92 protein-coding genes (1 of these 92 running past the window's edge) are annotated in these 115343 nt (G+C 47.4%); 21 read left to right on the top strand and 71 right to left on the bottom strand.

What is annotated here, in order from left to right; translation table 11 throughout:
- The 11 genes from smc to P364_RS0110950 all read right to left on the bottom strand — a co-directional run.
- On the bottom strand, positions 1-2159 hold the 5' portion of the coding sequence (smc, locus tag P364_RS0111000; RefSeq protein WP_024630179.1) for a chromosome segregation protein SMC. Its footprint begins 1411 nt before the window's first position; the window shows 2159 of its 3570 coding nt (coding positions 1-2159); the start codon lies at positions 2157-2159; the stop codon falls past the left edge of the window.
- A 190-nt stretch (positions 2160-2349) separates the two neighbouring features.
- Positions 2350-3048: a ribonuclease III gene (rnc, locus tag P364_RS0110995; RefSeq protein ID WP_024630178.1), complete on the bottom strand. Its 699-nt coding sequence runs from the start codon at positions 3046-3048 to the stop codon at positions 2350-2352.
- A 13-nt stretch (positions 3049-3061) separates the two neighbouring features.
- A complete protein-coding gene (gene fabF, locus P364_RS0110990; RefSeq protein WP_024630177.1) occupies positions 3062-4300 on the bottom strand; it encodes a beta-ketoacyl-ACP synthase II in 1239 nt (412 codons plus the stop codon).
- Positions 4301-4480: 180 nt separating this feature from the next.
- Entirely contained in the window at positions 4481-4714 is a 234-nt protein-coding gene (acpP, locus tag P364_RS0110985; protein ID WP_024630176.1) for an acyl carrier protein, read from the bottom strand.
- Between the two features lie 151 nt (positions 4715-4865).
- Positions 4866-5615: a 3-oxoacyl-[acyl-carrier-protein] reductase gene (gene fabG / locus P364_RS0110980; protein WP_024630175.1), complete on the bottom strand. Its 750-nt coding sequence runs from the start codon at positions 5613-5615 to the stop codon at positions 4866-4868.
- A gap of 37 nt (positions 5616-5652) precedes the next feature.
- Positions 5653-6585 carry an ACP S-malonyltransferase gene (gene fabD / locus P364_RS0110975; RefSeq protein ID WP_024630174.1) on the bottom strand — a complete coding sequence of 311 codons (933 nt, stop codon included), beginning with the start codon at positions 6583-6585 and terminating at the stop codon, positions 5653-5655.
- A gap of 27 nt (positions 6586-6612) precedes the next feature.
- Positions 6613-7602, bottom strand: a complete 990-nt coding sequence (locus P364_RS0110970; protein WP_024630173.1) for a beta-ketoacyl-ACP synthase III — start codon at positions 7600-7602, stop codon at positions 6613-6615.
- Between the two features lie 8 nt (positions 7603-7610).
- Entirely contained in the window at positions 7611-8606 is a 996-nt protein-coding gene (gene plsX, locus P364_RS0110965) for a phosphate acyltransferase PlsX (protein ID WP_024630172.1), read from the bottom strand.
- Positions 8603-9151: a transcription factor FapR gene (fapR, locus tag P364_RS0110960; RefSeq protein WP_052016600.1), complete on the bottom strand. Its 549-nt coding sequence runs from the start codon at positions 9149-9151 to the stop codon at positions 8603-8605. The genes plsX and fapR overlap by 4 nt, the downstream gene beginning before the upstream one ends.
- A 449-nt stretch (positions 9152-9600) precedes the next feature.
- On the bottom strand, positions 9601-9774 hold the full coding sequence (gene rpmF, locus P364_RS0110955; protein ID WP_017689233.1) for a 50S ribosomal protein L32: 174 nt from the start codon (positions 9772-9774) through the stop codon (positions 9601-9603).
- A 68-nt stretch (positions 9775-9842) separates the two neighbouring features.
- Positions 9843-10349 (bottom strand): YceD family protein, encoded by a 507-nt coding sequence (locus P364_RS0110950; protein ID WP_024630170.1) that lies wholly within the window; start codon positions 10347-10349, stop codon positions 9843-9845.
- 484 nt (positions 10350-10833) lie between these two features.
- On the opposite strand from P364_RS0110950, the gene P364_RS0110945 reads away from it, so the two are divergent.
- Entirely contained in the window at positions 10834-12066 is a 1233-nt protein-coding gene (locus tag P364_RS0110945; protein ID WP_024630169.1) for a nucleotidyltransferase, read from the top strand.
- Between the two features lie 288 nt (positions 12067-12354).
- Here P364_RS0110945 and P364_RS0110940 read toward each other — a convergent pair whose 3' ends face one another.
- Positions 12355-13395, bottom strand: a complete 1041-nt coding sequence (locus P364_RS0110940) for a SepM family pheromone-processing serine protease (RefSeq protein WP_024630168.1) — start codon at positions 13393-13395, stop codon at positions 12355-12357.
- A gap of 203 nt (positions 13396-13598) precedes the next feature.
- Between P364_RS0110940 and P364_RS0110935 the strand changes: the two genes are divergently transcribed.
- Positions 13599-14915 (top strand): nucleoside recognition domain-containing protein, encoded by a 1317-nt coding sequence (locus tag P364_RS0110935; RefSeq protein ID WP_036665183.1) that lies wholly within the window; start codon positions 13599-13601, stop codon positions 14913-14915.
- Here the strand turns inward: P364_RS0110935 and coaD are convergent.
- Both coaD and rsmD read right to left on the bottom strand, forming a co-directional pair.
- Positions 14893-15399, bottom strand: coding sequence for a pantetheine-phosphate adenylyltransferase (coaD, locus tag P364_RS0110930; RefSeq protein ID WP_094936495.1), 507 nt, complete (start codon positions 15397-15399; stop codon positions 14893-14895). The two genes, P364_RS0110935 and coaD, sit on opposite strands and share 23 nt — an antisense overlap.
- A 1-nt stretch (position 15400) precedes the next feature.
- Entirely contained in the window at positions 15401-16012 is a 612-nt protein-coding gene (gene rsmD / locus P364_RS0110925) for a 16S rRNA (guanine(966)-N(2))-methyltransferase RsmD (protein WP_024630165.1), read from the bottom strand.
- Positions 16013-17391: 1379 nt separating this feature from the next.
- Here rsmD and P364_RS37320 point away from each other — a divergent pair.
- Entirely contained in the window at positions 17392-17634 is a 243-nt protein-coding gene (locus P364_RS37320) for a hypothetical protein (RefSeq protein ID WP_152532695.1), read from the top strand.
- Positions 17635-18187: 553 nt separating this feature from the next.
- On the opposite strand, the gene P364_RS0110910 is transcribed toward P364_RS37320, so the two are convergent.
- The 12 genes from P364_RS0110910 to P364_RS0110850 form a co-directional block, all read right to left on the bottom strand.
- Positions 18188-18469 carry a hypothetical protein gene (locus tag P364_RS0110910; RefSeq protein WP_024630162.1) on the bottom strand — a complete coding sequence of 94 codons (282 nt, stop codon included), beginning with the start codon at positions 18467-18469 and terminating at the stop codon, positions 18188-18190.
- Positions 18470-18572: 103 nt separating this feature from the next.
- Positions 18573-18878: a hypothetical protein gene (locus P364_RS0110905; protein ID WP_024630161.1), complete on the bottom strand. Its 306-nt coding sequence runs from the start codon at positions 18876-18878 to the stop codon at positions 18573-18575.
- A gap of 144 nt (positions 18879-19022) precedes the next feature.
- Positions 19023-22070, bottom strand: a complete 3048-nt coding sequence (locus P364_RS0110900; protein ID WP_024630160.1) for a glycoside hydrolase family 2 TIM barrel-domain containing protein — start codon at positions 22068-22070, stop codon at positions 19023-19025.
- A gap of 183 nt (positions 22071-22253) precedes the next feature.
- Positions 22254-23084 (bottom strand): carbohydrate ABC transporter permease, encoded by an 831-nt coding sequence (locus P364_RS0110895; protein ID WP_024630159.1) that lies wholly within the window; start codon positions 23082-23084, stop codon positions 22254-22256.
- A complete protein-coding gene (locus tag P364_RS0110890; RefSeq protein ID WP_024630158.1) occupies positions 23077-23964 on the bottom strand; it encodes a carbohydrate ABC transporter permease in 888 nt (295 codons plus the stop codon). Before P364_RS0110890 ends, P364_RS0110895 begins: the two co-directional genes overlap by 8 nt.
- A gap of 148 nt (positions 23965-24112) precedes the next feature.
- On the bottom strand, positions 24113-25405 hold the full coding sequence (locus tag P364_RS0110885) for an ABC transporter substrate-binding protein (protein ID WP_024630157.1): 1293 nt from the start codon (positions 25403-25405) through the stop codon (positions 24113-24115).
- Positions 25406-25753: 348 nt separating this feature from the next.
- Positions 25754-27523, bottom strand: coding sequence for a cache domain-containing sensor histidine kinase (locus P364_RS0110875; protein ID WP_024630156.1), 1770 nt, complete (start codon positions 27521-27523; stop codon positions 25754-25756).
- Positions 27524-27542: 19 nt separating this feature from the next.
- Positions 27543-29090, bottom strand: a complete 1548-nt coding sequence (locus tag P364_RS0110870) for a response regulator transcription factor (RefSeq protein WP_024630155.1) — start codon at positions 29088-29090, stop codon at positions 27543-27545.
- A 450-nt stretch (positions 29091-29540) separates the two neighbouring features.
- Entirely contained in the window at positions 29541-30437 is an 897-nt protein-coding gene (locus P364_RS0110865) for an SMP-30/gluconolactonase/LRE family protein (RefSeq protein ID WP_024630154.1), read from the bottom strand.
- A gap of 15 nt (positions 30438-30452) precedes the next feature.
- A complete protein-coding gene (locus P364_RS0110860) occupies positions 30453-31115 on the bottom strand; it encodes an SGNH/GDSL hydrolase family protein (protein ID WP_024630153.1) in 663 nt (220 codons plus the stop codon).
- 99 nt (positions 31116-31214) lie between these two features.
- Positions 31215-32003, bottom strand: a complete 789-nt coding sequence (locus P364_RS0110855) for an alpha/beta hydrolase (RefSeq protein WP_024630152.1) — start codon at positions 32001-32003, stop codon at positions 31215-31217.
- A 201-nt stretch (positions 32004-32204) separates the two neighbouring features.
- Positions 32205-33038: an AraC family transcriptional regulator gene (locus tag P364_RS0110850; protein ID WP_024630151.1), complete on the bottom strand. Its 834-nt coding sequence runs from the start codon at positions 33036-33038 to the stop codon at positions 32205-32207.
- 132 nt (positions 33039-33170) lie between these two features.
- On the opposite strand from P364_RS0110850, the gene P364_RS0110845 reads away from it, so the two are divergent.
- The 3 genes from P364_RS0110845 (at position 33171) to P364_RS0110835 (ending at position 37290) form a co-directional block, all read left to right on the top strand.
- Positions 33171-35198: a beta-galactosidase gene (locus tag P364_RS0110845; RefSeq protein WP_024630150.1), complete on the top strand. Its 2028-nt coding sequence runs from the start codon at positions 33171-33173 to the stop codon at positions 35196-35198.
- A gap of 416 nt (positions 35199-35614) precedes the next feature.
- Positions 35615-36586 carry a helix-turn-helix transcriptional regulator gene (locus P364_RS0110840; RefSeq protein ID WP_024630149.1) on the top strand — a complete coding sequence of 324 codons (972 nt, stop codon included), beginning with the start codon at positions 35615-35617 and terminating at the stop codon, positions 36584-36586.
- Positions 36587-36606: 20 nt separating this feature from the next.
- Positions 36607-37290 (top strand): AlkZ-related protein, encoded by a 684-nt coding sequence (locus P364_RS0110835; protein WP_024630148.1) that lies wholly within the window; start codon positions 36607-36609, stop codon positions 37288-37290.
- Positions 37291-37406: 116 nt separating this feature from the next.
- Here P364_RS0110835 and P364_RS0110830 read toward each other — a convergent pair whose 3' ends face one another.
- Positions 37407-38921 carry a UxaA family hydrolase gene (locus P364_RS0110830; RefSeq protein WP_029880921.1) on the bottom strand — a complete coding sequence of 505 codons (1515 nt, stop codon included), beginning with the start codon at positions 38919-38921 and terminating at the stop codon, positions 37407-37409.
- Positions 38921-40435: a tagaturonate reductase gene (locus tag P364_RS0110825; protein ID WP_024630146.1), complete on the bottom strand. Its 1515-nt coding sequence runs from the start codon at positions 40433-40435 to the stop codon at positions 38921-38923. The genes P364_RS0110830 and P364_RS0110825 overlap by 1 nt, the downstream gene beginning before the upstream one ends.
- A 201-nt stretch (positions 40436-40636) precedes the next feature.
- Here P364_RS0110825 and P364_RS0110820 point away from each other — a divergent pair, with 201 nt between their 5' ends.
- The 3 genes from P364_RS0110820 to P364_RS0110810 all read left to right on the top strand — a co-directional run bounded on the left by P364_RS0110820 (position 40637) and on the right by P364_RS0110810 (position 44338).
- On the top strand, positions 40637-41518 hold the full coding sequence (locus P364_RS0110820; protein ID WP_024630145.1) for an AraC family transcriptional regulator: 882 nt from the start codon (positions 40637-40639) through the stop codon (positions 41516-41518).
- Positions 41519-41654: 136 nt separating this feature from the next.
- Complete coding sequence (locus P364_RS0110815; protein ID WP_024630144.1) at positions 41655-43643, top strand: GTP-binding protein; 1989 nt, start codon at positions 41655-41657, stop codon at positions 43641-43643.
- Positions 43644-43660: 17 nt separating this feature from the next.
- Positions 43661-44338 (top strand): tetratricopeptide repeat protein, encoded by a 678-nt coding sequence (locus tag P364_RS0110810; protein ID WP_024630143.1) that lies wholly within the window; start codon positions 43661-43663, stop codon positions 44336-44338.
- A 223-nt stretch (positions 44339-44561) separates the two neighbouring features.
- Here P364_RS0110810 and P364_RS0110805 read toward each other — a convergent pair whose 3' ends face one another.
- The 13 genes from P364_RS0110805 to rpiA all read right to left on the bottom strand — a co-directional run bounded on the left by P364_RS0110805 (position 44562) and on the right by rpiA (position 56692).
- Positions 44562-45617, bottom strand: a complete 1056-nt coding sequence (locus tag P364_RS0110805; RefSeq protein WP_024630142.1) for a phosphotransferase enzyme family protein — start codon at positions 45615-45617, stop codon at positions 44562-44564.
- 123 nt (positions 45618-45740) lie between these two features.
- Positions 45741-46388 (bottom strand): GDSL-type esterase/lipase family protein, encoded by a 648-nt coding sequence (locus P364_RS0110800; protein WP_236642243.1) that lies wholly within the window; start codon positions 46386-46388, stop codon positions 45741-45743.
- 173 nt (positions 46389-46561) lie between these two features.
- The gene (locus tag P364_RS0110795; RefSeq protein ID WP_024630140.1) at positions 46562-49729 is read right to left on the bottom strand and encodes an MMPL family transporter; all 3168 of its coding nucleotides are present in this window, start codon (positions 49727-49729) and stop codon (positions 46562-46564) included.
- Complete coding sequence (locus tag P364_RS0110790) at positions 49726-50184, bottom strand: MarR family winged helix-turn-helix transcriptional regulator (RefSeq protein WP_024630139.1); 459 nt, start codon at positions 50182-50184, stop codon at positions 49726-49728. Before P364_RS0110790 ends, P364_RS0110795 begins: the two co-directional genes overlap by 4 nt.
- Before the next feature lie 212 nt (positions 50185-50396).
- Complete coding sequence (locus P364_RS0110785) at positions 50397-50834, bottom strand: GNAT family N-acetyltransferase (RefSeq protein WP_024630138.1); 438 nt, start codon at positions 50832-50834, stop codon at positions 50397-50399.
- Positions 50835-50897: 63 nt separating this feature from the next.
- Positions 50898-51884, bottom strand: a complete 987-nt coding sequence (locus P364_RS0110780) for an N-acetylglucosamine kinase (RefSeq protein WP_024630137.1) — start codon at positions 51882-51884, stop codon at positions 50898-50900.
- A 120-nt stretch (positions 51885-52004) separates the two neighbouring features.
- Positions 52005-52718, bottom strand: a complete 714-nt coding sequence (locus P364_RS0110775; RefSeq protein ID WP_024630136.1) for a class I SAM-dependent methyltransferase — start codon at positions 52716-52718, stop codon at positions 52005-52007.
- A 17-nt stretch (positions 52719-52735) separates the two neighbouring features.
- Positions 52736-53086, bottom strand: coding sequence for a hypothetical protein (locus tag P364_RS0110770; protein WP_024630135.1), 351 nt, complete (start codon positions 53084-53086; stop codon positions 52736-52738).
- 47 nt (positions 53087-53133) lie between these two features.
- The gene (locus tag P364_RS0110765; protein WP_029880917.1) at positions 53134-54096 is read right to left on the bottom strand and encodes an alpha/beta hydrolase; all 963 of its coding nucleotides are present in this window, start codon (positions 54094-54096) and stop codon (positions 53134-53136) included.
- 54 nt (positions 54097-54150) lie between these two features.
- Positions 54151-54663, bottom strand: coding sequence for a response regulator (locus tag P364_RS0110760; RefSeq protein WP_024630133.1), 513 nt, complete (start codon positions 54661-54663; stop codon positions 54151-54153).
- 260 nt (positions 54664-54923) lie between these two features.
- Entirely contained in the window at positions 54924-55382 is a 459-nt protein-coding gene (locus tag P364_RS0110755; protein ID WP_024630132.1) for a MarR family winged helix-turn-helix transcriptional regulator, read from the bottom strand.
- Positions 55383-55405: 23 nt separating this feature from the next.
- Complete coding sequence (locus P364_RS0110750) at positions 55406-55978, bottom strand: GNAT family N-acetyltransferase (protein WP_442952311.1); 573 nt, start codon at positions 55976-55978, stop codon at positions 55406-55408.
- A 42-nt stretch (positions 55979-56020) separates the two neighbouring features.
- A complete protein-coding gene (gene rpiA / locus P364_RS0110745; RefSeq protein WP_024630130.1) occupies positions 56021-56692 on the bottom strand; it encodes a ribose-5-phosphate isomerase RpiA in 672 nt (223 codons plus the stop codon).
- Between the two features lie 673 nt (positions 56693-57365).
- Here rpiA and P364_RS0110740 point away from each other — a divergent pair.
- Both P364_RS0110740 and P364_RS0110735 read left to right on the top strand, forming a co-directional pair.
- Entirely contained in the window at positions 57366-59108 is a 1743-nt protein-coding gene (locus tag P364_RS0110740) for a methyl-accepting chemotaxis protein (protein WP_029880915.1), read from the top strand.
- A 45-nt stretch (positions 59109-59153) separates the two neighbouring features.
- On the top strand, positions 59154-62861 hold the full coding sequence (locus tag P364_RS0110735) for a non-ribosomal peptide synthetase family protein (protein WP_024630128.1): 3708 nt from the start codon (positions 59154-59156) through the stop codon (positions 62859-62861).
- 126 nt (positions 62862-62987) lie between these two features.
- On the opposite strand, the gene P364_RS0110730 is transcribed toward P364_RS0110735, so the two are convergent.
- Together P364_RS0110730 and P364_RS0110725 are read right to left on the bottom strand one after the other, a co-directional pair.
- Complete coding sequence (locus P364_RS0110730; protein WP_236642244.1) at positions 62988-63608, bottom strand: TraX family protein; 621 nt, start codon at positions 63606-63608, stop codon at positions 62988-62990.
- Between the two features lie 51 nt (positions 63609-63659).
- Positions 63660-64157 carry a GNAT family N-acetyltransferase gene (locus P364_RS0110725; protein ID WP_024630126.1) on the bottom strand — a complete coding sequence of 166 codons (498 nt, stop codon included), beginning with the start codon at positions 64155-64157 and terminating at the stop codon, positions 63660-63662.
- Positions 64158-64366: 209 nt separating this feature from the next.
- On the opposite strand from P364_RS0110725, the gene P364_RS0110720 reads away from it, so the two are divergent.
- The 4 genes from P364_RS0110720 to P364_RS0110705 are packed head-to-tail and all read left to right on the top strand — an operon-like array spanning position 64367 to position 68342.
- Positions 64367-65812 carry a spore germination protein gene (locus tag P364_RS0110720; protein ID WP_029880914.1) on the top strand — a complete coding sequence of 482 codons (1446 nt, stop codon included), beginning with the start codon at positions 64367-64369 and terminating at the stop codon, positions 65810-65812.
- Positions 65809-66960, top strand: coding sequence for a Ger(x)C family spore germination protein (locus P364_RS0110715; protein ID WP_029880913.1), 1152 nt, complete (start codon positions 65809-65811; stop codon positions 66958-66960). Before P364_RS0110720 ends, P364_RS0110715 begins: the two co-directional genes overlap by 4 nt.
- 42 nt (positions 66961-67002) lie before the next feature.
- Positions 67003-67209 (top strand): hypothetical protein, encoded by a 207-nt coding sequence (locus P364_RS0110710; RefSeq protein WP_024630124.1) that lies wholly within the window; start codon positions 67003-67005, stop codon positions 67207-67209.
- Between the two features lie 14 nt (positions 67210-67223).
- A complete protein-coding gene (locus tag P364_RS0110705; protein ID WP_024630123.1) occupies positions 67224-68342 on the top strand; it encodes a GerAB/ArcD/ProY family transporter in 1119 nt (372 codons plus the stop codon).
- 9 nt (positions 68343-68351) lie between these two features.
- Here P364_RS0110705 and P364_RS0110700 read toward each other — a convergent pair whose 3' ends face one another.
- Complete coding sequence (locus P364_RS0110700) at positions 68352-68825, bottom strand: RbsD/FucU family protein (protein WP_024630122.1); 474 nt, start codon at positions 68823-68825, stop codon at positions 68352-68354.
- A gap of 297 nt (positions 68826-69122) precedes the next feature.
- Between P364_RS0110700 and P364_RS0110695 the strand changes: the two genes are divergently transcribed.
- A complete protein-coding gene (locus P364_RS0110695; RefSeq protein ID WP_024630121.1) occupies positions 69123-69551 on the top strand; it encodes a MarR family winged helix-turn-helix transcriptional regulator in 429 nt (142 codons plus the stop codon).
- Positions 69552-69582: 31 nt separating this feature from the next.
- Entirely contained in the window at positions 69583-70902 is a 1320-nt protein-coding gene (locus P364_RS0110690; protein ID WP_024630120.1) for an MFS transporter, read from the top strand.
- Positions 70903-71004: 102 nt separating this feature from the next.
- Here P364_RS0110690 and P364_RS0110685 read toward each other — a convergent pair whose 3' ends face one another.
- The 4 genes from P364_RS0110685 to yicI form a co-directional block, all read right to left on the bottom strand.
- A complete protein-coding gene (locus P364_RS0110685; protein WP_024630119.1) occupies positions 71005-72306 on the bottom strand; it encodes an MFS transporter in 1302 nt (433 codons plus the stop codon).
- Positions 72307-72487: 181 nt separating this feature from the next.
- Positions 72488-75397: a glycoside hydrolase family 3 C-terminal domain-containing protein gene (locus tag P364_RS0110680; protein ID WP_024630118.1), complete on the bottom strand. Its 2910-nt coding sequence runs from the start codon at positions 75395-75397 to the stop codon at positions 72488-72490.
- A 15-nt stretch (positions 75398-75412) separates the two neighbouring features.
- Entirely contained in the window at positions 75413-76429 is a 1017-nt protein-coding gene (locus P364_RS0110675) for a phosphotransferase (RefSeq protein ID WP_024630117.1), read from the bottom strand.
- A gap of 173 nt (positions 76430-76602) precedes the next feature.
- Positions 76603-78921, bottom strand: coding sequence for an alpha-xylosidase (gene yicI / locus P364_RS0110670; RefSeq protein WP_024630116.1), 2319 nt, complete (start codon positions 78919-78921; stop codon positions 76603-76605).
- Between the two features lie 171 nt (positions 78922-79092).
- Here yicI and P364_RS0110665 point away from each other — a divergent pair, with 171 nt between their 5' ends.
- Complete coding sequence (locus P364_RS0110665) at positions 79093-80007, top strand: helix-turn-helix transcriptional regulator (RefSeq protein WP_024630115.1); 915 nt, start codon at positions 79093-79095, stop codon at positions 80005-80007.
- Positions 80008-80159: 152 nt separating this feature from the next.
- Here the strand turns inward: P364_RS0110665 and P364_RS0110660 are convergent, their stop codons facing one another.
- From P364_RS0110660 to P364_RS0110560, 20 genes are all read right to left on the bottom strand, one after another.
- Positions 80160-81080: a hypothetical protein gene (locus P364_RS0110660; RefSeq protein WP_024630114.1), complete on the bottom strand. Its 921-nt coding sequence runs from the start codon at positions 81078-81080 to the stop codon at positions 80160-80162.
- 389 nt (positions 81081-81469) lie between these two features.
- Positions 81470-83326: an adenine deaminase gene (locus tag P364_RS0110655; RefSeq protein WP_024630113.1), complete on the bottom strand. Its 1857-nt coding sequence runs from the start codon at positions 83324-83326 to the stop codon at positions 81470-81472.
- Positions 83327-83602: 276 nt separating this feature from the next.
- Entirely contained in the window at positions 83603-85978 is a 2376-nt protein-coding gene (gene helD, locus P364_RS0110645) for an RNA polymerase recycling motor HelD (RefSeq protein ID WP_024630112.1), read from the bottom strand.
- Between the two features lie 241 nt (positions 85979-86219).
- The gene (locus tag P364_RS0110640; RefSeq protein ID WP_024630111.1) at positions 86220-86681 is read right to left on the bottom strand and encodes a hypothetical protein; all 462 of its coding nucleotides are present in this window, start codon (positions 86679-86681) and stop codon (positions 86220-86222) included.
- Positions 86682-86821: 140 nt separating this feature from the next.
- A complete protein-coding gene (locus P364_RS0110635) occupies positions 86822-87889 on the bottom strand; it encodes an FUSC family protein (protein ID WP_024630110.1) in 1068 nt (355 codons plus the stop codon).
- Positions 87890-88141: 252 nt separating this feature from the next.
- Positions 88142-88867, bottom strand: a complete 726-nt coding sequence (locus P364_RS0110630) for an HD domain-containing protein (RefSeq protein WP_024630109.1) — start codon at positions 88865-88867, stop codon at positions 88142-88144.
- A 1-nt stretch (position 88868) separates the two neighbouring features.
- Positions 88869-90308 (bottom strand): NAD-dependent malic enzyme, encoded by a 1440-nt coding sequence (locus P364_RS0110625; protein ID WP_024630108.1) that lies wholly within the window; start codon positions 90306-90308, stop codon positions 88869-88871.
- A gap of 281 nt (positions 90309-90589) precedes the next feature.
- Positions 90590-92662: a beta-galactosidase gene (locus P364_RS0110620; protein ID WP_024630107.1), complete on the bottom strand. Its 2073-nt coding sequence runs from the start codon at positions 92660-92662 to the stop codon at positions 90590-90592.
- A 37-nt stretch (positions 92663-92699) separates the two neighbouring features.
- A complete protein-coding gene (locus tag P364_RS0110615) occupies positions 92700-93809 on the bottom strand; it encodes a glycoside hydrolase family 53 protein (RefSeq protein WP_024630106.1) in 1110 nt (369 codons plus the stop codon).
- Between the two features lie 32 nt (positions 93810-93841).
- Positions 93842-94720 carry a carbohydrate ABC transporter permease gene (locus P364_RS0110610; protein ID WP_024630105.1) on the bottom strand — a complete coding sequence of 293 codons (879 nt, stop codon included), beginning with the start codon at positions 94718-94720 and terminating at the stop codon, positions 93842-93844.
- Positions 94721-94750: 30 nt separating this feature from the next.
- Positions 94751-95641: an ABC transporter permease gene (locus P364_RS0110605; RefSeq protein WP_024630104.1), complete on the bottom strand. Its 891-nt coding sequence runs from the start codon at positions 95639-95641 to the stop codon at positions 94751-94753.
- A 247-nt stretch (positions 95642-95888) separates the two neighbouring features.
- Entirely contained in the window at positions 95889-97595 is a 1707-nt protein-coding gene (locus P364_RS0110600) for a sugar ABC transporter (protein WP_442952341.1), read from the bottom strand.
- A gap of 103 nt (positions 97596-97698) precedes the next feature.
- A complete protein-coding gene (locus P364_RS0110595; RefSeq protein ID WP_024630102.1) occupies positions 97699-99321 on the bottom strand; it encodes a response regulator in 1623 nt (540 codons plus the stop codon).
- 85 nt (positions 99322-99406) lie between these two features.
- Positions 99407-101152 (bottom strand): sensor histidine kinase, encoded by a 1746-nt coding sequence (locus P364_RS0110590; RefSeq protein ID WP_024630101.1) that lies wholly within the window; start codon positions 101150-101152, stop codon positions 99407-99409.
- 329 nt (positions 101153-101481) lie between these two features.
- Positions 101482-102180 (bottom strand): hypothetical protein, encoded by a 699-nt coding sequence (locus P364_RS0110585; RefSeq protein WP_024630100.1) that lies wholly within the window; start codon positions 102178-102180, stop codon positions 101482-101484.
- Between the two features lie 122 nt (positions 102181-102302).
- Entirely contained in the window at positions 102303-103829 is a 1527-nt protein-coding gene (locus P364_RS0110580) for an ABC transporter substrate-binding protein (protein ID WP_024630099.1), read from the bottom strand.
- 193 nt (positions 103830-104022) lie between these two features.
- Positions 104023-104931 (bottom strand): carbohydrate ABC transporter permease, encoded by a 909-nt coding sequence (locus P364_RS0110575; protein ID WP_024630098.1) that lies wholly within the window; start codon positions 104929-104931, stop codon positions 104023-104025.
- A gap of 17 nt (positions 104932-104948) precedes the next feature.
- Positions 104949-105944 carry an ABC transporter permease gene (locus tag P364_RS0110570; RefSeq protein ID WP_024630097.1) on the bottom strand — a complete coding sequence of 332 codons (996 nt, stop codon included), beginning with the start codon at positions 105942-105944 and terminating at the stop codon, positions 104949-104951.
- Positions 105945-106119: 175 nt separating this feature from the next.
- On the bottom strand, positions 106120-107739 hold the full coding sequence (locus tag P364_RS0110565) for a response regulator transcription factor (RefSeq protein ID WP_024630096.1): 1620 nt from the start codon (positions 107737-107739) through the stop codon (positions 106120-106122).
- Positions 107714-109531: a sensor histidine kinase gene (locus P364_RS0110560; RefSeq protein ID WP_024630095.1), complete on the bottom strand. Its 1818-nt coding sequence runs from the start codon at positions 109529-109531 to the stop codon at positions 107714-107716. The genes P364_RS0110565 and P364_RS0110560 overlap by 26 nt, the downstream gene beginning before the upstream one ends.
- A 366-nt stretch (positions 109532-109897) precedes the next feature.
- Here P364_RS0110560 and P364_RS0110555 point away from each other — a divergent pair, with 366 nt between their 5' ends.
- Entirely contained in the window at positions 109898-111334 is a 1437-nt protein-coding gene (locus P364_RS0110555) for a membrane protein (RefSeq protein ID WP_024630094.1), read from the top strand.
- A 14-nt stretch (positions 111335-111348) separates the two neighbouring features.
- On the opposite strand, the gene P364_RS0110550 is transcribed toward P364_RS0110555, so the two are convergent.
- The 3 genes from P364_RS0110550 to P364_RS0110540 all read right to left on the bottom strand — a co-directional run bounded on the left by P364_RS0110550 (position 111349) and on the right by P364_RS0110540 (position 112764).
- Positions 111349-111939, bottom strand: a complete 591-nt coding sequence (locus tag P364_RS0110550) for a DUF4269 domain-containing protein (RefSeq protein ID WP_024630093.1) — start codon at positions 111937-111939, stop codon at positions 111349-111351.
- Positions 111940-111960: 21 nt separating this feature from the next.
- On the bottom strand, positions 111961-112167 hold the full coding sequence (locus P364_RS0110545) for a YwbE family protein (RefSeq protein ID WP_024630092.1): 207 nt from the start codon (positions 112165-112167) through the stop codon (positions 111961-111963).
- Between the two features lie 126 nt (positions 112168-112293).
- Complete coding sequence (locus tag P364_RS0110540; RefSeq protein WP_024630091.1) at positions 112294-112764, bottom strand: hypothetical protein; 471 nt, start codon at positions 112762-112764, stop codon at positions 112294-112296.
- Positions 112765-112965: 201 nt separating this feature from the next.
- Here P364_RS0110540 and P364_RS0110535 point away from each other — a divergent pair, with 201 nt between their 5' ends.
- Together P364_RS0110535 and P364_RS0110530 are read left to right on the top strand one after the other, a co-directional pair.
- A complete protein-coding gene (locus P364_RS0110535) occupies positions 112966-113601 on the top strand; it encodes an HlyD family efflux transporter periplasmic adaptor subunit (RefSeq protein ID WP_024630090.1) in 636 nt (211 codons plus the stop codon).
- Positions 113602-113609: 8 nt separating this feature from the next.
- Positions 113610-115151 (top strand): DHA2 family efflux MFS transporter permease subunit, encoded by a 1542-nt coding sequence (locus P364_RS0110530; protein ID WP_024630089.1) that lies wholly within the window; start codon positions 113610-113612, stop codon positions 115149-115151.
- Positions 115152-115343 lie beyond the last annotated feature (192 nt).

Genomic DNA, 115343 nt, shown 5'->3' with positions numbered 1-115343 from the left:
AGCTCGTCCAGCTTATCCTGACACTGCTCCAGTTGAGTTTTTACATCATCCACACTGCGATGCAGTTTTACTATTTGATTTTCGGTGTCCACAATATCCTGATCCAGTTGGTCCAGCTGCCGTTTTCGACTGAGCAGACTTACATTTTTCTTATGCTGGCTACCACCAGTCATCGAACCCCCAGCGTTAACCACATCGCCTTCCAGAGTTACGACCCGGAAACGATATTGGCAGCGAGCCGCGATTTTGTTAGCATCCTCCAGCTTTTCCGCAATAATGACATTTCCGAGCAAGCTTCCAATGATCGAAGCATATCGGGATTCGTATTGTACGAGATCCGCACCAATGCCCACAAATCCATCCATGCCTTCGATCATTGAACGTTCACCCGCACCAATGGTACGTGGACGAATAACATCCAGCGGGAGGAACGTAGCTCTGCCCAATTGACGTTGTTTCAGAAATGCAATTGCCTGTCTGGATACTGATTCATTCTCCATGACGACATGCTGCAGGGAAGCACCCATCGCTGTCTCTACCGCAAGTTCGATCTTCTCAGGTACTTTAACGAGCTCTGCAACAGCCCCATGAACCCCGCTCAATGTACCCTTGCGTGATGCCTTAAGTACTTCTTTGACACCCAGCATGAAACCGTCAAAATCATCCTGCATTTCTTTCATTGTATCGCGACGGGAGACCTGAGCTTCACGTTTTTGCTCCCACTTACGGACCGTTCCCCGGCTTTCTTCGAGCAGCTTCTGCAACGACTGAAGACGTTCACTTTCCGTAATATATCCACCACGCAGATCACTGATTTCCTTGCCCAAGCGAACGACTTTTTTCTCAATCTCCGTTTTGCGGGCTTCCAGCGTTTCCTTCTGGCCTTCCCACTTGCCGGATTCCTCCGTCGCGCGATTCATTCGCCGTTCCAGCGTCTCTTTCTGTTGATCCGCGTAACGAATTTCGTTTCGTGTCTGGGCCATCTGATTCATCAGTTCCAGCAAGTTGCCCTTGAGGCTTTCCTCCTGCTGTTGGCTAATACCGCCAGTCACACCGATGAGTTTGGCCTCTTCCTCGGAAAGACGGTTTCTCACGTCATTCAGTTCAAGCTCAAGTTTGGCAAACTTTTCGCGTAATGCAAGTAACTCGGCTTCACGCTCCCGATGTCTCTCTTCACTAGCAGCAAGCGTCACTTTAAGCTGTTCCTGGTTTGTCTGCAAATGACGTGAACGCTCCTTGAGCAGTTCCCCGAGACCTTCGCTTTTCTCCGTTGCTTCACTGAATTGCAGTAAGGCGGATTGCAGCTGTTCTGTCTCCGTTTCCAGCGTGCGCAGTGCAGTCCGATCACTTTCCAGCTTGGCATCATGAGTAGAGACGATGGCAGCCAACCCGACTTCTTCCTGTTTCAACGATTCGAGTCGTTGATTTGCTTTACTCCAGGAAGCATGAATTTGTTCGATCTGATACACGTACATGGAAATTTCCTGGGATTTCAGCTGTCCACGCAATTCCTTGTAATGGATCGCTTTTTCCGATTGTTCCTTTAACGGACCAATCTGGTCTTCCAGCTCGGTGACCAGATCATGAATCCGCAATAAATTCTGTTCCGTCTCATCCAGTTTGCGAGTAGCATCCCGTTTGCGTGATTTATATTTAACAATACCTGATGCCTCTTCAAAGATCCCCCTGCGATCCTCTGAACGGGTACTCAGAATCTCTTCGATTCGTCCCTGTCCAATAATCGAGTAGGCTTCCTTGCCGATCCCGGTATCCATAAACAATTCCGTAATATCCTTCAAACGACAGGACTGCTTGTTGATAAAATATTCACTGTCTCCGCTGCGATGTACACGACGTGTTACCGTCACTTCACCAAAATCCAAAGCAAGTGCATGATCTTCGTTATCCAGCGTCAACGAAACTTCACCATAATTAACAGCCTTCCGTGCATCACTGCCGGCAAAAATGATATCCTCCATCTTGCCACCACGCAGTGATTTGGCGCTTTGTTCCCCAAGAACCCAGCGTATGCCGTCTGAAATGTTACTTTTCCCACTTCCGTTCGGGCCTACAACAGCGGTTATACCACGAACGAATTCCATTTCCGTTTTGTCGGCGAATGACTTGAATCCACCCAGTTCAATCCGTTTTAAAAACATAGGGTTTCCCGTCACCTCCTCTTGCAAATTTCAAGTGTTGCATTCAGCGCCTAGTTATTGATCAAGAAAAAGCAAATCCTGATCCTCCTTACAAAAAAAAGAGCAAAAAGCAGTCCGGCCGATAAATTCCGCCAGGCGGACCCGCGGGCTGCTCTTTGCTCTTCGTTTGTCTATGCGCTTACGGTAAAGCTCAGGCTTCCGGAAGCTTCAGTCGATCCAGTGCTGCGGATGCAGCCTGTTGCTCGGCTTCCTTTTTGGAACGTCCTGTACCTCTGCCAAGCCGTTCTTGACCCATATGGACCTCGGAGACAAACTCCCGTTCATGGGCAGGGCCCCGTTCCTCAACGATACGGTATTCAAGAGCTCCCATATTGTGATGCTGAGTGAGTTCCTGCAATTCCGTTTTGTAATCGCTCATTTGAAGCTTGCTACCCAGAACGATTAACGGAAATACATGCTGATCCAGAAATGTCCGGACAGGCGCCAACCCCTGATCCAGATATAATGCACCGATGAAAGATTCAAACACATCCGCTAATAAAGCCGGTCTTGTTCGTCCTCCCGTCAGCTCCTCACCTTTACCAAGAAGTACATACTGCCCAAAACCCAACGCTTCAGCAAATTTGACGAGGGAAGGCTCACAGACAATCGATGCCCGCAGCTTAGTTAATTCACCCTCCGGCCGGTTAGGAAACAAGTGATACAAGTATTCCGACACAGTCAGTTCCAGTACCGCATCGCCCAGAAACTCCAGACGTTCGTTATCCTGATGCTGACTGAACCGGTGTTCGTTTACATAAGAAGCATGGGTAAACGCTTGTTTTAAAAGCTGCCTGTTGTCAAATTTGATTTGAAGTTTGTGTTGTAACTGCTTCAGATCTTCACTCAAACGAACTAGCCCCTTATGCTTCAAATTTTTTGAGAATAATGGTGGCATTGTGACCGCCGAACCCAAATGAATTGGACATGGCAATATTGACTTTAGTTTGACGTGGAACGTTTGGAACGTAGTCCAAATCACATTCCGGGTCCTGATTTTCCAGGTTGATTGTTGGAGCAAGCGTCTGATGTGTCAGCGACAATCCGCAGATTACGGCTTCAACGCCACCAGCAGCACCAAGCATATGACCTGTCATCGATTTGGTTGAACTCACCGCAAGCTTGTACGCATGATCGCCAAACGCTTTTTTGATCGCAAGCGTTTCGGATCTGTCACCTACAGGCGTTGATGTTCCGTGTGCATTGATGTAGTCCACTTCTTCCGGTTCAATTCCAGCATTACGCAGAGCCATCTTCATGCAACGAGCTGCGCCATCCGGATCAGGCTCCGTCATGTGATGAGCATCACCGGTGAGACCGTAACCAATAACTTCACCATAAATACGGGCACCACGTTTTTGAGCATGCTCAAGGGATTCAAGGATCAGAACACCCGCACCTTCACCCATAACAAATCCGTCACGTTCGGTGTCAAAAGGACGGCTTGATTTGGCAGGATCATCATTACGTGTAGACATGGCACGCATTGCACAGAACCCAGCCAGACCGGTTGGTCTGATCGTCGCTTCCGCACCACCGCAGATCATCGCGTCCGCATCTCCGTTTGCAATCAGCTTGAAGGAATCTCCAATGGAGTGTGTTCCTGTTGCACAGGCTGTTACCACGTTGATGTTAGGACCTTTTGCCCCGAGAGAAATCGACATTTGGCCAGAAGCCATGTTGGAGATCATCATTGGAATGAAAAATGGGCTTACGCGTTTAGGACCCTTTTGCAACAATGCATTATGTTGGTCTTCCCAAGTACCCAATCCACCGATACCCGATCCGATGGACACACCGAAGCGCTCTGCATCAATGTTCTCGTCAATTTTCAGACCACTGTCTTCAACGGCTTTGAAGCCAGCTGCTACAGCGAATTGAACAAAACGGTCCATTTTACGTGCATCTTTGCGATCCATGTACTCTTCCGGGTTGAAATCCTTGATCTCGGCTGCAATTTGAGTGGTATATTCACTTACATCAAACGCCTCAATCTGAGAGATTCCGGACTTGCCTGCCATTAAACTTCCCCAGAACGTTTCCAAATCTTTTCCGAGCGATGTCATTACGCCCATTCCGGTAATTACAACTCTTTGTTTCAAACCAGCTCACCTCTATATCGACTGCATTACGCAAGTATTTTGTGGGAATATCCGCAAGCAGACGTCTAGCCAAGCATGATCCGAAGATCCGTTTGACCAGCGCCGCTTGCGGAATGAGAAAAACCAATGAATGATGAGAAGTCCCGCCTGTTCGAAAACAGGAGCGGGACTGAATTGACTTTAGGTATGAGATTGTATGTAGTTTACAACTTCACCTACGGTCGTGATTTTTTCTGCATCTTCATCAGAGATTTCCAAATCGAATTCATCTTCCAATTCCATGACCAATTCCACTACATCCAAAGAATCAGCACCCAAATCTTCTTTGAAAGATGCTTCAAGTGTAACTTCAGCTTCGTCTGCGCCCAAGCGGTCGACGACGATGCGTTTTACACGCTCCAATACATCGGACATCCGGTTCACCTCCTCCTTGGTATTATACGAGAATCGCAGGCAAAATGCCATAGAAGACATATGCGGCTCCCGGCCGGGGAACCCGGCCTTTTTCCGGCATTTCGGATCGTCCAGCGCCTGTTCCCCGACTATTGTTCAAGTCCGGGAAGAATTACATGTACATGCCACCATCAACATGCAGTGTCTGCCCTGTCATATAAGATGAAGCTTCTGAAGCCAGGAACGTGACAACACCGGCAATTTCATCCGGCTGGCCCAGACGGGACAACGGAATACCGTTCAACATATTGTCCACGATCTCCTGGGACAATTCCTTCGTCATATCGGTCTCAATAAATCCTGGCGCAACGCAGTTCACTGTGATGCCGCGGGAGGCAAGCTCACGTGCAGATGCCTTTGTCAAACCGATGACCCCTGCCTTGGCAGCAACATAGTTCGCTTGTCCAGCATTTCCGAGCACACCTACAACCGAGGAGATGTTAATAATTCTTCCAGACCGTTGCTTCATCATTGGACGCGTAACTGCCTTAAGGCAGTTAAACACCCCTTTGAGATTGGTTTCGATCACCTGATCGAATTCCTCTTCTTTCATGCGCATGATCAGATTATCACGGGTAATTCCAGCATTGTTAACAAGAATATCAACGTTGCCCCACGCTTCAATCGTAGCTTTGACCATTTGCTCGGCTTCGTCCATCTGGCCTACATTCGCTTGTATCGTTATAGCCTCGACACCTTTGGCACGAATTGCTTCCGCTACTTCCTCAGCTGCCGCTTGACTGCCCGCATAATTCACGGCCACGTTGGCGCCTGCCTCGGCCAAAGCGAGTGCAATACTGCGCCCAATGCCACGAGATGCACCAGTAACGAGCGAATTTTTGCCTTGTAATGGTTTAGACATAATCATTCCTCCTTTCCCCAAATCTAATCATGGTTAATCAAATTAGTGCAGTTGCCGTTGCTTCGAGCGTCTCAAGACTGTTTACATTGTACAGTTTAACGGTTTTATCTGTTTTTTTAATCAAACCTGTTAACACACTGCCAGAACCAATCTCGATAAAGGTATCCACACCTTGATCAATAAGCCATGTCACACTGTCTTCCCATAAAACCGGAGAATAGACCTGTGCTGTCAACAAATCCTGTACCTTCCCGTCCTCCACAGGTCTTGCAGTCACATTTGCGACTACAGGGACCGTCCCGGGTGAGAACGAAACAGTTTTCAGTTTCTCAGCCAGCTTCTCTGCTGCATCCTTCATTAAGGAAGAGTGGAACGGACCGCTTACTTCAAGTGTGATGGCACGTTTGCCGCCCGCTTCCTTGACCCGTTCAGCGACAGCAGCTACCCCTTCCTTCACACCGGAGATCACGATTTGTCCCGGACAATTTATATTCGCTAGTTCAACTGCATGACCACTTTCGGATACGTCCCGGCAAAGCACCCCCAGCGCTTCCCGATCCGCACCCAATACAGCAGCCATCGCTCCCTGTCCACCCGGAACAGCCTGTTCCATATATTGACCGCGTGCACGCACAATACTTACCGCATCCGCGAACGAAAGAACGCCCGCTGCTACCAGTGCACTGTATTCACCAAGGCTGTGTCCAGCTGTAAAATCAGGCTGAACTCCTTTTTCTCTAAAAGCCTCAAGCAATGCGATACTGGCTGTCAGCAGAGCCGGTTGCGTATTCGATGTTTGTTTCAACTCGGTCTCTGGTCCTTCGAATACCAGGTTACTCAGCGAGAAACCCAACGTTTCGTCCGCTGTACGAAAAATTTCTGTTGCCGCAGGCACGGACTCATACGCGTCCTTAGCCATGCCTACAGCCTGCGATCCCTGTCCGGGAAATACAAATGCTATTTTACCCATGCCATTCAACTCTCCCAGCTGTCTAGTTTACCAAACAAGTACGGATGCGCCCCACGTCAGTCCGCCACCGAAACCTACCATCAGGACAGTATCTCCGGCTTTCATGCGACCTTCTTCAGCGGCTTCAACCAAAGCAAGCGGGATGGAAGCTGCAGATGTGTTGGCGTATTTATCCACGTTGACCACAACTTTCTCTTCTGGAAGTTCTAGTCGCTGCATTGCAGATTGGATAATCCGGATATTGGCTTGGTGAGGAACAAACAAATCCACGTCCGTACGTTCCAGACCAGCCTTGCGCAGCACTTCGACTGTCGCTGTACCCATCACCCGTACTGCAAATTTAAACACTTCACGGCCATTCATGTAAATGTAATGTTTTTTGTTCTCAACCGTTTCTACGGATGCAGGCAGACGTGAACCGCCGCCTTCCATTTGAAGCAGGCTTCCGCCCGCACCTTCAGCTCCGAGATCGAATGATTTGAATCCACGGCCTTCCGGTACTTCACCCACGATAACCGCGCCTGCACCATCGCCAAACAGCACACAGGTGTTACGGTCGGTATAGTCGGTAATACGAGACAAACAATCTGCACCAATAACAAGTGCATTATTGTACATGCCACTTTTGATGAAGCTGGTTGCAGTCGCCAGACCATATACAAATCCCGAGCAAGCAGCGGACAAGTCAAATGCCGCAGCGCCCTTGGCACCAAGCTTATCTTGCAGAATACAAGCAGTAGATGGGAACGAAGAGTCCGGTGTAATGGTTGCCACAATAATCAGATCGAGATCGCTACCAGTCATACCAGCAGATTCAAGTGCTTTGATAGCCGCCTCGTATGCCAGATCCGAGGTTGCCTGATCCGGTGCAGCGATGTGACGCTCCTTGATTCCTGTACGACTGACGATCCACTCATCATTCGTATCGACCATTTTCTCCAAATCGCTGTTTGTCAAAATTTTCTCAGGTACATATTTGCCTGTACCGATAACCCCTACCGGGCGCAAATTATTCATGTCGTCACTCACTTCCCGCTAATTTCCTTAGATATGCTCTCCACCAGCTGGTTCTGTACTGCAATCCGTGCTTGGCGCACAGCATTTTTGATGGCATTGCCGTCAGCCGATCCATGGCTTTTCACCACAAGTCTGCTCAAACCGAGGAGCGGTGCACCACCATGCTCGGTATAATCCAGTTTCCGTTTCAAACCACGTAGCTCAGGCATAAGCACAGCAGCAGCCAGTTTGCTTTTGAGAGATGATGAGAATTGTTCCTTAAGCAGAGCGAAAATGGCACCTGCTGTGCCTTCAAGCGATTTCAGCAATATATTTCCGGCAAACCCATCACACACAAGCACATCACACGCACCTGTTAGCACGTCACGAGCCTCTACGTTACCAACAAAACGAATCGGAAGTTGCTCCAGCAAAGGATATGCATGTTTGGTCAACTCATTCCCTTTACCCGGTTCCGTTCCCACATTGAGCAGGCCAACTCTTGGCGAGGCAATTCCCTGCACTTTTTGCCGATACAAGCTGCCCATCAGACCATATTGTGCAAGGTGTTCCGGTTTCGCATCCATATTCGCTCCGAGATCAAGTGCTAGTACACCCACATCATCAATCGTAGGAATCATGGGCGCAAGTGCCGGGCGCTCAATGCCTTCCATACGACCGACCACAAGCAATCCGGCTGTCATCAGTGCTCCGGTATTGCCCGCGGAGATCATGGCATCCGCTTCGCCTTCCTTCAACATCCGACCTGCGACTACCATGGAGGCATCCTTTTTGCGCCGGACAGCCTTCACTGGCTCATCATCCGAACCAATCACTTCGGAAGCATGCCGAACCGTCAGATTGGCAGGTTTAGCGCCTGACTTACTCAGAAGAGGTTCCAGCTTGGCTTCATCGCCGACCAGAACGATCTGTGTATCCGCCCATTCCGTAGCTGCGGCGATCGCACCTTCTACTGTTGCCGCAGGTGCGTTGTCGCCTCCCATGGCATCAATGACGATTTTCATTCCATATGACCTCCTTCTACGCTGTCTTCTCCACCTGAATGGTAGATTACAAAGTTGCCTTGAAACACCATTTCTTCACCCACGTAAGTAAAAACTTCGACTTTCGCTTTACCCTTTTGACCCGGGATCGATCTCACATATGCCTTCGCAATACATTTCTCTCCCAAATGAACCGAACGGACAAAACGAATGTCTGCTGAAGCCGTCAAAGCGATCTCATCATTGATAACGGCTACTGCCAGGGAGTTGGCCTGTGCAAAGACATAGTGCCCCCGAGCGATGCCCGTTCTTGAAAATACATGTTCTTCCTTTATTTCAAACAATGAAATCCCGCTCTTGTCCAGCTGCAGGTCCACAATATCACCGATAATCTCATGCAGGGGCAAGGAGCGCACCTGATCGTAGGAACGCTCGGCCATCAGCTTCATCCGCTCTCGCAGCTCGGGAATCCCAAGCTCAAGCCTGTCGAGACGAATCGTCTGAATACTCACCTTCAATTGGCGTGTAAGTTCCTGATCCGTCACAAACGGGTTGTCTTCGATCATTTTGGTCAACTGCTGCTGCCTCTGTCTCTTCGGTACACGTTCGATGCCTGACACCCCCCGCTGTATCGTTTAAGGAACCGCCCCATCCGGTCAGTTCAACATTCTTCCACGTGCTTCTATAGTTGCATCCCTGTTCAGCAGGGTCGTTCTCACACGAATCATGGTTCATGTTTATGTAACGTCAAATCTTAGAACCTGGTACTAAACTATAGTATATCTCATCCCGTGTCAAAAAGAAAGGCTGGCTGAACAAAAACAATCCTGCCTTGCGGAGCTTGGCTTCACCCTCCCGAACACAGCCAGTACAGTGCATTACTAAAATATGAAAATCGTTTTTTTGAATTCAATTCAAGGAGATAGAATACAGGTAGAAGTGGTCCATCTTGCGATGTTATGGTCTAAAAAAAGTAGCACCTCATCGAAATGAAGTGCTACTTGATGTCTAGCTATTATTGAGAGATGATCTCTCTTGCTTTGTACGTTCCGCACACTTTGCACACGTGGTGACTAAGTTTAAGTTCGCCACATTGTTCACATTTCACCATGCCCGGTACAGCCAATTTAAAGTGAGTGCGACGTTTGTCGCGACGCGTCTTGGACGTTCTCCGTTGAGGTACTGCCATTATTCCCACCTCCTTATCAAAATCAACCTTTGCAGGTAGTTGTTACAATGTTCGATTTTCACTCATGCTCATTTAAAAAAATCCTTGAGCCCTGCAAGCCGCGGATCGATAACTTGGTTATCACAACCGCAGTCACCTTCGTTCAGCTCATGGCCACACTTGGGGCATAACCCTTTGCATGTATCGCTGCATAGCGGTATAAACGGAAGATCCAGCAGAAAAGCTTCCTCGGCATAACCTTTCAGATCAACGCTCTCTCCATCCACGTAGAAAGTATCGTCATCTTCGGGCAATTCCTCTGGCTGTTTCCCCTGCTTGAATTGCTCATGAAAATCAATATGAAAATGTTCATTAATCGGCTTGAGACATCGGGAGCATAACATGTCCACTCCTGCTGTCAGTTTGCCATGAACATCCACAACGTCGCCCTCTCTGTACTCTGCAGATAAATCCGCAGTCAGCGGGGTAACGGCTGTGATATCCTGTCGGTTAGAAACCAGTTCCTTGATATCCCACTGTTCATTGAACTGCAGGGGTCGGTCACTGGTAGCCACTTTGCGAAATGGCATTAACATTTCCCATCACTCCAAACGAAACCAATCTCATAATTAAAGTTAAACGCCTTACGACAGTTATACAGGTCAAGCCTGACTCTTGCAACACATCATATTCCTGACTGTATGTATTCTGACGAATCATCGTTAAAAGTATTATGAAATTGACTTAACAAACAAAAATCATTATACCGATTTTTCAAGACGTTTGTCAACACTTTTAACTTTACACCCTTTAGAAAATGAAGATCCCGAACCGCATTCAATCCCTGGTACATTATAGGCTTACTATAGGCTAAACTACAAGTCATGCATTTTGTGAGCAGGTTTGAGCTCTATCCATGAGAAGAATTCGTGTCTATTTCGTTTTATTATATTGCTTCATGATTTGAACAAAGGGATATCCATGCCCTATTATGGAACAAGATGAGCTCGTATGTTATCGGGCCAGGAAGTGAAAAATTTCTTTCCGATTGTATTATTACCGAAAGGAGCGCGTTCCCATATGAAAGCCGTTGGCGTCATTGTTGAATATAATCCTTTACATAATGGACATGTCTACCATCTGAGTGAAGCAAGACGGCTCAGTGGAGCAGACGTTATTGTGGCCGTGATGAGCGGCCCTTTTCTCCAGCGCGGCGAACCCGCCATCGTGGGCAAAAGGGCACGCACCGAGATGGCGCTGCATGCTGGCGCCGATCTTGTGATTGAACTGCCGGTTGCCTATGCTGTACAACCGGCGGAGTGGTTCGCCTTTGGTGCGGTGTCGCTGCTGCACCGCACCGGCGCTGTGGACTCGCTCTGCTTCGGCAGCGAGTCCGGCGACCTGGACAGCCTGCAGCGCATTGCGCGCGTGCTGGCTGTGGAGCCCGCAGGGCTGCGCGAGGATATCGCGCGCCGTCTGCGGGAAGGCGCCAGCTACCCCGCCGCGTACGCAGGTGCGGCGGCAGCACTGGCGCCTGGCGGCGTCGATGCGGACGACGCCGCTGCACTGCTGGGGCAGCCCAACAATTCGCTTGGGCTGCATTACCTTATCGCGCTGGAACGGCTAGGCAGCGCGATCAAGCCCTTTACGGCGGCGCGTACCGGTGCCGCGTATCACGAGGCGACGCCCGGACCGGGGGCGATCGCCAGTGCAACCGCCGTCCGCCGCCTGCTGATGGCGGACGGGCCCGAAGCCGCCGCGCCATACGTGCCGGCGGCAACCCTTGCCATTCTGCGGCGCGAATGGCAGGAAGGGCGCGCTCCCGTGCACTGGGAGCGCTTTGCACAGCCGCTGCTGCACATCGCGGCCACCCGCCGTGCCTTCGAGCTGGAGCAGATCGCGGAGGTCACGGAAGGGCTCGAACACCGGCTGAGCCGGACTCTTGCTCAGCTGCCGGAGCCTTCAGTCGAAGCGTTGCTGAACGCGCTCAAGACGAAACGGTACACACGCACAAAGCTGCAGCGCATGCTGACCCATTTGCTGCTGAACCATACTAAGGCCAAGTGTTCACCTGAGAAACTGGCTGAAGGCCCAGGATATCTGCGGGTGCTAGGGTTTAATGCACAAGGACAGAGCCTCTTGAAACACATGAAAAAGACAGCTTCTCTGCCTGTGCTGCTGAAACCATCGACCTTTGTCCATAACCAGCTGGAGCTGGATGTACAAGCTCAGGCAGCATACACACTCGCCTGCGAACACGTCGATACGCGCATCATGTACAGCGACTACTATGAACCACCTGTGAGGCTCTAGCTTTACAATCATTCATATCCATAGCGGAATGAACATAACCATTCGAAGCCCTCAACATCATTGTTCAATTGGATCAACTCACTAGATTTTTCCAATTTCCAACTGAATTAATGCAATCCCGATGTACCGATATAAAAGTGATCACACTCTGTTAATGATTCGTTATATGATATCGATTATTCAACCAAAAACCCCCTGTTGCACACCGATTCAGCATCGTTGCAATAGGGGGTTTTCACATTATTCAAGTATTCTTTCAGCCATCCTGGTTCACGAATAATGATCGTTTTATGATTTGACGGACAAGGTTTTCAGATAAGCCAGTGCGTCATCCACCGTGCTAACAGGGACAAGTTTCATTTTGGTACCAATCTGCTCAGCCTTGGCTTCAGCTTCCTTATAATTGTCCTTCGGCACAAAGAAAATTTCTGCTTCTTTCCGGTCTGCCGCAACAATTTTGTGTACAACGCCACCAATTGCGCCAACCACACCTTCTTTGTTTATCGTGCCTGTGCCAGCAATCCGGTGACCTTTCGTCAAATCTCCAGGGGTCAACTGATTGTAAATCTCCAGGGTGAACATCAGTCCGGCAGATGGGCCACCTACCTGAGTATCCGTGAAAGATATCTGTTTATCCGGATCTTCTGCTTTGACCTTCTGTACCGCACCGATCATGACACCCAATGCAGGTCGAGTTTCACCCGTTTTGCTGTCTTTCACTTCAATCAGTTGAACATCACGGCTGATGGTCTCCCCACCTCGCTCCAATTGCATCTCAACCGTATCTCCGACCTTTTTGTTTTTCAACAGCTCAGAGAGCACCGTATTGTCTGGAGTTGCCGTTCCGTCTACACCCAAAATAATATCTCCGGGCTCAATATCTCCCTTAGGTTTTGGATCTTCAGACAGTCCAAATACAAAAATATGCTCAGGAACGATCGAGTATTTCACTCCCGCCTGCTCATAAGCTGCCTCCATTGCCGAGGATTGTGAATCACTCATGAACCAGACCTGTTCGGCAGAATATTCCGCCTCGCTTTTGCCGCGCAGTCGATCTTCTTTTTTATCCACTTGTGCATTTCGATTAAACAAAGAGGTTCCTAGCAAAAACACATTGGCATATGTTGCCGACACTGTCGTCATCATAAACACACCGCGTTCTTCCTTATCCCCCTCTTTCACGGTAACCAACGGTTTTACTTCATCGGCACTGCCTGGCATATAAATGATATATGGCGTTGGCATATATACCGCAACATAGACGACTAGAGCGACCACGATCACAAAGATCGAAGCTCTGAATCCGCCAGATTTCCGAATCCGATTCATTGCATGAGCCCCCGTTCTTTGCGTATCTTTCAATAATTATAAGTCTAACACTCTCATGCTTTTGCATACAATGGTACAGGCCGGATAGGCCGCTGTTTACAGTAGCCTATCCGGTCAAGGCCGAAGCGCCCACGGGCGTCATTCGGCCGTCCACAACCAATCCTGGCCGAGTGTATGCGGCACTATCCATATGAGGTGAAACAATGACAATGCAGAGCGAAGTTACGGGCTCTGGACCGTTACGAACAGTACTTCTGAGTACCGGCGCTTTATTGCTGGTAGTTGCAGTAGTCGTATCTCCGAAGGATGCATTTGATGCCTCTATCCAAGGTTTGGATATTTGGTGGAAAATCATCTTTCCTGCCATGCTTCCATTCCTGATGTTATCCCAAATGCTGACTGCCTTCGGCTTCACCCACGCGCTTGGCGTCTTGCTAGGACCTTTGATGCAGCGCTGGTTCCGCCTGCCAGGCAAAGCCGGACTGGCTATTGCTGTCGGCATGTGCGGCGGCTTTCCAGCAGGTGCGGATACCGCATCCCGATTAGCGCAGGATCAACAAATTACCGCCAAACAGGCGGGTATTGTTGCAGCAGCAGCTCATTTCGCCAATCCACTGATGATTATACTTGTCATTGGTGCAGCTTTTCTCCACCAGCCTGCGGCCGGATATTTCCTTCTGATCGTTCACTGGGTTAGCGGCTGGATCGCTACCATGATCGGAGTACGTCTTCTGCCTGTGAAATCAAAAAGTACCCGTATCGCCATTTCATCTGCTGATTTGGAAAGCAATAAGGTTGCTTCCGATCCAAAAAAACTCACATCTGCGAGCCACACTGCTTCACTCACAAAGCGTAGTCTGTGGTCCCAGATGATGCTTGCAGCCCGCGACGCCCAGGAACGTGACGGGCGCGGGTTCGGCAAATTGCTTGGTGACACGGTCTCCCAAGCTGTACAAACGTTAATGATGACCGGAGGATATATGATTGTGTTTGCCGTATTTGTTCGGCTGCTCACTCTCTATATCACCCCGGATACTTCCGTTACTTTTTGGCCCTCACTGCTGGAGCTCCATCTTGGAACCTATCACTTGAGTCAAAGTCCACTGACACCGGTTCTCCTGATATCTTTGCTTGCAGCCGTTCTTGGCTGGGGAGGTCTGTGCTCCCTTTTGCAAGTCTCCGCTGTGCTGAAATCTGCCGGACTTGCCACAACGTCCATGTTGTATTTTGCCGGAGTCCGCCTGCTTCATGCGTTGGTTGCATTTTCCATCAGTTTGCTGCTGTGGTTGCCATTCAGCCGTTACAGCTCCGAGGTCTGGACCACTTTCCAGCCCACTTCAGGCAACCGTTTGGCACCATTTCTGAACAAGCAATCCCTGGTTGGCATGAACACCTCAGACATCATCGAGGCTGTCTGGCGCGGCTTTCCTGCTGCCTGTGTCGGTTTGGCATTACTGCTTACCGTCATGATCAGCCTGTCCGGGCTGACCTTCTGGTTCAACCGCCGTTTTTCTCGCTAATTTTTTGACGCAGCGCAGCTTCCACTTCAGGTGAGACCAAATCGGTGACATCTCCGTGGTAGTGGGCAATTTCCTTGACGATGCTGGAGCTCAGATAAGAATACTTTGGATTGGTCATCATAAAGATGGTTTCCGCATCCGGATTCAGCTTGCTGTTGGTGGAAGCCAACTGCAGCTCATATTCAAAATCCGTCACCGAGCGAATGCCGCGGACAATGACCTGAGCATCTTTTTGCCGTACATAATTCGCCGTCAGATCACGGAAGCTGTCCACTTCCACATTCGGCAGATGACTCGTGACTTCCGTAATGAGACTCTTGCGTTCTTCCACCGTAAACAATGGATTTTTGCTCATATTATTCAATACAGCCACAACGACGCGATCAAACTGCTTCGACGCCCGGGCGATAATGTCCAGATGGCCCATGGTTACGGGATCAAAACTCCCTGGATATACGGCAATTCGTTCCTGACGATGTATCATTTCACTCATGAGGAGCCTCCTCTTCCGCTGTGCTAGGTTCTCCATCTTCTGTTGCTGGAGCAGGTGCATAATGATAGATGGATACAGCTGTCTCCCCATACAATGCCTTGCGCGTTTGTTCAAACGGGCCGAATTGCTCAGGGTAATTATATTTGGATTCATATTCAAGCACGATGGTCGCTTCCGGTTCAAGCAGATCCAGCTCGTGCATCGTAAGCATTAACTCATCCCCATTTTTCATACGGTAGGGCGGATCCAGAAATACGAGATCAAATTGAGTGCTTCGCTTGGCGAGCGCCTTCAATGCCCGACTGGCATCATTCCGGTATATAGCCGCCTGATCTTCCAGCTTGGTTGCCTTCAGATTCGCACGGATTACTTCAATACTCTTCGATTCCAAGTCAACAAAAACAGCCTTGTCCATGCCGCGGCTCAGCGCCTCAATACCGAGACCACCACTGCCTGCAAACAGATCCAATGCTGTACCTCCCTCAAAATAAGGGCCAATCATACTAAACAACGCTTCCTTCACCTTGTCGGTGGTCGGCCGCGTTCCTGTGCCAGGAACAGCCTTCAGCGGTCTGCCTTTCGCACTCCCAGATACCACTCTCACTGATGAGTCACCTTTTCTCTCTATGTAAGTTTATTGATAAAGCTATCGTACCACAATCGGGTTCAGTTTGAAAAATAGTCCGTCTGCTTTCGCTCAAGAAAATTGTTGACCAAATTGTTGACGAAGATGTATAAAAAGGAAACTTCCAGGCCATCCTGTAATTATCGACATCACAAGTGTCGTAGACAACCGCGGAGAAGACTTACGTTTCCCCATAAGCTCTTCGTCCGGTTTCTCCTCTCCCATGAAAAAGAAGCTCTCGAAAGAGGGCTTCTTTTTGTTGTTTAAACCTTGATACAGCAAGGTCTTGACTCAAATAGGCAAGAAGCGCCTATTTGGACCTTATATTGTTAAAACAATATGATAAATGTTTTTCGCTACCGCCTCTTAGAGTAGCCCTAAGAACAAAGTCCCCATTACACCAGCATACGAAATGATTAGCATGAAGGTAGACATTTATCTCAGTAGACGGCTCTAATCCCGCAATCTTCAACTCCTGTGCGCAGGTATCCAATAACTCGTCAATTTTTTTCAACTCAGAACTAACTTTCATAGTAATAACCTTAATTGAAAATGACATTAAGAATTCTCGTTCACTTTAGAGTTGTATTCGTCTTATTCTCTTTGTCGCCCGCTCATTCATTATTCGTAAGCCCTCCATGACTCATTACACTTTTTGTAAGTGTTGCTGGCTATAATTTTTCTTCATCAAAAATTGATGCACCCAATAAAAAGAAAACTTCTATAATTTCACACGATGCTTCTTCCAGGTTTATTCACACCATGATTCAAATTTAGCATTTTAGAAGGTATAAAAAATCTTCAATGTATGATGTTAATTCATCGCGCCAATTATTATCCAAGTCTTTTGTTGCCCCCATAACATCATCACTTGATAATAAGGAAATTTTCCCCTTTCAAAAATATACCTGTTCAAAAAGCTGTGATATACTCATCTCACCACCAACTCACTGTTCTGTGAGGTTGCCCGAGAATGCTCTAAGGTACTTAAGAGTCCGCCTTTGAAAAGGGAGAGTCGAGATGAAAATCTGATCCGAATTAGCGATTACCCTAGAAAGCCCGGAAAAGCTACTGAGGATATTGACGCTCCTGCTTAAGTAGCAGGAGTTTTTTATTCGAAATAACTACCGTAGAAATACTATCGAGAATTATACATACAGGGTACTGAAGGATGATTTTGATTTACAAGAAAGGGTAGCGGTGTTGCACGTTTTAGAGGATCGGGAACACATCATTGACTAGGGCGGACCAACCAGCGAACACGGTGCATGTTCTAAGGTTATGGGAGAGGTGGGCTTAGATTTTAAACCTGTCTGAGTGAATTGTTCGGACCGGATTGGGTGTCAGGAGGTTTTTGTATGATGGAAGGCGTTATTGGCATGCTCGCATGGGTAGGAATAATACTCGGAGTCGCTTTTGTTGCCATAGGATTAGTTGAAGGGTCACGAGGAGAAGGAGAACGTTACAACTGGTCGGCCGTATTGAATGGAAGTCTGATTGGTGGAGTGTTTTTGTTGATTGCTTGTGCGTATTGGTTGTATACTCACTTACTTCAAACGTTAAAATCTTATCGAATTTCACGTAATCTGTATGCTTACTAAATGGTCCTTTGTAATTGCTACATTTATTGATGGCGAATCTAGCTGGGCCAGTTCCTGCATCACGAGCATCGTACCAATTTAGGAACGCATTCACATCACTCATTGGAAGATCGTATTCTTTTACCAAGCCAGTTGTCATCGTCACAACAAGAAAAGCGTGCTTTCCAGCTGGTTGTCCAGGTTGTGAAGGCTGCTCAGGTTCTATAGGTGTTGTACTATCTTGAATTCCAAGATCTACCTCAATGACTGCCCATTCAAATATTACGTTTGAATTTGCCATCAGTCTCCAACCTTGAGCAGTTATCGGCTGAGGTAAATTAATAATAGTAGTATCATACATTTTCACATCATATTTATCCATATCTTCCCACTGACCTATTATTTTACGCAGGGCCTAACTTACATTTTATAACTGAGAAAATGACCAAAGATTAACCTTTTTTCCTCTCCCGTAAAAAAAGAAACTCTCAGAAGAGGGCTTCTTTTTGTGTTTCAATGCAATCTAACAGGAGTGAAAAATCCTAAAACTGCTACTTTTACCACTCAGCCCAACTTAGTTGCTTCTCTTTTTGTTACGAATGGATAAATTCAAACTTAACAGTGGAATCATTAATCCCAATGCAGGAAAGGCCATATTCCATGACTGGTATCTGACAGATTGAATAACAATAAAGACAATCGCCAACAGGCTTATGATCTGTATAATCTGAAATCTGTCCAGATTACGCTTGAATGCCTTTTTAGAAATGATCCGTATTAAGAAATAGGCAACCAAACTATAAAAAACCACCATTCCTATAATGCCAAAGAAAACGATCAAAGCAGCATTGCCCAAGATCTGCTCCTCCTTCACTCAACTTCATTTCCTTAATTTTACCAGATGAGCGAAAGAGTGTCATCGGAATACTCGTGTCTAAACTCTCCACACCGCCCCCCATTTACTTTTCTTCACTTATCACGGTCGCGTTATAGATCACAATCCGCTTGCCATCCAGATCAAAAAGTACCTTATTCCCATACTCTGTATCCTGCAAATCAATCTTACCTTCATACGTATGAATCAACTCTCCCGAGTCACTGTAGACTTTAACCACGCGTTCCAGACCGCCGGAGTTATTGGACCGCATCGTTTTCAGCGCACGTTCACCTGAAGCCGTGTTGAAATACCAGATGAAGCATCCCACGATGATGCCTAATATGACGAGTATCGTTACCCATACACCTGTCTTTGCTTTTCTACTCAAAATAAGCCCCTCCTTCTATCCATGTCCAGTACAGTACGAGACAAGTAAGGTAGCGGTTTCATTGTCCATCAGCTCATAAGAAATAAAAAGAGGCCCCCAACTTGCAGAGACCTCTGTCCTTTAGCTACATCTTATATAGCCCTATTACAGCGCACGAATGACAAATTCAAATTGCAGCTCGCTGTCCGAAGCGATGCGGTATTCCGGATGAACCGGTGCACCCCAGCTATCGTCGCCCCCTACGCCCATTTGTTTGCCGGCTACCGTTACAACCGTATAATGCACCGGAGGTAGCTCATACGAATGTTGTGCATTCTCAAGCTCAAATGCCGTATATGGAGACACATTCAGCTCAACTGGAGCTGCAGAAGATTCAATTTTGAAGCCACGTCCCGCGTTGTCGGTCAATTTCGCCCAACGTACACCCGTGCGGTTGCCCGACTCCTGTGGTACAAGATATGGCGCGACGGTATCAGCTACCTTGCTGTTATGGATACCCAGTCGTGCGCCAAATGCACGGTCCACATAGTTTTCTTCCGGTCCCATCGCCAGCCATTCTACGTTTTCATAGTCCGGCGAAGTCTTGAAGGAAAGGGCGTGAATCGGAAGATCTGGCAAACCTGCCGTTCCTTTATACGTATTATGCACATGTACACTACCATCTGTAAGCACCGTATACGCCACTTTTACTTGTACATCTGTGGAAATATTAAGCTTGTACGCGAATTCGATCCGATAGTGACTCGGGTTTTGTTCTGCTTTCCAATTCACACATCTAGGCAGCAGACTTGCAGCATACCAAGCCCCAAGCTCGAAGCCCATGGCAGTACCCTTATCATTATCGGTGGTCGCACGCCAGAACAACGGCACTGGAGGCTGAGCAATCGTCTCGCGGCCTGACAGCTTCAGAGATACCATTGTACCGAAAGCTTTGGAGAACAGGACATGGGTTTGCCCAACCCTTACCCCGATATTAACGTCCCCTTCTACTACCTGAATTTCATTTGTCAGATTCAGATCCGACACCGCAGTTTCCGACTTGCCCTGAGTAAATATAAACTGTCCAAAGGCAACTTCTTCGCCTTTTTCCGCCCACAGCGTAGCCGCTTTTAAGACAAACGCGACATTCACTGCATATTCCCCACCAGCAAGAGATTCCAGATTAAGTGGAAGCTTCACAATAGTTTCGCTTTGTGGGCCTACGTTAACGTCCAGTTTTCCGTGCAGCACTTTGTGACCTTCATGCTCCAGACTGTATACCAGTTCGAATTCAGACGTGTCCGCAAACAAATTACCGTTAACGATTTTCACACCTTCCCGATCGGTGAACAGCTTGATGTTTTGGTACAGGAATTTCACTTCCTGCATCTTGGCAGACACTTTACGGTCTGCGTACACAATCCCGTCGCCACAGAACGAATAGTCCGAAGGACGATCGCCGAAATCTCCACCATAAGCTAGGAATTCCTTGCCGTAACGATCTTTTTTGTAGATAGCCTGATCAATGTAATCCCAAATGAAGCCGCCTTGGTACATCGGATATTTATCTTCCAGTTCCGTATACTTATGCATACCGCCAATGGAGTTACCCATGGCATGCATATACTCACAGCTGATATAAGGTTTTTCCGGATTAGCGTTAAGGAATTCCTCAATGTCCGCCGGTTTGGCATACATGCGCGATTCCATGTCACTCGTCTCGTTAAAGCGACGGTCGTGGAAGACTCCTTCATAGTGAACGAGACGAGTCGGATCTGCTGTTTTAAAGTATTGAGACACTTTATAAATGACTTCACCACCATGGGACTCGTTACCACAAGACCAGATGAGAATGGACGGATGATTTTTATCCCGCTCTACCATCGACACTGCACGATCCATAACGATGTCATGCCATTCCGGTTTATCACCAGGAATAACCCATGAAGGCTCAACTGCACCGAGCTTCTGCCACGAACCATGTGTCTCCAGGTTCATTTCATCTATTACATACAATCCGTATTCGTCACACAGTTCATACCACAGGCTTTGGTTTGGATAGTGAGATGTACGAACAGCGTTCATATTATTTTGTTTGATTGTACGAACATCCCATAACATGTCTTCTTTGGTTACAGCGCGTCCACGGCGCGGATTGAACTCATGACGGTTTACCCCTTTGAAAACAATACGTTTACCATTGATGTGCATCACTTTATCAATCATTTCAAATGTCCGGAAACCAACGGACTGAGGCACAACCTCCACCAACTCACCAGCTGCATCATATACACGAATGTACAATCGATATAAATAAGGAAGTTCCGCGCTCCACAGATTTACTTTGCCAATCTCCTCACGAAGACTCGCTAGACCATTGGTAACTTCAATACCACCAAACGTTTTCACCGTGTTGCCTTCAGCATCCCGTAGTTCAGCCTCCACTTTTGCCCCCGCAGCGGCTTTCCCTTCAAGCTTAAGATCAACGTTTAGCGTACCATTGGTATAAGACTTGTCCAGATCCGTTACAACCCGCACATCCCGAATATGCGCAGCCGGTACAGTATACAGATACACATCTCTGAAAATGCCGGAGAACCGCCAGAAGTCCTGATCTTCCAGCCAGCTGCCTGTGCTGCGTTGATACACTTCCACAGCCAGTTTATTCTCTCCGTCCTGAAGGAAGGGGGTCAGATCAAAATCGGATGGCGTGAAGCTGTCTTCTCCATACCCGACAAATTGTCCGTTGAGCCATACATAGAATGCAGATTCCACACCCTGAAACGAAATGTATACCGGACTGTTCTGCCAGTCTGTAGGTAAATGGAATGTGCGAATATAACTACCTACCGGATTCTGGTCCTGAGGTAATGCAGGTGGACGCAGATCGTTTAACCCATCCCAAGGGTATTGCGTATTTACATATTGAATCTGACCGTACCCTTGGAGCTGAATATGCCCCGGCACTTCAATATCATCCCAACCGTCACTGGAGAAGTCCTGCTTGTAAAAAGCTTCGGGACGGCAATCCGGACGGATGGCGTAATTAAATTTCCATGTTCCGTTAAGGTCGTAGCGCATAGCCATTGCACCGGATGCTTTCGCTTCTTCCATCGTGCGGTAATAACGATGATCCGAGTATGCGTTGAGGCGGTTTACTTCAAATACGCTCACATCGCCCAGCCAGTTGATATCTGCATGTGTTGCTTTCATTCGGCTCCCTCTCCTCTTGAAACAAATATATTTATTACTTATTCAGTGCAAATCCTTATTTTCCTTTTACGAAACAAACAGAAACAAACAGAAAGACAGAGGCACGCCATTTCAAGCGTCCTCTCCTCTCTTTTCTGCATTGACGTCCATTCAGACGCTTTTAAAAAGATGCATTACTTGAAATTACTTGACGGAACCTACCATACCCGCGACAAAGTGTTTTTGCATAATGAAGAATACAAGCGCTGTCGGTAATGTCGCGATGACGATGGCGGTCATGATAACACCATAATCCGGTGAATAACTGGAACCGAGGTTCGAGATTAACAGCGGAATCGTCTGTTGGTCTGGCGTTTGCAGCACCACGAGAGGCCACAGGTAGTTATTCCAGCTGCTCATGAATGTGATGATCGCAGCGGCTGCATATGTTGTTTTCATCGTTGGCATGTAGATCTTCAGGAAGATTCCAATTTCGCTCAAACCATCAATCCGGCCTGCTTCAAGCATCTCTTTCGGGAACATTTTGGTGTTCTGACGGAAGAAGAAGATCAGGAACGCTGTTGTGATGGTTGGCAGAATAACGGCAGCCATCGTATTGATTCCAATAAACGGTGCAAATCCGGAAATCGTAGCAAACATTCGGTATAAAGGAACCATCAGCGCTGCGAACGGAATCATCATGGACAGCAACAGAATGTTAAATACGATATCCCGTGATTTCGTCCGGTACACTTCGAATCCATAACCAGCAAGAGAACCGATCAACAGTGCCAAGAGTGTGGAAATGACTGAAACGATCGCCGAATTCCCCAGAGCCTGTACCAGGTTCGTCTGCTCCAGCAATTTGTTGAAGTTATCAAGGAAAAATGAGCCGGGAAGCAATCTGCCTTTGGTGACATCTACAGAAGCGTTTGTCGAACTGACGAGCATCCAGAAGAACGGGAAGATGGACACAAATGCAACGATGGACAAGAAGACATACGTGAATATACGTTTCGCTTTTGCTTTAGCCATTTCTCTCACCTGCCACTTTGAACTGGATAATGGACAATACGATAATCATCAGCACGATGGAATACGAAACGGTTGCCGCATATCCGAAGTCCGGTGAATATTTGAACGAAAGGTTATAGATGTACTGGGAGATGGACATCGTCGCGTTACCCGGGCCACCTTTGGTGATGTTCATAATTTCATCGAAAATTTGCAATGTACCAATCGTCGATGTAATGGAGGTGAACAGGATAATCGGTTTGAGCAATGGAACGGTAATTTTGAAAAATTGCGTGAAAGCATTCGCGCCATCAATCCGTGCAGCTTCATAGATCGACTGATCAATGTTCTGAAGGGATGACAGATAGAAAATCATGTTATATCCGGTCCAACGCCAAGTAACAGCGATTATAATCGTAATTTTAGCCCAGAACGGGTCAGTGATCCATTGAATCGGTTCAGCAATCACGTGCAGATTCATCAGGAATTGGTTCACCATTCCGTCAGAAGAGAACAGATATTTGAATACAACCGAGTAAGCAACCAGCGAGGTTACACACGGCAGAAAGATGGCAGTACGGAAAAAGCTGCGGAAGCGCAACGTACTGTCATTCAACAAAACGGAAATAAACAAACCGAGAATAATCATGACAGGCACTTGAATGATCAAGTACAGAAATGTATTGGAAACAGCAGTGCGGAACGTGGTGTCACTAAATAATCGTTTATAATTATCAAGGCCCGTAAATTCAAGATTGGCTCCTACACCAGACTTGAACGATAAGAGCAGCGCTTGCAGCATCGGATAGAAGTAAAATGCAACGATCCCGATAACAGCGAGCGAAATAAAAGCCCATCCAGTCAAATTATTTTTCTTTTGGAGACTGTCTCCTGTATTCATGGCTTTCACAGTATGGCTCCTCTCTCTCCCGTGCAACATAGATAGAACCCAGGGAGCCTTCCACCATGTCCGGGTCGGCTATTGCTTGCGCCAGACAGTGGAACGGCTCCGATGCTTCCTTGGGTTCTATAAGTTACCGTGGATCATCTTAGTGTAATTGTGTTTCAGCTTGTTTCTGTGCATCAGCTAGAACGTCATCAATCGCTTTACCGTTCAGGAAGTTCTGCATTTCAACAACCAGAATGTCCTCGATGGCATATGTGTTGATACCGTAGTTTACGCTAGGAATTTCTTGTGTCCATTTTGCAAAATCAGCAAATACTTTTTGTCCGCCGAAGAACTCATCGGCTTTATCAAATGCTTCGCCTTCTGCTGCCGGTTTGTACGTACCGATCGCACCAATGTTGTTCAGCAAATCTTGATACAATTGTTTGTCAGAACCGAATGTTTTACCCATGAAATCAGCAGCTTGGTCTGCACCAGCAACATTGTTCATGACGTACCATGAGCTACCACCCAAGTTGGAAGCATGTACAGAATTCGATTGTCCAGCCATTTTAGGAAGCGGTGCTACCGCCCATTTGCCGGATTGGGATGCTTCTTGACGAACAGATGGTGTAATCCAGTTTCCTGTAGGAATTGTAGCTACATCACCGTTGTTGAATGCTGCCACGAATTGGCTCCAGTCTGAGTTCAGCTTAACGATGTTTGCATCCATCATTGCTTTGTAGGTTACAAAAGCTTCTTTCAGGGCTGCATTGCCAGCCAGATCAGGTGTTTTTCCATCTTCCTTGGAATACCATGAACCTGCGGATTGGATCATCATGCGGATCAGACCCAAATCGTTGGGATCAAGTGTGATGAGATCTTTGCCTGTTTTGGCTTTTACATCTTTACCGATTTTGATGTAATCATCCCATGTGATGTCCTGAAGGTCAGCTGCTTTGTAGCCTGCTTGCTCCAGCAGATCAGTTCTGTAGTAGAGACCTGTTACACCGGAGTCAAACGGAACACCGTACTGTTTACCATCAAAAGCCGTAGGTCCCAGTTTGTACTCTGCGAAATCGGAAGCTTTAATTGTAGAGGACATATCTTTAAACGCATCAGGATATGCACTCAAAAAGCTTTGTGACCGATAGTCCTCAATCAGAACAATGTTAGGAAGACCACTGCTTGTTCCAGAATTCAGGCCGGTGTTCAGCTTCTGAATAATAGCATCTTGAGCATACTCAACGATGTTAATTTTCAGATCAGGATTTTCCTTCTGATATGCTTCTTTTGCTGCTTCCATTGCAGCTACGTTAAACGCCTTGTCCCAAGCCCAAATCGTAATTTCATTGGCGGTTTTTTCACCTTCACTTGCTGTATTTCCTCCACCACCGGAAGAACATGCAGACAATAACAGAACAGTTACGAGCATCAATACCCACATTTTTTTCAAACCATTCAACTCCCCTTAACCTCTTTGTTTGTAAATTGTTTACGTTCTCTGAAAGCGTTTGCTTTCGATATAATCATCTTATCATTCCCAAATCTTCATTCGTTAGTAATAATTTTGTGTGGATTTGTCATCTTATTGCCACAATGAAAACCTTTACAGAAACCGCTTGCATTAAATTTGTTTTATTGTAATTTCTTTTGATTTTGTACTTTTTTGATCCAAATATTTTCCAAGTCAGGCTTCGCACCAAAAAGACCCTCCCGTGTTGTCATTGACAAAACAGGAAGGCCTCCTATTGAAGCTGCTTTCACTTAAATAACGTCCTTGCTTTCACTTAAGCCCTATTGTTTAGCTCGTAATCAACGGGAGTGTAACGGTAACCCTTGTCCCCTCTCCCGGTTTGCTCATTATCGTTACACCATAAGGTGCCCCGTACAACAGCTCTATGCGGTCATGTACATTCCGTATACCGATACCGCTGAACAACTGCCGATTATTCTTCGGATTGGGCAGCGACTCACCCATGGAGAATCCTTCGATTCCGTCACCGTTATCCATAATCTCGCATATTAATGACTCTCCGGCTCTGGAGACCATTACATGAATGGTGCCTGTTTCCTTGGAAATGAATCCATGGAAGAAGGCATTCTCAATAAAGGGCTGAATCACCAGCTTGGGCACATGATAATGCGTACAGTCCGGAGCTACGTAAAAGGCCGCTTTAATGCGTCCTCCGTATCGGACGTGATTAATGAATACATAGTTTTTCAGATTTTCGACTTCTTGCTCTACCGTTATTGTCTCACTCACGTTACTAATCGTATTTTGTAATAAAGAGATTAGCGCATTAATGGTTTCGGCTGCCCTGTCCTTGTTCCCCTGCTGCACTAGAACTTTAACGGAAGCCAGAGTGTTGTATAAAAAATGAGGATTAATCTGGCTTTGCAGCGCCGCCAGCTCAGCGTTTCGCTGCTCTCGCTGTGTAAGTACCAGTTGATCCACATAGTCATGCAGCTCATCCAGCATGTAGTTATAGGCATGACCTAGCTGTCGGCTCTCATAACTTCCGCTGACCGGAATATAGTTGTCCAGATCACTTTTAGTAATATTGGACATTTGCTTCACGAGTCTGCGCAGTGATTTGGTGATTTGATTCGTAATTAGAAATACCAGTATGAGGGCAGCAGCCACAATGCCAGCGCAAATCAGAGCAACCGTCTTCATATCAATCAGCTGCCCCATTGCGAGATCCTTGTCGACGACGTTTATGATATAAAAACGGTAAAATGGCAAGTACTCGGACAATACTACACTGTCCTGATCCATGACTCGCGCATTTAACCCTTTTGCAGTTTCGTTATTATTCATTTCTCTGGCATAGGTCAGCATTTCAAGTTGTGTGGTACCGATCCACTCTTCCCGATTGGACGATACAATCTCACCTGCATCATTCAGGATAACCACATCGTTGCCTCGGCTCGTGAAACTGCTATAGAACTGACGAAATGCGTTCTCTCTCATAGTCACATACAATGTACCGTAGAGTCGATTTTCGGCACGATCCGTCAAGGCCTTGGTCGCTGAAATCATCTGCCCGGCAGTCTCATCATTCGTCTGATAGTCGTCAAAAATGATCCGATTCGGACTTGCCGCTGCTTCCAGCGTTATCGGCTGTTCTTTCAATTCATCCGCTGATAAACGAAGATGAGACCGATCGGTGGAATACGTACGCCCATTAATACCGCTAATCGTAATACCGACTTCATAGGACTCTGTGATCGACTGAATCCGGTCCATCGTTTCCCTCATATTATAATAGGATTTTGCCATCGTGAGGGAGTCACCCTCCCCCTCAGACAAATAACCACGGATTGCCCCGCTTTGGCTAACATTATTGGATACAGCTGCGATCGCATCGTTAAAGGATTCAAAGTTCGTTTTGATCTGGCTAAGTACCTTGGAGTTCGTAATACTGAACGTCTCGGTAAACAGCTTGGTCGACATATGAATCGATGTCCATAGAATGAGTACGGAAACAAGAATGATGCTGACCACCATAACAAGGAACAGTTTCGGAAAAAGCCCGAGGCGGGAAAATGCGTTCATCCATTTCTTCATTTATTTCTTCCTTCTGACGTTATGCCCAGAATTTTCGCCGGTATCGGCTGGGTGACAGTCCGGTAAATTTTTTGAACACCTTGCAAAAGTAGCTGTGGTCAGAATACCCTACCATACTGCTAATTTCGGAAATGGTGACGTCATCCGACCGGAGAAGTTCCTCTGCCTTTTCGATTCGAATTTTGTTCAAATATTCGTTAAAGCCTTCTTTTTTGTGTGAAGAGAAATAACTGGACAGGTACGAAGGATTAAAATGAAAATGCTTCGCTACTTCGGCAAGCCCGAGCGGCTGATCAAAGTGCTCATGCATATATTCCAGCAGCATTTTCATATTTGGATCACTTCGTCGTCCGCCCTCTCCACTAGTACATTCCTGTACCTCAGTCATGAATTGATCCAGCACATTCATGGCTTCCCTGAGACTAGAAGCTCCATCCACATGTTTGAAATAGGCGTATTTGCCCTCTTCCAGCGCAGCAGACTGAACATCCATATCTGCCAGGGTGATGGACACGTTAAAGATCAGGTTGCCCAAGAAGGACTTGATTTCGAACACATCTGCAATATAATCCCTTCCCAACGTAAGGGCATGCTCCTGCAAATATTCTCTTGCTGCTTCTGTTCGATTTCGCTTCACATGCTGCAAAAACATGTTCACGTTGAACTGGTACCCCGCAGGGTGGAGAGGCGGAAGTTCGCCATACACCAGAATAGAGCGATCCTCATAATAAAAGCGATACTCCATTAGTTTGATCAGACGCGTTCGATACACGTTTCCCATCTCTTCAAATGAAGAAAAGCTGTCGCTCAGCACCCAGCAAGATCCGTCCTGGGCTTCCTTGTTCTTGCTCGCCAACTCCTTAATCTGCTGCACCATCCATTCATCCTTCGAAGGGTCTACATTAAGGAGCACCACCGGTGACATGCCTTCGGCCGGAACGATTGCACACTCTACGTCAGGGAGCAAATCCCGTAACCTGTTCTCCAACTGCTCGTTATCCAGCTTGTGCACATGTACCTGTGTATCCTGCGGCTTATATACGAGTAAACGAAAGCATCGGTGAGGAAACGTCTCGCTAATGATATCCATCTCGTTACTCTCATCCAATGTAAAACCGGACAGCATCTTTTCCATCAGTTGCCCGAGCCTCCACCCATCATGAGAAGGCTCAAATTGCAATTCCGGAATTTTGCCAGCGGTACGTTGAAGCACTTGTAATAATTCATTGGTATCCAGTTTCGGTTTCAATATATAGTCTGCTGCTCCATTCTGGAGCGTTGAACGTACATATTCGAACTCACTGAAGCTGCTAAGTACAATAACCTCAATCTGCGGATGGCTGGCTTTTAACGTCCGGACAAAGGTTTCCCCATCCATCACAGGCATTACGATGTCCGTAATGACAATATCCGGCTGTAATGACTGTACCTGCTCAAGTCCTTCTTCTCCATTGGAAGCTTCACCTACAATCTGAAAACCTTCAGCTTCCCAGTTCATATGGTGCTTTATGCCTTGCCTTACAAGAAACTCATCGTCAACAATCAGCACCTTGCACAACCGGTTCATGACCCTTGACCCCCTCGTCTAATCTTTCTTCTATGTCTACAGGTTATACCATCATATATCGGATAGAATAGCCTTCCCGTGTTAGCGGTTACATTTATCTTAAAGTTTTGTACTTCTTTTTATATCTCAAAACGAACGTTTTATCAATGGAAACTCTCTTTAGTGTACACTATATTTCGACAAAATAAGAAGCCTTGGCCCGCCGTGAATCTTTTTTGGCGAACCAAGACTTCTTATCCGTCTAAGTTTAGATTGATTAGACTTTCAATACATAACATTCGATGACCATTAAAAAACCCCTTCTGCTTTAATTCTATTTTTTTTAATTTTTTTCAGTATATCGCTTTCACAAACACAAAGAAGGCTGCTGTTTGATCCAGCACCCTTCTCCATTGACATACCATTGTATATAAGAAAAACACACTCCCAGTAACACGTTCGTTCCTTCATTTATTTGCTATCCGACTGTATTACATTGCCAAACGCGTAGGTTTTCTGCCCTTTCACACCCGGTCTGACTACAAATAGAGATCCTGCATTCGGCGTCTCTAGCAGCCGCTCTTCACTAATACCAATCCGGGCAGTCGTAATATACAAATCCTCCAAATCCGGTCCTCCGAAACAACAGGATGTCACCTGATCCGCAGGTATCTCAATCTGTTGCAGCAGCTCTGCCGTATGCGGATTCCAGCGTGTAACTCTTCCTCCGCCCCAATGGGCAATCCACAGCATTCCCTCACCATCTACAGTCATTCCATCCGGAAAGCCAAATTCCTCCGGGATAGCAATAGCACTTGTCCGGTTCGTAAGTTCTCCAGCAGCAAGATCAAAATCAAATCGATCAACAGAACGTGTCGGCGTATCAATGTAATACATCGTTTGCTGATCCGGACTCCAGCCCAATCCATTGGACGTGGACACATCCCTGAACATCGTTCGAACAGGCTTTCCTTCCTCCAGACAATAAAATGCCCCCGTCTTGCTTTCGTTCTTCAAGCTCATCGTCCCTGCCCAGAAGCGTCCAAGCGAGTCACACTTCCCGTCATTGAAACGGTTATTGTCCTTGCCTGTTTCAGGATCCTCAATCGGCTGCAGCTCTCCCGTGAGCAGGTTATAGGTGTGGAAGCCACTGCGCAAAGCGACGACAACCTCATCACCATGGAATGGAACAACCGCACCTACATGCTCGCCAACATCATAGGCCTGATCTTCACCTGTAGTAGGATCATATACGTGTACCTTATACCCTTCAATATCCACCCATAATAACCGATTGTGTTCTGCATCCCAGCTTGGACCTTCGCCCAGCAAGGCCGGGGTATGTACTGCAATGTTCAAGTTGCTCATGCCATCACATCCTTTTTATGATTTGACGCCGCCTGACCATTCGAAATCAATGGCATCCAGGAATGCTTTGGAAAGAACCATATGGCCTGTTGCATCGGGATGAACCCGATCATACGTCAGCACGGACGTATAGAAATGATCCCAAAACGGTGTAAATGCAGCCTGTGTATCCACGAAAATGGCATCATATTCAGCGGCTACTCTGCGAACAGCTTCCCCGTATATGTCCATCGTAGCCCGCATCGGATCTTCCGGGTTGGCTTCCAAATAATAAGGAGACATTAGAACAAGTCCTTTCAACCCCGGACGAACAGAAGCAACCAGTTCACGCAGTGTAGATTCATACTCCTCCAGGAAAACATGCGAATCTGTAGATAGTGGATTGTCAAATTGACGCCATACATCATTAATCCCGATCATGATGGTTAGCCAGTCCGGTTTGAGATCAAGCACATCACGGTCCCAGCGCTGCTTCAAATCACGGATCGTATTCCCACTATTACCCACATTTTGAATCCGCAACATCAATTCCGGGTAGATGGAACGCAGCAGGGCATACACTTGTGCCACATAGCCATGCCCCAATCCAGAACTGCCCTCACCTACAGGATGTTCACGGCCACAATCTGTGATCGAATCTCCGATAAAAAGCAGCTTATCATTCTTTTGCAATTTCATTGTCGTTTTCTCCTTCGCTCTCATAAGCGTTAAAATAGGTGAGATCACTTTTATTCATATTTCATAATCAGGAAAGACAGAGCTCAGCCAGCTGCAAGATTACCACCCTTGATTTTTAAGCCAGGTCAGGCACAGGTCAGACCAGGCACGAACGGCATGGTTATCCTCTGCCAATCCCAGACCATGTGAACCTTTTTCGAAAACATGCAAATCATAGGGAATGCCATGCGCACCCAGGGCAAGCGCATAACGCAAACTGTTTTCCACCGGGACCGCCTGATCATCACTCGTATGCCAAATAAATGCTTCAGGGGCGTCGGCTTTCACCTGCTGCTCTGCACTGAAGGCCTTGATCTGTTCGGCAGTCGCATCTGACCCAAGCAAATTTTCACGAGAACCGGCATGTCCATAGGATTCCATCGTAATTACCGGATAACAAAGAATTACCCGATCCGGGCGTGAACTCTCTCGTTCAATAGGATCTTCATGATCTGGTTGACCCTCGTCATACAAAGTTCCCAACGTGGCTGTAAGATGCCCCCCCGCCGAGAAACCAAGCACCGCAATTTTGGAAGGCTGAATGCCAAATTGCTCGGCATGAGCGCGTACATATCGAATCGCACGCTGACCATCTGTCATTGGTGCCGGGTGCTGGTGAGGCGCCACGCGGTACTTCAGCACAAATGCACTAATTCCCGCACGGTTCAGCAATTCAGCGATTGGAGCTCCTTCGTGGTCGGCCAAAAATCCATAGCCCCCACCCGGACATATAATGACAGCGCTCTCGGAACCTGGCTGAATAAATGGAATCAGATGGGGCATTTCATCCTCATGGCCCTTGGCCGCATAAGGTGCTGCATGGTCCCATAGTGGTATAGTTGACGTCACTTCTATCATCCTCTCTAAATTCAACGGATACGTTGATCCGTATAATCGTTTTCCAATCTAAGGAATCGATACCATCATAACGGGAAGCACCCATACGCATCAATACCTTCCTGGCATCACTTTTTATTCAATTTGTAACAGGTTACACCGAATGTTCCTACTTGAACAGTGTTTTATAGCACATCGATTACCTCTCAATGATTAGTATAACGTTCGATACTGTTCCGGAGTTACGCCCTCAATCCGCCGAAATGTAGCCACAAAGTGGCTCGCATCCCGAAAACCAACCTTCGCTGCCGTTTCCTTGACGGTCAGTTTGCTGTTTCCTGTCATCCATTCTTTCGATTTGCGGATGCGAAGGAGTATGAAATAACTGTAGGCGGTCATGCCAAAGGATTGTTTGAAAAGGGTATTCAAATGCCTTGGCGTAATGCCTGGTATGGCGGCCATCTGTTCAAGGCCAATATCGGGATCGGCGTAGTGTTCATTCATAAATGAAATTAACGGAGCCAGCCGTTCCACGGCATGCGAGATCGAAGAACGACTGCCCGTCATGCCATGCTTTTTGAGCAAAATCAGAAATCGGTACATGTCCGCTGACGCTTCCAAGCCGGATAAATCCTGATCACTGCTGATGGAGCCCAGCACTTCCCTGCCATAGTATTCAAGCGGGCTCTCCGAATCCCATTGATGAAGGGCAGCCTCCCCCAAACCAAGAGATTCTGTGATGGCCGGACACTGGGCACCTCCAAATGTAATGTAAAGTGTCTGCCACTCTCCCTGCGAGGGTACATACTCATGCGGCTCATTCGGCGGCAGCAAAATGCCGGACGTCTCTCCCAGCAGTACAGTTGAACCTGCAAATCTGAACTCTCCGGCCCCCTTTACCGTCTGAAGCCAGTGATAGCAGGGATAGCCTGCTGGTCTGGAGACACTCTCCTGATTTCCGTTATATCCGATGCTCTCGATATAGATCGGAAGTGGCTGATCCCGCGAAGTCATTAAATAGCGCCGATGGTCGGGTGAGATAAGCATAGGGATTCCTCCTTTGAACAAAATCCACAATTCCAGTTCCATATTCTTATATATCTCATTACTTTTATTATATTTTAAAAGTCCTATGAATCCTATAATATAGAATTATTATTATACAAGAGGTGAACACATTTGATTAGCAGCAAATTACCCAAAATGTTCTACGGCGGCGATTACAACCCTGAACAATGGGATCATGAGACCCATCTTGAAGACTTGCGCATGTTCAAATTGGCAGGTATTGATATTGCGACCATTAACGTATTTTCCTGGGCACTGATTCAGCCGGATGAAGTCACTTACCATTTTGAAGAACTTGACCAATATATTAATAATCTTTATGAAAGCGGTATCTATACCTGCCTCGCAACAAGTACGGCGGCGCATCCGGCATGGATGGCGAAAAAATATCCGGATGTGCTCCGTGTAGATACCAATGGACGCAAGCGTAAATTTGGAGGACGTCACAATTCCTGTCCAAACAGTCCAACCTATCGCAAATATTCGGAGAAAATTGCAGACAAACTCGCAGAGCGGTACAAAGATCATCCCGCAGTTCTTGTCTGGCATGTCTCCAATGAATACAGTGACGATTGTTACTGCGACAACTGCGAGAAAGCTTTCCGCGTGTGGCTGAAAGAACGTTACCAGACGTTGGATCAGGTCAACAAGGCTTGGAACACCAATTTCTGGGGTCATACGTTCTACGATTGGGACGAGATCGTACTGCCAAGTAACCTTAGCGAGCATTCGGGCAACAACAGTTCTACATTTCAGGGGATTTCGCTCGATTACTCTCGTTTTAACTCGGACAGCAGCCTTGCCTGCTATCGTCTGGAGTATGATGCCATCAAAAAACATATTCCCGATTCAGTTGTTACAACTAATCTGATGGGCTTCTACAAACCGCTGGACTACTTCAAATGGGCTAAGCATATGGATATCATTTCTTGGGACAGTTATCCCGGCCTGGCAACGCCGGTCAGTTACACCGCTATGGCCCATGATTTGATGCGTGGACTGAAGGACGGTCAACCGTTCATGCTGATGGAGCAGACACCCAGCCAGCAGAACTGGCAGCCTTATAACTCACTGAAACGTCCCGGTGTCATGCGTCTGTGGAGTTACCAGTCCGTGGCTCACGGCGCGGATACGATCATGTTCTTCCAGCTTCGCCGTTCCATCGGCGCCTGCGAGAAGTACCACGGCGCTGTAATTGAACACGTAGGCCATGAGAATACGCGCGTGTTCCGTGAAGTCTCAGAGCTGGGCAAGGAATTGCAGCTGCTCGGTAACAAGACGCTGGATGCCACCGTTGATGCGAAAGTGGCAATTGTGTTCGACTGGGAAAACTGGTGGGCAATTGAGAAATCAAGCGGACCTACCGTTGCACTGAACTATGTAGACCAAATTCACAAATACTACGCCGCCTTCTTCCGCCGCAACATTCAGGTGGACATCGTTAGTGTGGATACGGATATCAGCAAATACGACATCGTTCTCGCTCCAGTACTCTACATGGTGAAACCCGGCTTTGCAGCCAAACTGGAGAAATTCGTTGAAGCAGGCGGTACAATCCTGACAACCTTCTTCAGTGGTATCGTTAATGAAAGTGACATCGTAACAACTGGTGGTTACCCGGGTGAACTTCGCAAACTGCTCGGGATCTGGGTCGAAGAAATTGATGCCCTGCTGCCTGAGCAAAAAAACAGTATTGTCCTGAAAGAGGCTTATGGTGATCTTCAAGGAGAATATGGTTGTGGCATGCTGTGTGACCTGCTGCACAGTGAAGGCGCTGAAGTCATCGCCGAGTATGGAGACGATTTCTATAAAGGTATGCCTGTCGTGACACGTAACACATTCGGTCAAGGTGAAGCCTGGTATGTAGCTTCCGATCCGGAAGACCGATTCCTGGACGATTTACTGGGACAACTGGCTGCAGTCAAAAATATTGATTCCCTTCTGAATACTCCGGAAGGTGTTGAAGTGACTGCACGTACCAAGGATGGACAGCAGTACCTGTTTGTCATGAATCACAATGCTGCTGCCCAATCTTATGATCTCGGCAAGGCTAAGGCTCATGATTTGCTTACAGATCGGTCCCTTTCAGGTACGATTGAGATTGAAGGCCGCGGTGTGCAGCTGCTTGAAATGAAATAATTTTGGAAAACCGATGATACAACATGTTACACGCAAATCGCGTTGATTCATATTTGTAGCTTAAATGAGTGTCAATTGTTAAAATTTGAAGTATTATAGGATTGAACCTGTTTCAATCTGCTACTTCCCGTATCCGTTTAGACCGGATACGGGTTTTTGTCATTATTTGTGAGGTTCTCGGTTAGAAGGAAATACCGAGAAGCGAAGCGAATTGGACGAGACACACATTTTAACGACGCCCCGCCGGGAAAAGGAAGCGACCCTCTGAAAGCAGGCGCTGCACTGTATATGGAATAATTAATATCATGCTGCGAAATTATTGGTGACAACCATAATGTCACTTATACACTGCTACAATGAGAGGAACACTCCAGCATCCTTTCCAGCGGCGCAACCCTCGAAACGGAGTGGCTGACATGAATAGAACAAATCGGCTTGCCGCCATCGTTATGGCATTGCAGAACGGTCACGAAACGGCACATTCACTTGCGGAAAAGTTTGAAGTTTCCCGTCGTACCATCCTGCGGGATATCCAATCACTCTCCGAGATGCATGTCCCGATCATTGCTATCTCCGGTCCCGGAGGCGGCTTCAGACTTATGGAGGGGTATGTACTGCCCCCACTGCAATTGGACCCGGTTGAAGCAGCTACTCTCATCTTTGCTCTCGAAGGCCTAAGCCATTACGCAGATACCCCTTTTCAAGAGAAACGCTGGACATTAATGGACAAGATCAAAAGTATTATCCCGGATGATGTCAAGGCAAGAATGGATCCCATGCTCAAACAACTGAAACATGACGTTCCGGAGCGGAACTACATCCTTCATCATCTGGAACCGCTTTTGGCTTGTATCCCGGAACAAGGGTGGCTGCGTATGTTATACCGATCTGCTTCTCGTCAACGCTGGCTAACGGTCTGCCCTATTCGAATCTATGCTTCTGCCGGTTTCTGGTATTGTGAAGCGTATTCGGAGGAGCATGGTGAACAGCGCCTGTTCAGGGCAGACCGCATTCTGGACGTTAAGCCGGTTGAGCTGATCGAATCACAAAAGCTGGCTGAAGAGGCTGAACGGCAGCGCAGCAAAACGAAATCTCCCGAACGTTCTCCAACGCGCGTTACGGCACGTTTGAGTTACAGCGGAATGATTGAGGCAGAACAGGACAAGCATATTGGCGAACAGATGACCGAAATTGCTCCCGATGTCTGGGAACTTTCCTTTTTGTGCCCTCCAGGTGAGTGGGCATGGGCCGTAAGATTCTTTTATCGACTTGGACGTGAGGCAGAAGTACTTGAACCCGAAAACCTTCGCTCCGAGATTCGCCAACATGCCGAGGAAGTAAGCCAGATGTATCTCGCTTCCAACCATAATCGTTTCAGCACAAGCTAAAAAGGAGGTTGCCGAATTCAATGAATGAGAATGAATCCATCGTAACTTACGAAGAAGCTATTCAGCGAATAGAAGCTGTGGGACTGCTCCCGCTCGCACCTTTATTCCCTGAATACCCGTCACTGTCCTCCATTACTCCTAAAGAAAACTGGCACAAGGATAACGATCTTGATCCCTGGTTGTGGCGTTCACGTCTGGCCGAGGAAGGGATCGCTGCCTATGGAAAATTTGTCAAAAAGAAAGCTATCCTGGTCTCACGCGAATATTTCCCTTGGGTGCATCGCCTGCTAGCGGACTCCAGAGTCATGGAAGAACAGTATGATGCGGGTTTGATCTCTCGTGAAGCATTCAAACTGTATGAACAAATTGAGGAGCACGAAGGTATGGATGGTCGTAAATTACGTTCACAGGCAGGTTTTGGAGCCAAAGAGGACAAAAAAGCATTTGACCAGGGACTGCTGGACCTCCAGAGTGCTGGCGCCATTGTCATCTGTGGCACCAAGGAAAAAGAAGGCCTAGCTGAAGGCAAGGTCGCCTGGAACAGCTCTGCTTATGAGACCTCGGGCTATTGGATGAAGCGTCAAGGAATTAAACCGTTTGAGGGAAGCGTTGCAGACGCGAGCAAACTCCTGCTGAATCAATTGGAGAAACATGCTTCTGCGGCTGCACTGACCAAAATCAAAAAAGCCTTTGCCATGAATTGATTGATTGAAATATGTGTATACGACAAATCCCGGAAGCCGAAGAAGAAGCCGCCGGGATTTGCGGTATATGTTGATGATGGATGAGTCTAATTGCATGGCAACGGACCGAATCCGGATTACAGAATGACCCCATCCTTGAAAATCGCAATTTCCCGAAATCCATGCTGCTCGCTGAGCGTATGCGCCCGTCCTGAAGCAATATCGATCAGTTGGCTGAACAGCTGTACTTTCACATCTTCCATCGTCTTTCCTTCCAGCAGTTGACCCGCGTTAAAATCGATCCAGTGTTTTTTTCGATTCGCGAGATCCGATTGGGTGGCAATCTTGACCGTAGGCACCGGGCCTCCAAACGGCGTTCCGCGACCTGTTGTGAAGAGGACAATATGTGCACCCGCAGCAGACAGTGCCGTAACAGACACGAGGTCATTGCCCGGGGCTTCCACAATATTCAGGCCGGTTTGAGTGACACGTTTACCATAACGAAGCACATCAACTACGGCAGAGCGCCCTCCCTTTTGCGTACATCCCAAAGACTTTTCTTCCAGCGTGGTAATGCCCCCTGCTTTGTTCCCTGGTGAAGGATTTTCATATATATTCTGACCGTGGTTCACAAAGTATTGCTTGAAGCCATTCACCAAGTCTACCAAATCATCAAATACCTGCTCACTGGCCGCCCGATTCATCAGAATAGTCTCCGCACCAAACATCTCGGGAACTTCGGTCAATATGGCTGTGCCTCCTGCAGCAACCAGCATATCTGAAACGGAGCCCACTAGTGGATTTGCCGTAATCCCTGATAAACCGTCCGAGCCACCGCACTTCAATCCAATTTTGAGCTTGCTCAGAGGCAGCGGCTGACGCTCTTCATGTTCAACAAGCTCCACTAGCTCTTCCATTAGACGCAGTCCTTCTTCAAGCTCGTCATCCGTTTCCTGCGCTTTGAGAAACCGCACTTTCCCTTGGTATTCCGGTGCAATACATTCGCGGAACTGATCTACCTGATTGTTTTCGCATCCCAACCCAATAACCAGCACACCGCCAGCATTCGGGTGCTCGACCAAGGAAGCCAACACCTGCTGCGTATATTTCAGGTCATCTCCCAGCTGCGAGCAGCCGAACGGATGCGGGAAGTGGTAAACTCCATCCACCCTGCTGCCGAACTGGGACTGCCCCATACGAGCCAGTGCTTCACATACTTTATTAATGCAGCCAACCGTATTGACAATCCAGATTTCATTACGGATACCTGCTTCACCGTTAGGTCGCAAATATCCATCGAAGGACCGTAAATGTTCCGGAGGCATGTCCGTCTGAACAGGTGGTGCTGGCTGATACTGATATTCCAGCAATCCGTGAAGTCCTGTTTTCAGATTGTGGCTATGAATCCAGCTTCCCTGCTCAATCTGTTCTTTGGCTATCCCGATGGAAAATCCATATTTCATCACATACTCGCCCGGTGCGAGGGTATGCACAGCAATTTTATGGCCTTTAGGCACATCATCCCTTAGTGTAAAAGTAGAGCTGTCTGGCAGCGTGATGCTTTCCCCTTTTACATAATCTCGAATGGCTATAATGACATCATCCTGCGGCTGAATTGCAATCCAGTCATTAATTGTATGGGTTGTGTTCATCAACTCTCACCTTCCAACAGACCTATTTCGTGAACGAGTGCTTCGCGAAGTCCCTCTCGATCATCCAGATTTTCTCCCCAAATCGATACATCAGACAATACGGCAGCTACACGGCGGTCTAATTGCTGCTTATCCTTCTTCAGTGGCTCATAACTGTCCCAATGCTCGGCGAGTGCAGCCAATACATCGACATCATCCCGAAGCAGGACGGACTCACCGTTCAGTCGTTGTCCCATATAACCGTCTGGCGTGTTCATCGGGCGATAAAGACACAACAATCCCGCAAAACCTTTCACAAGCCGAAGAGGCCAGTTTCCCTGTTTTTGCTTATAAGCCATCAGTGTAGGCAGCACACGAACCTTGAATTTTCCTACTGTATTTAATGCAATATCCTGCAGCTTGTGATTAATATACGGATTGAGAAATCGTTCAAACACTTCTGATGCGTACTCATCCAAGTTATGATCCGGCATATCCAGTGCAGGCACAATCTCCTGATGTACCGCTTCTCTGACCCATGAGCCAAACTCCGGGTCTTCCATTGTCTCTCTTACATGGTCCTTGCCTTGCAGAATGCCGAGCGATGACATGAGTGTATGAGCACCATTAAGAATACGAACCTTGCGCAGCTGAAAAGGTTTCAGATCCTTCACCCAGTGTACGTTGAGTCCCGCCTGTTTCAAGGGCAGTTTTTTGTCCAGTGCTTCATCTGCCTGAATGGCCCAGAAATGATACGGCTCTGCCGTATTGATCAGTTGATCCTCATACCCCCAACGATTGGTCAGGGAATCGGCTTCTTCCTTGGTCGGTGCACCCGTGACAATCCGGTCAACCAGATTGTTCAAAAACAAGTTATGATTTTCAATCCATGAACGAAAGCCCTCAGAATAACTAAAATCCTCACTATGCCGCAGTACACAACTGCGCAGTACATCCCCATTGCCTTCAAGCAGCTCACACGGCAGGTGAATCAATCCTCTGGATGGGTCCCCATCAAACCGCAGATAACGGTGATGCAGAAAGACCGTCAATTTACCCGGAAACGATTGTACTGGTTCACCCTGCAAGTACTCCGAGTACGTATACTTCAATCCCGACTCGGTTGTATTGGAGATGACAAACTCCAGGGAAGGCAATTCCGCAAGCCTCAGAAAATCCTGCCATTCTTCGTAAGGGTTAATACACTGTGAAAAAATCGAGATCATTTCCGTGCGTTCCACCGCTTTTCCCTGTGAAAGACCTCGGGTAATCATCGTATACAATCCGTCCTGATTACGAATTTGTTCCAGCTTAGCCTTTCCCCCAGGCCGAGGCTGGGTCACAGCAACACTGCCATGGAATTTACCTTGTCTCGCACTCTCATGAAGCATCCAGTCTGCAAACCCACGCAAAAAGTTGCCTTCCCCAATCTGCAGTACCTTTACGGGACGTTCCATCACTTCTTTGCACTTGCGCTGGCTATCACTTCCGAGCAGATTCAGCTTTAGCCCTGGTCTTTTCGTGCTCGCCGACATGAACACTCACCTCATCGTTTTATTGTCATATTTAGATGTCCCGCTGCACGCCATACAGCCTCCTATACTTCCATTGAAAACGCTTTAAATTCATTGTATCATCAATAAAAGGAAATTTAATTGCTTATATTGCGGTAAATGTACTCTTTCATGACCAGGTGTACTATCATTTCTGTGATCAATGTTTCGAAAGGAGATAGAATGGAACGTTCGCCCGTTCGTAAGACCATTCAGGCGGAATCGGGGATACCCTTTCGTCTGGTGTATGCAGATACCAAGTCCCCCCAGAACGAGCTGCCGGATCATCTTCATGACTGGCATGAAATTATTTATGTATATCGGGGTAAGGGCACCATTTTCATTGATACCGGTCTTGAAGATATGCAGGAGGGCGATTTGTTCATCATTCCAGGCAGCACGGTACATCGTGCATTGCCGGATGCCGGGAATCCGGTGACTTCGTCGGCCTTATTCTTCAGTCCAGGATTACTAGCATCCACAGCGGGAGGCAGTGCATCAGCCATGCTCTCTCTATTTGAACGCTGTCGTAAGCGCAGGGTATACAAAAGGCATCTGGATGCCAAGGAACAAACCCAGGTTGCTGCGCTCATTGACGACATTCATGCAGAATTTCAGTTGGACCATCACTTGAGTGCTCACGCAGCACTGCTGCGGTTGCAGCTCTTACTTATTGATTTGGAGCGATTGGAGGCAGCCGGTCCGGCAAGTCCTGTCAAAAGCGTTCCTGGACCAGGCTGGTTAGCCTCTACACTGGCCCATATGGACGAAGAGCTCCGCAGTGGTCTTTCCTTGCCGGAACTGGCACGGCAGGCAGCCGTATCTCCGGCTCACTTCAGTCGTGCATTCAAAAGGTATACTGGCATGACGTTAACGGACTATGCCTTGGCTCGCCGGGTCATTATGGCGAAAGAGCATCTGCTTCGAAGTGATGACACGATGGCCGTTGTTGCCGATGCCTGCGGCTTTGAGAGTCTGCCCCATTTTTATCGACAATTCAAGAAGCAGACGGGCACCACACCAGCTGCCTACCGTAAAACCATGAAGAGTCAGGATCAAATGTGATTGTCATGCCATCCTGAAATGTAGAGAATTGTCTGAGTGTAACATATTCTTCCATACACTCCATGTGGTATGATATAATACTGAATTACAATGTCGGAAACGATGTGTTTCTGCTGCCAGAGGAGCCTTACATCCCATGTTAAACGAATTGAATCGCAGAAATATCGGCATCTTCGCACACGTCGATGCAGGGAAAACAACAACGACGGAACATATGTTATTCCAAAGCGGTGTCGTACGTAGTCCAGGTCGCGTAGATGACGGAACAACAGCAACAGACTCTCTGGATATTGAAAAGGAACGAGGCATTTCCGTTCAGGCGGCTATGACCTCTTTGATCTGGAAAGATACAATTATTGATCTGATTGATACACCAGGACATATTGATTTCAGCTCTGAAGTAGAGCGATCCCTGCGTGTTATGGATGGGGCCATTCTGATTGTGTCCGCCGTAGAAGGGGTTCAATCCCAGAGCGAGACCATCTGGCATGCTCTCCGCTCGCTTGGAATTCCTACCCTAATCTATATTAACAAGATGGATCGGATTGGCGCCTCTGCTGAGACGGTTATCGATCAGATCCGCTCCAGTCTCTCTCCCTTCATATGCGGAATTCAATCCTATCGTATGAATGACGACGTCTTCGACGGTATTGACACCCTCTGGAACGCGATTCAAACAGAGGTGATGGGCTCCCCTTCATCCATACCCGGCCTTTTTGAATTACTTGCCGAACTGGACGAAGATCTGATGGAAGCCTACATTAATGGTGAAACGCTGCCTGCTCACTTGCTGGATGAAGCATTTCGCAAACAGGTACATCAGGGCGTAGTATTCCCGATTTGTTATGGTGCTTCGGGCAAAGGGATCGGTGTAACTGAATTGCTGGATGCCATCATTGAATTTCTTCCTGCCCCTGCACAGCCTCAAGATGCTTCGGTATCCGGGGTAGTATTCAAAATTGAACGGGATAAAACGATGGGCCGTACAGCCTATGTTCGCATGTATGGTGGCAGCGTGCATAATCGGGATACGATCTATAACTCCACTCGGGAGCTGGAAGAGAAAGTGACCCAGATTCGCCGGATGGATGGGCGGAAATGGGCTGACACGGGTGCTGTTCATGCCGGACAAATCGCCGCACTGTACGGACTAAGTGAAACCCATGTTGGTGACATTATTGGCAGCCCTGAAGGTGTGCCGCCTGTACCACAGATGGCTGTTCCCTTGTTGACCGTGCAGGTCCACGGTAAAGACACGGCACGTTATCCTGACCTTGTAGCGGCATTGCAGGAGTTAACAGACGAAGATCCCCTGCTTGATCTGCAATGGTTGCCTGAAGAACGGGAACTGCATCTTAAAGTCATGGGAACCATTCAGCTTGAAATTCTGTCCAGCCTGCTGATGAGTCGTTTCGGACTGGATGTCGTATTCGACCCACCTTCCGTCATCTATAAGGAAACTCCTCGTTCTTCCGGGGAGGGATTCATCGCGTATACGATGCCCAAGCCGTGCTGGGCCATTCTTCGATTCAGCATGGAGCCTTTGCCCCGTGGCAGCGGCCTGGTCTATTCATCCACCGTCCGAACGGATCATCTCCTGCTTCGTTATCAGAATGAAGTGGAGCGACGTATTCCCGAAGCGTTATCTCAGGGCTTACTAGGATGGGAAGTTACCGATCTGCGCATCACGCTAATTGAGGGAGAGCACCATGTCTGGCATACCCATCCACTGGATTTTGTAGTAGCCACGCCGATGGGGATTATGGACGGACTGGCAAGCACTGGTACAACTTTGCTGGAACCTATTCTGAATTTCCGGTTAACAGTCCCGGAGGAGTACGGAGGCAAGGCGCTCAGTGATCTCGTACATATGCGGGCAACCTTTGAAGCACCGATCATCGGAGGCGGGAGGTGCATCGTCGAAGGACGTATGCCTCTGGCAAGCTCCATGGATTATCCGGTGAAGCTGCGTTCAGAGACGAGCGGACGTGGAGTGCTGACCACTTCTTTTGCCGGGTATCAGGATTGTCCTTCGGATGTGACACACACGCGTAAACGCAGAGGCGTTAACCCGCTGGACCAATCCAAATATATTTTAAGTGTTCGAAATGCGATTACATCATAATTGGAGTTGACTTTGTTGTGCTGATTAAATTTCTAATCTTTGGCCTGCTGTGGCGGATTGTAGGCAATCCATTCTTGGCAGTTCTTATTTTCCTCATCATTCTGTATTTCCTGGATCGTCGCTATGTTGGGGTGATGCCAAGCTTCATGAAGCCACTTAAGCGTATGCGTAACATCTCACGGCTCCGGCAGCAGCTTGCCATGAGTCCAAATGAAGTCTCTTCCAAGCTGGATCTGGCCCGTCTGTTGATTGAACGCAAACGGTATAGTGAAGCTCATGCCTTACTGCTGGAACTGGAACGTCCTTACGAGCAATCAGCCGAATACTGGGAGGCGCTGGGTACAACTGAACTTCATCTGGGCCAAACGGAACAAGGTGAGCGTCATATTTTGCAGGCACTGGATATTAATCCAAGAGTAAAATATGGACGTCCTTATCTGACACTTGCAAGTGCGTTTAAGGATACTCACCGGGACAAAGCTTTGGCATACGTTCAGCAGTTCCAGGAGATTCATTCCTCATCCAGTGAAGCGTATTATCTGCTTGGCTCGGTGTACCGTTCCCTTGGGCGTACTGATGATGCAAAGCAAGCCTACGAGCAATCCCTGAACGTATATCGCTCCCTGCCAAAATATAAGAAACGCCAGGAGCGTCGCTGGGCTGTTCGCAGCTGGTTCCGCAAGCGCGGACTGTAGGCTGCTGAATTGCTTTGATTTAGCAGCTAGATATTATGTGAATGAGTGTATACACCCCCTCATGATATACGATCTCATCAAATAAAAGTGCACTGGTTCCTGCCTCGTGGCAAGTCCAGTGCACTTTTTTGCAATTGAAATTCTTCCAATGGTTATCCATTCCAACTTATGAGGAGGATTGTGATGGTTTCGAAGATAACCATCACAACGTATACGTATCAAGCTACATCAGCAGCTCACGCAGCCGTTCCTCATTACCTTTCATCCAGTCTACCCGTTCTCTCAGCGTTCTGATTTGCTGCACAGCCACTTCAGGCTCATCTGTACCTTCGAACAACCGACTGATAAAGTGCATGACCACATCCAGACTTCGAAGCAAAACAAGCTCTGGGATTACACTCAGCTCCTTTGGTTCCAGGCTGACCTGTTGTCTGAATCCCTGGATTAATCCCTCCAAAGCCGCCCAAATCCATGCTTCATCCTTGTCCATCGTCAGAAGGTCAGACATGGGAACAGCAAGCTCCATCACCCGCAGATCCCATGTGGCAAATTCAAAATCCAATATGGCACATATGCCTTCCTGAGAGTCTGCCAATACATTGGATGCATTCAAATCCCCATGTACCAGTTGATGCGGCAAAACCTCCATACCTCGCAGCGTATCGAACAAGTCTGGCAACACCATCTTCAGCTTTTGCAGGTCATCCGCACATGCCACGAGCATATCCGGGGGTGAAGTGCATAGTTGTAACAGTTTCTCCGGTGAACAGAGCGGGTAAGCCTCCTGAATTTGATAATAGGGCGGGTAAACGGGAGCCAGAGATATGGGAAGGCTCGCCATAACAGAAGATAACATCCCCGCCGCCCTGCCCAGTCCGATCAGTTGATCGGGTGTTATCCAGACCGGATTGTGGCCTTCACGATAATGGAACAAGGTTACGATTTTGGTATGGCCTGTTAGACGATCCTGTACAGTAAGAAATGTCGCATCTTTATCATCAGGAAGGCTAACGGGTTCAGGCACATGAAGCTCCAAATCTGAACGCAATAATGCAGACAACACTTCGTGTTCAAAAGCAATTTTCTCTTGATCGTTATGCGTTTCATACTGCCTAAGCACGTAACATTCCTGGTTTATCTCTACCATGAAGGTAGAGTTGTTCATGCCTCCCCTTCCGCGCTGAGCGTTCCAGTTGGACGTGAAGCCATATGAGGATAAAACGGTAGATATGAGCTGCTGTTCTGAATCGTTTAGGGAATCTGAATCGATGATGTGCACCAAAAATAACTCCTTTATCTCACGTAATACAACCTCTATATGTCCTCATCTTAACGGAAGTATTTCTTTCGGTCTAGTCAGCTCTCCGAGGTAATCGTCATTCTAAACTTTAACCCCTGCTGATCAGGCAAAAGGATAGTATCCTGTACGATTTAGCTGTTCTGCAATTACGCGATAGCCTTTTGCATTTGGATGAACCCTGTCCCAAAATAACAGTTCACGTTCACGCCCTTCAAACCGGTCATAGATCTGGGCACAGGCATAGTTTCCCGATCCCACACCATTCAGAAAGGAATTATATTGCCGCACCCAATATGATGCTTCGGCTGCTTGCGGATACGGGTTGTACAACCCAATCGTACGAACCATATATACACTGTTGCCTTTTAACTGCCGGATGTGCCTCATAATCTGGGACACGTTACTACGCGTTTCGCCAAGCACCTGTGTCATTTTACTTGCGTTCGGGATCCCGCCACTCGCTTTGAACGTACGAATCAGATCGTTTCCACCAATCGATAACGTAATAATATCTGCTTCACGCAGTGATTGCCGTACTCTTGGATTGTTGGATATCATCTGCAGCATTTCCCCTGACGTAAGTCCATTCACGCCCAAGTTATCCATCGATACAAACGTACGTACATTCGTTTCTGCCATTCTCCGATATAAAGGAACAAAGCCGGTGCCCAGCAGCGCTCCTGTACCTACCGTTAATGAATCTCCTATAGCCACATATCGATATACCATCCCGCCGCCCCTCTCTGCCATGTTATAACTACTCCATATACAATTCCTATATATCGTATGAGAGGAACGCAGACAAGGCGCGGGATGGTGTCCGTAGGCATACACATTTATTTGTCGTTTCACGGTTTTCTTGCATAAAACAATACAGAAAGCCCCGCCGGCAATGCCAGCGGAGCTGTTCATTAATCATTTTATTACATGCCTATATTACGATCCGATTCAACGGAATCTGCCTGTTCCTTGTTCGGGAATGGCCACCAGTTGGCACGGCCAAACATTTTCACCATTACAGGAACGAAGAATGGCAGGAATAGAAGAGAGTACAAGATTAGTCCGCTGAGTACAACCGTCGCAATCTGCATCATCGAAAGAACTCCCGATGGATACATCGCGGCAAAGGTACCGCTCAGAATGACGGCTGCAGATAGGATGACCGTACCCATGTTTTTCATGGCATACAGCATGGCATCCTGTACTTTCATGCCTTTGTTCTCATTGAAACGATCCATCAGGAAGATGCTGTAATCCACCCCGAGTGCAATCAGCATGACAAAGCCGAAGAACGGTGTAACCCAGCTGATGCCCGAGAATCCAAGTATATTCACAAAGATGGCTTCCGTCAGGGCCATGGATGTGAAATACGCCAGCAACAACGAGATGATGAGATATAGCGGCATAATAACCGAACGGAGCAGCAGGACCAAAATGATAAACGTTCCTGCAAGCATCAGCATAACCGTGCGTGTGTAGTCGTTGTTGGAGACTTCCTGCAGATCTGCGAACGTACTGGTTACTCCGCCAATGGCAATATCCGCTTTTTCTAGTGCACTTCCCTGTACAGCACGATGTACAGCAGCTTCGATATCCGGAACACGATCAATCGCTTCTGTTCCATATGGATTCTCTGCAAAAATAACGTCAATCGTCATCGTTTTCCGATCTTTGGACAGATACGTATCGAATACCTGCGTGAAATCTTTACTGTTCAGTGCTTCTTCAGGAACATACCAGCCTGCCAGATCGGAATCAGGAGAGTTTTGCAATTGTGTCAGGTAGTCCTGTGCTGAATCGAGTCCACCTGAAACCTGTTCAATTCCATCTACACTCTGATTAAGACCATCCGTCAATTGCGTCAGTTGACCACTCAGATCCGAGAAGCCTTGCTGAATTTTCTCCTGACCACCCTGAAGCTGACCAAGTCCGTTCTGGATGGAAGGAATTTCACTTATGACTTTACCTTGACCGTCAGCGGCCTGTTTGAGACCGGATTGCAACTGACTGATTCCCGTCACAATCTGACCCAGACCATCGGCAAGTGCCTTCTGTCCGGAAGCTGCGGAGGCAAAGCCTTCGTTAGCCTGATTGATTCCAGCTGCGGCTTCGCCCAGCTTGGATTGAATTTGACCCAATCCTTGAGCGAGCTGTGCCGTTCCGGTACCCGTCTCACCAAGGGTTCCTTTGATACGCTGATAATCGGCGTCTTGCAGCAAATCAGGATAGCGCTCCTCAAGTGCTGTGAACGATTCGTTCAAGCTGGTCAACGCTGTGGATACACCTGTGAGCTGTTGTTGCAGTTCACCTACGCCATCACCCAGGGCAGCGACACCTGCTCCTGCCTGACGATAGGCTTGAAGCAATTGATTGTTCGCTTGTGCAAGTTGATCAGCACTCGTTTTGGCTTTCTGAAGTCCGGCTTTCAGTTCGCCGGCACCTGAAGAGCCGTCACGGATTCCTTTTTCAATCTGCTGAAGTCCTTCAGCTAACTGTGTAATACCCGATTGCAGCTGGGAAGTACCCTTCGACAGTTCTCCTGCTCCGTCAGCAGCTTCTTTGAGTTGTGGTTCATTTTTGCTTAACTGACTGCTGGCCTCGCTCAGACCATCACGGATTTTATCCAGACCCGTCTTTCCTTCACCCAGTCCATCCGATAATGTCCCCACTTGCTGTGTTACTTCAAAATCCTTGATCTCATCACCGGTTGGACGTGTCATGCTGCGGACACCAGAGATACCTGGCACCTTCTCCACTTCCCGGCTGATCTTCTCGGCGAGCGCCATATATTTGGCGTTGTCCATTGCTTCATCATTCTGGATAACGACCTGACCCGGCAAGGATTCACCCGGACCGAAGCTGTCCGAAATGATATTGAATGCTTTGACCGAATCATATTTGTCACCAATTTCATCGAGACTGTTAAACGACAGTTTGCCGTCGTAAGTCGCCAGTAATGGCACACATACCGCTGCAACGATGAGCAGGGCTGCCCATGGACGTTTCAGGGAGAAACGACCGGCTGCACCATAAATCCGGCTCTCGGCATGCTCCAGTGAACCCTTGGAAGGCCAGAACAATCTTTTGCCCAGCACCGCCATAAAAAATGGAACAATCGTGACTAATGCCAGCATCATCACGGCAATACCGACAGCGACCGCTACCGCGGAACGATACAGCATAAACTGTGCAAAACCAATGGCAATGAATCCAACCAGCACGGCGAGTGCGGAGAAGAATACCGTTTTGCCTGCTGTGCGATAAGTAGCGATGATGGCATCCCACGTATTTTCATGATGAGCCAATTCTTCCTTGAACCGGCTAATCAACAGGATGCAATAGTCCGTACCAATCCCGAACATGACCGCCACCATAAAGATCTGCGTAAACGTCGAAATCGGGAAGTCTAGTCCGTCCACAAGGAACGCGACAATCTGCTGTGAAACAATGTAGCTGATCCCCACCGTAAGCAGCGGAACAAATGGAGCTACGAATGAGCGGAATACGAGGAACAGAATGAGCAAAATAAATACAACCGTAATGTATTCCGATTTCTTGAGCCCCTCTTGGGAACTCTCCACCGTATCCTCATCAATTAAGCCTTTACCGGTTATGTAATGCTCCACATTGACCGATGACAATGCTTCATTGAGGTCTTCGCGCATTTCCTTGACTGTACGATCTCCCTGATCAATGGAAAGCGATGTTAAGATCGTCTTGCCATCGGCAGAAATCATTTTGTCAGATAATTCAGGCTGAGAGAATGGCTCCAGTATGGACAGAATGCCCAGTTTCTCTTTTTCGGCCTCCAGTTTCTTAACAGCCTGTTCTGCCTCTTCTTTACCATCGGCACCCAAACCATTCGGATTATAAAACACAAGAGCCAGCTGGCTGCCCTGCTGCTCTCCCTTTTGTGCCGCGGCTTCGTCCAGAATCGCTGCTGCTTGGGTGGACGAGTGCCCTTCAGGAACCGAGAACTGTCCCTTTTCCCGAATCAATTCACTCATGTTAGGGGCGGTGAACATCAATACGGCAGCTACAACGACCCATAGACCCATCAACCACCATCGCGCTTTCAAAATCGTTCTCATTCGTTCTCCTGTCCTCCTTCATGCGATAGCAAAGCGGCAAGCTTCTCAAAAGATTCAATGAAATTTTGGACCTCTTCCGGTTTAAAGTGAACCAGATACGGCTCCAAAAGCTGCTGTATTTCCTGTTCCGTTTCCTTGTATACTTCCCGTCCGTTATCCGTCAGGGTTAAATACACAACTCTGCGGTCGCGCTCATCCCCCGCCCGATGGACCAGATCCCGATCCACCAGCTTGTTGACCAGTGCGGTGATACTGCTTTTTCCCACACACAGAAGCTCTGCCAGATCGGAGGGCGTACAAAGCGGTTTCTCTTTAATCATACGAAGTGCGCAGAACTGATCTGTGGTAATGGTTTGACCCAGGCGTTCACGTATCTGGGTATCAAACTGTTTGGTTACCAGGAAAGAAGCATCCAAATAGCGGTTAACCAAACTTTTGGCATCCGGTGTGTTCATCCTTGATTCTCCTTCCTCCCAAATATAGTTCATCCATCGAACTATTCATCAATGAAACTATTCTATAATGAAACTATATTGCAAAGCAATACGTTTTTCCTATTTTTTTAAGTAAACGACAAAAAAAACAGGACGTCCGACTCAGCTGCTTCGCCAAATCCAACATCCTGTTATGATATGCTCTCTTTATGTTACACAGTAGTAGACCGATACTAGTCTTCGTCTTGCTCCTCGTCCTTCTCTAATACACAACGGAAACGCTCCACACCCGGATATAATTCACCCAGGCTATACACCACGAATCCCGTATTTCGATAAAACTCTACAGCTTCCACGTCGGTCTCCGCGATCAATCTGTCAGGATTATATTGGGCCAGCACCTGTGAAATCATGCCGCGACCATAATTTTTAAAACGGTTCTCTGGCAGGACTGCGATATGATGAATGGTGACCTCACTAGCTCCTGTTTTCTCATATCCAATCAGGCCTATCAGCTGGCCTTCGTCTTCATAACCCTCCAAATGCAGCTCGTCCTTGTTAACATATTGTTGTAACGCACGATTCAGATGATCCGGATCGGGAAAGACCGAGTAAGACAGCAGTTCCTGCACTTCCGGCTCCTGTATGCGTGATTTCAAATGAATTAACACCCTGATTCCTCCTATAGCTTGCTTGATTCCGTTATCGTATTGTAGTCGTTAGCCTTTAAAAGTTCAAGTCGTGTAGCGTTCCAGCTCCGATTGAATGACATTCGTCATGCCTTCCGGCACCTGGATTCCTGCCAAATGATATGCATCCAGCAGCGCACCTCCAACTGCCAACACATTGCTGGTAATGTAATGAATCTGTTGTCCTCCCGGTTTATAGGCTGCATTCAGCCCCTTTCGGACGGCCTCCACCATGTACGGTGTGCTCAGACAACTTCCTGTAATCGTCATGGATACCTGCTGATCTTTAAAACACGATGCAAGTAAGAGAATACCTACAACAGCCGTATCTGCTGCTGAGTCACATACTCTGACCGCAAGGGGGATATTTTGGGCGGCGGCTTTAGTCACCAAGGGAGCCATTTGACCAAATTTCCGATTCATGGCCTGTTTATTTTCAGCAAAACCTGAAACGCCCAGCGCAGCAAGCTCCGGTATTGAAGTTACATTCCAATAGGTTAATATCTGCTCAATTAAGGGCTGATCCTGGCGCCCATAACGACCAGCAAGGATCGAATGCACCGCGTCATAAGCCAAAAAGCGTGCTGCTGTTGGCGCATAGTGGCCAAACTGATCATTGCGAAGCCAGGTCCCCTGTTCCGTTTTACCCAGGATCAGAGAGCCCGTGCCTCCAATAGCTACAATGCCCAGCTCACCACCAAAGGCTGCCGTATGTGCAATTTGCGTGTCATTTACCGCGCTGATTATGCCCAGGATACCGGTTTGGGCGAGCAATGCTTCAGCCCAGACCGTATCTTCAGGCCGATCCAGCCCTGCCATCCCCGCCTGAATGGAAGCAATCTGTCCTACTTCTAACCCGGCTCCGGCAATGGCTTCAGCGATGCCGTCCAATACATGCTGCTCTGCATTGGCATCATGATAACGGTTGCAACCACCCTTTTGCACGTATGACAGTACCCTTCCGTGCTCATCGGCCAATGCTACACGTATATGGCTTCCCCCGCCATCCATCCCAATCACATATGTACTCATTCTTATCCCCCATGTTCTGGTGTGATGATTTTCCATGTCCCATGATGCTTCTCGCGATGTTCCTATTGCTATCGAGTAATACGTCTGCCGGGGCCAAACTACTCGATCCCGGCAGAGCTGTTATTGCTTCTGTGCAGCGAAACGAAGCAGTTCACAACGGAACTGTGTCGGTTCATCATATTTTTCCTCTTCGATCGTCTGTGTTACATGTTCCTGGAGCAGAATATTCCAGTCAGCATAAGCATTCTCCAGTAATGCGACAGCCTCTGCTGTAGGTAGATTCAATTCAATCAACGGTTCAATTGTTCGGTCGGTGTTGATTTCCATTTCCTCCACACTTGTACTCATCGTAATACAATGGATGCCGCCTCTGCGTGTTCCCACTTGTAGTCGTTCTATAGCTTCTATCAAGGCTTGTTTATTGGAAACATGTTCCAGGCAAGAGCAAGCAGCAATATAATCAAAATAATCCGGCTCGATAGGGTAATGCTCAACATCCGCTTTCTCTACTTGTACAATATGATCAACCTGATATTCTTTCGCATATTTGCGAAGTCCATCTACAGCCTCATCCAGCAAATCCACACCGATAACTTCACTGTTCGTTTGCCCGAGACGCTGTGCAATCGGTATCGTATGTCTGCCTACACCGCATCCCAAATCCAGAACACGCAGCTCCGTCTTATGAGCAAGCAGACGCTCCAGCATGTCCATAACCATTGGCATAGGCCTTGACATCCAGGTACCGGACGCAAATAATTCATTATTCTGATAGAAGTTGGAATGGTAACCTGCCTCTGCTTTTCTTGCAGCCTCAAACTGTTTATTTTCCATAAGAGCACCTCCATGGCTTAGAAGTTAATCGTCAAAGTCCCCGAACCTGCGAATAGAATAATGGTTAGAATGACCATAACTATAAATGCCCCGGTGACGAGCAGTTTACCGGTGTCCCGCTTATACATACTGTCATTAAATAACATCACGCCGCCAATGACCATGGCTACCGGAGGAAGAAATAATGTCATCAGAACAAGCAGCACCATTGAATATTGATCCAACACGGATTCTTCATATTCCGTCATGTATGGTTGGTCAGGCAAAGCTGTTTTGGTCACAACGAGATTGCCGCAGGATTTGCATTTGAACTCATCCTCTGCCATTTCTTCATGACAATACGAACAAACTCTAGGTGTACGTGGCATCTCACACCTCCCCTTTAAGTACATCTTCTACTTAATACCCTGGATGCTTAAATGGAATCAGATGAATGTGACAGGCTCTTCGTCAAAAAGGATTCAAGTACCTCCTCATATCGGGTACGATCCACTTGGAACGCTGTCCCATGACCCGCACGGGGAACAGTCAGCAGTTCCTTTTCTGTCGGACAAGCTTCATACAATCTATAAACCATTTCCGTCGGCACGAACGTATCCGCCTCACCATGAATGAAAAGAACCGGGACTTGAACTTTGGCGAGTTGATTTAATGCGGACGCCTCCCCAAAGAAATAGCCCGCTTTCCACCTGGAGATGAGACTGGTCACAGGAATAAACGGAAATGCGGGCAGCTTGTAGAGCTGCTTGAGCTGGAAGGTCAGCTCCTCCTTCACTGAGGTATACGCACAATCCGACACGATGGCCTTCACCTGCTTGGGAAGGGCTTCACCGCCTGTCATCAGTACGGTAGCGCCTCCCATCGAAATTCCGTGCAAGATGATCTCCGTTTCTATGCCGACCTTGTCGAGAACCCAATGGACCCACTGAACATAATCCTGGCGGTCCAGCCAGCCAAATCCGATGATGTTACCTTCGCTTTGGCCATGACCCCGATCATCCGGCATCAGCACGTTATAGCCATGTTTTTCCGCATAAAAGCGAGCAAAGCCCGCCATTTCCCTGCCTTTTCCCGAATAACCATGCGCCAGAATAACCGTTCGATGTTGCGAGCCGCTTCGAGAAGGAAGCCACGTCCCATGCAGCTTTAATCCATCATGGGATTCCATATCTATATCTTCGGTTGGTTGCGAATTAAGCCACGCCACGTCAGACGCACTGCTGATAATTTCATTATCCGGCTCGGGCATCAGATTCGGATTATCAACCAGAAATGATTTTGGAGCACGACGAATGGCAGTTTTGAAGAAGTAAAGCCCACCAAACCATAATAGAGCAAGAAGGATTAGCACCAGAACAGCAAGGCCGTATAATAACATGAACATTCCCTCTCTTTCAGACGATCTTCCACGTGAAACATATATGTATACTATCTATCGTTTGGCAACCTTTCCAGACACGGATGATTGTTGCCACTTCTGGATCAAGTTGCTAAGAACTTCAAGTGTGAAGGGTTTGCCGATAAAATCATTCATCCCGGCTTCAAAACATTTCTCTTTCTCTCCATCCATAACATTTCCGGTCATCGCAATAATTGGTATGGAGTGCCGCGGCACATTCTCTTCTATGGCCCTGATTTTGCGTGTCGCCTCCAGTCCGTCCATTACAGGCATCATGTTATCCATCAGGATCAAACTATAATCTTTGCTGAGAAATGCCATGATAGCCTCTTCCCCATTGGAGACGGTATCCACCCTGGTTATGCCCAGCTTTTTGAGCTGCATCAGCACAACCTGCCGATTAATGACGTTATCGTCAGCGAGCAAGAGCGATATCGGTAAGAATGTATGCACCTGCTCCTGATTTTCCTTACTGCTATTCATCTGATTGGATAACGGTTCAATCGTTCTGTGCAATAATTTCATCTCGCCATGTTCATTAGACATCACATGATCACTCTCCTAATCGCGAATTATGCCATACTGCGTATAGGAAGGCTTCACTCATCCTACCTTTTTCACCAGCTTCAACCGCCTGGACCGTTCCCGCCCAAAAACAACCCATCTATCATTATACATGATTGATGAATGGGCAGGCGTTCAGCCCATCATTAATCTGAACTAATTTTCTATAATTTGAAATTGTCCTGTAAGTGATCTAACGTGTTATCTCTGTTCTTCAGATATAAAAAAACTGACCTGCGTGATTAACGCAAGTCAGTTTTCCCCTCTGCAGCGAGTCCAAGCTTTTTTAACAAACGAATTGCATCCGCCTTTTCCGAGGGTTCCAGACCATCCACTGCATCAATGATCACCTGGTGGTGCTGAGGAAAGATTTGTGTAAACAGATGTCTTCCTTCCTCCGTCAATTCAGCATATATAACACGCCGATCTTCCTTGGATGCTCGACGAATCAGCAGATTTTTGTTCTGAAGCTTGTCCACAACATACGTGATATTACCGCTGGACATTAACACTTTCTCACCGATCTTTTGCAACGCCTGCGGCCCTTTATGGTATAACAAATCAAGCACGCCAAATTCTGTCGTATTCAGTCCATGACTCTGGATATCCCGATTGGACCTGGATGTAACGGAATTGTATGCGCGAGCGAGAACCACAAATAATTGTAAAGACAGTTCCCGATTGTCCTCGTTGTTCGGCATTTCTATAATCCTCCATCAGTTGTTTACATTTCGACCTGCGTCTGGGACCGTATCTGCTCCCATTCTTCGCGCAGCATTCCCATACGAATTGAATCATAATGCTGGCCATCCACGATGCGGCATTTACGCATACGTCCTTCCACCTGAAGCCCCGCCTTCGAAGCCGAACGCATCATTCGTTCATTGCCTGACCATGTTGTTAATCCAACCCGGACCAGTGGCAATTGCTCGAATAAGTGGCTGGACCACATCTGAAGTACTCGCGTGCCGATCCCGCGTCCCCATTGGGCTGAACGATATAGCACGATTCCCATTTCCAGCCACATGGATGGACGATGCTCCCAATAATAGCTGATTGTGCCGACAATTCGGCCATTCAACTCAACAATTCGAATGGAGTCCGGGTCAGAATTGTGCTTAGTCGCTTCAAGTCGTCTCAGCATGCTCCGTTCGAAGTCTTCGTAGCTCTCGTGTTCAAGGGCAAAATATGGCGCATCCCATTGTTTCCATTCCGGTACGTCTTCACTGTAGATTAATTCATAGAGTTCAGTCAGATCCTCTTTTTCCACACATCGAAGAGAAATTTCTCCATCCACTAACGGGTTCTCCCTCATCTATGCAATGACCTCGCTTTCAGTTCAGGAACGATGACGCTCATCGATGCTGCCATCACTCTTCGCAAGAATGACGGTGTCCGCCATATTAATAAACAGTCCATTATCGACAACACCTGGCAGCATATTTAACTGAACGTTAAGCTCCGCAGCTTGTTCTATGGCTTCCATACGGCAATCCGCAATGAGGTTTCTATTATCCGTAAGATACCGTTGATCCCCATCCATACGCCATTCTGGGTTACACCCAAGCTTCTCCAGCGCCTCGAAAGTCCACTCTGACGCAAAAGGAACCACCTCAACCGGCAATGGAAATTTCCCCAGCTTTGGTACTGCTTTGCTGCCGTCGGCCACAATAATCAGCTTGTCGCTGTTTGCAGCTACAATTTTCTCACGTAAAAGCGCACCGCCGCCACCCTTGATCAGGTTAAACTCAGGGTCAACTTCATCTGCACCGTCAATGGTCAGATCCAGACGTCCAATCTGATCAAATGGAACGATCGGAATCCCCCACTCCTTGGCGAGCTTGTCCGATGCTTCCGAGGTAGCTACCGCCTGAATGTTTAACCCTTCTCGTACCCGCTCACCAATTCGACAAATAGCGTAATACGCCGTTGAACCTGTACCCAACCCAACCTTCATTCCATCTTGAACATATTCTGCCGCGCGCTCAGCTGCTATCTGTTTAAGATTCATCTATAAACCCCCGCTGCTCATGATTTAAGAAATGCATACTGTAGTTATTATAGATAAAACCGCTTCCGATGTATATCTGTGCAATGAGGTATTCCACTGGGAAACTTGGCCTGTTTCTCTGCTTCACATGCATCATTGATCATGCTTATGTATGTTCTTGGTTAGATTAAATGCCAAATCCAAACATCATTTCCTTTACATTCTCCTCCTTGGTGCACGATTGGAAAGGCAGATGATAGGATCATTTCTCTGTCATTTGCCTTATTTTCTTCAAAGTTTAAGGATGTTTTTTAACCCACCATGTTATAGAATACAGAATGAAACTAAAAAATGGGAATTATTTTAAATAAACAGTTCTAAATACCTACATCTTGCTTTCATATGTCCATAAATACGTAAAATATTAAAAAAGTTTTAACAAAACTATTCAATCTGACGACATTTTATACGACATATTAAGTATAGATGTGTTTTAATAATTAGACACCTATAGGTATCTAGGTAAAAATTTCTCTACATAGCGACTACAAACCCAAGACCATGGTCGCACATTATGCCTTTGGAGGGGATTAAGAAATGATGTAATTGGCGTCATAAAAGCAAGCAAAATATATGTTTTTAATTCAAAGAAGATCAGGAGTGGACTTTAGTGAAATCATTAAGTTGGAAAAGCATGTCGTTTTTCTCAAAAAATCTGTTACTTTCATTTACGAACATTATCATTATCGGCGTGGCGCTTATTGCCAGCAGCTACTATTTTCAAAAAACGATTCTTGTAGATCAGTTACATGGTCAAGTAGAACAAATTACCAAAAAATGGGCAGAAGGTATTGATTCCACTGATGTACAGGCTGCTATCACAGAAGGCAGTTATGATGGAAAAACACAAACAAAATTGCGCGCCTATTTCGATGAAATGCAGCAATATTATCCCAACATTGCACAAGCCTATATCTTTGGCGTTGAGCTCGGTGGAGATAACAAGCGGTTAACTTCCCTTGTCGCCATGCCAACCAATCTAAAGGAAGCCTTTCAGAGTGAAAATGTAAATATCGGCGATATGTACGAACAGCCTGTCGTTGTGGCAAATGCACTCAAAGAAATGTTGAATACTGATCGTCCAACATTCACCACATTTTATTCCGATGATTTCGGAACTTGGACAACCATTGCTTATCCGATCAAGGATAGTAACGGCAAGATTTATTCCTACTTTGCAGTTGATGCGGACGCATCAGCGGTACCGGCCGGACTGAACAAATTGCTTAAAAACGGAATTATCATCCTGGTAGCTTTCCTGCTGCTGTTCCTGATTATCCAATATCTTGTTGTCAAAAACACGCTTTCCCCTATTCGTCACTTGATCAAAGGGATTGATGACGTAAGTCGGGGTAATTTGAATGTCAAGATTCCAACTGGTAAAGACGATCTTGGAATTGTGAATGAAAAGTTCAATACCATGGTTCGCAAGATTAACGATACTATCGTCAAAGTGCAAATTACTTCACAAGAAGTCAATGAGTCTGCCAAGGAATTGTATGAAGTCTCTGAGAGAAACAGCGAGAATGCGGATTCCATCAATAACAACGTTTCTCAAATTACGTCCAACATTCGTGCACAGGAACAGGCCACCCGGGATAGTGCCCGTGCAATGTCCGAGATGGCAGTCGTCATTCAGACTATTGCCAGCAGCTCAGCGAGTGTAGCAGACGAAGCCTATGAAATGGAACGCCGTTCACAACTAGGAAACAGTGTTGTTCGTCAGGTGTCCGAACAGATGAATCTGATTACGGAATCTGTTAAAAATACCGCTTCTGCCATTCAGGTTCTGGAGAGCCGCTCTCAGGAAATTGGCGATATTCTGAATATCATCTCAGGTATATCCAGCCAAACGAACCTGCTTGCGTTGAATGCATCCATCGAAGCAGCACGTGTTGGTGAGGAAGGCAGAGGATTCGCAGTTGTAGCGGGTGAAGTACGCAAGCTTGCTGAGCAATCCGAACAATCCACGAGCCAGGTTGCTGTACTGATCCAGGAGATTCAAGCTGAAATCAGACAAGCCGTTCGTGCGATGGAACAGGGTACTTCCGAAGTGGATACGGGCCTCAGTGTAGCTGATCAAACCGGTCAATTGTTCGAAGAAATTCTGGAAGCAGCCAAAAAAGTATCGAATCAGATTCAGGAAGTATCCAGCGCTACTGAAGAAATCTCTGCAGGTACAGAAGAAATGACAGCAACTGCGGATGATTTGTCTTCCAGCGTGAGTAAGACAGCTGATAACAGTGAACGCATCTCTTCTTCTGTTGATGAACAAAAAGCATCTCTAATTACACTTGTTGATTCTTCTACCCGTTTGAACACGATGTCTGAGGAACTGCAAGAACTGATTTCTCATTTTAATGTAAGCAAATTATAATTCAATCCACAATTGAACGGTTTGAACCAAGGAGGAAAAACTGAAGTGGTCAAAAATCAATCATCGTCTTCCCACACAGCGGAATCTGGCCTGCCGGTTCTTCAGATTCCACTGGATTATGGGCGCCGTCAACAAATCTTCTCTTATGAGTCTGCTCATATACCACTAGAAAAGTCTCTGGGGCGGGAACTCCAACAGAAGTTCAACTCAGAAAACGTCTATCCAGCATTACTGACTGCGTATGCAGCATTATTATTCCGTTTGTCAGGGGAACCGGAACTTGCCATTGGCACGTTGGCTCCAGACCAGGCAGCTTCCCATGTGTTATTGCAGATTCAAGGCAAGTTAACCTTCAGTGAGCTGGTACGTCAAATTTCAGATCAACTTCAGCACCATCATACGCTCCAAACTGGAGGAAACCCAGAAACCCTGTTCATGTTTAATCGAGTCCAGTTGCCACAGGCTCCTCAATTGTTAAATTGGAATATTCGTGATGATCAGGATATGCTCATTCTGGATCTGTTCTACGACAGTTCACTTCTGAATGAATCTACGGTCACAAGATATGCAGAGTATTATCAGACCCTGCTTCGCGCCATGTTGCGAAATCAAGACAAAGCAATCGGTACAGTGGACATTTTGTCCGCTTCAGACCGGTTGTTATATAGAGAAATGAATGACACAACCGTGCTCGAACCGGAGCATCAGACGATTCATGGCTGGTTCGAAGCGACAGCAGCCCAATATCCTGAATCACCGGCAATTACGTCTCCAACCGGCCGTTACACGTATAGAGAACTGAACGAACGTGCGAATCAGGTTGCGCGTGTGCTGTTATCCAACGGATTGCAAAAAGGAGAATTTGTCAGCATCTTTATGGAGCGGAGCCTGGAAACGATTATTTCTTTGCTCGGTATTCTCAAAGCTGGCGGAGTATACGTTCCTGTCGACCCTGAGCATCCACAAGAACGCAACAGTTATATTGTCGAAGATACAGCTTCATCATTTGTCCTGACCAAAGAGTCCTCTTTACTTGAAGCTTCACGGTTATTTTCAGGTATTACTACGGTTCGCCAAATCCTGGCCGTGGACGGACGCCTTGCCGGATTTGCAGCAAGCAACCCCAATCTGGATATTCAACCAGATGATCTGGCGTATATCATCTATACTTCAGGATCTACCGGCAAGCCCAAAGGTGCACTTATTGCCCATCGGGGTGTCGCCAATCTCGGTAGTGTTGTGCAGCGGGATTGCGATATTAAACCAGGTGACGTATTAACCCAGTTTGCTACATACAGCTTCGACGCATCAGTGTGGGATACGATTGGCGCCTTGTTCTACGGAGCAGAATTGTACCTGTTATCGGCGGAGGAACGTGTATCCGTTGAAGAGTTTGCGAGTGCAATTGAGCGCACAGGCACAACGATTATTACGATACTGCCAACCATCTTTTTCAACCAGCTGGCTTCCTTCCTGTCAGATGAAGGCTTCCACAAGCTGGCTAAAGTCAAAATCATTACCGTGGCCGGAGAAGCTCTCTACGGTGAGCAGGTTCGTGCCTTCCAACGCAAATTTGGCAACCAGATTGATATTGTCAATGTATATGGACCCACGGAATGTACAGTAGCTACAACGACCCATCGCATTAGTGAGCAAGTTCCGGAAGGTGTCGTTAATATTCCAATCGGAAGACCGATTCATAACTATAAAGTGTATATCGTCAACGAAGAACAGCAACTCTGCCCGGTAGGCGTCCCTGGCGAGGTATATATCGCGACACCTGCCCTGGCTCAAGGGTATCTGAACCAGCCGGAGCGCACAGCGCAGGCATTCATTGATAATCCTTTTGCCATTGATGAGAAAATCTATAAGTCTGGTGATATAGCCAAACTGCTCGATAGCGGATTACTGGAATATGTCGGACGCAGCGACTCACAATTGAAGATTCGGGGTCACCGGATTGAAATCGGGGAGATTGAGGATCATTTTGCCCGTCTGGATCAGGTCCAGGATGTCGCCGTGATTCCCAAGAAGGAATCGGATGGTCAAAACATGCTCGTAGGATACTTTACGTCCAAAGATGGCAATACACTTTCCGTTGCGGATATCAAAGCCGAGCTTACCGTTAAGCTCCCTTCCTATTTTGTACCGAAATGGATATGTCAGCTCGACGAAATGCCGATCGCACCGACAGGAAAAATCAATCGAAAAGCGATGGTATCTCTGCCTCACGTCGAGCGTCATGAAGATCGTCCTGATCGGGTACTGCCGGAGACGGAAAATGAAGCCATTATTATGGAAGCATGGAAAGAAATTCTTCAGCACGATGACTTTGGTGTGGAGGACAGCTTCTTCGCCATTGGCGGCGATTCCCTTCGGGTCATCCATGTGCTGGTCCTTCTGAAGCCGCATTATCCGCAGCTGAAAATTGCTGACTTTTTTGCCGAAAAGACGATTCGTGCTTTGGCACAGCATGTGGAGACGCTGGCTCAAATAACAGAAGTTACTGCCCATTCCTCAGTGCGTGAGGGCTTAATCACCCAATTGTCAGAACATCCTGTAGAGCTGAGATCCCAGATTGGTTACCCGGATATTCTAAATCCCGAGCATGTGCTCTTGACCGGGGCTACCGGATATCTTGGTTCCCATGTGCTGCAGCAGTTGATTCTAACTTCGAATACACGCATCTATACTCTTGTTCGCCGCCCTGCAGATGGAAGCTCCGCGATGGATAGACTGAGCAACGTCATGAAGGGTTACTTCGGGCCAGAATTATTGCCTCTCCTCGCATCCCGTGTCGAGATTATCGAAGGTGATCTGGAGCAGCCGAATCTTGGTCTTTCTGCCGAGCAGACGACTTATGTGCAAGAACGAATTGACCGTGTGATACACTGTGCTGCTGATGTACGACATTTCGGTGATGCAGCACAATTCGCCAAAACCAACGTGGATGGAACCATCGCACTGCTTCATCTTATTCGCAGCAAGCCGGGTGCTTCCTTCCACCATGTATCCACGATGGGGATTCCGGAAGATCTTGCACTCAGTGGACAGTGGGAAACCTCATTACAATATGACCGCTTCCCTGCAGATTTGCACGTGGACAACCTGTACTCGGACAGCAAGCTTGAAGCTGAGAAAGTGCTTATGATTGCTGCCGAAGAGGGTGTGCCTGTGAGCATCTATCGTGCTGGTAATCTGACCTGTCATTCTGAAACGGGACGCTTCCAGTCCAACATCGATAGCAATGCCTTTTATCGTATGATTAAAGCGATGTTATTGCTGGGCAAGGCTCCAGCAGCCGACTGGATGGTTGATTTTACGCCGATTGACTATGCAAGTCAGGCAATTGTACATCTGGCATTGCGCCAAGACACAGCAGGACGAGTATTCCATATCTGTAATCCGGAGCCGATCAGCTACGATGATCTGATTCGTTCTGTGAATCGGGCCGGCTATGACGTGGAGACTCTGCCCTTTGCAGAGTACACCAACTGGTTGTTCGATGGCAGTGTCAGCAAGGACCCTGAGGCGCTTCAACTGGCAATCGCGCAGCTTGAAGGAGACGGTGCCAAGGATTCTGCATACGTGTATGCTTCTCCTGTAACAACCGCCTATGTGGAACCAGCCGGAATTACTTGTGCCAAAACGGATGATCGTTTCATCTCAAACATGCTAGAGCATGCCATTGAGATTGGTTATTTTCCTAAGGCCGTACGACCGCATTTTGGCACTTCTTCAACGAAGGAGTAAATTCAATACTGTGAATGCATGTAGTGTAGTGCTTCCACTGAAAAAATTTAAAGAAGCCCCCCAACGTCAGTGATGACGTTGAGGTGGCTTCTTTCTTCATGAAGGCTCTTTCTTCAAGAAAGCTTCTTAAATCCAGCGAATCAAGGCAATGACCGCCAAATGTGCAGGATAAAAATAACGCCAAATCCAACGTGGACCTTTCAGACGGAACCCTGCGTTATAATACTGGGCCACTGCGATTCCAACGGTAGCGATTACGCTGTACATCTGAACGGAGCTGCTGTACAGCAAAATATACAGAACATTCAAGAGCACATGAGCCATGACCAGAATGGGTCCCTGGAAGTAACGGAACAGCATTACAAGCAGCAAGCCATACATGCCGTAATCCATATGGGTCATCTCCATGACCAAGCCTACCCCGAGCACAATCGGAATTCCCAGCATACGGTTCGGAAGTTTATCGAGTACGAGCAACACAAGCAGGGCTGACCACAATGTCCATACCACATTCAGCGAAAAATGATTAAAAGCCGCCATAAACGGCAATTGCGAAAGAACAGCAATCCAGAACAAGCGCCATATGTATTTTTGTACGTTGCGCGTATGTTTATAACCGATATACACGGCAAAAGCATAGATTGGAAAAGCAATCCGACCAATAATTCGCAGCTCGGTTACCTCCGGATAAAAGACGGCTCCTATATGATCAATCAACATCGTAATCATCGCTATCCATTGCATCATTTTGAGCTAATCCCTCCCTTGCCCTGAAGTTCAGGGGTCTCCATGAATTGCTTATACTTGAAGTTCATAATACATGAACTCGGTATCCAACGTATAGCCTTCTGACTCATATAATGCCTGAGCCTTCTTGTTGCTTATCGCTGTGGAGAGCACGATTCGCACAGCTCCACTCTCATCTCCCATTCGTCGTGCAGCTTGCAGGAGCTTACGCGCAATTCCCCTCTGGCGATGATCCGCATGTACGTACAGGTCATTAAGCACCCAGATCGGTCTCATGGACACTGAGCTAAAGCTTGGATAAAGCTGTACAAATCCACCCAACTCGCTCGATAAGGGCTTATCCGTCAAGCTGCTCTCCGATCTCTTGTCTGTATTCACTTCCAACTCTGCGATCAGAATAACCGATTCATTGCGTTCTATACGTTCTCTTATATATTCATTCGCTCCGTTCAGATCTGTAAGCTGATCGTAAAACATCCTATACTCATTGAACAGCTGTGCAACGCCATTAACATCCCCAAGCTCAGCACGTCTAATACGATACGTCATCTTCCTTCAACCCCTTATATAAAACGTCTACCCGCTTCATGCCACCCTCTTATTTTAAGCCAAATTTGATGCTCTCCCCATTCATCATCTGCATCAAAGTTTGTAATATATTTCGATAATCCAAACTTAAAAGTATATTTCATTGGAAGCGTCGCACACTATAGTCAGATTAGAGACTCAGGATTACAGCATAGGGAGGCGAAACTGAAATGGAAAAAGACAATATCTATGAACAGGTTAGGGCTAATCTGTTGGGTGTTGCCGACATAATCTATCAGCCTTTTCAAATCGGACCTTTCCATTGTGAACTCATCTATATTCAGTCCATTGTGGATACCCCTACCATGCGGGAAGCCATCGTCAAACCACTGCTTGAAGAAGCCTCACGAAAGGAAATAGATCATCAATTCATTACCCGTGTCGTGACCGGTTCATTTTTCACCCTTAACAGCCACCACTCAAATTCAGCAGCAACAATTGTGGATGATATCGTTTCAGGTAATGCAGCATTATATATCGAGGGTATTTCGGGCATGATCCATTTCGCTCTTCAAAATTATCAAAGACGTTCCGTAACGGAATCAAGCAACGAAGTTGTCATTGTTGGGCCTCAGGAAGCCTTCATCGAAGATATTCATGTGAATATGTCTCTGCTTCGGCACAAAATCAAACACCCTGATTTGAAAATGATCAAATTCACCATTGGAAAATACACCAAAACCGAGGTATTCGTTGTGTATATTCAAGGGTTATGCAAACCGGACATTTTGGAGAACGTGCTGGATAGCCTCGGTAACATTGATATGGACAGCAGCTTGGGCGTGAGTTATTTATCTGAATTTCTGGAGGATCATCCGCTCTCTCCTTTTCCGCAATATCAATATACCGAACGGCCGGACACGGTGGCGGCCGCACTGGTTGAAGGGCGGATCGGGGTCATGCAGGACGGAACACCGTTTTCCCTGCTCATTCCCGTAACCTTTTTTTCTTTAATGCAGTCTTCGGAAGACTATTATCAACGATTTTATTCTGCTTCCTTTATCCGGCTTATTCGTCTGTTGTTTGCCTTTATAGCCTTCCTGCTGCCATCCTTTTATGTCGCCGTCACTACTTTTCACCCGGAAATCATTCCGACCAACCTGCTGATTACAATTGCTTCTGCCAGAGAAAACATTCCCTTCCCCGCCCTGATTGAAGCGCTCATTATGGAAGTGACCTTTGAAGGTTTGCGCGAAGCGGGAATTCGTATACCGAAGCCGCTGGGCCAGACGGTATCCATTATCGGTGGGATTGTTATTGGTCAGGCGGCCGTACAGGCTGGAATTGTCTCAGCACCATTGGTTATCGTCGTATCCATCACAGGTATTGCTGCCTTTATCATCCCGCACTTTGAGCTCGGACTGGCCTTCCGGCTGCTTCGTTTTCCAGTGCTGTTTATGGGCGGAACGCTGGGTCTGTTCGGCATCGTGATCTCGATCTATCTGATCTATTGGTATATGGTCAGTCTTCGCTCATTTGGCGTTCCATACATGCAGCCCTTTGCTCCTCTCGTACTTCGTGATTTCAAGGATACTATCGTTCGTGTGCCCTGGTTCCTGATGAAGCAGCGTCCAACAGCTTACGAAGATGCGAATAAAAAAAGGCAAAAAACATGAAAACGTTAATCATTACAACCAAACTGAGTGTCGTTTTGATATGCGTTTTACTTTGCAGTGGCTGCTGGTCCAAAGTGGAGATAAATGAACGTACGTTTATTACGACCATGTATGTGGATAAAGGAGAAAAACCAGGTGAAATCGATATTTCACTAAGTATGCCGCTGCCGAACCGTCTCACTCCGGAAGGAACGGGAGGACCCGGTAAAAATCCATATGCTCTCGTTTCGGCTTCCGCATCCACCATCGCTGATGCGATGGAGAAAATCCAAACAGATCTCACACGAAAGCTTTCCTGGGGGCACACACGGGTAGTGGTATTTGGTGAGGCATACGCCAGAGAAGGAATTCAAGATACGATGGAATGGATTTCACGTGAACCTTTGTTCCACCTTAGCAGTTACATCATGGTTGCGAAGGGCAGAGCCCGAGACGTAGCTGATCTGACCCCGGTTTTCGAAGAAACACCCAGTGATGTGTTAAGAGAATTTGCAACTGAAGAAAATATGTTAAAGACACAAATGCTCAGTGTACTTATGGCTGACAAAATGAATCAGGGCTTTGCCGCCCCCTTACTGGAATCGAAAGCAACCACAATGGCAAGTGAGGAGAACAAACGGAAGCAATGGACCAGTCAGGTGGGCGGTGCTCTTTTCAAACAGATGAAGATGGTTGATTCGATCTCACCCGAAGAAACAAGAACGGTAGCCTGGGCCAATCGCAGATTGGATACTTTGTCCGTCTCCGTGGAAACCGATGACGAGAAAGCGAGTATGACCGTCTATAATATGAATTCCAAAATCAAGGTCAAACTTGTAAATGGACAACCTTTTTTTGACATCACTTTAAAGGGTGCGGCAGAACTGAATTCCGTGATCCCCGTTCTAAAGGTCAAGGATGTGGTGGGCGTTAAACAAATACAGCAAAAGGCCAATGAAAAGGCGAGTGCCTATTTAACAAACGCAATAAAGGCCGGTCAACGAAAAAAAGCTGATATTCTGATGCTTGGTTATCGTCTGGAATGGGCCTATCCTCGCATCTGGGAACAGTTGCGTCCCGTTTGGAATGATTATGTCAAAAACGATTTGCAGTTTAACGTGCATGCCAAAATCAACATCCAGTTCGTAGGATCGGAATCCAGCTACTGATAGGACAGTTGAAAGTGTCAGGCCACTTTAGGAGGTAAACCAATGATTGCTGTTGTTCTGTTTGCCGTACTGTACATACTCGAGTGGCCTATGATCAAGTCCAGCAAAAAAGGAGTAAAAAGGGCCTATTTCGTTCTGCTGGGCCTATTTCTACTGTTGAATACCCTGGCTGTCTCTGTACCGGGCTGGCCTAATCCCAATGATGTCATCAGGCTGGTCTTTGGCTGGGCAGACCGCTTATTTGGCTAAGAAAGGAGTACGCCATGATCAAATTGTCTGCCGGACAAGCGTACCGTTTTATGTTTGTCTACCTGTATTCCGAACCCATAGCTTTCCTCCTGCAGCGCTTGTTTAAAATGAGTGGTTATCAAGGGTGGATATCCATCCTTGGCGGGTTTGGGATCAGTCTGATTCTTCTCTTCTTCACATACAGATTGGGAGCGGTTCACCCGGATCGACCCTGGGTTGATTTTGGTGACGAAATTGTGGGCAAGGTCGTTCACAAGCTGTTCCTTGGTCTCATTGTGTTACTGTGCCTGTATTTGATATCCGTTGACGTAGAGAATTTCATCGTTTTTCTGCAATCTATGTACTTACCCGAGACACCTATATGGCTGACAGCAACCGTAACCATTTTATGTATCAGCCTCTCCGCGCGCTCAGGTTTGATAACCATTGTCTATTTATCAGAAGGGATATTTTTGGTGCAAATCTTTACATCTACTTTTCTCATGCCTGCTGTAACAGGCGGGGGGAATCCGGATGTACTGCTCGCCATGCTCACTCATCATGATCTGAAAGAAATTTTCATGGGCTCGATTTCAACCATGCCCTGGTTTTCCGAATGGATGATGTTCCTGTTCCTTGCCCCTGCCATCGCTTTCAGGCGGCCGCTTCTACGAAGTATGTTGTTTGCAGGCTCTACACTTGCATTATTCATTATCGTATTCTGGATGTTTACTTTAATGAATTTTGGACCTTACGAAGCCAGCAGTCTTCGCTACCCTTTGCTGGAAATGATACGTTTTGCCCGTTACGGCGATTTTCTGGATAACCTGGACCCATTCCTGATTGCCATTTGGTCTACGACCATGTTTACTCGCAGCTCGTTTCTGTTATACGCAGCCTCGGTTTGTCTTGCCAAACTTACCGGAGTTCGAAAGGATAGAACGGTAGTCTATCTGCTCGCGGGAACTGCTGCTACTTATGTGCTTCAATATGCAAAAGACGCGGCTTCCTATGAATTAGCCATTCGTTCTTACGCCATCGCTACCTATGCCGTACTTATCGAGTGTATGCCTATACTATATGTTATTGTTTACTGGCTGCGTTCTGGGAAAAACAAAAAGGCGAGCGAGGCCTCCGCCTCTTCGTCGCCTTGAACTCTAAGTTCAGTTTAATTCCACTTTTTTTGATTGCGGAAAAAGATCAGTATCTGGAAAAATGACCCCTTTTTTCAAAATCAAATTGGCATACTGCGCACGTTCACCGGTTGCAATGATAACATAGGCGCGGGAAGCCCTTTCATAAAACGCGAAACGCTCTTCATGATCAAAGGCATCCGTGATGCCCTCATGGTCCAGGATCAGCCTGCGATAATCTTCCCATATCATAGGCACCACCTGATCCCCCTTGACGACCTGCATTACGGCTGCCGGCCGCTCAGCGTACGTATCCAGCGGATACAAACTTAAAATGGCATCCAGTAATTCGACCGTACCCAGCGCATCACAGCGAACCAGCCGCTGGGCATGACTCGCTGCGGGGAAGTTACCATCAGCCAGTACCAGTTCGTCTCCATGACCCATTTCAGACATGATCTTCAGCAGTTCCGGAGGTATTATTGCGGGAATGTTCTTCAGCATACTCAGCTCTCCTCAGTCAGCTCCATAGGTAGCTGGAGCAGATTCGTCTTCGTAACCTCACCATCATGTAGTCCAATTACCGCAATACAGCGGCACTTCCATTTTATCAGTATTTTCCAACGTTTGCATATTTCAATGTGCGCATAACGATTATTCCACTGTGAATTCACATATGGACGATCTTATAACGGCGCTGATATTCATAAATCCGTTTTGACAAAATTAATTGTTTAGCATATAGTTGTTATAACAAGTAAATGAATTGAGGCTATTTTGCTTAAAGAAAGAGAGGATTATATGGGGAACGACTATTCGCTCGATCAATCCATTGGATTCATGCTGGGCATGACACATCGCAAGGCGTCAGCTTTACTAGCCATACGTTTCAAACCCTATGATATAACAACAGAGCAATTTTCAGTTCTGTTCAACATCGGTAGAGGCGAAGGCGTGAATCAGAAGGAAGTCGCCACTCGCGTCTACAAGGATCAGCCCACAACTGCCCGCATTATTGATCTGTTGGAAAAGAAAGGCTGGGTCGATCGGCGGACCAGCGAACAGGATCGCAGAGCCTACTTGCTCTACTTGACCGAAGAAGGAAAAAAATTACTTGACCAGCTTGTTCCGCTCGAAAGAGAAATGAATAAAAATCTGATTGAAGGTATTCCCGAAGACCAGATGGAAGCATTTAGACATACTCTTTCCCTCATGAACAGCAACTTGTAACGAACTTTACACCAGGGGGAATGAACAAAAAATGAAATCACAATCAGCACAAGTCAAACTATGGACCACCGATTTTATCCTGCTCATGTTATGTAACTTTCTACTCTTTCTGCAACTTCACATGATTGTATCCCCACTTCCTTCTTATGTGCAGGACCGTTTTCACGCCAATGCCTTTGAAGTCAGCCTCTTTACCTGTCTTTTTGCCCTTAGCGCCATTGCTGCTCGGCTCTATTCAGCCAAAGCATTGGAGAAGGGTCTTCGTAATGCCATGATCTATATTGGCCTGACGGTTGCCTTACTCGCTACACTCGGATATTATTTTGCTGCCGGGATTGCTGTCCTGTTATTGCTGCGTATGGTGTTCGGTATCGGATTTGGCATGGGTAGCACGGCTTTCCCGACGATGGCATCTGATATTGTGCCTGTGAAACGGATGGGTGAAGGTATGGGCTATTTCGGACTGTCCACAAGTTTAGCCATGTCCATGGGTCCCATTATTGGGGTCACCGTGCTGCAGGGCGCTGGGTTCGTGACACTCATGTTGTGTACGGCGGGGGTTATAGTGGTCATCTATCCACTCAGTTATTCACTGACTCGCAAAAAAGCTAGGAGGGTCAATGACGAGGTGGTACCGACTCCACCGGCTGGAACAGCTGCAATATCTGGCACCAAGGTAAAGACGCCCTTCAACCGCAAACTGATTCTGCCAAGTGTACTGAATTGTTTGCTGTCCATCACATATGGCGGACTTGTTGGATTCATCGTGTTGTACGGAAAGGAAGCCAACCTGGCTAACCCTGCACTGTTCTTTTTGTTTAATGCTCTCGCTGTCCTGCTGGTCAGACCATTTGCAGGACGGATCTATGACAGTAAAGGTCCGAAAGCGTTACTGATTCCCGGAGCGATATTCATTGCTGCTGGACTGATTACTCTCTCATATGCTTCTTCTATGCCTATCTTGTTTGTTGCTGCATTTTTATACGGGATCGGATATGGTTCCATCCAGTCCTCCATGCAGACCTGGATGATCCAGATTGTCTCTCCATCACAGCGCGGTATGGCTAACGGCATGTTTCTGAATACGCTGGATTTAGGGATTGCTATGGGAGCACTTCTGCTGGGCGCTATTGCTTCCATAACCAGTTATACCGATATGTATCGTTATTCCGTTATATTCATGATCCTATTTCTCCTGATCTACCTGATTCAAGGAAAACGAAGTGGAGGTTTTGCAGTTCCTGTCCATCCGCTATTGAGTCATACACATATTGCTGGGCAGGACTCCGAACGACCTAAGCATACTGAAACTGCAAGTGAAAATGACACACCTACTCAACGAAAAAAATAACTGATGCAATTACGCTGCTGTACTTCAATTCATTAGAACGCGTCTACTCTGTAAGGGAACCATACTTCCCCCAGAGTAAACGCGTTTTTTTATAGTAATTAATCAGAGTGGACTTTTCTTTCTACGTCCTGGCACATACCCATTTGGCTGTTTCACATCATCATAATCAGGTTCACGATGATTTTGGCCACCGCCTGATGTAGGCTGATTTCCCTTATCCGGCTTGACTGCCAATAACGTAAGCAAGCCTCCCACCGCCCCGGACGCGGCGAGAATACCAAACAGAATAAAATGGTGGGACCCGATTAACAGTGACACAATAGGAGGTCCGAGTGACACACCGATAAAACGCATACTGCTGAACAACGCCGTGATGGTACCGCGCTGTTCCTTGTCCACCCCTTCAGTAACCATAGCATCCAGACATGGCAGTGTAGCACCTATTCCTGCTCCGCCAAGGGTAAACAAACCGACAACGACATAAATGTTGTCAAAAAGCCCGATTACGCCAAGAGATACCGTTAAAACAGCAAGTCCGATAAACCCGAGCCATTTCATCCGTGTCTTGTCCTTCCCAATCCACTTTCCAGCAAAGAAAGATGCCAGACACAAGGCTGCCAGCGGTATGGCAAGTACAAGCCCTTTAACAACACCTTTTAATTTGAACTCCGATTCCAATGTCTCCGACAGATAAAAAAGCACGCCAAAGAGAACAAACATGCAAATTCCGCCGATGGCAAAAATCGCATACAGCCAGCGCCCCTTTTCTTTCAGCACACTGCGGATGGAAGCAACAAATTCGTGAAAGCTCTGTGGTTCTTCCTTCCTCTTGGGTGTTTTCACCAGGAAAATAACCAAGACCAATGAAAGCAAACAGAGTACCGGAATAGCCATAAAAGGCAAATACCAAATCCAGACAGCGAGAGCTGCACCCAAAATCGGACTTAGTACCTTGCCGAAGGTATTCGAGGTTTCAATAATCCCAAGGCTTTTACTCACTTCGTTTTCATCATCGAACATATCTCCAACCAATGGAATGACAATCGGGAAAGCCCCTGCTGCCCCTATCCCTTGCAAAAGTCTGCCACCGAGAATGGTCCAGTATGCCGCATTTCCATTCAGCATCCAGGCTGCTCCTCCTGCTACCGCACCTCCTGCGGCTGCAATGATAAGACTGGGTATAATGACGGCTTTCCTGCCGAAACGATCCGACAGATATCCTGCAAGTGGAATGAGCAGGATCGCGACGACCGCATAAACCGTAATTAACATGCTGACCTTGAATGAGGACACTTTCAATTCACGCTCAATCTGCGGAAGGATGGGGATCAGCATGGAGTTGCCCAGTGTCATAATGACCGGGATGGAAGCGAGTGCGACGAGATCCCACTTTTTATCGTTCATACCTCAACCACCTTTACAGAATCAGAAAACAACAACGTTATTGTGGGTTGTTCTGCAGTTGAATATACGGCTTATGTAAAAATGATCACTTTGGATAACAACGCAAAAAAAGCTGTCTCACTGAAATCAGTGACATGACAGCCTTTTTGGCTATAAATCATGAAGGTTTATAAATGAAAGGCTAAATCAGCACAAATTGCTGAAGGGCTGCACCGCCCTTGAAAACGATGCAGAGCTGTTCTAGCTCACGCTCTGTCTGAAGTGCACAACGGACGGTGCTCCATTGAAGATTCTTCCCGTTTACAGTCCCAACGGAACCTGGAACGACACAAGTGCCGAGCAGCGGGCCTTTCGGACCTTCCGCTCGAATCTCCAATTCGCCACCTTCTCCGAAGGCAGCCACCCGACCCTCAAATCCGTTAGCTTGCCGGAAAGCATTATCGTGGAATGAAATCCAGGATGGGCCTCCTTCACGATACAGCGGTTCGCCTGAAGCAATGGCACGAACGGCTGATCGTCCTTCCAGACATTCATCCAATAGCACGCCTGCATATGCATCGTAATTTTCCGCAAACGTAGGCAGATTGAGCGCGCGTGCAGGAATGGTTTCACCCTCGATGTGGATCTCTGCCGTTTGACGAATATTTGCCGAGGAACGTCCAGCCATGATCAACCAAGTTGCCGTTTCAAGACAATATCTGTCACGAGTGACATCCCAGAAAGCCAATTTCTGAACAGGAATTTCAAACGAAAGATCTTCCACTGCGCCTGAGGCAAGATGAATCCGCCGGAAGCCGATCAACTGACTTTGCGGGCGCTTCACCCGTGAAGTTTGGGCATGCCCGTACAGCTGCACCACCTCATCGCTGTCTCGTTCCCCTTTGTTCTCCACCTGTATTTCAATCTTCAGTACATCGTCTCCAGAAGATCCCTGCGCTCGCTGTACTCGAATGGCTCTATACTCAAATTCCGAATAGGTCAATCCATGACCAAAGGGATACAAAACTGGACCTTCATGATACATATAAGTTGTACGGTTATGAATAATGTCATAATCCATGATGTCAGGAAGCTGCGATTCATCCTCATACCATGTCATGTTCAGTCTGCCAGCAGGAGCATAATTTCCAAGTAAAACATCGGCAACCGCATTTCCCAATTCCTGACCAGCATGTGTTAAATATACAATTGCCGGAGCCACATCTTTCAAATCTTGCAGTGCAAATGGATAACTGCCCACAATGACGACGACCGTATTTTGGTTCACCTGGCAGACTTCCTTCACCAGCCGAACCTGATCCGGCGGAAGCAGCAGACTTGGACGATCAATTTCCTCTTTGCCGTTAATATATGGACTATTGCCGACTACAACAACAGAAACATCACTATTCTGCGCAGCTTCTTTCGCCTGCTCTATCCCTTTAACAACAACGTCCATCTTGAATAAAGCAGGTTCCTGCGTCTCCACTATGGCTTCCGGATGACCAGATGAACTCAATTCTTCTGTTTGTTCCGGCGTTGGAGACAGAACCCACTGGTCCTGATGCTCATTCAGCCCAAGCGGCAATCCGTTCCACGTACGCAACGTACTGCTTCCATCCGCTTGTGAATCAATCTGCACCACTTCCTTGACAAACCAGCCACCAATCTCCGGTGCACTCGCCTGATAAATCCCCTGTTCGGTTAACGTAACATATCGATTATTCTTCACACTGCGCAGTGTGTGACTTCCCCAGCCCCAGTCTTGATGGGTGAACTCGGCTGTCTCTGCACTTCCCTCTGGCACGGCCACAAGCTTTCCTTCAGCATCGAGTGTTACTATCTTTCCATCGACCGTCTTGAGGCTGATGTGATCATTTCCGTCTGTAAAGGATACTTCTGCACCGGCAAGCTGCTTGCGCAATCCTTTCAGAACGGTAACACGATAAGGCAGTGTGCCACTATACCAATCGGTATAGACCACATCCGCAAGGGGTCCGATTACGCTAACCTTCTGCAATCTTTCCGGTTGGAGCGGAAGCAGTCCATCATTTTTGAGCAATACGATTGACTCCGCTGCCGCTCTATAGCTTAATTTGGCATGTTCAGGCGCACACAATACAGATTCCGATATTGAAGCATACGGATTAAGACCCGTCTGATCCAGCTGTCCCAGTCGCATACGTACGCCAAAAATATTGCGAATGGCCCGGTCAAGATCCTCAACCTCCAGCAAGTTCCGCTCAAGTGCCTCTTCCAAGGCAGATACGACCAAGTCGACCTCGTCCGTCAGACAGTCCACGCCTGCTTTTAAGGCCCCTGCAGCTGATTCCGCATGCGAGGCATGATAACCGTGATAATTGACCGTCTGGGACAAGTCACCCCCATCACACACGATAAAACCTGGCATGGCCCATTCACCCTTGACTACATCATTCACATAGGGACTTTCAATAGCTGGTGTGCCGTTGATAGAGTTGTACGCTGTCATCATCGATAAGGCTCCGCCTTCTACGAAAGGTGTCTCGAATGCTTTTAAATAATATTCACGCAAGTTCCGCGGATCGATGCTGGATGAACAATTCAACCGATCCTTCTCATTATTGTTGGCAAAAAAGTGCTTCAGCGTCGCTACCATTTTTAAATAGAATGAATGATGACCCTGCATGCCTTTCACAAGAGCTGCCGACATTTCTCCCGTCAATACAGGGTCTTCACCGTAGCCTTCTTCGGTTCTTCCCCAACGCGGGTCCCGTTCCAGATCGACGGTAGGCGCCCATAAGGTCAAGCCGTGACGCTCAGGTGCACGATGATGGTATGCTCTGGCTTCATCTCCGATGACAGACCCAATTTCACGCATGAGCTTGGTATTCCAGGTGCTCGACAAACCAAGCGGTTGCGGGAAAACGGTAGCCTCCCCAATCCAGGCAACCCCGTGAGCTGCTTCACCTCCCACATTGTAGCCGGGGATTCCCAATCGGGGCACTGCTGCTTCACGGGTAGGAATTAATCGAATTTTCTCCTCCGTTGTCAGACGCGCAATCAAGTCATTTAATCGTTCCTCCAAGGGTAATGTTGCGTCCCACATCGGATATTGATGATATTCATTCATACTTAACCCTCCTACTTATTTGTTCATTTTGAGTTGCTTCCATTGTTCCAATAGATCCAATGTACGTTCACGATACTTATGCCCTGCTTCCGGCTGATTAACCTGATGTTCATGGACATATGCGTTAAAGTAGGATGACAGTATTCGGTAGGCAAGAAGGCGTGCCTGTCCCTCATCGGACATATCCTGTGGTTGACCATAACCTTTATGAAAAGCAGTGGATGATTCAGTCGATAAAATAGCTTCAAACGCCCTGTCCGCAAACATGGAACGATCCCCATCAATGATGGCAGCAATGGTTAACTCACCATTTTTCTCATGAACAAGCACGTTGGCTTCCCACAGATCGTTATGAACAAGAACCGGAACAGTTACCTGATCAAATAAATCCTTATTCTTAATGAACATATCTGCGATCTCTTCCCCCACACCTGGCATATACCCGACTTGGGCGGCTTTAAGAGACGTTTCCTGAGCAAAAGAGTGCAGCACCTCGGACCAGTGATCCGAGCCTTTAATCGTACCATCGCCTTGCGGCCAGCCAAACGCTGCACCCTCAATCCGATGTATGGCAGCGGTATAAACGCCGAGTTGATGATACAATCGTTCTTTGTCGGACACCGAAATCGATGGGTGGTCCAGCTGCTTACTAGGGATAAACTCCATAAACATGTAGGTTCTAGGAATGACCGATCCGCTGTCATCACAGACGATAATATTTGGAGCAGGAATGCCTGCCTTACGGTAATATTCATAAACAACAGGTTCAGCAGACATCATCGAGCGCTCAAACGAGAATAGCCGATCACTTGCTGAACCGGATGGCATATCTCCCCGCTCTGGTGCTAAACGCAAAATCACATCCGTATGCGATGCATGTTCTAGCTGAATACGATACGTTGTATTAAAAAGACCACCCTGCAAAAGTACAAAATCATTCACAATGGTAGCGGTTCCAAAAGTATTCTCTACTAACTGATGCAGCATCTCTGCTGTAATGGTTTGATGTAAACCTGACTTCGTTGTAATCATTTGATATAACCCCTATCTATATCTGTCGCTTTATAAAATGAACTAAAGAATATTTACTTTTGCTACTTCGATGACAGAACAACCTTACTAGAACCATATTTTCAATGGCATGAATGACAGTAAACAAACAGACGGCACCTTGCGGTACCGCCCTTTTGTTTATGCAATAAACATTACAGTTGAATGGTAAGCGAGCTTGCACCTGCTGCAGCCGTAACGACAACACCATTTGCACCAGACGCTTGGGAACCACCCTCTACGCCGGATGCTCGATCAATGCCACGCAGCACGATATTCCATGGTTTGCCCGCACCTTCAGCACGAACCTCCAGAACAGAACCGTTACGGGATACGTTAACAACCAGCTCCTGCTCAGCATTTTGGTTCACAACAACCGCTTGAGCGGAGTTGCCGTCAGCCAGTTCGAACAAATGAAGGCTTACATCATTTGCAAAGTCATAATCCGGTTTGTTATCCACAGCACCAACCGCGATCAGGCTGTTTGGCTTGATCATCATTGGCAGTGTTTTAAAATCATGGTTTTCACTGATCCAGCGTCCACCTTGTACTTTAGCTCCAGTCAGATAGTTTGTCCAAGTTCCTTCAGGCAGGTAATAACGCACATCGCCTTCCTTATTGAAGATTGGCGCAACCAGAATGGAATCGCCGAACATGTATTGTGTATCCAGGCTATAAGTTGTTGGATCCTCTGGGAAATCCAGCAGCATAGCGCGCATCATCGGAATACCTCTTACAGTCGACTCCACCGCTGAATTGTAAAGGTACGGCATCAGGCTGATTTTGAGTTTGGTAAAGTCGCGAACAACGTCCACAGATTCCTCGTCAAACAGCCAAGGCACACGATACGAAGTACTTCCGTGTAGACGGCTATGAGAAGACAAAAGTCCGAATTGTACCCAGCGTTTGTATACGTCAGGGGTCGCTGTACTCTCAAAACCGCTGATATCATGGCTCCAGAATCCGAAACCAGAAAGTCCAAGTGAGAGTCCGCCTCGAAGTGATTCAGCCATGGATTCATAAGTTGAAGAGCAGTCTCCGCCCCAGTGAACCGGGAACTGTTGACCACCTGCTGTTGCAGAGCGTGCAAACAGGGCCGCTTCGTTTTTGCCAATCTTGTCTTCGAGCAATTCAAAGACAGCTTTGTTATAGAGCTGTGTATAATAGTTGTGCATTTTAACCGGATCAGAGCCATCAAAGTACACGACATCTGTCGGAATTCTTTCACCGAAGTCTGTCTTGAATGAATCCACACCTTGATCAAGCAGGACTTCCAACTTACTCTTATACCAATTCACAGCATCCGGATTCGTGAAATCAACCAGAGCCATGCCTGCTTGCCACATATCCCATTGCCATACGCTGCCATCCGCTGTTTTGACCAGATAACCGTTCTCCATACCTTCATCGAACAAGTAGGATTTTTCAGCAATATAAGGATTGATCCAAGCACATATTTTAAGACCCTTTTCTTTCAGACGTGCAAGCATGCCTTCCGGATCTGGGAACATCGCTTCATCCCATACGAAATCAGACCATTGGTATTCCTTCATCCAGAAGCAGTCAAAATGGAATACAGAAAGCGGAAGATCACGTTCAGCCATGCCATCTACAAAATGGTTAACCGTTGCTTCATCATAATCCGTTGTGAATGATGTTGTCAGCCACAGACCAAATGTCCATGCCGGTGGAAGCGCTGGTTTACCAGTTAATTGGGTATAATTATCAAGCACATCCTTTGGATTGTCACCGCCGATAATAAAGTACTCCAACGTCTCTCCTTCTACGCTGAATTGCACTTTAGATACATTCTCAGATGCAATCTCATACGATACGCGTTCAGGATGGTTTACAAATACGCCATATCCTTTATTGGACAAATAGAAAGGAATGTTCTTATAGGACTGCTCGCTGCTTGTACCGCCGTCCTCATTCCAGGTGTCAACCACTTGGCCATTCTTAACAAACGGCGTGAAGCGCTCACCGAGTCCGTAAACGTATTCACCAATGCCGAGATCGAGCTGCTCGCGGAAGTACGCTTCCTTACTCGGACCTGTAATATAACCAGCCGCTCTTTGGCCGCTACCTGTAATTCGTTTTCCTTCATACAGGAAGCTGACGTCCCAACCATTCGTTTTGTCGATTTGGACTTCCAGATTGCCGCTTTTCAAAACAGCGCCTTGTTCATTCTTCGAAATGTCAACGTTCACATCTTGATGTTTAAGCTCAAATTCAGGCCCCTTTTTCACTCCGCCCTTATGATGATTCAAGGTTACACGAATAACGTTAGGCATAGGGGAGCTGTACGTTGCTTTAAGCAATGTCCCGTTCAACGTGTCGCCTTTGGTGCGAATATATTTAGTTGCCGCATATACGGTCAAAGAATCCTCTTTTTGCACAATATCACGAATGTCAGTCGGGTTTTGAATGTGGTACCCTTCACGAGTCATCCAGAATCCATCAGTAAATTTCATGTTTTCTTTCCCCCTTCGGTTATACTATAATAATATTGACATTAATAACGAATTTCTTCTCATATTTTGACCAAATATATCACGATTTTGATATTTCTTATCCGATTCTTTATAAACACCACCAATCTATGGGAACGTTTACATTAATAATGATGCAAAAGGAGAACTACTATGGAACGTGAACGATTACGGGAAGACCGGATTCACGGCAATGCCATGTATCCTGTCAGTGTGTACCCGGATATTCAGCAGCTGAATGGCGACAGCATTCTCGATTGCCACTGGCATGACGAGATGGAGTTCACCATGGTGACTCAGGGCAGTGCTGTTTTTCAAATTGACATGAATACGGTAGAGGTTCAGGCAGGAGAAGCCATTTTTATCAATCGGGGGGAAATTCACGCAGGTTATCTGAAAGGCGATGTCCCCTGTGTTTTTTCATCCATTGTATTTAACCCGGAGCTGTTAGGCAGCCGGACATTCGATGCTGTGCAGGAGAAGTTCGTTGGCCCGCTTGTACACAAAACGGCAATCCCCCCTTACCATATCCAAACCGATGAAGCGTGGGGTCAAGAAATCATTTTTCATTTGAAACGAATTTTCGCCGATCATGCCGCCGGCACACCAACCTGCGAGATGACAACAAAAGCTTATCTCTATCTAATATTTGCACAAATGTTTGAACATATGAGACCCGCTGCACTCAAAGGGACCGTATCATCAGGCAGTCACGATAAAGTGGAGCGCCTAAAATCAGTGTTAAGTTATATTCACAAGCGTTACCCTGAACCACTCAAGTTAAAAGAACTGGCAGATGAAGCCAATATGAGCGAAGGACACTTTTGCCGCTTTTTCAAACAAATGGTGCAGAAAAGTCCGGTCGACTATATCAACTATTATCGCATCCAGCAGGCCTGTTATCAGCTTGAGAATACCGATCACAAAATTGTGGATATTGCCATGGACGTCGGGTTTGAGCATTTGAGCTACTTCATCACAACGTTCAAGAAACACAGGAATATTACCCCGTCCCAATATCGCAAAATGTTTTATGAGAAAGTGGCGGTGGAACCTGCACTGGTCTAAGGTTAAACTCTATCAGGAGCGGCACTCGGCACTCCGAACTGATGATCGTTCAATGTTCTCCCTTTTATATCAGATAGCAGATGCAAAGAAGGTGCTACAGCCCGTTCTGCTGTAAGCACCTTCTTTATCATCCTGATGAATGGAGTTTCATTTTACTTCTTCAATGTCTCCCATGAGCTGTACTCATGGACCGAAAAACCGTTAAACGACGAATGTGAACTCGCCATTTCCTCAACCAATTGGAGCTGTGATTCCATATACGCTGTACCTTCTTCATAGAAAGTGATAAAGTCGCCTTCCTTGCTCTGCTTGGTCTCCACGGCAATCGATACCGTTTTGCCCAAAAGTGAAGCTTCCTCAAGCTCATCTTTTGCAACCTTATAGATGGCCGCAGCCGTATCCCGGTAAGCCATAATGGTAATGGAGTCATACTTGCGGATCATCCAGCTGCTTACATTCATCGTGGAACCCGGAATCTTGTAACCGTCCAGCCAGAAAGGAAGGTCTGCGCCTACAGGCATCTTCATCCGTTCGGCCCGATCGACAATATATTGAACGTTCCCCTGCCATTGCGTAATCACACTGGCCTGATTCGTTTTCCACTCTGGATGTACATGAGGTTCAATGTCCAGATGAATACCGGCAAATTTCTCATTGGGCTCTACTTGATTTTGATAGGCTTCAACCCAGTCCAGAAAATCGGCAATTTGCTGCCGGCTCTCGGTCAATCCCCAGGAAGGTCTGCCATCCATGACGTCAACGGCAATATTTTTCTCTCTGGCCTTACGAATGAAATCCGTATAGTACGGAAGCTTTACATCCCGATTCATTTGTAGGTAAATCGTATTGATGTCGTTCGTTGTGGCAAACTTCAGTACTAGCTGAGGGTTACTTTGGATCTGCGTGGTGTCCCAAACCCAGGTTGCTCTTACGGAGCCTTGTACCGTTCCATGGATGGTTTCATAACTGTCGACTGAACCAAGTGCAGTAGCCTTGCAAACATACGCATTCCCTGTAAACAGCATGAAACAACTAATTAACAAAACGAATTGGTAACCTCTTTTTCTTTTCATATTTATACACTCCCTATAATGTTATGCAGCTCTAACGTGCAAACCCGGATGACATTCTGTCGTTTTATATTCATTCCCTAAGCACTATTTCAAAGCACGACTATTTACATTGCTTTTATATGCAACATCATCTCTTAGACTTACGACGAAAGAATCATATAACATTATTTCGGGTATTCACACTTCTGTATTTATAGTTCTAAAGACTCATTTATGAAAAAACTTTTAATTTTGTCTGCATTCCGACTAAATATGGGTCATTTTTTGCATATGTACAACAGACGACTCAAGACCTAGTAAGCGTTTTCTATTCATCACAAAAAAAGGTCGCCCTAGGGCGGCCTATACTTCTCTCCCCATTTCTAGGAAGAATGGATACCTAATATTCGTTAGTTCCCGGCTGGAGCAGCCGGTGTATTCTCCACCATCTCATCAAACAGGGATACCAGCTCAATGCCTTCTGCCGAAATGCGTACCAGGCCCTTATCGGACAAGCGCAATTCCGGAATAACGACCAGTGCCAGCAAGGACAGCGTCATAAATGCGTTATTTAACGTACAGCCAGCAGACTGCAGCGCTTCACTGACAGCTGCAGATTGAGCTGCCACCACTTCGAATGATTCCGTGGACATCAAGCCTGCAATGCGCAGCGGGAATTCGGTCACACCAGAGGCAGTCACAACGGCTACACCACCCTGCATTCCGATGACACGATTGCCCGCCTCAGCCATCATTACGTCATCATTACCGATAATGAGCAGATTGTGGCTATCATGCGCAACGGTCATCGCAATGGCCGCAGGGCCTGTGAAGCCAATCCCCCCAACAAGTGCCACCGCACGATTTCCCGTTTGTTTATGACGCTCCAGCACCGCAATTTTGCAGATTTCACCTGCCGTTGAGATGACTACATTGCCATCTTCCACCGTGACATTAACATGCTTCTCCTTGGTATCCACATGATTCTCCGTCACATGAATGACTTTCGCTCCAATCGTACCTTCGGTAATCGGCGCAGACAGCTCCATATGCTTCGGCTGGATATTGGCCTCCAGCTTCACGGTGTTCAGCGCCTCTTCCGGATACGTGAAACTGTCCCAGACCGCTGTCATTTTGCCGTTCTCTGCTACGACATGCCCTGCTGCAATCGTCATGCCTACACGGACATCAGCCAAGCGTCCATCCAGCAAAATAATGTCGGCGATATTCCCTGGAATAACCGCACCAATGTCGCGTGCTACACCGAAACGTTCAGCCGTATTAATGGTGGCCATCTGGAATGCAGTGACCGGCTTCACCCCTTGAGAAATAGCCAAACGAACAACAAAGTCCATATGACCTTCTTTGAGCAGCGATTCAGAACTCCGGTCATCGGTCACCAGCATCATGCGGCGTGTATCCAGGCCAAGCTCTGTGCAGGCTTTGATCGTTTCTGCAACGTCATGCCATGCAGAGCCCTGACGCATTTTGGCGTACATGCCCAGCCGAAGGCGTTCCACTACATCTTCCTTCGTAACACATTCATGATCCCCCGTCACACCGCTTGCTGCGTAGGCTGGCAGACGCCAGTCATCCGCTGCCCAGGTGAAGTGACCGTCTGCCACCTTGCCTGCTCTCAGCGTCGCCTGAATCTCACCAATCATCGTCTCGTCCCCGTATACAACTCCAGGGAAGTTCATCACTTCACCGAGACCAATCATATCCGGCCCCCAGGATAAGGCTTCTGCTACTTCTTCCGGTCCAATATAAGCGCCTGTTGTCTCCAGTCCAGGATGTGTGGAAGGAACACAGGAAGCCACCTGCATATAAGCAGCCATGGGCGTCGTCCGAGCTTCATCCAGCATCAATCGCAAACCTTTGAGTCCAAGCACATTGGAGATTTCATGCGGGTCAAAGAACCCTCCCGTTGTACCGGAAGGCAGAACGGCTCTTGCAAACTCTGTCACTTTCATTTGTGTGCTTTCAATGTGACAGTGTCCATCCAGCAATCCGGGAGCAATGTATTTGCCTTCCGCCTCAATAATACGTGTATGCTCTCCGATCGTATGGCTTACATCTTTGCCAACATATGCAATCCGGGCTCCCTGTACCGCTACAGACATGCCCGGCAAAATTTCACCCGAAATTACATTAACCAGCGTTCCGCCCCGAATGACCAAGGTTGCAGGTAAGTCTCCCCGTGCCGTTGCCACCAGATCCGGTACGCAATCCGCCATTAATGGGCGTTCAAAAGATGGTGTGTTCATGTTGCTGCCTCCTTCATGAAATAAACGATCCAAAAAAAATAGATTGTTACGATTATATGAGTCTCACCGTCATGTGTAAAGAAAATTCACACCTATTGTGCGTGAACACAAATGATGGATTATTTTTTATCCATAAAACCTAATCCATCTAATATCATGTCAGAAGAGATATCTAATTCAATGATCTCCACCATACCCCTCATCGTATTCTGAAATACATAGAAAGACTCCCGTCCCATCGAACGGAAGCCTTCTTCATGAATTTGAAAGACGCAGTCATTCGGCTTGAGCAGCAGACACCTTGCCCATATCATACAACTCTTCGGACTGGGATGTAATGAACGGGCTAGGTTTACCCATGCAATAAACATGCAGTAAATGCATGGCACGGGTACATGCCGTATAGAACAGCTTACGTTCATGTTCCTGCGCATATTGCGATGCAGATCCATCATAGATCAGAACCGCATCAAACTCCACACCCTTGGCCAGATACGCCGGGATGACATGCACCCCCCGTTCAAAGGCCAGTGTTGTTTTTTTGATCAACTTCGGTGCCACAGGCAGTATTTTACTTAATGCTTCATGGATGTCCTTGCTCTCTTCCGCCGTCTTGCAGATGACCGCAACCGATTCATATCCTTCCTGAATCAGATGTTTGAGATCGGCTGTAATGACATCCAGATGCTCCTGTTCATTGACGGAAACGATTACTTTCGGCTTCTCCCCACCGCGGTTAAATGGAACAATCTCTTCTCCACCCGGAACCATGCCCCGTGTAAACTCCACGATCTCCTGCGTTGAACGATAACTTCTCGTCAGCTCAATCACTTCCGTATTTTCCGGTCCATACAGGTTAGTCAGCGGCCCTGTACCACTCAGTACCGATGAGTGCGCATAGATGGCTTGATTAAAATCTCCAAGTGCGGTGATTTTTGATCTCGGGAACAATCTTTTCATAAAGGCCAGCTGGAAGGCAGAGTAATCCTGTGCCTCGTCAATGATCACATGGCGGATATTGGAGTTAATATGGAAGCCGAGCAGCAACTCACGCAAATACAAATAGGGTGTGATATCCTCATAGGCCAGCTCCTGTACTTTCAATCTGCGAAGTGTCATATCACCAATTTCTTCCCAGTGTGAAGGTAACGATTCCTCTCCCAACAGGCGAACCATCTGTGCCCGGTCTTTGAATAGGTGGGCGTACAGTTGACGTACATCGACAAAACGCAAGGATTTAATCCATTTGCGCAAAGGCTTGAGCCGATCACTGACCACCATCCGGGCAAGTATCTCTCGTTCCTGCTGGAAATCATCAAACGTGTCCGACTTCCCTTTTTGCTTTCGCTTCAGGCGCTGATAGGCCCGCTGCAGATCCTCTGGCTCCATTATATCCAGCTGTTGATCTACCCAAGGGGCTTCCAATTCGCCTTTGCCAAAGGCCGACAACTCTTTCAGCATCCAGTCTCGTAGTATTTCCAGTCGATTCACCAGCTTGACGGATGGTTCGAAGCTATAGAATTTCTCCGCCATAGCCTCAGCCGTAACAACAGCCCGCCCCTGGAAACGAACCGGTTTGAATTTCATACCTTCGGACATCATGCTGTCCTTGTATCGTGTAATAACCTTAAGGAAGGACTCAGACGATTTGAATCGAATGCCGGACATACGTGCTTCGTATTGAGGGTCCTCAGTTCCCGTAAGTACGTATTCAAGCTGAATGAATGGATCTTCCAGCTGATATTCACGGCCCAGACGGCGTTCCAGATACTCCTGGAAGGTCGTCTGCAGCATATTTTCTTCTCCAAGCTCAGGCAGTACGGTGGAAACATAACTGTTGAACATCGGGTTTGGCGAAAAAAGGACCATCTGATCCGCTTGCAGATGCTCACGGTATTTATAGAGCAGATACGCTACACGCTGGAGCGCAGCGGATGTTTTACCACTGCCTGCAGCTCCCTGAACGATCAGCATGCGAGTCCGGTCATTACGAATAATCCGGTTCTGCTCTTTCTGGATTGTCGCCACAATGCTTTTCATCTGTGCATCTGAGGTTCGACTGAGGACCGCCTGCAACAGCTCATCCCCAATCGTAACTCCGGTGTCGAACATAAAGCGGATACGTCCATCCCGAATGACAAACTGCCGCTTCATCTCAATATCGCCACTAATCTCACCGCTCGGTGTATGATATGTGACTGGACCTGGCGCTCCATCATAATACAGGTTCGATATGGGTGCACGCCAGTCATAGACAAGGAAGGATTCCTCCTTCTCATCCAGCAGGGATGCGATCCCCAGATAGATTCGTTCGGCATTGGGATAGCCGTTTTCCTTGAAATCAATCCGACCAAAATACGGTGAATGGTGCAGCCGTTTCATTTTATCCAGCGCTGCTGCCGTATTCAGATGGCTGCGCTCCCGATCAGACAGGACCTGTGATTGCTGCCGCATACTGGTGGAGGTTTCCCCTACATCATCCGCTTCGCTGAAGTTCATGGTGACTTCGTCCCAGAAATCTTTTCTCATTCCCACAACTTCATCCCGGAAGGAACCTACCTCTTTTTCCAGAATGTCGATTTTCCGATCAATCTGTTCCGTTACCTTGTTGACCCGCTGTTGCTCCTCGCTCCATTGCTGTTCTGTACTCATATGTTAATACGCCCCTCTTTCCCCGGATTGTGTCCTCAAAAGCCCATTTGACAAGCCCGAAAAGGCTATGGTATAATTAATAAGAAAGTAAACATTTTTATTTTATGTTAATTAGTTCTAATTTTCTGAAAACCATTTTTTATTGTACCAGTGACAACGTCCCGATGCAAGCGGAGGCGTTTTTTGTTGTTTTTATTCTATTATTACCCTCGAATGGGATGAATATAGAACGCGCCCCGTTTTATTGTCGTAATTCTTCAATGGTCTCTCTCCAGCGTGTAATAGCCCCAGATTCGTCTTTTAATTGAAATGTGATCCCTGAAGTAATCTCCGCATACGGCGCATGATCTACACGAACGTTAATCACCTGAGCCTCGAAACGATCTCTAGGATGAACTGCTTCCCTTAATTCCAGCAGTGAAGTCACATCCAGACGAATTGATAACAAGCTTTGCTGATGAACCGCAATCAAGGTAGCCTTGCCTGTTCGACTCATATTCATACTTGTCTGTGTTCCCGGCCATAAAGCCAGTCTCAGCAGGTTGGGCGTGACGGCAATGACTTCTCCCATACTGATCATCGCTTGATGCGGCCAGCCATCTTCGGATACGGTCAGCAATTGCATCGCCTCATGCTGCTTCTTCTCCAGATTCTCTCCATTGAACCACTCCATCCATTCAGGTCCAAGCTGTGTTAGATTCATATATATCTACCTCGGTTCGATTGAGTTGGTTGCGCAAGGTCTGAGCTATGTATGCAAAACAACCCGGACACGCTGTCCGGGCTAGTTGTGGTTCCATTGTATATGATGAAACCACATCACCGCAAACCGTACTACCATGTTTACGGCCATTTAAGCCAATTCAGAATTTTATCCTGTGAATCCTTGTCTTCACTTGCACTGTGCACATGTTCGGCTAGCCGATTCAGCCGCTCCAGCTGATAGCCGTAATCGTAGATCGCAGCAGCCACGATGGAAAGTCTCAGCATCCCTTCCTGATCGATATCAAACTGGGAGATGGCCTGCTCCATGAAACGATCATTATCCAAAATGAACTGTGCCGCCTCCTCACCATTCGGTTTCAGCTTATCCTCGAACTTGAGCAGCGCATGTTCATGGAATTTGATAACAAGCTCCAGATGTGTATCAAAGAACTGATCCATTTCCGGTGTTCGCTGTGCCTGGAAATAGTGGCGTTCTACCGAATCCAGCACATCGAATCCTTTTTGCAGACTTAACAGCATCTGTTTGTATACGACCATCTGCCGGGTCTCACTGAATTTGGACCGTTTCATCTTCTTCTGTTCTTCTTCAAACAAGTTATACTTATCCGACAATGATTTGATGGAGCCGCCCAGATTATTTTTCTCATCCCGGAACACCACTTCCTTGATCTCATCCGAGATGGATGTACGCAGCAGCAGTGACATGCCACTGAACACACTCTGAATCTGCTTCACGAACTGGATCTTCGGCTTGGGTGGGAATACCGTAATATTAATGAGAAACGCAGATACAATACCGACAAGTGTCAGCAGAAAACGGTTCAATGCAAAATGCCAGTCACCCGACGCTTCCATAATCGATACAACGGTTACCAGCGTCAGGCCAACCGTTTCGCCCATATTCAATTTAAGACAAATCATAATAACCAGCACAATAATGAGCCCGACGGCGATGGGCTCATTGGATAGCACCATGCCTCCCACCAGGGCCACAATCGCCCCAAGTGTAGTGGTCTGCAGCTGATCCAGGAAGTACTTCCAGGAACGATAAATGGATGGCTGCATAGCAAAGATGGCCGCGATCGCGGCGGGAACGGGAGATTGCGGGTTCAGGAACATGCTGCTAAGGTACAGGGCCAGTGTAACCGCAATCCCTGTCTTAAGTACACGTGCACCAAATGACATGGTGACCCCTCCTCTTTTTCAAAACTGATTTCATTCGTTTGATGATCATTATCATTATTACCCCATATTTCTTTTTTTGCCCGAATCAATTCAGGAGAACGATTTATTGTATCATGGAAGCCATTGGGTTACCATGCCCTGTATCCTGTTGATGAAGTATTATTCATCACCGCTTCTCCGTGTACACAACAATACCCCCCACTCCACTCTCGGAAGTAGGGGGTATTGTATGTTTAACTCAATTAGAGAAAGTTATGAAAACCTTCCTTCCCATTCACGCTTGAACTGCTCCACAAACTGCATCATAAAGTCATGACGCTGCTCTGCCAGTTCCTTGCCATAGGACGTGTTCATCAGATCTTTTAGCTTGAACAGCTTTTCGTAGAAGTGATTGATCGTTGTACTGCGCCCATTCCGGTATTCCTCCCGCGTCATCTGCTCTCGTGGCGGAAGGGAGGGATCATACATCTCCCGACCTCTCGCGCCGGCAAAAGCAAACGTACGCGCAATACCGATAGCGCCCAGCGCATCCAGGCGGTCCGCATCCTGCACCACCTGAGCTTCCAGCGATGTGACGGCAGGGCGCTGTCCTCCTGCATAGGAAATGGAACAAATGATGTTTACTACGGCTTCCCGCGTACCCGCTTCCAGCGGCTGGGTATCCAGCCATACATTCAGCTTCTCCATCCCCACTTCCAGACTTCCGTTCAGTTTCTCATCCGGCACATCATGCAGTAATGCAGCCAGTTCACAGATGAAAGGATCGGCGCCCATACGGTGTGCCAGTTCAACTGCAAGTGTAGTGACCCGTTCAATATGAGGCCAGTCATGACCATCCGTATGTGCGGCAGCGTCTCCTTGAACAAAAGCTCGAGCCGCTCGAAGAATGGCCTCTCCTGTTAACGTTCCATCAACATGATCCTCTTGCCCCGATTGCTGCGCGCTTGGGTTCGGATGTTGAAGGGATTTCTCTTGCATCTTACACTTCCCCGCCTTCACGAGCTTGTTCACGCGGTATACGTCTTGCCACACCCGTCTTGACCGCTGCCTCAATCACGCGAGTACGCATTGATTTAACGATTTTATCGTTAAACACACTCGGAATAATATAATAACGAGTACGCTCTTCATCCGAAATGGCCGAAGCAATCGCCTGAGCTGCAGCGAGCTTCATCTCCTCGTTTATCTCACTGGCGCGGCAATCCAGAACCGCTCTGAACATACCGGGGAAGCACAATACGTTATTAATCTGATTCGGATAATCGGAGCGACCTGTCGCCATAACAGCCACAATGTCCTCCACTACGGACGGCATAATCTCCGGTACCGGATTCGCCATCGCGAAAACGATCGGGTCTGCTGCCATCGTTTGCACATCTTCCCGCGTTAACAGATTGCCACGGGACAAACCGATGAAGACATCTGCTCCGCGAATCACTTCACGAAGTGAACCTGTCTCCAGTTCGGGGTTGGTACGAGCCGCATAATCGCTCCACACTTCATTTTCATAGGTATTCGTCCGTACCAGCGCACCTTCACGATCTACCCCGACAACCCTGCTCGCTCCAGCGGACAGCAGAATATTACTGCATGCCACACCTGCTGCCCCGATTCCGCAGACGACAATTTTCACATCCGTGATGGACTTGCCAACCAGCTTGAGCGCATTGATCAGACCTGCATACAACACAACTGCCGTACCATGCTGGTCATCATGAAATACGGGAATGTCCAGCTCCTCATTCAGACGACGCTCAATTTCGAAGCAACGTGGTGAAGAAATATCCTCCAGATTAATCCCGCCAAATGCTGGTGAGATCGCTTTCACAGTTCGAATGATTTCCTCGGTATCCTGTGTATCCAGGCAGATTGGGAAAGCGTCAACCCCTGCAAACTGTTTGAACAACATTGCCTTACCTTCCATCACCGGCATCGCGGCACGCGGTCCGATGTTGCCGAGTCCAAGCACGGCACTGCCATCCGACACCACGGCAACCGTATTCCGCTTGATGGTCAGCGAGAATGCCTTTCCAGGCTCTTCTGAAATGGCCGAACATACCCGGGCCACATCCGGTGTATATACGCGGGACAGGTCTTCCCGGTTATGAATGGGGACCTTTGGTGTAACTTCGATCTTGCCGCCCAAGTGCAGCAGAAACGTTCGATCCGATACGTTAATAATGGATGCTCCTTTGAGCTGGCGCACCCCTTCTATAATTTTGCTGTTATCCTGTGCATCTGTTACCGCGACAGTTAAGTCGCGCACACTTACATCCTGATTGGTCGAAATCACGTCGATGGCAATGATATCCCCGCCAGCTTCCGAGATGGCCGAAGCCACTTCGCCAAATTTGATATCCTTTGTTGTCATTTCCAGCCGAATAATAAAACTGTTACCGTCAAGATTCCTTTGATTCATTCCAATTCCTCCCAGACTGCAAGTCTTGAGTTGCAATGTTACCTGATTGTCTTCGCTGCGCGGACACGTTTTTCCTTTATATTGTCCAGAAAAAGTATTTGTCGTGATCTAATACGACAAAAAGGACCACCCTCTCCGTCTAATCGAGACATTAAGGGTGACCCTTCTGCAAGCTATATAAGTTGAACTAAAGCATATTTACACTTGCCACTCCGATGACAGAACAATCTTTCCGATCGCTGCTTATCAACAGATTTTTCAGCCAAATGAGTAATATTCTATTATTTACGCTCAGCTGCTCTGCGCAGTACCCGGATGTCATATGGCTGCAAATCAAGGTTGCCCTCTAAAGCATCACCACTCAGCAAATCAGTGTAGGACTGCTCGTCCAGCTTCACCTGTTTCGTCTCCGGTGTGTAGTTCTGTACAAACACATAATCCGCCGTGCCATCTGTACGGATATGTGCCGTAACTCCAGTAGGAAGCTGAGTTTCAAGGGCACGCTCAATCCCCAGATCAGCGATTAAGCTGCCATAGAAATCGTCGTAAAATGGAGCTTTGAAACGCGTAGCCATATAATAGGCTTTACCAGAACCAAGACGATTCACAGTCAAAGCAGGCCGTCCGGCATAGAAGTCGGAGCGATACGTCGCCAGCGCTTCTGCACCTTCCAGATGAATCAGATCGCATAATTCGAAAGCGTCATATTCGGCATTCAGTTGAAGCTCGTTGTCCTTCACAGGCACAACTCCATTCAGATCACGGTCATGCAAGCCATCGATCTCTTCCGACCAGATTCCCAGCGTCTTGCGAAGCGGTCCAGGGAAGCCTCCTAGGAAGCACAAATCATTCTCATTTACGATACCTGACCAATACGTAGCTACAAATGTACCGCCATTTTCCACGAATCGCTCAATGCGTTCGCCCACGCCTTCACGCACCAGATAGAGCATAGGTGCGATGAGCAGTTTGTACTTGGAGAGATCAGCATCCATGTCGATGACGTCTACAGGCACACCCTTTTTCCAGAAGGCATCATAATGCCATTCTACCGTCTGCTCGTACTTCACTCCGATGTTACGCGGTCCTTGGGAATCCTTTACCGCCCAGCGGTTTTCCCAGTCGAAAATGATAGCAACCTCTGCCGGAACGGACGTTCCAACCACCGCCTGCATTCCTTCGAGTGCCGTACCTACTTCAGTCACGTCCTGGAATACACGGGTATGTTCATGTCCTACATGATCCACAACCGCCCCATGAAGCTTCTCACTGGAACCCCGGCTCTTTCTCCACTGGAAGTACTGCACACTGTCCGAGCCGTGCGCTACAGCCTGCAGTGATGCCAGCAAATGCATACCCGGACGTTTCAATTTGCTGGTTTCTTGCCAGTTGGTTGAGCTTGGTGTGCTCTCCATCAACAGAAACGGCTGTCCTCCTTTGATGGAACGAACAATATCATGCATCATAGCAATTCTCGATGCGAGCGTATCTTCTTCGTCCGCGTCATGCCATGTCGGGTAACTGTCCCAGGACAGGAAATCCAGAATATCGGCGAACTTCCAGTAGTTCAATCCTTCATAAAATTCCATCAAATTTGTCGTTACCGGCAGATCCGAATTTTTGGCCTTGAGCGGCTTCGTTTCGTGCACGATAAAATCAGCGGTCTGATCTGTAACAAACCTGCGCCAGTCCAGATTCATCGCATGAACCTGTGTCTCTCCGTGTGGGGCAGGAGACTCCACTTGACTCCAGTCTGTCACGGTATGGCTCCAGAATGTCGTCCACCAGGAATGATTTAACTCATCCAGAGTGCCGTATTTGTTTTTGACCCAACCGCGGAAAGCCTCCTGGCAATAATCACAGTGACAGTCCCCACCGAATTCATTCGAAATGTGCCAGCCAATGACTGCCGGATGATCCGAATAACGTTCTGCTAGTTTCGTATTGATCGCCGTCACCTTCTCCCGGTATACAGGGGACGTATAACAGTGATTGTGACGGAAGCCGTGCAGATTGCGAACACGGTTGGCCCCAACACGCAGCACTTCGGGATACTTGGCTGACATCCAGGCAGGTCTTGCTCCGCTTGGGGTAGCCAGGAATGCATAGATTCCATTGGCAGCAAAACGATCCAGTACCTGATCAAGCCATTCAAACGTGTACACGCCTTCCTCCGGTTCAAGGGATACCCATGAGAAAATGCCGACGGACATCACGTTACATTTAGCAAGCTTCATCAAGCGGATATCTTCTTCAAGTACTTCAGGATAGCGGAGCCATTGCTCCGGGTTATAATCTGCACCATGTAACATATGAGGTGCTTTGGAACTTACGGGTGGATATGTGTATGTCATGCTGACAACTCCTTCATTCATTTCATTTTAGAAGCATCTATTTGATCAATACAGCACTCGGCTGCTCATCTAATGTAGTGTCATTTCCCTCTCCAGCCTTCAGCGCTGAAAACGATTGCAACTTCTGTCCCTTAAAATCAAACATCGTCAGGTTGCCCCAGTTATTCGGATGTCCAACAGACCACTCTTCCTTGCTAGGAATCCAGGCAGGCTCCCAGTAATAGAATCCCGCTCCGAGACCGCCGGGAACTTCACGAATAATCTGCAGCAGATCCTTCAGATAACGTGTCTGTCCTTCCACACTAGCCGGATACCCGGGCAGCAGCAGTTCTTCCTGATTCAGAATCCACTCGTGACCCTCAGGCTGCTCCAATGTCCAAGGATAAGCGGTTTCAACAACGTTGATTGGTTTGCCGTATCGTTTAGCCAGATCATGCAGATTATCCCGGAGTGCATCCAGTGTTCCATGCCACCAAGGATAATATGAGAGCCCAATGATATCGAACTCCACACCAAGCGCTTCAAATCGATCATAGAACTTGCGGCTCTCCGCATTGTCACCACCGCGGTCAATATGAATCATAATCTTGATTTCCGAATCAACCGATTTAACAGCAGCGATACCATACTTCACAAGTCCGGCAAAACGCTCCCACTGTTCATCGGTATCATGTTCTTCTCCGCCGACACGCCCTTCATCCCATAACATGCCCGGTGTAATTTCATTCCCCACCTGCACCATGTCCGGCAATGCATCATGCTCCTTGAGTGTTCTCAGTACATCTGCCGTATAGGTACATACCTCACGCTGCAGCTCCTCATAGGACAGCTTCTCCCACGCCTTCGGCTTCCATTGATTGGCTGGATCAGCCCAGCGATCGGAATAATGAAAATCCAGCAAGAATTGCAGGCCTTTTTCCTTGATTCGTTTGGCAACCGCTACCGTCCGCTCCAGATTACAGAATCCGCCTACAGGATCATTCCAGATTCGCAATCGGATTGCATTGGCATCACCCAGCTTGAGAAGGGTCAGCAAATCTGCCTGCTGCCCATGCTCATCACGATAGCTCCCACCATGCTGCTCAATTTCATCCATAAACGACACATCCATTCCGAGAATGAATGCCTCTTCCTTTAAATGGCTCACTTTATCAACCTCCGTTTAATTTAGATGCAGGCTCAGCCTTTAACCGAACCCAAGGTCATACCTTTGACAAAGAAGCGCTGCAGGAATGGATACACGATCAGAATTGGTGCGCTTCCGATGAAGATTTGTGCCGCTCTTACCGTGGTTTGAGAAAGAGCTTCCATTTCTTTGGGGTTCATGCTCATGCTGCTCATATCCCGACCGATAATGACGGTTTGCATAAACGTAGCCAGTGGATAATCCTTGGCATTGTTCATGTATAACAGTCCGTCAAACCAAGAGTTCCAATGAAACACCATGCTGAATAAGGCAATTGTTGCGATGGATGGCATGGAAATCGGCAGGAAGATCGTGAACAACGTTCTGAAATGGTTGGCTCCGTCCATCAGAGCCGCTTCCTCCAGTTCTTTTGGAATGCCGCGGAAGAAGTTCAGCATCAGAATGACCAGGAAGGTATTGACCGCCCCCGGGAGGACCAGCACCCAGAAGGAATCCATCAGACCAATCTTCTGGATAACCATGTAGAAGGGAACCAGTCCGCCATTAAAGATCATACTAAAAACAAATATCCATGAATATATGGTTCTGCCTTTAAATTCACTATTTTCTTTCGACAACGGGTACGCCGCCAAAAAGGTAATGAGCAACGTAATTGCTGTGCCGATGACCGTACGCAGGAGGGAGATCCAGAGCGAGTTCAGGAAAATCGGATTGTTCATCGTTTTTTTGTAAGCCTCAAGCGAGAAGCCCACGGGCCAAAGATTGACCAGATTGGCATCGGCTGCAGCCTTCGTGCTGAAGGAGACTGCCAGAACATGAATCATCGGTATAATACACATAATGGCGACCAAAATCAGAAAGCAGGTATTAATTATATTAAACACGCGATAAGGCAATGATTTGTGGTACATCGTGGTCCCTTCTTTCTTATGTTCATTCGATTAGAATATGCGATAACCGGCGTATTTCTTAGCCAGACTGTAAGACACAAGAATCAAAATCATGCTGATTACCGATTTGAATAATCCGATGGCGGTGGCAAAGCCCATCTCACCATTTTGCATCGCAGAACGGTATACGAACGTATCAATGATGTCACCCGTTTGATAAACGAGCGGATTGTAAAGATTGAAGATTTGGTCAAACCCGGCATTCAGCACATTTCCGAGCGCTAGCGTTCCCACAACCATCAGCATTGGCACAAGTGAAGGAATCGTAATGTGCAGCGTTTGTTTCCAGCGCCCAGCTCCGTCAATTTCTGCCGCTTCGTACAACGCCGGGTTAATTCCGGCAAGGGCAGCCAGGAAAACAATCATGTTATAGCCAAATTCCTTCCACACATCCGTCAGAATGACCGTAGACCGGAACCAGCTGTTATCCCCGAGGAAAAAGTAGGGCCCAAGTCCGAAGGTTCCCAGAACCCGGTTAACCAAACCTCCGGTGGACAGCAAATCGATCAAAATTCCGCCCAGGATGACCCAGGACAAGAAGTGAGGCAAGTAGACAAGGGTCTGAATGGTTCTCTGTATAGCCATCTTGCGGACTTCATTCAACAGAATGGCGAAAACAAAAGGAACAAATAAATTAAATATCAGTTTAAGCACAGCAATGATCAGTGTATTCCAGATCACCTGCAAGCTGTCTTGACGCTCAAATAAAAATCGGAAGTTATCCAGCCCGACCCATTCGGAGCCGCTAATGCCCAGCCATGGCTTATAGTTTTGAAATGCCATGACAATGCCGCCCATGGGAATGTAACTGAATATGATCAGAAAGATGATGGCTGGCAGCAGCATTACGTGGAATGGCCAAGTTCGTTTTAAAGTTCTCATGATTGCTCCCCCTGTAATTCTTCCTACTCAAGTACTCCCTGAGTGGCTTATACTGCGATTATATCAACCGTTTGCATAGGTCAAACAGCACATAAAAGCAATATAAATGGCACAAAAGCAACCAGTTTGGACTCGCTGTCATTCCAGTCATTCTTCCTCTGCTAACTTGCACCTCTCCCAAGCAAATCACGCTCTCACAACGACAAAAAAAGCGCACAGACTAATATAGTCTGCGCGCCCCTGTAACTTATTTTTTCACACTGTCATACCATTCGTTAACCTCTTGTGTGATTTGGTCACCGCCACCCGATTTCCATGTTTGTACGAATGTATCAAACGAATCTACCGGGTTTTTGCCATAAATAATTTCATTGAATGCCTGATTCTCAATTTTGTTCAGGTAATCAAGCTTCGATTTCATCGTTGCTGTTGTAGGACCAGTAAACATGTTTTTGTAAGAGATTTCTTCCTGACTGAGCAGCACTTTCGCAGCAGCAGGGGTCTCTTTACCATAGTTAACGGCAACATCCTTCTCAAGCTTCGTTTCAGGCTCTTTGCCGTCTGCCAGATTCAGCAGGGCTTTCATCTGAGCATCCGGAATACGAGCGCCATCACGAACGAGCAAATAACGTACAACGTTCACATATCCGCCTTCGATTTGATCAATCGGCATTTGTTTACCATTGGCATCCAATTGGTAGTCATAGCCTGCAAACAGTCCGTTGTCATACGGGCTGCCTGGTTCCGGGTCTGCATAATTGTCGAACAGGTAATTCTCATACGTGAAGAACGCCTCAGGATGTTCCATGTCTTTCTTAATCAAAATAACGCCGTTGACAAACTGTGTACCGTGACGCATCGCTTTGCCTTCTGGACCGGACGGGATCTCAATCGGTTTCCAGACCGCGCTTGGCACATTTTTCACTGTATCCAGAAGCGGCCATCCGCTCATCCAGTACGGACCTGGGATAATACCGGCTGTACCTGCCACTGCTGGCTCTGCTGTTTTGTTTTCATCCCATAATGCTGCTTCCTGCGGGATATATCCTTTTTTGAGCCATTCGCTCAATTTGGTCAGACCTTGCTTCATGCCAGGATTGATGGACCCATACTCCAGCTTGCCATCTTCAGCCACATTCCATTGGAATGGCAGTGTTCCGTATGCACCGAAGATCCAGGATGGATCTCCCATCCATGTGTTCATGGATGTTTTGAAACCGATGCTTAGTGGAGTAACCTTGTCCGGAGCCAATCCATCCGGATTTTGGTTTTTGAACGCATCCATGACTGTTTCCAGTTCATCGATCGTTTTTGGTGCCTCCAGATTCAGCTTGTCCAGCCAGTCCTGGCGAATCCACAGCAGGTAATCATTGTTGTATGCATAGTCCAGTACGGGAATACCCATTCTTTTGCCATCACGGCTGTACTGGTTCCATACATTGGGGTCCTGATCCATCGCTTTTTTCCATGTGTCAGAAGCATATTTGTCGAACAGCGGACCCACTTCCTGATACATGCCGGAATCAATCAGATCCTGAGCAAGCAGGTTATCCCCAACCGTTACAATATCAGGCATTTCCTGACCGGAAGACATTGCAAGACGAAGCTTCGTTGCAAATGCTCCGTTTGTATCCGTTACAGACCACAATGATTTGATGTCGATACCAAATTGCTCTTTGGCCCACTTGGTTGCTACGTTATTTTCCATCGATTCGCCATTTTTGAATTTCAGCTCAGGGTCAATTCCCCATGCCGTTGTAAGGGTTACTGCCGGATCATATTTTTCTTTGTATTCGTTTTCAACAGCAGGTGTGCTTGATGATGCACTATCTCCGCCTCCATTGCCTCCTGAACAGCCTGCAAGAACGACAGTAAGACACAGCGTCGTAGCGAGAAGCGACAGTACTCTCTTTTTCGTGGATTTCGCTCTCAATGTTGTTCCCCCTTCAATCATTTTGGTTACCCTTTCATTATAGGCCTGCCGGGTCTTTCAGCCTATGTCACGAAAACAAGATTTCTGCACCTTTGGCAACCTATATGTTGGAATGATGTTGAAATTATGCCTGATCCCGATATTCATTCGGTGTCATTCCGTAATGCTTTTTGAACATTTTGCTGAAATATTGCGGATTCTGGTACCCTAACTCACTGGTAATCTCGTATATCTTTTTATTAGTATTTTTGAGCAAATACAATGCACGCTCCATCCGCATGCGAATCATATAATCGCCCAGCCCTTCACCTGTCTCGGCTTTGTAGATCTTGGACAAATACACGGGATGCAAATATACCTTGTCTGCGATCATCTTCACGGACAGATCCTGTCCTGCATCTCTTGTTACCATTTCCTGAACCTGCTTGATGACGTGTCTTCGACTCTGTACACCTTCCTGATCCGATAGCTCCTCCTGCAGCTTGGCAAGCATCTCCATCGCCCAGCGGCGAAGCTTGTCAGGCGATTGAATCAGTTGGTGTGCGAGCAGCAGGTCAAATCCCGCATGATCAATCTCATGCACGAGATGCCCCTGCTTATGCGCGATATACATAAAAGCATTCGTTACAGACAAATACATCTCATATACATGCTCTCTGGAGAGACATACGCGTTCCGCTGCATCAAATACAGCATTCAGTTTGCGCGCCGCAGCCTCCCACTGTTTGGTTTCAAGCAGCTGAGGCAGCACGGGTGGCTTATAGAGCTCTTCAAGCGCTTGCGCCGCATCGTTCTCCGGGCGTTTGGACAGCTCTTTATCCATATAAATGACCGTATTTTCCTCTGGACCCGACAATACAAGTGATCCCAGACCTTTACGATAAGCGGTCGTTAGATCGGCAAATGGAAACGGTGCGGTAACCACCATCGACAGATTTCCTTGCAGATAACGAATGACATGCTCGCGGAAAGTCCCAGCTGGCTGCTTCAGTTCATCCACGTTCGTCTGAACAAGCTCCGTCCATCCCTGACTTTGTATAATCATAACCAGACACTCATGAGGACCTCGCCCAAACCACACATTGAAATGGGGACCGAATACTTCCTCGGCGATATTGCCCACCGCAAACTCCATCAGATCCAGTGATTGCTGATCCATTGACGAGAACCGACCTGTAAGGCGAATGAGCATCATGACCGCCGGTTGATCCGGCTGAAGTACAATCTCATACTTCTCCAGCTGTTCACCGAGTGCTCGTGCTGTAATTTCGCGGCCCAGCAACAGATCGTGCATCAGATTTTCCCTTAAAATTTTATAATCTGACTTCCGGCTGTATAACAACCGATGGTATTTATCAAATTCATCCCAATCATCCCGAAGGGACGTGATGGCAGCGGAGACCGAAGCCATGAATTCCTCATCGTTCACCGGCTTGAGAATATAATCGGCAGCCTGCAGCTGAATCGCTTTCTTGGCATATTGAAAATCACTGTGCCCGGTCAGCAGGATGCAGCGGATATGTGCCCATCGACTGCTTACCTCCTCAATCAGCTCCAGTCCAGACATGCCTGGCATTCGAATATCGGTCACCACAAGATCCACGGCATTCTCTTCCAAAATCTGAAGCGCTTCCTTGCCAGATGCCGCACGGAAAACCGTTGTAACCCCGAGCTCTCCCCAGGGAATGGTTAATTCCAGACTTTCAGTCACATATGTTTCATCATCCACCAGTAAGATATCTATCAAGACACTCACTCCCTATCTACTTAATTATGCAAGGCATTCCATCGTTATCATGCTATAGTCATATGGCGTCTCTATTTCTATCCTTCTATTGAAGAAGATGTTCCTCGTCAACAGGCCAGAACAAGGTAACACGCAGCCCACCAAGCGTTGATTCCGTTACACTTAATCCCGCCTGCTCTCCATACCTGAGCTGAAGACGCTGGTTGACGTTCCATAGTCCACATCCCATCTCTTGATCCATACCACCTGTGAGTTTATGCAGAAGCATCTGCCTACCCAGTTCATCCATGCCTTGCCCGTCGTCATCCACGGTAAGAATCATCATGCCATCTCTCTGTTCCCCCGAAACCCGTATTTCTCCAGCTTCGGCATCGGCTTCAATTCCATGAATAACCGCATTCTCCACCAGAGGTTGTACGATTAGCGGAGGCACCTCCTGCCTCAGGATATCTTCCGGCAAGTTAATTTTGAAACGTATTCGGTCCATACGCATTTGCTGAATTTCCAGATAACAGGTGACGAATTCAATTTCCTCCGTAAGCGGCACGACATCACGCTCCTGCCTCGTCGTATACCGATAGTATCGGGACAGATTATGCGACATCGCAACTACTGCATCCACACGCTTCAACTTTGCCATGCTCGTAATAAACGAGAAACAATTATAGAAAAAGTGTGGATTAATCTGCGATTGCAGCTGTTTCAGCCGGGCTTCGCGCACATGAATCTGCTCCAGATACACGTGTTCAAACAGCTGCTGAATCTGCGCCACCATCGAGTTGAATCGTTCCGACAAAAAGCTGAACTCATTTCGTCCTTTCGGCGTGATTCGAACTGAATAATCCTCCTGCTTCAATCGTTGGAATCCACGAATCAACTGTTTGACGGGGACCTGAACCTGGACGTATAACAGATAGGCCACAGCAAAGCTCATCAAGAGCAGACAGATCATGGCCGAATAAAACAGTATGTTGGATTGATGAATCGGCTTCAGAATCGCCGATAGTGGCATGTAATCGACCAGATACCAGCCTGTCGTGCTGGACTTTACCGTATTCACCATGTACGGCTCGCCGTCAATGACGACTGTCCGGTTATCTACATCCTTAAGCTTAGCAATAGCCAGCTTGTCCATCAGCTGACCTGTCAGTGCACGATCTGAAGTTCGGTTATAGATAACCCCCGACTCTTCCCGGTAATAAAACGGATCATGGCGGCCATCGTCCTTAAATTTATCCAGCATATCGCGAATGTTGTCACTGTCGAATTCAAGCTTAATCACGGTCTGCGCATTAGCTGCCGGGTCGCTAATGCCGTATGGAGATACGGTGATCCAGCTAAAGATGAATTTTTCATCTTCCCCCTCCTGAATCTTTCGAACATTCCATCCAGATGACATGTTGCCTCGCAGTGTTTCCTGATCATAATAGCCAGCATCTCTTTCAGAGATGACCCTGCCCAGCGTCGGCGAATACAGATATAATTTTGTTGTCCAGTTCGATGAACTTTCCTGGATACTCAGCTTGTTCTGAATACGTTTAACCAGATTGATTGTATCCAGATCGAAATATTTACTATCGGCGTAGATCCGCCGGAAGCTCGCAATATCGGGGTCATGGATGAGCAGATTCGGCCACGAGGATAACAATTCGATGTGGGTATTCACTTGATTTTGAAAAAATTCAAGCTGGTTGCTGTTGGAACGATTGAGTTCATCCCGCAGAACTGCTGTTGTTTTATGGTTGGAATACCAGTACAGCAGTACGACTGGAACCAGCATAATTAGAATTAAAATGACCATTTTGGAAAATAGATTCGTCCGGTATGACATCTTCTTACCTCACCTTGCCTTCATTAGTCAGTGAATCTAATTTTAACGATGCAAGCGTTAAACATAAACTCTTTTTCTCGGCCAATCCCCTTCACAGCTTATCCGTTATTCCAAACCTACTCCCATAACAATCGACTCTCTATATATCGTAAGCGTTATCATATCCATGCATAAAGGTGACAAAGCCAACTTTTCTGCACTAATTGCAACTTCCACGCAAAAAAAGAGCCGACAACCGTCAGCTCCTTTCTAATGCAGCATATTGATTAATTTCTTCTAACTTGAAAGCTCTTCTTATGTATTCATTCTATCTTGCTAACGCAATATTCTTATGGAATATCGTAATCAAACACGGTGTTCTCTCCATCCACGGCGACATCTAGGACAATATCGGTTAACTTTCCTTTCACTTGCAGCGGGGAGTCAGCCAATCCGGAAAACGCCAGTCGACCCTTAAATGTTCCATGCGGCTCAATCTCTATATGCACAGGTTTTAGCTGAACCGATTGCAGGGATTCATAGAGCGGATCATCCTGGTGTTTGTAACTGCGGGCCAGGTCAGGCAAGAGCACAGCTGCGACAGGCTCTCTGGTGTAATTTTTGAGTGTCAGGTCACAATTTACCCGTGTGATCCCATTATCCAGTACATCAAAGGTACAGGAGCTATCATTTTGGACATAAGAAACACCATGGATACCGGAAGCTCCCCATTTGGCTACATACATCAATTTATCTGTCATGTAGGAATAACTGAGCACGATCGCAAGAACGATCAGCCAGAGCCGTTTGGCCAAAACCGGATATAAGGGCATGATTTCTTTGCGTGTAAGATAGTAGCTGCACACTAATATACCCATTCCAAAAAATAACGTGATATGCACACCACTTACGTAGGCAGTGGTGTAAGGCGACATTCCTATAGCAGACAACATCGTGTCCCCCACAGAAAAACCGAGGTGATGCTTAAACGTAAAGATGATGCCAAACAGCAATAACATCGCAGAGAACACAAGTCTGGTTCTCGACACACGAACACCCCCTAATCAACCACCTGATTATATCATATTTTTCCTTATTATGGTTTGTGACCCAAATAAAAAAAGACGCTTCGGTTTTTAACCGAAAACGTCTTTGATTTTGCAACTCAAATCTACTTCTTGGACAGGAATGCATCGAGCTGCTCTTGTTTGGCTGCAATGATTTTATCAATACCTGCAGCTTTCAGCTTCTCCAGATATTTCGGGATCATTTCATTCGGATCTACTGCACCCGAGGTCATGCCCGGTTTGAACTGTTTGTTCACGTTGTTGACCGCAGCAATTTCATTTTTGACCGATTGACTGTTGAAGGTAAAGCCCAGTGCAGGTGACTTGACGCCTTTGGCATTAAACTCCTTGAATTTTTCCCATTTCTGCGGATCTTCATTATCCCAGAGGTAGTTCAGGAACTGGTTGCCCAGCTGCCATTGTGCGCCCGGATTGTATGTTCGACTGTTGGCATCTACCCCTTGCGGGAGGGTAATAATGTTGTCCTGACCGTCTTTTTTCACATAATGTGTGCCTTCGATTCCGAAATTGAGCAGATTGTTAATCTCTTTGTCGGAATGCAGCAGATTAATGACTTGCATCGCCTTTTCCGGCTGCTCAGAGGAACGGGAGATCGCCAGCATGGCACCAGAAGCATCCCCGGTTGTAATCGTAGGCTGTGTCATCTCAATCTGGGTCAGTGGATATCCAACGTACCCTTCTTCTTCCTTATCCTTGCCCGGCTTCATCCCATCGGTCCAAAGGAAAGCCTTGCCTGCCTTCGCCTGATCTTTCGGGAACACATTGGAGGTCGCCGCATCACTGTTGATGTATCCAGCCTGATACCACTTGCGTGCAAGCTCAGCGGCCTCCTTGAATTCAGGGGTCTCCACTTCATTCAGTACCGTCGTTGTACCCGCTGTTTTGGAGATTACACCCGGAACGGATGCATCACCGAGATAATCCCAGTCCAGGTTCTCCAGCAGGCCGTTACCATTGGTATTGGACATATAAAACGGAGTAATACCCGGTTCGTTTTCCTTAATGGTTTTGAGCAGTGGCTCCAGATCAGCCCACGTTTTCACTGCGGTCAGATCCAGTTTGTATTTGTCAGCCAGATCTTTGCGTACAAGTACACCACGTGTTGCTGCCAATTCCTTGTTGGTAGGAACACCATAGTTTACGCCATCCACCTGGGAGCCTTCCAGAAAGGCGGGATCCAGATTTTTCTTGATATCCTGCCCATACTTATCAAGCAGCTCATTAAGCGGCAGGAAAGCACCTTTTGCCACATTAACGGTATAATTTTGCCAAGCCGCCGTGAAAATAATATCTGATTTTTCGCCGGAAGAGATCATCAGATTCAGCTTGTTATCCCACTGACCCCAGTCGATTGCATTGATCTTGAGTGTTGCCCCGATCTTGGGCTCCATCTTTTTGTTGATCTCGGCCTCGACCAGAGCCACATCTTTCTGTGGCGTTCCCGGATAATACAACGTCACTTCATAAGGCTTGCCCCCACTCTCCGCTGCACCGCCACCCTCTGCTGCCGGTGTTGTTCCGCCTTTGTCCGATGAGCACCCTGCCAGCACTAGGCTCAGCGCCATAACTGCTGCCGCGATACGCGGCCATACCTTAAACGTTCTAACCAAATGAACCCCTCCCGTCTTATGTTGGACCTTGCAACCGATTGCCCCAATTCGCCATGTTTCCAATCTGCCAAAGTCCGTCCCTTTGCCGGTCCTCCGGCGTGTCTGTACTCGCTGATTTTTGTATATGCCCTCTCAGGTCCATCTTCGTTATCTTCGCTATATATCCATTGCCCTCTCCGCTAACCGGCCGGAGTTACCCCTTCACTGCGCCCACCGTAAGGCCTTTGATGAAATAACGCTGGAAGAATGGATATGCCAGTACAATTGGACCAATACCGACAACAGCCATCGCCATTTGCAGTGTTTTATTCGGCAGATTCAGCAATCCGCCCTGTGACGAAATCTGTGAAGAGACATTGGAGTTGGATGTTAAATATTGAATATCGAGCAGCGTCCGGTACATGAGGTACTGAAGGCTGATCGTTCGGTTATCGGATATAAAAATCATGCTAAGATACCAGTCGTTCCAGTAATTCAATGTGCTGAACAGCGCAACGGTCGCCATCACCGGAAGGGAGAGCGGAAGCACGATACGTGTAAACGTTCTCAGTTCACCTGCTCCATCAATCCGTGCCGACTCAAGAATCGATACCGGAATGGAATTGGCGAAGAAGGTCCGCATGACCAGTACGAAGAACGGTGACAGCAGCAGCGGCATGATCAATGCCAGAATCGAGTTTTTCAAATCCAGTACGTTCACATAAACGAGATACCAAGGAACCAGCCCGCCATTAAACAGCATGGTGAAAAAGATGAAAAAGGCGAACCACCCGCGATACGGCAAATCCCTCCGGGAAAGCGGGTACGCGTACAATGCAGTCAACGCTACACTCGTTATCGTACCTATCACGGTTACGATAATTGAAATGCCATAGGAGTGGATGATCTGATCCATGTCTTTGAACAGAAACTCATAAGCAGTCAGGCTAAATTTCTCCGGAATCAGCTTATATCCGTTCGCAATAACCGTCGTCTCGTCCGAAAATGAGATCGCGAAGACAAGCAGGATCGGCACGATGCAGGCAATGGCATAGAAGATAAACATACCGTGTATGATAGACGCGGAACGCCGCGACACAGCTAATGGATCACGTGATTTCACAGCTGGCTTGCCTCCTCTCAAAATAATGCATTATCTTTGTCCATTCTCCTTACGATGGTATTGGATACAAGCACAAGTACAAATCCGACAACAGCCTGATACAGCCCGGCTGCCGAGGACATCCCGATATCTCCCCCGATGAGGAAGGTTCGATATACATACGTATCCAGAACATTCGTTACAGGGAACAATGCGCCCGATTCCAGTGGAACCTGATAGAACAGACTGAAATCCGCGTAGAAAATACGACCAATCTGCAGCAATGTCATAATGACAATCAGCGGGACGAGAAACGGAACGGTAATGAAGCGAATCTGATGCCACTTGCTCGCGCCATCCAGTACGGCCGCTTCATAATATTCCTCATCAATACCTACGACGGCTGCCAGATAAATGACGGCGTAATAACCGATATTCTTCCACGTATTCACCAGCGGCAAAATGTACGGCCAGTACTTGGGCTCTGAATACCAATCAATTGGTTGTCCGCCAAAGAGCTGTAGAATCGTCGAGTTCATGAAGCCCGAATCCTTGCCGAGAAAGGCGAGCACGAGATAACTGACTACGATCATCGACAGAAAATAAGGAAGCAGCATGAGTGACTGATACAATTTGGACATCGCCTTGTTCTTCACTTCATTCAGCAAAATGGCAAGCCCTACACCTACAAATAAATTCAGCGCAATAAATACGGTGTTATATGCGAGCGTATTACGTGTGATCTCCCAAGCATCGCTGGTAGAAAACAAAAACTTGAAATTATCCCAGCCGCTCCACGGGCTGCCCCAAATACCGTCGGCATAGTTTACATTTTTGAAGGCAATCAGAACGCCGAACATCGGCATATAGTTGTTCACCAGCAGAAACAGAATGCCTGGCAAAAACATGAGATACAAAACCTTGAATTTACCTAGATTGTACAGGACAGATTTTCGTTTTCGAACCGGTATATCCGGTATGTCCCTTCCATCCGATAGACGTGCTCCCTTACCCACCTGGGGTTGTGTCTTCATAACTTGTTCTCCCTCACTCCTCTTGAATTTCATCCTCAGGATGAAACACCGCTGTGTCTCCTGTGGTTCAAGTATAACGGCGGGGCGTTCACGTCCACTATCTGCTGTGGTGACCTGTTCACTTATCAAATTATGACTTTAAGGCACCAAAAAACAAAAGACGCAGCATGCTGCGTCAAATCTGTACCGTTCGGGACTGTTTGCGAAACTCCTGGGGTGTAATACCCGTGCACTTTTTAAACATCTTCGTAAAATGAGAGTAGTTGTAGTACCCCACCTTGCCTGCGATATCCGTCACCTTCACGGTAGATTGGGACAACAAGGTCTTCGCTTTGGCTACTCTGCGCTGGAGAATGAATTCGGAGAGCGACATGCCCTTTTCTTTACGAAACAAGCGGGACAGATAGGCTGGATTAAATCCGGCAAAGGACGCAAGTTCCTCTCGCATCAGCTCTTCACCAATATGATTTTCAATGTAGATGCACAACTGGTCCACAATAGTCATTGGACTGTGATCGTCCGGGTACAATACCGGGATAGCACGACTGATCAGGTCTGAAGTCCACTGCTTCAGCTGGGGCAATGAACGTGTCACAACGCTTTCTTCCGGCTCGCGTTCGCCAGGGTACAGGCTGCGTATGGATACATTTTTCTGATGGAGCAGCGGGTAGATCACATGCAGCATTGCATGATAATACAAGTGGAGAATTTCTGGTGACAGCCGCTCCTGGGCAGCCAGTAATTCAAAGATTTCATCGACACGCTCGCGCAGGTCATCAAACTTTCCCGTTTCGAACAGGATGGACAGCTCGGAAAACCACGGTATGGGCAGAAAGCGATCCTCCGTATCTCGTCCCACCTCGTCATAGATGAAGACCCCTTCAAGCTCGTTAATATTGCGACGCTCCATGTCCATCAGCTCATTCAGCATACCTTGAAGATCCGTAACAGCCACCGGAACTCCAACATAACAGGATAATCGGCAATAAAAATAATTACCGCACTCCTGAATATAGCTCTGACATCCTTGCGCCAATTCACTCGCCGTTGGTACAATGCCGTCCTGTTCGTATGCAAGCATAATATTCAGTCCACTGTGGTCCTGAAACACTTCGCCGGGTTTGTCACCAAGCAGCATTTCCTTGGCAGCATTGCGGAGCGCATATTCCAGCACCTCCTCATCACGTAGGTCGAAGTCTCGCACCCATTCTTCGACGGATATGACAATCGGCAGCACACGAGCTTGCGGATCAATCTCGGCTCCGTACACCTCGGACAGTTCCTGAAGCTTCTGATGAGTTAAGGTTACCCGTTGTGAGAGGGCATCTTTCCAGAAACGCTCGGTCAACAGCGGTTTATGAGTTTGCCAGCGTTTGTACACGGTCTCATATACTTCATTGGTGCGGGAACGCAGCTCCCCGTCCTTAATTTTGTCCATGGCCTGGTTCACAACCTTGAGCATCTGGTCTGCGGGAGCAGGCTTCAGCACATAATCGAAGCTGTTCAGCTTGATTGCGGTTTGGGCATAATCGAACAGGGCGTGCCCCGTAAGAAAAATAGTTAACAGCCCGGGATCATGCTTTAACACCCAACTCTGCAGATCCAGTCCCGTCTCACCCGGCATCTCAATATCACAGATCATAATATCGATAGGATGGGTTTTTATCAGCAATCTCGCTTCTTCGGCATCCCCAGCACTGAACACCTGGTCAATTCCGGCCAGGCTCCAGTCCACCCCTTCCACCATCGCTTGCAGGGCATACACTTCATCATCCACGATCAACAGGTTCCGCATAGGCTCTCCCTTCTTCCTCTTCCGTCTGGGCGGGCATATGAATAACGACTGCTGCCCCTCCTTCAGTCTGATTCCTGAATTGCAATCCGGCATGTTCGCCGTATTTCACTAACAGCCGATGGATAACGTTCCAGATGCCAATGTGCTGCCCACCCGGAGCTTCAACATATTGCCCCTGCTGCAGTCGCTCCAGTATTTCTTGTTCAAAGCCAACACCGTTATCCGTAATGGAAAGTTGAAGTACCGAATCAATTTCATTTTCGATATGTGAATCAGACCCAGATAACGTTTTCGTTTTCCGGGCAGTTATGCGTATAACAAAAGGCTCTGTGCGCCGCTGAAAGCCATGAATGATGGCATTCTCCACAAAAGGCTGAATCGTTAAGGGCGGCAGCACATAATGCCCGAGGTCCGGGCCAACATCCAGAGCAAACTCTAGCTTGTTTGGAAACCGCAGCTTCTGGATCTCCAAATAATGACTGATATGTTCCAGTTCTTCATCCAATCGAATGACACGTTTGCCTGCACGCAGGCTGAACCGGAAATAATCCGCTAGGTGACCAGCCATCTGCTGTACAAGCTCATGCTTTTGCAACGAAGCCAGGCTATGAATGATATTCAAGGAATTCAGATAAAAGTGAGGATTGATCTGCATCTGCAATTGTTTGAACTCTGCTTCCCTCGTCCGCAATTGCTCCTCATACACATCAATCTTCAGATGCTGGATCTCACTTGTCATCTGATTGAAGCTGTGCGTGACAAACTCCAGTTCAGATGAAGCCGGCGTCTCCAGCCTAACATCAAGCTCCCCTCGGCTAACCCTTCTCATTCCGCGTATGAGCACATTCATTGGACGGAACAAAAGCTGCCTGAGAAAAATCATCGCTGTAATCAGGATGACCGCTGCACCAATCGGAAGCAGGCGAATGATCTGCTGAAAAAATGGCAGGTTTCGCATCATGTCCTCCTCGGGCAGCAGGACAATATAATTCATCTCGGACATGGCTGAGGGAATTCCAAGCATCAGGTACTGACGTGCACTGCCAGTGGATGTCACTTCAGATATCACCTGGTAGGGATTATTTAACCCAGTGATATGGGCAGCGGCCAGCTTGATTTGTGCCGAGTTCAGGGCTGAATCAGACAAGGCCCCACCATCCGCTCCTACGATGACGGCTCCTCCCCGGTTACCGGATTCCGTAAATTGCTCGGGATGATTCAGTGCATTCATGTCTACAAGCGCTCCTGCATAGAATTGAGCGTTGATCCGTACTGTTTTGACCAAGGCATTCCATGTGCCACCCCGAACGATGCTCCACTCCGGCTTCTGGATTTCCCCCTCCAGTTGCTGCATCTGAACCGGCATACTCTCCTGCACAATCGACATTTTGACATCATAATTGCCTGAGGTAGCGAGCAGCAGATCATCATTTACGGCATCGTACAGAAAAAATGAATCGATCAGATTATAAAATCCGATATCGGTCATGAATTTGTTCATAATGCGCTGCTTCGCAATAATATAATCGCCACTGCCGTATTTGAGAAAAAACAGGGAAATAATATCCGGGTCTCGTTCGCCCAGACTGTATAAATAACGATTGGTCTCCTGCAGCACGCGCTCGTTCTGCTCCACACTCTTCGCCAGATGATTCATATTGGTGAGAGACACTTGATCACGTACCACTTTCATGGCGTATACGTTGTTGTAATAAAGCAGCATGAATAGTGGCAGCATGATCAATGTCAGACCCACAATAAACTTAAAGCGCAGTGAACGGATAAAATTCATGAATTCCCGCCCTTTTGTCTAATCTGATTTAATGTTCTTTTACACATTTTTTTGTAAACGCTATTAAGTTCAAAAAAACTGCTGTTTTCTGCTATCTACTTCTGCATCTCTTCCATCTTCTTCCTTATAATGGCATGTTTATTGTAGTCATACTTGGTTGCGTCTGTCTATGTAGTTCCGTGACCTGTCAATATCACTTCTGGTGACTTGCACTTGGCTTACAGTACGTGTACAAGGCTCCATGCTCTAATAAGTTCTCCATCTGTAAAAAAAATCCTGCTCCCTACTCCACGAACGCCCGGTGATGACATGCATACGATATATCACTCCTTAGGTTGACACCAAGGATGAAAGGAGGCATGTCCGATGAATATTCAACTCGTCCCATTGCATTATGTATATCTGGCTTTTATCGTCTTGATTATCGCCGTCATGGTTCGTCGTAGAGATACAACGATTATTTGTGTCGCGGGTATTATGACCATTGGATTTCTGGCGACTGAAACATTAAGCGGATCGGTATCCGGAATCTTCAGCAGTTTTATCTACGCAGCCAAGGAGCTGCTCGGCACTATTTTTATCATTTCAATCATTGTTGCGATGAGCCGAGTGTTAATCAGGACGGGAATCAATGAAGTTATGGTGAAGCCGCTCACCCGGTTCATCCATTCTCCACAGATCGCGTACTGGGGAATCGGATTCATTATGATGATTGTATCGCTGTTCTTCTGGCCTTCACCTGCCGTTGCTCTGGTTGGGGCTGTACTTCTTCCAGTAGCGGTACGAGTCGGACTTCCACCTATCGGCGCCGCCATTGCCATGAATCTATTTGGGCATGGAATCGCCTTATCAGGGGATTACATTATTCAAGGTGCACCCAAACTGACGGCTGATGCAGCAGGACTTCCAGTTACCTCCGTCATGACTGCAAGTATCCCGCTTGTCATAGTGATGGGAACGGTGTCTACCGTAACGGCATTCTGGATGCTGCGCAAGGAGATGAAGTCAGGCTCTACCTTTAAACTTAGTGATCCAGTCTTGGGTGAAGCAGCAGCTGCCCTTCCACCTTCATTAGATTCTGCGCCCATTTCCGGGGGGCCTTCCGTTCAACATCAACCCATGCCGCGCCGTCTGCAAAAGACATTCGCTCTGATCATCCCGTTGTTATTCGCTGCGGATGTCATTCTGATGTTTTTACTTCAACTTCAAGGCGGGGATGCCACAGCATTAATTGGTGGAACAGCTGTGCTCATTCTGATCGCCGTCTCCCTTGCCGCGCATCGTCATACAGGTCCGGAAGAAACAACAAACTATTTAATTGAAGGATTCCAGTTCGGATTTAAGGTGTTTGGTCCAGTCATACCGATTGCCGCTTTCTTTTATCTTGGGGATGCAGCGATCACAGAGTTGTTCAACAACCCGCTGCCTGCTGGTTCACACGGTATTGTTAATGATTTGGGGGTAGCTCTTGCGAGTCTAGTGCCACTGAATAATACGGTAGGCGCTATTACGATGACGGTGACCGGAGCGGTCACGGGAATGGATGGTTCAGGGTTCTCAGGGATATCCCTGGTCGGCTCCATTGCGTCTATGTTTGCAGGTTCGGCAGATTCCGCACCTGTACTGACGGCACTGGGTCAGGTCGCCGCCATATGGGTAGGCGGTGGGACCTTGATTCCATGGGCCTTGATTCCAGCTGCTGCCATCTGCGGGGTCAGTCCATTTGAACTGGCACGCCGCAATCTGAAACCAGTATTGCTGGGATTAACAGTGACTACAATTGTGGCTATCTTTCTGATCTGATCGCGGAAACCATGCTATTCGAACTGAAAGGACGTACGCAGGCGAGCCCAGGACCAAAGCTCATCCTTACTCATTCCGGCCAGATGTAGCATCTCCTCATAGGGGTCTCCCTGAAGTCCCAGTACTGCAGCGAATGCAGGCTCCGTCTTCAAGCCTCCCAGCTTAAGTTTGCGAATCTCCCGATGTCCTGCTGCGCCCCAAAGTTGCAACAATTCCCACTCTACCTGCATGTGAAGATAGGCATTCTGACTGCGTACAGATACCGACTGAGCGAAAATCTCTATAGGCCAGTTTCCAATATCCACACAACAGGTCACATAAGGACGCTGGCCTGCACGGCCGTCCCCCCGATCACATCGGAAACCTTGCATTCCCCCCAGTTGACGGTGCAATAGGGCTTCAAACGCTCCCAAATCCGCTGCCTCACATAATAGATCAAGATCACTTCCGGGGATATCAATATCAATCGGCACTGTTCCAGCCGGGTAAGGCTGGTAAGCACCCAATATGCTTAATAATCCGCTAGATTGCAGCACCTCATAAGCATCCTGCTGACGCTCGTTACCCGAGGCCAGATGTGCCATAACATCCGCAGTTGTAATCATGTTACAACCTCGGGCACCGGCTCATTCCGACGCTCCCGTAAAGACTTGTTTCACACGGCCCACCTGTCCATTAGTCAAACGCACTTTAATTCCATGCGGATGTGTGGGCGATTTGGTTAATAAATCCTTCACGATCCCACGTGTCAGCTTGCCTGTAGGCTGATCTTGCTTGAGCACAATATCCACTTCAAGACCCGGTTTGATATTTACTCGTTGTTGTCCGTTCATGGGTTTCCCTCTCTTCTTCAACGTATTCCATGTCATGCAGCCATAATTCACAAAGCTTCATCTATTGTAGACGTTTTGGATTGAAAACGAAAGCCATGTCCAACGTTCAAAAACTGAACTAAGTGGTCATTCTCGCTTTGAAGAGGGATCAGAGGATTTGCTTTTCATCCTCTTCAGAGCTAATCGATACACTTCATCTGCACTCTCTTCAGCTTTATTCGTATCCGTTAACACCGCTTTCTCATCTACTTCAGCAGGTTTCCGGAAATGAAGCAATGCTTGGCGGTAAGCTTGATCACCGTCTGTCGTCTGCGTCTCTCTTATATGAGGTGAAGGAGGCACCTCCAACGTGGAATCCATCTGGTGAATCTCCGTTTGTCTGCGCTCCGCATGTTCTAAAACCTCTGTATGCTCGGCCTGTTCGCTAATTCGATCTTCCTTCCGGGCATGATCTTCTTCATGGAGCAGGACAGGCCCTTCTTCCACCTCTGCTATTTTGGAAGCTCGTGCTTCTGCAGCCTTGCGGGACGATCTGGAGTTATAAATCATCAGAAACACAACCCCAATAACAACGATTACCGCCAAAATGATCAACATGTGTGCATCCTCCCTTATCATCCGCCTGTAGGCAACCTTAATCAATATATTGGTGCCCTATTCTGCGAATAATATTTCACCTTGTTTCGTATAGAGCGACAAAGTAGCGGGAATGCTCCAAACAGGATTGTCAACAGAAGACTTTCAGAACCGATTAAAGAGAAGATTCAAAGAAAACCGAATTGAGGAGGAATGATCAGCATGAATTCACGTGCCATTTTGATCAATATCATCGTTATATTGGTGATTTTGGGAGCCGGGGCGGCCGGGATCTACTATTACAACCAATCCACAAGTTATGTTAAAACCGATAATGCGCTAGTAACCGGGCAGCCTATCTCCGTGGCTTCCGCAGTAAGTGGTGAGCTTCGATCCTGGAAAGGCAAGGTAGGTACAACATTTAATGCAGGCGATACCGTCGCCACTGTCTCCGCTGCGGGCAAATCAACATCCGTGACGATGCCTGTTGATGGCACCATTGTACAACAAACCGCTGTCGAAAATTCGCTCGTATCTGCAGGTACGCCCCTCGCACGGGCCTATGATTTCAATAATTTGTACGTGACAGCCAATGTCGACGAGACCGCGATTGATAAGATTAAAACAGGTCAGATCGTAGATGTGTATGTCGACGCTTTTCCGGACACCACTTTGACGGGCAAAGTAGACCAGATCGGACTTGCCACTGCATCCTCCTTTTCGCTATTGCCTTCGTCCAATACGAATGCAAATTACACCAAAGTAACACAAGTCATCCCGATCATCGTTACGATCGAAGGATATAAAGGACTGGGTGTGGTTCCCGGCATGAGCGCTACCGTGCGCGTTCATATCTAAGGCTGCTGATGGAAAATCAAGTGCCACTTGGGAAAACCATCGCTGTCCTGCTGCTCGGCGCATTTATCGCCATTCTGAATCAGACTTTGCTCAATGTAGCCATCCCCCATCTGATGAATGACTTTAACGTCTCGGCAACGACCGTGCAGTGGCTGTCTACAGCCTACTTACTGGTGAACGGGGTACTCATTCCGATTACCGCCTACTTGATCGAGTCGTTCGGCACCCGCAAATTATTCGTGACCGCGATGCTGTTATTTACGCTGGGTTCGTTGATCTGTGCCATCAGTCCTGGATTTACGGTCATGCTCATCGGTCGTATCGTACAAGCCAGTGGGGCCGGGATTATTATGCCTTTGGTTATGAATGTGTTTCTGACTGTTTTCCCTCCAGAGAAACGGGGAACGGCCATGGGCACGATGGGTATTGCCATGATGTTTGCTCCAGCCATTGGTCCAACCTTATCTGGATGGATCGTGGAACATTATACATGGCGGATTCTGTTCTATATGGTCATTCCGCTCGCCTTGCTTGATATTTTGTTTGCCTTCATCTGGCTAAAAAATGTGTCCAAGCTTACTTCACCGAAATTTGACGGGTTTGGCGCGTTATTCTCCACGATTGGTTTCGGCTTTCTTCTCTATGGATTCAGCTCTGCCGGAGATAAAGGCTGGACCAGCGCAACAGTGCTGTTGACTTTGATTATCGGTGTGCTCTTCATCGTTTTCTTTGTCCTCAGAGAGACGGCCATGAAGAACCCTTTGCTGGAATTTCGTGTATTCAAATACGATATCTTCACCATCTCGACGCTGGTCAGTGCAACGATTAACATGGCACTCTTTGGCGGAATGCTGCTGTTACCGATCTATCTGCAAAATATAAGGGGATTCTCTCCCCTGCAATCCGGTTTGTTGCTCCTGCCAGGCGCATTGCTAATGGGCGTCATGTCTCCTATCTCAGGCGCCCTGTTTGACCGGATCGGCTCTCGCCCCCTCGCCATTGTCGGTTTGATCATTACCGCCATCTCTACCTTTGAGTTTAGCAAGTTGACGGGGGAGACACCCTACGGTCACATTATGATGCTATACACATTCCGTAGTTTCGGGATGTCCATGCTTATGATGTCTGTCCAGACAGAGGGGTTAAACCAATTACCGCCTCATCTCACAAGTCATGGGACGGCCATGTCCAATACGGTCAGGCAGGTGGCAGGCTCAATCGGGACGGCTTTGCTTATCACCGTGATGGCGACACGTGCAGGCATTCATTTGGCGGATTACAGCAACACGGTCACCACAACCAATGTAGCATTGACCGAACAAGTCGGCATGCTCGGTACGCAGATGGCTACTGCGGCTGGAATGCCTCCTGAGCAAGGTGCCAGTCTCGCATTACAGCAGCTCTATGGTATTGCTGTTCAGACGTCAACGATTGAAGGCATTAATGATGCTTTCATTGTAGCAACCTGGATTTCGATCATTGGTCTGTTTCTATCGCTGTTCCTGCGACGGGCGCGCTCCCGTCCTCGTAAAGTCAAGCCTGAGCGCTGAATTTCACTGGCAACCCAATACCCTATGTACCCCAAAAAATCTGGTGATAACAGTGATCGGAAGGTTGTTCTGTCATCGGAGTGGCAAGGGTAAATATTCTTTAGTTCAATTTATATATTGAAACGATAAAAAAACCGCAGTCTCTTCATCGGAGACCTGCGGTTTTTGGCTTGAACTATGGATGCTGAGGTA

Source organism: Paenibacillus sp. MAEPY2 (genome assembly GCF_000499205.1).
GTDB lineage: Bacteria > Bacillota > Bacilli > Paenibacillales > Paenibacillaceae > Paenibacillus > Paenibacillus vandeheii.
This window is presented reverse-complemented; position numbering and strand designations above follow the sequence as displayed.

Excerpts from the sequence above, each read along its gene's own strand:
- P364_RS0110545 (WP_024630092.1), bottom strand. The coding sequence starts at position 112,167 with ATGAACGGACAACAACGAGTAAATATCAAACCGGGTCTTGAAGTGGAT.
- P364_RS0110775 (WP_024630136.1), bottom strand. The coding sequence starts at position 52,718 with ATGGAAAATAAACAGTTTGAGGCTGCAAGAAAAGCAGAGGCAGGTTAC.
- P364_RS0110680 (WP_024630118.1), bottom strand. The coding sequence starts at position 75,397 with ATGAATGAATATCATCAATATCCGATGTGGGACGCAACATTACCCTTG.
- acpP (WP_024630176.1), bottom strand. The coding sequence starts at position 4,714 with ATGTCCGATGTATTGGAGCGTGTAAAACGCATCGTCGTCGACCGCTTG.
- fabG (WP_024630175.1), bottom strand. The coding sequence starts at position 5,615 with ATGTCTAAACCATTACAAGGCAAAAATTCGCTCGTTACTGGTGCATCT.
- P364_RS0110690 (WP_024630120.1), top strand. The coding sequence starts at position 69,583 with ATGAAATCACAATCAGCACAAGTCAAACTATGGACCACCGATTTTATC.
- P364_RS0110660 (WP_024630114.1), bottom strand. The coding sequence starts at position 81,080 with ATGAAAAGAAAAAGAGGTTACCAATTCGTTTTGTTAATTAGTTGTTTC.
- P364_RS0110590 (WP_024630101.1), bottom strand. The coding sequence starts at position 101,152 with ATGTCATACCGGACGAATCTATTTTCCAAAATGGTCATTTTAATTCTA.
- fabD (WP_024630174.1), bottom strand. The coding sequence starts at position 6,585 with ATGGGTAAAATAGCATTTGTATTTCCCGGACAGGGATCGCAGGCTGTA.
- P364_RS0110800 (WP_236642243.1), bottom strand. The coding sequence starts at position 46,388 with ATGGCAGAGAGGGGCGGCGGGATGGTATATCGATATGTGGCTATAGGA.
- P364_RS0110940 (WP_024630168.1), bottom strand. The coding sequence starts at position 13,395 with ATGAATCGGATTCGGAAATCTGGCGGATTCAGAGCTTCGATCTTTGTG.
- yicI (WP_024630116.1), bottom strand. The coding sequence starts at position 78,921 with ATGAAATTTACTGATGGATTCTGGATGACTCGTGAAGGGTACCACATT.
- P364_RS0110550 (WP_024630093.1), bottom strand. The coding sequence starts at position 111,939 with ATGATTACAACTGCGGATGTTATGGCACATCTGGCCTCGGGTAACGAG.
- P364_RS0110635 (WP_024630110.1), bottom strand. The coding sequence starts at position 87,889 with ATGTCATTTGGTGCACGTGTACTTAAGACAGGGATTGCGGTTACACTG.
- P364_RS0110665 (WP_024630115.1), top strand. The coding sequence starts at position 79,093 with ATGGAACGTGAACGATTACGGGAAGACCGGATTCACGGCAATGCCATG.
- P364_RS0110865 (WP_024630154.1), bottom strand. The coding sequence starts at position 30,437 with ATGAGCAACTTGAACATTGCAGTACATACCCCGGCCTTGCTGGGCGAA.
- P364_RS0110705 (WP_024630123.1), top strand. The coding sequence starts at position 67,224 with ATGATCAAATTGTCTGCCGGACAAGCGTACCGTTTTATGTTTGTCTAC.
- P364_RS0110570 (WP_024630097.1), bottom strand. The coding sequence starts at position 105,944 with ATGAAGACACAACCCCAGGTGGGTAAGGGAGCACGTCTATCGGATGGA.
- P364_RS0110715 (WP_029880913.1), top strand. The coding sequence starts at position 65,809 with ATGAAAACGTTAATCATTACAACCAAACTGAGTGTCGTTTTGATATGC.
- P364_RS0110600 (WP_442952341.1), bottom strand. The coding sequence starts at position 97,595 with ATGATTGAAGGGGGAACAACATTGAGAGCGAAATCCACGAAAAAGAGA.
- coaD (WP_094936495.1), bottom strand. The coding sequence starts at position 15,399 with ATGATACATCGTCAGGAACGAATTGCCGTATATCCAGGGAGTTTTGAT.
- P364_RS0110970 (WP_024630173.1), bottom strand. The coding sequence starts at position 7,602 with ATGAATAATTTGCGCCCGGTAGGGGTTATCGGTACAGGCAAATATGTA.
- P364_RS0110625 (WP_024630108.1), bottom strand. The coding sequence starts at position 90,308 with ATGAATCAAAGGAATCTTGACGGTAACAGTTTTATTATTCGGCTGGAA.
- P364_RS0110640 (WP_024630111.1), bottom strand. The coding sequence starts at position 86,681 with ATGAATCTAACACAGCTTGGACCTGAATGGATGGAGTGGTTCAATGGA.
- P364_RS0110620 (WP_024630107.1), bottom strand. The coding sequence starts at position 92,662 with ATGACATACACATATCCACCCGTAAGTTCCAAAGCACCTCATATGTTA.
- P364_RS0110935 (WP_036665183.1), top strand. The coding sequence starts at position 13,599 with ATGACAATGCAGAGCGAAGTTACGGGCTCTGGACCGTTACGAACAGTA.
- P364_RS0110675 (WP_024630117.1), bottom strand. The coding sequence starts at position 76,429 with ATGATTACAACGAAGTCAGGTTTACATCAAACCATTACAGCAGAGATG.
- P364_RS0110730 (WP_236642244.1), bottom strand. The coding sequence starts at position 63,608 with ATGATGCAATGGATAGCGATGATTACGATGTTGATTGATCATATAGGA.
- P364_RS0110765 (WP_029880917.1), bottom strand. The coding sequence starts at position 54,096 with ATGTTATTATACGGCCTTGCTGTTCTGGTGCTAATCCTTCTTGCTCTA.
- P364_RS0110950 (WP_024630170.1), bottom strand. The coding sequence starts at position 10,349 with ATGTTAATGCCATTTCGCAAAGTGGCTACCAGTGACCGACCCCTGCAG.
- P364_RS0110780 (WP_024630137.1), bottom strand. The coding sequence starts at position 51,884 with ATGAGTACATATGTGATTGGGATGGATGGCGGGGGAAGCCATATACGT.
- P364_RS0110535 (WP_024630090.1), top strand. The coding sequence starts at position 112,966 with ATGAATTCACGTGCCATTTTGATCAATATCATCGTTATATTGGTGATT.
- rpmF (WP_017689233.1), bottom strand. The coding sequence starts at position 9,774 with ATGGCAGTACCTCAACGGAGAACGTCCAAGACGCGTCGCGACAAACGT.
- P364_RS0110820 (WP_024630145.1), top strand. The coding sequence starts at position 40,637 with ATGGAACGTTCGCCCGTTCGTAAGACCATTCAGGCGGAATCGGGGATA.
- P364_RS0110695 (WP_024630121.1), top strand. The coding sequence starts at position 69,123 with ATGGGGAACGACTATTCGCTCGATCAATCCATTGGATTCATGCTGGGC.
- P364_RS0110725 (WP_024630126.1), bottom strand. The coding sequence starts at position 64,157 with ATGACGTATCGTATTAGACGTGCTGAGCTTGGGGATGTTAATGGCGTT.
- helD (WP_024630112.1), bottom strand. The coding sequence starts at position 85,978 with ATGAGTACAGAACAGCAATGGAGCGAGGAGCAACAGCGGGTCAACAAG.
- plsX (WP_024630172.1), bottom strand. The coding sequence starts at position 8,606 with ATGAAAATCGTCATTGATGCCATGGGAGGCGACAACGCACCTGCGGCA.
- P364_RS0110685 (WP_024630119.1), bottom strand. The coding sequence starts at position 72,306 with ATGAACGATAAAAAGTGGGATCTCGTCGCACTCGCTTCCATCCCGGTC.
- P364_RS0110790 (WP_024630139.1), bottom strand. The coding sequence starts at position 50,184 with ATGAACACACCGGATGCCAAAAGTTTGGTTAACCGCTATTTGGATGCT.
- P364_RS0110540 (WP_024630091.1), bottom strand. The coding sequence starts at position 112,764 with ATGTTGATCATTTTGGCGGTAATCGTTGTTATTGGGGTTGTGTTTCTG.
- P364_RS0110850 (WP_024630151.1), bottom strand. The coding sequence starts at position 33,038 with ATGCTTATCTCACCCGACCATCGGCGCTATTTAATGACTTCGCGGGAT.
- P364_RS0110700 (WP_024630122.1), bottom strand. The coding sequence starts at position 68,825 with ATGCTGAAGAACATTCCCGCAATAATACCTCCGGAACTGCTGAAGATC.
- P364_RS0110895 (WP_024630159.1), bottom strand. The coding sequence starts at position 23,084 with ATGGCTAAAGCAAAAGCGAAACGTATATTCACGTATGTCTTCTTGTCC.
- P364_RS0110555 (WP_024630094.1), top strand. The coding sequence starts at position 109,898 with ATGAATATTCAACTCGTCCCATTGCATTATGTATATCTGGCTTTTATC.
- P364_RS0110630 (WP_024630109.1), bottom strand. The coding sequence starts at position 88,867 with ATGCAAGAGAAATCCCTTCAACATCCGAACCCAAGCGCGCAGCAATCG.
- P364_RS0110655 (WP_024630113.1), bottom strand. The coding sequence starts at position 83,326 with ATGAACACACCATCTTTTGAACGCCCATTAATGGCGGATTGCGTACCG.
- P364_RS0110560 (WP_024630095.1), bottom strand. The coding sequence starts at position 109,531 with ATGAATTTTATCCGTTCACTGCGCTTTAAGTTTATTGTGGGTCTGACA.
- P364_RS0110900 (WP_024630160.1), bottom strand. The coding sequence starts at position 22,070 with ATGAAAGCAACACATGCAGATATCAACTGGCTGGGCGATGTGAGCGTA.
- P364_RS0110890 (WP_024630158.1), bottom strand. The coding sequence starts at position 23,964 with ATGAATACAGGAGACAGTCTCCAAAAGAAAAATAATTTGACTGGATGG.
- rpiA (WP_024630130.1), bottom strand. The coding sequence starts at position 56,692 with ATGAATCTTAAACAGATAGCAGCTGAGCGCGCGGCAGAATATGTTCAA.
- P364_RS0110815 (WP_024630144.1), top strand. The coding sequence starts at position 41,655 with ATGTTAAACGAATTGAATCGCAGAAATATCGGCATCTTCGCACACGTC.
- P364_RS0110720 (WP_029880914.1), top strand. The coding sequence starts at position 64,367 with ATGGAAAAAGACAATATCTATGAACAGGTTAGGGCTAATCTGTTGGGT.
- P364_RS0110770 (WP_024630135.1), bottom strand. The coding sequence starts at position 53,086 with ATGCCACGTACACCTAGAGTTTGTTCGTATTGTCATGAAGAAATGGCA.
- P364_RS0110875 (WP_024630156.1), bottom strand. The coding sequence starts at position 27,523 with ATGAAGAAATGGATGAACGCATTTTCCCGCCTCGGGCTTTTTCCGAAA.
- P364_RS0110840 (WP_024630149.1), top strand. The coding sequence starts at position 35,615 with ATGAATAGAACAAATCGGCTTGCCGCCATCGTTATGGCATTGCAGAAC.
- P364_RS0110755 (WP_024630132.1), bottom strand. The coding sequence starts at position 55,382 with ATGCCGAACAACGAGGACAATCGGGAACTGTCTTTACAATTATTTGTG.
- P364_RS0110565 (WP_024630096.1), bottom strand. The coding sequence starts at position 107,739 with ATGCGGAACCTGTTGATCGTGGATGATGAAGTGTATGCCCTGCAAGCG.
- P364_RS0110830 (WP_029880921.1), bottom strand. The coding sequence starts at position 38,921 with ATGAACACAACCCATACAATTAATGACTGGATTGCAATTCAGCCGCAG.
- P364_RS0110530 (WP_024630089.1), top strand. The coding sequence starts at position 113,610 with ATGGAAAATCAAGTGCCACTTGGGAAAACCATCGCTGTCCTGCTGCTC.
- P364_RS0110945 (WP_024630169.1), top strand. The coding sequence starts at position 10,834 with ATGAAAGCCGTTGGCGTCATTGTTGAATATAATCCTTTACATAATGGA.
- P364_RS0110740 (WP_029880915.1), top strand. The coding sequence starts at position 57,366 with ATGTCGTTTTTCTCAAAAAATCTGTTACTTTCATTTACGAACATTATC.
- P364_RS0110760 (WP_024630133.1), bottom strand. The coding sequence starts at position 54,663 with ATGTCTAATGAACATGGCGAGATGAAATTATTGCACAGAACGATTGAA.
- fapR (WP_052016600.1), bottom strand. The coding sequence starts at position 9,151 with ATGATCGAAGACAACCCGTTTGTGACGGATCAGGAACTTACACGCCAA.
- P364_RS0110835 (WP_024630148.1), top strand. The coding sequence starts at position 36,607 with ATGAATGAGAATGAATCCATCGTAACTTACGAAGAAGCTATTCAGCGA.
- P364_RS0110860 (WP_024630153.1), bottom strand. The coding sequence starts at position 31,115 with ATGAAATTGCAAAAGAATGATAAGCTGCTTTTTATCGGAGATTCGATC.
- P364_RS0110795 (WP_024630140.1), bottom strand. The coding sequence starts at position 49,729 with ATGAGAACGATTTTGAAAGCGCGATGGTGGTTGATGGGTCTATGGGTC.
- P364_RS0110825 (WP_024630146.1), bottom strand. The coding sequence starts at position 40,435 with ATGTCGGCGAGCACGAAAAGACCAGGGCTAAAGCTGAATCTGCTCGGA.
- P364_RS0110605 (WP_024630104.1), bottom strand. The coding sequence starts at position 95,641 with ATGAGAACTTTAAAACGAACTTGGCCATTCCACGTAATGCTGCTGCCA.
- P364_RS0110710 (WP_024630124.1), top strand. The coding sequence starts at position 67,003 with ATGATTGCTGTTGTTCTGTTTGCCGTACTGTACATACTCGAGTGGCCT.
- P364_RS0110610 (WP_024630105.1), bottom strand. The coding sequence starts at position 94,720 with ATGTACCACAAATCATTGCCTTATCGCGTGTTTAATATAATTAATACC.
- P364_RS0110870 (WP_024630155.1), bottom strand. The coding sequence starts at position 29,090 with ATGAACCGGTTGTGCAAGGTGCTGATTGTTGACGATGAGTTTCTTGTA.
- P364_RS37320 (WP_152532695.1), top strand. The coding sequence starts at position 17,392 with ATGATGGAAGGCGTTATTGGCATGCTCGCATGGGTAGGAATAATACTC.